This is a genomic window from Ruegeria sp. HKCCA0235A, from assembly GCF_013033235.1.
Classification (GTDB): domain Bacteria; phylum Pseudomonadota; class Alphaproteobacteria; order Rhodobacterales; family Rhodobacteraceae; genus Ruegeria.
This window is the reverse complement of record NZ_WQDQ01000015.1, coordinates 1-90039: the sequence shown is the minus strand read 5'-3', so window position 1 is coordinate 90039 and position 90039 is coordinate 1. Positions and strand designations below refer to the sequence as shown.

At 55.7% G+C, this 90039-nt stretch carries 88 protein-coding genes; 47 read left to right on the top strand and 41 right to left on the bottom strand.

The window, feature by feature from the left end; translation table 11 throughout:
- Positions 1-137 precede the first annotated feature (137 nt).
- Positions 138-1193, bottom strand: a complete 1056-nt coding sequence (locus GOW56_RS20200; RefSeq protein ID WP_171207003.1) for a zinc ABC transporter substrate-binding protein — start codon at positions 1191-1193, stop codon at positions 138-140.
- A gap of 57 nt (positions 1194-1250) precedes the next feature.
- Between GOW56_RS20200 and GOW56_RS20195 the strand changes: the two genes are divergently transcribed.
- Genes GOW56_RS20195 through GOW56_RS20185 form a run of 3 tightly spaced genes read left to right on the top strand, consistent with a single transcriptional unit; the run spans position 1251 to position 3303 of the window.
- On the top strand, positions 1251-1763 hold the full coding sequence (locus tag GOW56_RS20195; RefSeq protein WP_171119062.1) for a Fur family transcriptional regulator: 513 nt from the start codon (positions 1251-1253) through the stop codon (positions 1761-1763).
- Positions 1764-1765: 2 nt separating this feature from the next.
- Positions 1766-2506, top strand: a complete 741-nt coding sequence (locus tag GOW56_RS20190) for a metal ABC transporter ATP-binding protein (RefSeq protein WP_171119064.1) — start codon at positions 1766-1768, stop codon at positions 2504-2506.
- The gene (locus tag GOW56_RS20185; RefSeq protein ID WP_171207006.1) at positions 2506-3303 is read left to right on the top strand and encodes a metal ABC transporter permease; all 798 of its coding nucleotides are present in this window, start codon (positions 2506-2508) and stop codon (positions 3301-3303) included. The genes GOW56_RS20190 and GOW56_RS20185 overlap by 1 nt, the downstream gene beginning before the upstream one ends.
- 124 nt (positions 3304-3427) lie before the next feature.
- On the opposite strand, the gene GOW56_RS20180 is transcribed toward GOW56_RS20185, so the two are convergent.
- The 7 genes from GOW56_RS20180 to xdhA form a co-directional block, all read right to left on the bottom strand.
- A complete protein-coding gene (locus tag GOW56_RS20180; RefSeq protein ID WP_171119066.1) occupies positions 3428-4501 on the bottom strand; it encodes a BMP family ABC transporter substrate-binding protein in 1074 nt (357 codons plus the stop codon).
- A 31-nt stretch (positions 4502-4532) separates the two neighbouring features.
- On the bottom strand, positions 4533-5453 hold the full coding sequence (locus tag GOW56_RS20175; protein WP_152460135.1) for an ABC transporter permease: 921 nt from the start codon (positions 5451-5453) through the stop codon (positions 4533-4535).
- Positions 5454-5456: 3 nt separating this feature from the next.
- The gene (locus tag GOW56_RS20170; protein ID WP_171207002.1) at positions 5457-6539 is read right to left on the bottom strand and encodes an ABC transporter permease; all 1083 of its coding nucleotides are present in this window, start codon (positions 6537-6539) and stop codon (positions 5457-5459) included.
- A 63-nt stretch (positions 6540-6602) separates the two neighbouring features.
- A complete protein-coding gene (locus tag GOW56_RS20165; protein WP_152460137.1) occupies positions 6603-8120 on the bottom strand; it encodes an ABC transporter ATP-binding protein in 1518 nt (505 codons plus the stop codon).
- The gene (xdhC, locus tag GOW56_RS20160; protein ID WP_171207001.1) at positions 8117-9052 is read right to left on the bottom strand and encodes a xanthine dehydrogenase accessory protein XdhC; all 936 of its coding nucleotides are present in this window, start codon (positions 9050-9052) and stop codon (positions 8117-8119) included. Before xdhC ends, GOW56_RS20165 begins: the two co-directional genes overlap by 4 nt.
- Complete coding sequence (gene xdhB / locus GOW56_RS20155; protein ID WP_171207000.1) at positions 9052-11454, bottom strand: xanthine dehydrogenase molybdopterin binding subunit; 2403 nt, start codon at positions 11452-11454, stop codon at positions 9052-9054. The genes xdhC and xdhB overlap by 1 nt, the downstream gene beginning before the upstream one ends.
- A complete protein-coding gene (gene xdhA / locus GOW56_RS20150; protein WP_171206999.1) occupies positions 11451-12812 on the bottom strand; it encodes a xanthine dehydrogenase small subunit in 1362 nt (453 codons plus the stop codon). Before xdhA ends, xdhB begins: the two co-directional genes overlap by 4 nt.
- A 344-nt stretch (positions 12813-13156) precedes the next feature.
- On the opposite strand from xdhA, the gene dnaE reads away from it, so the two are divergent.
- From dnaE to GOW56_RS20135, 3 genes are all read left to right on the top strand, one after another.
- Positions 13157-16657 (top strand): DNA polymerase III subunit alpha, encoded by a 3501-nt coding sequence (gene dnaE / locus GOW56_RS20145; RefSeq protein WP_171206998.1) that lies wholly within the window; start codon positions 13157-13159, stop codon positions 16655-16657.
- A gap of 85 nt (positions 16658-16742) precedes the next feature.
- Entirely contained in the window at positions 16743-16961 is a 219-nt protein-coding gene (locus GOW56_RS20140; protein WP_171119082.1) for a hypothetical protein, read from the top strand.
- A gap of 16 nt (positions 16962-16977) precedes the next feature.
- Entirely contained in the window at positions 16978-17346 is a 369-nt protein-coding gene (locus GOW56_RS20135; RefSeq protein ID WP_253283557.1) for a hypothetical protein, read from the top strand.
- 4 nt (positions 17347-17350) lie between these two features.
- Here the strand turns inward: GOW56_RS20135 and GOW56_RS20130 are convergent, their stop codons facing one another.
- Positions 17351-17545: a SlyX family protein gene (locus tag GOW56_RS20130; RefSeq protein WP_152460143.1), complete on the bottom strand. Its 195-nt coding sequence runs from the start codon at positions 17543-17545 to the stop codon at positions 17351-17353.
- 129 nt (positions 17546-17674) lie between these two features.
- On the opposite strand from GOW56_RS20130, the gene hisS reads away from it, so the two are divergent.
- The 3 genes from hisS to hisG are packed head-to-tail and all read left to right on the top strand — an operon-like array spanning position 17675 to position 20940.
- Positions 17675-19162 carry a histidine--tRNA ligase gene (hisS, locus tag GOW56_RS20125; RefSeq protein WP_171206997.1) on the top strand — a complete coding sequence of 496 codons (1488 nt, stop codon included), beginning with the start codon at positions 17675-17677 and terminating at the stop codon, positions 19160-19162.
- 3 nt (positions 19163-19165) lie between these two features.
- Positions 19166-20254 (top strand): ATP phosphoribosyltransferase regulatory subunit, encoded by a 1089-nt coding sequence (locus GOW56_RS20120; RefSeq protein ID WP_171206996.1) that lies wholly within the window; start codon positions 19166-19168, stop codon positions 20252-20254.
- Positions 20251-20940 (top strand): ATP phosphoribosyltransferase, encoded by a 690-nt coding sequence (hisG, locus tag GOW56_RS20115; protein ID WP_171206995.1) that lies wholly within the window; start codon positions 20251-20253, stop codon positions 20938-20940. The genes GOW56_RS20120 and hisG overlap by 4 nt, the downstream gene beginning before the upstream one ends.
- On the opposite strand, the gene GOW56_RS20110 is transcribed toward hisG, so the two are convergent.
- On the bottom strand, positions 20941-21372 hold the full coding sequence (locus GOW56_RS20110; protein WP_171206994.1) for a DUF1489 domain-containing protein: 432 nt from the start codon (positions 21370-21372) through the stop codon (positions 20941-20943). It lies immediately after the preceding gene.
- Between the two features lie 129 nt (positions 21373-21501).
- On the opposite strand from GOW56_RS20110, the gene GOW56_RS20105 reads away from it, so the two are divergent.
- Positions 21502-23784: an adenosylcobalamin-dependent ribonucleoside-diphosphate reductase gene (locus GOW56_RS20105; protein WP_171206993.1), complete on the top strand. Its 2283-nt coding sequence runs from the start codon at positions 21502-21504 to the stop codon at positions 23782-23784.
- Between the two features lie 1006 nt (positions 23785-24790).
- Here GOW56_RS20105 and GOW56_RS21945 read toward each other — a convergent pair.
- The 11 genes from GOW56_RS21945 to GOW56_RS20055 form a co-directional block, all read right to left on the bottom strand.
- On the bottom strand, positions 24791-25255 hold the full coding sequence (locus tag GOW56_RS21945) for a glutathione S-transferase family protein (RefSeq protein WP_371807927.1): 465 nt from the start codon (positions 25253-25255) through the stop codon (positions 24791-24793).
- Between the two features lie 143 nt (positions 25256-25398).
- Entirely contained in the window at positions 25399-25806 is a 408-nt protein-coding gene (locus tag GOW56_RS21940) for a hypothetical protein (RefSeq protein WP_253285424.1), read from the bottom strand.
- A gap of 10 nt (positions 25807-25816) precedes the next feature.
- Positions 25817-26383, bottom strand: coding sequence for a hemerythrin domain-containing protein (locus tag GOW56_RS20095; protein WP_171169343.1), 567 nt, complete (start codon positions 26381-26383; stop codon positions 25817-25819).
- A 258-nt stretch (positions 26384-26641) separates the two neighbouring features.
- A complete protein-coding gene (locus GOW56_RS20090) occupies positions 26642-27694 on the bottom strand; it encodes a glycosyltransferase family 4 protein (RefSeq protein ID WP_171206992.1) in 1053 nt (350 codons plus the stop codon).
- The gene (locus GOW56_RS20085; RefSeq protein WP_371807926.1) at positions 27691-29223 is read right to left on the bottom strand and encodes an ABC transporter permease; all 1533 of its coding nucleotides are present in this window, start codon (positions 29221-29223) and stop codon (positions 27691-27693) included. Before GOW56_RS20085 ends, GOW56_RS20090 begins: the two co-directional genes overlap by 4 nt.
- The gene (locus tag GOW56_RS20080) at positions 29224-29970 is read right to left on the bottom strand and encodes an ABC transporter ATP-binding protein (protein WP_171169346.1); all 747 of its coding nucleotides are present in this window, start codon (positions 29968-29970) and stop codon (positions 29224-29226) included. It lies immediately after the preceding gene.
- A gap of 15 nt (positions 29971-29985) precedes the next feature.
- Positions 29986-30981, bottom strand: coding sequence for an ABC transporter substrate-binding protein (locus GOW56_RS20075; RefSeq protein WP_171206991.1), 996 nt, complete (start codon positions 30979-30981; stop codon positions 29986-29988).
- Complete coding sequence (locus GOW56_RS20070; protein WP_171206990.1) at positions 30978-31883, bottom strand: lysylphosphatidylglycerol synthase transmembrane domain-containing protein; 906 nt, start codon at positions 31881-31883, stop codon at positions 30978-30980. The genes GOW56_RS20075 and GOW56_RS20070 overlap by 4 nt, the downstream gene beginning before the upstream one ends.
- On the bottom strand, positions 31880-32899 hold the full coding sequence (locus GOW56_RS21935; RefSeq protein ID WP_253285426.1) for a sulfatase-like hydrolase/transferase: 1020 nt from the start codon (positions 32897-32899) through the stop codon (positions 31880-31882). The genes GOW56_RS20070 and GOW56_RS21935 overlap by 4 nt, the downstream gene beginning before the upstream one ends.
- Positions 32900-33489: 590 nt before the next feature.
- Complete coding sequence (locus tag GOW56_RS20060) at positions 33490-34212, bottom strand: CDP-alcohol phosphatidyltransferase family protein (protein WP_171169817.1); 723 nt, start codon at positions 34210-34212, stop codon at positions 33490-33492.
- Between the two features lie 76 nt (positions 34213-34288).
- On the bottom strand, positions 34289-35059 hold the full coding sequence (locus tag GOW56_RS20055) for an endonuclease/exonuclease/phosphatase family protein (RefSeq protein ID WP_254447268.1): 771 nt from the start codon (positions 35057-35059) through the stop codon (positions 34289-34291).
- A gap of 46 nt (positions 35060-35105) precedes the next feature.
- Here GOW56_RS20055 and GOW56_RS20050 point away from each other — a divergent pair, with 46 nt between their 5' ends.
- From GOW56_RS20050 to GOW56_RS20015, 8 genes are all read left to right on the top strand, one after another.
- The gene (locus GOW56_RS20050; RefSeq protein ID WP_171206989.1) at positions 35106-35738 is read left to right on the top strand and encodes a YceI family protein; all 633 of its coding nucleotides are present in this window, start codon (positions 35106-35108) and stop codon (positions 35736-35738) included.
- Between the two features lie 652 nt (positions 35739-36390).
- Positions 36391-37785 (top strand): alpha/beta fold hydrolase, encoded by a 1395-nt coding sequence (locus GOW56_RS20045; protein WP_171206988.1) that lies wholly within the window; start codon positions 36391-36393, stop codon positions 37783-37785.
- 335 nt (positions 37786-38120) lie between these two features.
- Complete coding sequence (locus GOW56_RS20040) at positions 38121-39008, top strand: LysR family transcriptional regulator (protein ID WP_171117706.1); 888 nt, start codon at positions 38121-38123, stop codon at positions 39006-39008.
- 107 nt (positions 39009-39115) lie between these two features.
- The gene (gene wrbA, locus GOW56_RS20035) at positions 39116-39739 is read left to right on the top strand and encodes an NAD(P)H:quinone oxidoreductase (protein WP_171169357.1); all 624 of its coding nucleotides are present in this window, start codon (positions 39116-39118) and stop codon (positions 39737-39739) included.
- Complete coding sequence (locus GOW56_RS20030) at positions 39739-40377, top strand: DsbA family protein (protein ID WP_171117711.1); 639 nt, start codon at positions 39739-39741, stop codon at positions 40375-40377. Before wrbA ends, GOW56_RS20030 begins: the two co-directional genes overlap by 1 nt.
- Positions 40378-40389: 12 nt before the next feature.
- Positions 40390-40539: a hypothetical protein gene (locus GOW56_RS20025; RefSeq protein ID WP_171206987.1), complete on the top strand. Its 150-nt coding sequence runs from the start codon at positions 40390-40392 to the stop codon at positions 40537-40539.
- Positions 40540-40563: 24 nt separating this feature from the next.
- On the top strand, positions 40564-41463 hold the full coding sequence (locus tag GOW56_RS20020) for an EamA family transporter (protein ID WP_171206986.1): 900 nt from the start codon (positions 40564-40566) through the stop codon (positions 41461-41463).
- Positions 41464-41516: 53 nt separating this feature from the next.
- Positions 41517-42182: a DUF4386 family protein gene (locus GOW56_RS20015; RefSeq protein WP_171206985.1), complete on the top strand. Its 666-nt coding sequence runs from the start codon at positions 41517-41519 to the stop codon at positions 42180-42182.
- 171 nt (positions 42183-42353) lie between these two features.
- Here the strand turns inward: GOW56_RS20015 and GOW56_RS20010 are convergent, their stop codons facing one another.
- A complete protein-coding gene (locus tag GOW56_RS20010) occupies positions 42354-44852 on the bottom strand; it encodes a hypothetical protein (RefSeq protein WP_171117718.1) in 2499 nt (832 codons plus the stop codon).
- A 420-nt stretch (positions 44853-45272) separates the two neighbouring features.
- Between GOW56_RS20010 and GOW56_RS20005 the strand changes: the two genes are divergently transcribed.
- Entirely contained in the window at positions 45273-45500 is a 228-nt protein-coding gene (locus GOW56_RS20005; RefSeq protein WP_217358847.1) for a hypothetical protein, read from the top strand.
- 1147 nt (positions 45501-46647) lie between these two features.
- Here the strand turns inward: GOW56_RS20005 and GOW56_RS20000 are convergent.
- The 3 genes from GOW56_RS20000 to GOW56_RS19990 all read right to left on the bottom strand — a co-directional run bounded on the left by GOW56_RS20000 (position 46648) and on the right by GOW56_RS19990 (position 50489).
- Entirely contained in the window at positions 46648-47979 is a 1332-nt protein-coding gene (locus GOW56_RS20000) for an MFS transporter (protein WP_171206984.1), read from the bottom strand.
- Between the two features lie 121 nt (positions 47980-48100).
- Positions 48101-49069 (bottom strand): zinc transporter ZntB, encoded by a 969-nt coding sequence (locus GOW56_RS19995; RefSeq protein WP_171206983.1) that lies wholly within the window; start codon positions 49067-49069, stop codon positions 48101-48103.
- A 568-nt stretch (positions 49070-49637) separates the two neighbouring features.
- Positions 49638-50489, bottom strand: a complete 852-nt coding sequence (locus GOW56_RS19990) for a LysR family transcriptional regulator (protein WP_171206982.1) — start codon at positions 50487-50489, stop codon at positions 49638-49640.
- A gap of 257 nt (positions 50490-50746) precedes the next feature.
- On the opposite strand from GOW56_RS19990, the gene GOW56_RS19985 reads away from it, so the two are divergent.
- Positions 50747-50995, top strand: a complete 249-nt coding sequence (locus tag GOW56_RS19985) for a hypothetical protein (RefSeq protein ID WP_171169366.1) — start codon at positions 50747-50749, stop codon at positions 50993-50995.
- 18 nt (positions 50996-51013) lie between these two features.
- Positions 51014-51379: a hypothetical protein gene (locus GOW56_RS19980; protein WP_171206981.1), complete on the top strand. Its 366-nt coding sequence runs from the start codon at positions 51014-51016 to the stop codon at positions 51377-51379.
- 47 nt (positions 51380-51426) lie between these two features.
- Here GOW56_RS19980 and GOW56_RS19975 read toward each other — a convergent pair whose 3' ends face one another.
- The 4 genes from GOW56_RS19975 to GOW56_RS19960 are packed head-to-tail and all read right to left on the bottom strand — an operon-like array spanning position 51427 to position 54153.
- Entirely contained in the window at positions 51427-52461 is a 1035-nt protein-coding gene (locus GOW56_RS19975; protein ID WP_171206980.1) for a succinylglutamate desuccinylase/aspartoacylase family protein, read from the bottom strand.
- Between the two features lie 5 nt (positions 52462-52466).
- Complete coding sequence (gene rimK, locus GOW56_RS19970; RefSeq protein WP_171206979.1) at positions 52467-53372, bottom strand: 30S ribosomal protein S6--L-glutamate ligase; 906 nt, start codon at positions 53370-53372, stop codon at positions 52467-52469.
- Positions 53369-53869, bottom strand: a complete 501-nt coding sequence (locus tag GOW56_RS19965) for a RimK/LysX family protein (protein ID WP_171206978.1) — start codon at positions 53867-53869, stop codon at positions 53369-53371. The genes rimK and GOW56_RS19965 overlap by 4 nt, the downstream gene beginning before the upstream one ends.
- Positions 53866-54153: a hypothetical protein gene (locus GOW56_RS19960; protein ID WP_171206977.1), complete on the bottom strand. Its 288-nt coding sequence runs from the start codon at positions 54151-54153 to the stop codon at positions 53866-53868. The genes GOW56_RS19965 and GOW56_RS19960 overlap by 4 nt, the downstream gene beginning before the upstream one ends.
- A gap of 96 nt (positions 54154-54249) precedes the next feature.
- Here GOW56_RS19960 and mgtE point away from each other — a divergent pair, with 96 nt between their 5' ends.
- The 3 genes from mgtE to GOW56_RS19945 are packed head-to-tail and all read left to right on the top strand — an operon-like array spanning position 54250 to position 56632.
- Positions 54250-55614: a magnesium transporter gene (mgtE, locus tag GOW56_RS19955; protein WP_171206976.1), complete on the top strand. Its 1365-nt coding sequence runs from the start codon at positions 54250-54252 to the stop codon at positions 55612-55614.
- Positions 55615-55672: 58 nt separating this feature from the next.
- Positions 55673-56122 (top strand): CBS domain-containing protein, encoded by a 450-nt coding sequence (locus tag GOW56_RS19950; RefSeq protein WP_171206975.1) that lies wholly within the window; start codon positions 55673-55675, stop codon positions 56120-56122.
- A gap of 21 nt (positions 56123-56143) precedes the next feature.
- Positions 56144-56632 carry an NUDIX hydrolase gene (locus tag GOW56_RS19945; RefSeq protein WP_171117744.1) on the top strand — a complete coding sequence of 163 codons (489 nt, stop codon included), beginning with the start codon at positions 56144-56146 and terminating at the stop codon, positions 56630-56632.
- Positions 56633-56735: 103 nt separating this feature from the next.
- Here the strand turns inward: GOW56_RS19945 and GOW56_RS19940 are convergent, their stop codons facing one another.
- A complete protein-coding gene (locus GOW56_RS19940) occupies positions 56736-57515 on the bottom strand; it encodes a methyltransferase domain-containing protein (RefSeq protein ID WP_171206974.1) in 780 nt (259 codons plus the stop codon).
- Between the two features lie 221 nt (positions 57516-57736).
- Complete coding sequence (locus tag GOW56_RS19935) at positions 57737-58309, bottom strand: carboxymuconolactone decarboxylase family protein (RefSeq protein WP_171206973.1); 573 nt, start codon at positions 58307-58309, stop codon at positions 57737-57739.
- 230 nt (positions 58310-58539) lie between these two features.
- Between GOW56_RS19935 and GOW56_RS19930 the strand changes: the two genes are divergently transcribed.
- Positions 58540-59223: an IS6 family transposase gene (locus tag GOW56_RS19930; RefSeq protein WP_171206972.1), complete on the top strand. Its 684-nt coding sequence runs from the start codon at positions 58540-58542 to the stop codon at positions 59221-59223.
- Between the two features lie 180 nt (positions 59224-59403).
- On the opposite strand, the gene GOW56_RS22145 is transcribed toward GOW56_RS19930, so the two are convergent.
- Positions 59404-60072 carry a GntR family transcriptional regulator gene (locus GOW56_RS22145; RefSeq protein WP_171169384.1) on the bottom strand — a complete coding sequence of 223 codons (669 nt, stop codon included), beginning with the start codon at positions 60070-60072 and terminating at the stop codon, positions 59404-59406.
- 361 nt (positions 60073-60433) lie between these two features.
- On the opposite strand from GOW56_RS22145, the gene GOW56_RS19920 reads away from it, so the two are divergent.
- The 7 genes from GOW56_RS19920 to GOW56_RS19890 all read left to right on the top strand — a co-directional run bounded on the left by GOW56_RS19920 (position 60434) and on the right by GOW56_RS19890 (position 65952).
- Positions 60434-61369 (top strand): TRAP transporter substrate-binding protein, encoded by a 936-nt coding sequence (locus GOW56_RS19920; RefSeq protein WP_371807925.1) that lies wholly within the window; start codon positions 60434-60436, stop codon positions 61367-61369.
- Between the two features lie 76 nt (positions 61370-61445).
- Positions 61446-61979: a TRAP transporter small permease gene (locus tag GOW56_RS19915; RefSeq protein WP_171206971.1), complete on the top strand. Its 534-nt coding sequence runs from the start codon at positions 61446-61448 to the stop codon at positions 61977-61979.
- A 2-nt stretch (positions 61980-61981) separates the two neighbouring features.
- A complete protein-coding gene (locus GOW56_RS19910; RefSeq protein ID WP_058272447.1) occupies positions 61982-63268 on the top strand; it encodes a TRAP transporter large permease in 1287 nt (428 codons plus the stop codon).
- A gap of 19 nt (positions 63269-63287) precedes the next feature.
- Positions 63288-63707, top strand: a complete 420-nt coding sequence (locus tag GOW56_RS19905) for a heme-binding protein (protein WP_171206970.1) — start codon at positions 63288-63290, stop codon at positions 63705-63707.
- A 25-nt stretch (positions 63708-63732) separates the two neighbouring features.
- Positions 63733-64605 carry an NAD(P)-dependent oxidoreductase gene (locus GOW56_RS19900; protein ID WP_171206969.1) on the top strand — a complete coding sequence of 291 codons (873 nt, stop codon included), beginning with the start codon at positions 63733-63735 and terminating at the stop codon, positions 64603-64605.
- Between the two features lie 54 nt (positions 64606-64659).
- Positions 64660-65403 carry an SDR family NAD(P)-dependent oxidoreductase gene (locus tag GOW56_RS19895; protein ID WP_171206968.1) on the top strand — a complete coding sequence of 248 codons (744 nt, stop codon included), beginning with the start codon at positions 64660-64662 and terminating at the stop codon, positions 65401-65403.
- A gap of 72 nt (positions 65404-65475) precedes the next feature.
- Positions 65476-65952, top strand: coding sequence for a PfkB family carbohydrate kinase (locus GOW56_RS19890; protein WP_371807924.1), 477 nt, complete (start codon positions 65476-65478; stop codon positions 65950-65952).
- Positions 65953-66019: 67 nt separating this feature from the next.
- Here GOW56_RS19890 and GOW56_RS19885 read toward each other — a convergent pair whose 3' ends face one another.
- Genes GOW56_RS19885 through GOW56_RS19870 form a run of 4 tightly spaced genes read right to left on the bottom strand, consistent with a single transcriptional unit; the run spans position 66020 to position 69109 of the window.
- Positions 66020-66304 carry a YciI family protein gene (locus tag GOW56_RS19885; protein WP_171206966.1) on the bottom strand — a complete coding sequence of 95 codons (285 nt, stop codon included), beginning with the start codon at positions 66302-66304 and terminating at the stop codon, positions 66020-66022.
- Positions 66305-66357: 53 nt separating this feature from the next.
- Entirely contained in the window at positions 66358-67206 is an 849-nt protein-coding gene (locus GOW56_RS19880) for an MBL fold metallo-hydrolase (RefSeq protein ID WP_171206965.1), read from the bottom strand.
- Complete coding sequence (locus GOW56_RS19875; RefSeq protein WP_171206964.1) at positions 67206-68630, bottom strand: sulfatase-like hydrolase/transferase; 1425 nt, start codon at positions 68628-68630, stop codon at positions 67206-67208. Before GOW56_RS19875 ends, GOW56_RS19880 begins: the two co-directional genes overlap by 1 nt.
- Positions 68627-69109, bottom strand: coding sequence for a MarR family winged helix-turn-helix transcriptional regulator (locus GOW56_RS19870; RefSeq protein WP_171169398.1), 483 nt, complete (start codon positions 69107-69109; stop codon positions 68627-68629). The genes GOW56_RS19875 and GOW56_RS19870 overlap by 4 nt, the downstream gene beginning before the upstream one ends.
- A 119-nt stretch (positions 69110-69228) precedes the next feature.
- Here GOW56_RS19870 and GOW56_RS19865 point away from each other — a divergent pair, with 119 nt between their 5' ends.
- From GOW56_RS19865 to GOW56_RS19850, 4 genes are all read left to right on the top strand, one after another.
- Positions 69229-70179, top strand: coding sequence for a tripartite tricarboxylate transporter substrate binding protein (locus GOW56_RS19865; protein WP_171169400.1), 951 nt, complete (start codon positions 69229-69231; stop codon positions 70177-70179).
- A 72-nt stretch (positions 70180-70251) separates the two neighbouring features.
- Entirely contained in the window at positions 70252-70803 is a 552-nt protein-coding gene (locus GOW56_RS19860) for a hypothetical protein (protein WP_171169402.1), read from the top strand.
- A complete protein-coding gene (locus GOW56_RS19855) occupies positions 70803-72386 on the top strand; it encodes a tripartite tricarboxylate transporter permease (protein WP_171169404.1) in 1584 nt (527 codons plus the stop codon). Before GOW56_RS19860 ends, GOW56_RS19855 begins: the two co-directional genes overlap by 1 nt.
- Before the next feature lie 2 nt (positions 72387-72388).
- A complete protein-coding gene (locus GOW56_RS19850; RefSeq protein ID WP_171169406.1) occupies positions 72389-73912 on the top strand; it encodes a sulfatase-like hydrolase/transferase in 1524 nt (507 codons plus the stop codon).
- Positions 73913-74113: 201 nt separating this feature from the next.
- Here the strand turns inward: GOW56_RS19850 and GOW56_RS19845 are convergent, their stop codons facing one another.
- A complete protein-coding gene (locus tag GOW56_RS19845; RefSeq protein ID WP_171206963.1) occupies positions 74114-74980 on the bottom strand; it encodes an NAD(P)-dependent oxidoreductase in 867 nt (288 codons plus the stop codon).
- A 102-nt stretch (positions 74981-75082) separates the two neighbouring features.
- Here GOW56_RS19845 and GOW56_RS19840 point away from each other — a divergent pair, with 102 nt between their 5' ends.
- The 4 genes from GOW56_RS19840 to GOW56_RS19830 all read left to right on the top strand — a co-directional run bounded on the left by GOW56_RS19840 (position 75083) and on the right by GOW56_RS19830 (position 77972).
- Positions 75083-75661: a LysR family transcriptional regulator gene (locus tag GOW56_RS19840; protein ID WP_217358846.1), complete on the top strand. Its 579-nt coding sequence runs from the start codon at positions 75083-75085 to the stop codon at positions 75659-75661.
- Positions 75662-75739: 78 nt separating this feature from the next.
- Complete coding sequence (locus tag GOW56_RS19835; RefSeq protein ID WP_217358845.1) at positions 75740-76000, top strand: hypothetical protein; 261 nt, start codon at positions 75740-75742, stop codon at positions 75998-76000.
- 228 nt (positions 76001-76228) lie between these two features.
- The gene (locus GOW56_RS21920; RefSeq protein ID WP_371807923.1) at positions 76229-76741 is read left to right on the top strand and encodes an adenylate/guanylate cyclase domain-containing protein; all 513 of its coding nucleotides are present in this window, start codon (positions 76229-76231) and stop codon (positions 76739-76741) included.
- A 58-nt stretch (positions 76742-76799) separates the two neighbouring features.
- On the top strand, positions 76800-77972 hold the full coding sequence (locus tag GOW56_RS19830) for a hypothetical protein (RefSeq protein WP_254447266.1): 1173 nt from the start codon (positions 76800-76802) through the stop codon (positions 77970-77972).
- A 149-nt stretch (positions 77973-78121) separates the two neighbouring features.
- Here the strand turns inward: GOW56_RS19830 and GOW56_RS19825 are convergent, their stop codons facing one another.
- Together GOW56_RS19825 and GOW56_RS19820 are read right to left on the bottom strand one after the other, a co-directional pair.
- Positions 78122-78862 carry a hypothetical protein gene (locus tag GOW56_RS19825; RefSeq protein ID WP_171117769.1) on the bottom strand — a complete coding sequence of 247 codons (741 nt, stop codon included), beginning with the start codon at positions 78860-78862 and terminating at the stop codon, positions 78122-78124.
- Between the two features lie 479 nt (positions 78863-79341).
- The gene (locus GOW56_RS19820; protein ID WP_171206959.1) at positions 79342-80367 is read right to left on the bottom strand and encodes an AraC family transcriptional regulator; all 1026 of its coding nucleotides are present in this window, start codon (positions 80365-80367) and stop codon (positions 79342-79344) included.
- 182 nt (positions 80368-80549) lie between these two features.
- Between GOW56_RS19820 and GOW56_RS19815 the strand changes: the two genes are divergently transcribed.
- From GOW56_RS19815 to GOW56_RS19785, 7 genes are all read left to right on the top strand, one after another.
- Positions 80550-81911, top strand: a complete 1362-nt coding sequence (locus tag GOW56_RS19815; RefSeq protein WP_171206958.1) for an amidohydrolase family protein — start codon at positions 80550-80552, stop codon at positions 81909-81911.
- A 69-nt stretch (positions 81912-81980) separates the two neighbouring features.
- Positions 81981-83372 carry an amidohydrolase family protein gene (locus GOW56_RS19810; RefSeq protein ID WP_171206957.1) on the top strand — a complete coding sequence of 464 codons (1392 nt, stop codon included), beginning with the start codon at positions 81981-81983 and terminating at the stop codon, positions 83370-83372.
- A gap of 64 nt (positions 83373-83436) precedes the next feature.
- Positions 83437-83835: a hypothetical protein gene (locus tag GOW56_RS19805; RefSeq protein ID WP_171206956.1), complete on the top strand. Its 399-nt coding sequence runs from the start codon at positions 83437-83439 to the stop codon at positions 83833-83835.
- 24 nt (positions 83836-83859) lie between these two features.
- Positions 83860-84240, top strand: coding sequence for a hypothetical protein (locus GOW56_RS19800; protein ID WP_171206955.1), 381 nt, complete (start codon positions 83860-83862; stop codon positions 84238-84240).
- A gap of 112 nt (positions 84241-84352) precedes the next feature.
- Positions 84353-85198, top strand: a complete 846-nt coding sequence (locus GOW56_RS19795; protein WP_171206954.1) for an efflux RND transporter periplasmic adaptor subunit — start codon at positions 84353-84355, stop codon at positions 85196-85198.
- Positions 85120-86013 carry a DUF3299 domain-containing protein gene (locus GOW56_RS22140; RefSeq protein WP_171206953.1) on the top strand — a complete coding sequence of 298 codons (894 nt, stop codon included), beginning with the start codon at positions 85120-85122 and terminating at the stop codon, positions 86011-86013. The genes GOW56_RS19795 and GOW56_RS22140 overlap by 79 nt, the downstream gene beginning before the upstream one ends.
- A gap of 108 nt (positions 86014-86121) precedes the next feature.
- Positions 86122-88866 (top strand): AsmA family protein, encoded by a 2745-nt coding sequence (locus tag GOW56_RS19785; protein ID WP_171206952.1) that lies wholly within the window; start codon positions 86122-86124, stop codon positions 88864-88866.
- Positions 88867-88876: 10 nt separating this feature from the next.
- On the opposite strand, the gene GOW56_RS19780 is transcribed toward GOW56_RS19785, so the two are convergent.
- Positions 88877-89221 carry a hypothetical protein gene (locus GOW56_RS19780; protein ID WP_254447265.1) on the bottom strand — a complete coding sequence of 115 codons (345 nt, stop codon included), beginning with the start codon at positions 89219-89221 and terminating at the stop codon, positions 88877-88879.
- Between the two features lie 612 nt (positions 89222-89833).
- A partial coding sequence (locus GOW56_RS21910; protein WP_254447264.1) for a transposase occupies positions 89834-90039 on the bottom strand: 206 nt, incomplete at its 5' end.

Below are 90039 nucleotides of genomic sequence, written 5' to 3'. Positions count from 1 at the left end.
CTTCGGTCGCTTGTTTGCCATTCTCAGTCCTCCGTTTCCTAAACATAACGGTGGACCCGTTCAGTTGGGGAGGCTCACTGTCTTCTGGAAGGTTGAACCCGGCCAGTTTCTCAAACTGAACCGGGCTTGCGACAGGGTCAGAGACACTCGGCCAGAGTTTTTGCCATGTTGAGAATAACTTGCGGGTAGAGATCGGCTCCGGGTTCCAGATCAGAGCCCAGCGGATCGATTACGCCCGTTTTCGCCTCGGTCCCGTCTAGCACGGTTTTGACGATACCGGGGTTGAATTGCGGCTCGGCGAGAACGCAGTTGATACCTTCTTCGCGGATACGGGTTTGAATTTCGGCGATACGAGCCGGGCTCGGGTCCGAGGCGTCGGCGATGGAAATCGCACCTGCGGCCGGAAAGTCAAATGCATCCTCGAAATACTGGTAGGCGTCGTGGAACACGACGAAGCTTCCTCCGCGTACCGGTCCAAGCGTCTCGGCCACTTGTTCAGACAGCGCGGCCATTTCAGCGCGCGCGGCTGCGGCATTGGCAAAATATGCACCTGCATTGTCCGGGTCGGCAGACGACAGCTGCGCGGCGATCAGATTCAGCCAGGTTTCTGCATTTGCCGGTGAAAGCCACGCATGTGGGTCGTGCGCGCCATGCGCGTGATCATGATGCTCATCATGCTTGTCTTGATCGGCATGTTCTTCGTGATCGTGATCATCATCCTTGGCGTGGTCGTCGTGATCATGCTCGTGGTCATCATCCTTTGCATGGTCGTCGTGACCATGTTCATGATCATCATGATCATGTTCGTCTTCGCCGCCATGATCGTGTGCCTCGAAAACAGCGCTTTCGCGGAACTCCAGAAGAACCGTACCATCCGCGTCAAGAAGGGACGTGACCGTCGCACTGTCGGCAAGGGTTTCGATGGCACTTTCCATCCAAGGTGTCAGGTCTTCTCCTACCCAGAACACCAGATCGGCATCCTGCAATGCGGCCGCCTCGGACGGGCGCAGGTTGTATTCATGAGGCGAGGCACCTGGTGCGATGATCAAGGCCGGTGTTCCGACGCCGTCCATAACCCGGGAAACGAGCGAGTGGATCGGTGCGATATCGACCGCGACGTTCGGAACGTCCGCGATGGCCGTTCCTCCCATCAATGCAACCGTGATCGAAACTGGAAGAAGCTTTCTGGACATCAGACCCTCTGTGTGATTTTATAACGTTACGAGTGGCAATACATGATATGAAATAACATGACAAGCGATACGAACCCTGTCTCTGTCGATGAGGCGGCCCCGGTCGGGTTTCAGGAACATGACCATCAGAGTTGCGTCAAAACTGCGTTGGTATCCGCCGAGGCGCGCTGCAAGGGCGAGGGGCTGCGCCTGACGCCGGTTCGCCGCAAGGTCTTGGAAATGCTGCTGCAAGAGCATCGGGCCCTTGGTGCCTATGCAATTCTTGACCGCCTGCGAGAGGAAGGGTTCGGATCTCAACCTCCGGTCGCCTATCGGGCGCTTGATTTCCTTGTTCAAAACGGGTTCGTTCACAAGATCGAGCGGCTGAATGCATTCGTTGCCTGCTCTCATCCCGGCGCGTCGCATTCGCCGGCATTCATGATTTGCAGAAAGTGTGATGCCGTTGCCGAGGCGCAGTCCACGCCGGCCAAAGGTGTTCTGGGTGCCGCTGCGCGCGCAGCGGGTTTCGAGATCGAGCGAACGGTTGTAGAAGCCGAGGGACTTTGCCCCGACTGCACCGAAAAGGCCTGAAAATGACGCTCGTCTCTGTCGAGAATCTCAGTGTTCGCTATGGTTCAAACACTGTTCTGAGCCATGTGGACATGGCTGTCGAACCCGGCGAGATCGTCACCATCGTCGGGCCGAACGGGTCGGGCAAAACCAGCCTGTTGCGCGCCATCATCGGTGCGACCAGGCCATGTGCCGGGCATGTATCGCTGAAACCCGGATTGAAGATCGGGTACGTGCCGCAGAAACTGCACGTGGATCCCACGCTGCCAATCTCGGTCGAGCGATTCATGCGACTGACAGACCGTGTCTCCGGCCGTCAGTGCGTCGAGGCATTGGAAAAAGCGGGCGTCCCGGATCTGTTGAAACGTCAGATGTCGCAACTGTCCGGCGGGCAGTTTCAGCGTGTGTTGCTGGCGCGGGCGTTGATCAACCAGCCTGACCTTCTGCTGCTGGATGAGGCAACCCAGGGGTTGGACCAGCGCGGATCGGCGAGTTTCTATCAGCAGATTGAGGCCGTGCGCCGCGAAACCGGATGTGCAATTCTGATGATCAGTCACGAATTGCACGTGGTCATGAGCGCCTCGGACCGGGTGATTTGTCTGAACGGCCATGTATGCTGTGAAGGATCGCCGGCGGTGGTCGCTTCGGCACCGGAATACCGGGCCTTGTTCGGAACGGGAACAGGCGGAGCGCTTGCCCTGTACCGGCACGAACATGATCACCATCACGACCATGATGCAAATCCTCAGGAAGCGGCGGAATGATGCTGGACGATTTCATGATGCGTGCAACGCTTGCAGGTATAGGGGTTGCGTTTGCGGCGGCGCCTCTTGGATGTTTCGTGGTGTGGCGCCGCATGGCGTATTTCGGTGACGCAACCGCACATGCCGCGATTCTGGGCGTGGCCCTGTCACTGACCTTTCAGATGTCGATCTTCACCGGTGCGCTGGCTGTTGCGTTGATTTTGGCGCTGACGGTCACTTTGTTGGCGGGTCGTGGCTATGCGATGGACACGCTGCTGGGGGTCCTGGCGCATTCCGCCTTGGCTTTCGGTCTGGTTGCCGTTTCGTTTTTGTCCGGCGTCCGCATTGATTTGATGGCATATCTGTTCGGCGATATTCTTGCGGTATCCCGTTCGGATCTGCTTGTGATCTGGGGCGGCGCGGCGCTTGTCGTGGCGCTGATCGCCTGGCGATGGGCTCAGCTTTTGACGGCCACATTGAACGAGGAACTGGCCTATGCCAGTGGGTTCGACCCGAGGCGGGAACAGTTGATTCTGACTCTGTCTCTGGCGGTGACCGTGGCTGTTGCGATCAAGGTTGTGGGGGTATTGCTGATCGCGGCGATGCTGATCATTCCTGCGGCGGCGGCACGAAATCTGGCCCGATCGCCCGAATCAATGGCGTTGATAGCGGCAGCAATAGGCGCGATGTCCTCAGTTGCGGGGTTACGGGCAGCTTATGTGTTTGATACTCCGGCAGGGCCATCAATTGTCTGCGTCGCCGCAGTCTTGTTTGCCTGTCTCAGCGTGGTGGGGTGGCGAAGACAGGGCAGGGTGTGATGGATCTGAGCTCGATTGCGCTGACCAGGTAATCTCATTCGTTGTTCGGCACTTCAGGTGCGCACAGCACAAAAAAGGGCCCGCACACGGATTGCGGGCCCTTTCCGTTCCTTGACGATACAGCTTACTGCGGAATTTCGCCTTCCAGCCCTTCAACATAGAAGTTCATGCCTGCCAGCGTGCCATCGTCAGCGGTTTCGCCTTCAGCCAGCCAGTCACTGCCGTCCTGCTTCTTCAGCGGACCGGTGAACGCGTGATAGCTGCCATCTGCAAGGGCCGCCTTCAGGGCCAGAGCCTCTTCCTTGACATCTGCGGGAACCGCGTCCGAAATCTCGCCGATTTCAACCATTCCTGCTCCGATACCGTCCCAGGTGTTGGAAGACGTCCAGGTTCCGTCCATTACGGCTTTTGTCCGCGCGATGTAATAGGGGGCCCAGTTGTCGATGATCGATGACACACGCGGAAGCGGTGCGTACTCGCTCATGTCCGACGCCTGACCGAAGGTGATCACATTGCCGGCCTCTTGCGCTGCTGCTTGCGGCGCTGTCGAATCGGTGTGTTGCAGGATTACGTCCGCGCCCTGTTCGATCAAAACAGTGGCGGCGTCAGCTTCTTTCGCCGGGTCGAACCACGTGTAGGCCCAGACGATCTTGAACTCGACATCCGGGTTCACCTTCTTGGCGTGGATATAGGCCGAGTTGATGCCGCGGATCACCTCGGGGATCGGGTAGGAGCCGATATAACCGATGATGTTCGACTTGGTCATTTTACCGGCGATGTGTCCCTGAACCGCGCGACCTTCGTAGAAACGGGCCGAGTAGACCGAGACGTTGTCGGCGGTTTTATAGCCGGTTGCGTGCTCGAACTTCACGTCCGGGAATTTCTTGGCCACGTTGATGGTCGGGTCCATGTAGCCAAACGAGGTGGTAAAGATCAGATCCGCGCCTTCCAGCGCCATCTGAGTCATCACACGCTCGGCATCCGGGCCTTCGGGAACGGATTCAACGAATACGGTTTCAACCTTGTCGCCAAACTCTTTTTCAACGGCCTGCCGGCCCTTGTCATGTTCATAGGTCCAGCCGCCATCGCCGACCGGGCCGACATAGACGAAACCGACCTTGGTCTTGTCTTCGGCCATGGCCCCCGAGGTCAGACCCAGCGCCATGGCGGCGCTCGTCAGAAGTGTAGTGAATTTCATGTGTTACTCCCCAAGTTGGTACTGTTGGCCCCTAGTGTGAGGCATGGAAGGTCCGGCCCAGCGAGGCAGGTGCGCTGCTCTTGTCGGCCGAAAGGATCACAAGCACAAGGATCGTGATGATATAGGGCGACATTGCCAGATACTCGACGGGAATGGCAACGCCCGCTGCCTGCAAATTAAGCTGCAACACGGTAATGCCGCCGAACAAATAGGCACCCAGCAGGACACGCCACGGCTTCCAGCTTGCAAAGACAACAAGGGCCAATGCGATCCAGCCGACGCCGGCGGTCATGCCCTCGGTCCACTGCGGCACGCGGATCAGGCTGATATAGGCCCCGCCCAGACCGGCGCAGGCGCCGCCGAACATGATGGCCAGAATGCGGATCTTGATCACCTTGTAGCCAAGCGCATGCGCGGCATCGTGGTTTTCACCGACGGCCCGCAGGATCAGACCAAGACGGGTGAATTTCAGCACCGCCCAGACGGCCGCCGTGATCGCGATACCGACATACAGGATCGGGTCATGTTGAAACAGGATCGGACCGACAACCGGAATATCGCTGATCAGCGGAATATGGATGTCGCCCATACTGGGGGGTTTGATCCCCACATAGCTTTGCCCCATCAACGCGCTGAACCCCAGACCAAACAGTGTCAGTGCCAGACCACTGGCCACCTGATTGGCCAGCGCAAATTGCGTCAGCAAGACGAACAGCAGCGATAGAACGGCGCCGCCGATCGCGGCAGCAACAAAGCCCAGCCAGGGCGAGCCGGTCTCGACCGAAATCGCGAAGCCGCTGATCGCACCGACAATCATCATGCCTTCGACGCCGAGGTTCAGAACGCCTGCTTTCTCTACGACCAGCTCTCCGATCGCGGCAAGCAGCAAGGGGGTCGCGGCCACCATCAGTGAAGCGACCAGAAGTACGGGATTGATTTCACCAAGGTCCATGGGTCACGCCACCTCGTTACGGGCCGCACGGATGCGGTAGTTGGTCAATAGGTCGAAGGCCAGCAGGAAGAACAGCAGCATGCCCTGGAACACCTGAATGGCAGCGGCAGGCAGGCCCAGCTGCGACTGCGCGATTTCACCGCCGATATAGGTCAGCGCCATCAGTCCACCGGCCAGCAGAATGCCCACAGGGTGCAGACGGCCCAAAAAGGCCACGATGATGGCAGTGAAACCGTAGCCCACGTTGAAATCGATGCTGACAACGCCTGAAGGGCCGGAAACCTCGAACATGCCTGCAAGTCCTGCAAGCGCGCCGGACAGACCCAGACAGAACAGGATCAACCGGGCCGGGTTCACACCCGCAAATTTCGCGGCGCGCGGTGCTTCACCGGTCAGGCGGATGTGAAAGCCCAGCATGTGCCGGTTCAGCAGGACATAGGCAAAGATCACTGCGATCAACGCGGTTACAACACCCCAGTGCATGCCGGATCCGGCGATCAGTTCGACATTGTGCGCACTGTCATAGGATTGCAGATTGCGGGACCCCGGAAAGCCGAACCCTTCGGGGTTCTTCAGCAAACCCAGAGAAACCGAGGCCAGCATCTGCTCGGCCACATAGACCAGCATCAACGAGACGAGAATCTCGTTGGTGCCGAAACGCACCTTCAGGAAGGCGGGGATCATGGCCCACAACCAGCCGCCGAAGGCGCCGGCAATCACCATGATCGGAAAGATATAGAAGGCATCCAAAGGGTAAAAGGCCAGCCCGGCACCCGCCCCGAAGATGGCGCCCATTATATACTGTCCCTCGGCCCCGATGTTCCAGATGCCTGCACGAAAGCCCAGCGACAGACCAATGGCGATAAGCACCAGCGGAGCGCCTTTCACCAGCAGCTGCGGGCGGTAATAAAAGGCGAATTCACCAAAAAGAGGTTCCCAGAAGATGGTGCCGATGGCCTCAACCGGATTCTTGCCCAGTATGGCGAACAGTACTCCGCCAAAAAACATCGTCGCCAAAACTGCAACCAACGGTGTCGCATAAGACCAGACCCTGGAAGGCTGAGGACGTTTCTCCAGCACAATCATCAGCTCGTTCCCCTGACTTCTTCATCTTTTCTCAAATACTCTCGCCGAAGGCGGCCCAACAGATCACACATGCGCCACCTCCATTCCGTGGGCACCGCCCATCATCAGCCCGATTTCGTCCACTGTCAGTCCGGTTGTCGGACGTGGCGCGCTCAGGCGGCCCTCGTTCAGCGCAGCAAAGCTGTCCGAGATTTCCATCAACTCATCCAGATCCTGAGAGATGCAGACAACTGCCGTTCCCTTTGCCGCCAGGTCGAGGATTGCCTGCCGGATCGACGCGGCCGCCGCAGCATCCACGCCCCAGGTTGGCTGGTTCACCACCAGCACATCCGGGTTTTGCAGCACTTCGCGTCCGATCACGAATTTCTGCAGGTTCCCCCCGGACAAGGACCGCGCCGCGTTGTCCGGGCCTGGTGTCCGGACGTCAAAAATCTCGATGATCTTCTCCGCAAAGCTCTTGGTCTCGGCCCATTTCAGAAAGCCGTTGCTTTCCAGACCCTCTCGAACCGACCCGGTCAACAGGGCGTTTTCGGTCAGGCTCATGTTCGGGGCAGCGGCATGGCCCAGCCGTTCTTCGGGCGCGGTCAACACGCCAAGTTTGCGTCGCGCGGTCGGGCCCAGCTTGCCGATCGCCTGACCGTTGAACTTGATCGCGTCGGCAGATGTCAGAATTTCACCGGACAGGACGCCCAGCAATTCATCCTGCCCGTTGCCCGCAACGCCGCCAATGCCCAGAACCTCGCCCTTGCGGACGGTCAAATGCACGTTGCGCAATGCGGTGCCGAATTCTGACGGAGAAGGCACCGACAGCCCGCTGACATCCAGCGTCACTGCGCCAAATTCACGCCCCGAACGTTCCGGGGTTTGCAGGGCCGTTCCCACCATCAGTTCGGCCATGTCGCGGGCCGAGGTCTCAGACGGGACGCACTCGCCTACATTCTTGCCCAGACGTAGGATCGTGGCGTGGTCACACAGGGTCCGAATCTCTTCCAGCTTGTGCGAGATATACAAGATCGACGTGCCTTCGGACCGCAACTTGTTCAGCGTCTCGAATAGGATCTCGACCTCCTGCGGGGTCAGTACCGAGGTCGGTTCGTCCATGATCAGCAGTTTCGGGTCTTGCAGAAGGCAACGGATAATTTCAACACGCTGGCGTTCCCCGGCGGACAGATCGCCGACTGTGCGGAACGGATCCAGCGGCAGGCCGTAGGTTTCCGACACTTCGCGGATGCGCGAGGCCAGATCACCCATGGCGGGCGGGTTTTCCATCCCCAAGGCGATGTTCTCGGCCACGTTCAGCGCGTCAAACAGCGAAAAATGCTGGAACACCATCGCAATCCCGTCGGCCCGTGCGGAGCGGGGCTCGGGCGGCGCAAAAGGCTGACCGCGCAACAGCATGGTGCCACTGTCAGGTTTCACCAGCCCATAGATCATCTTGACCAGCGTGGATTTTCCGGCCCCGTTTTCCCCCAACAAGGCGTGAACTTCGCCCTCTCCGATGTCAAAGGACACCTGATCATTGGCCACGACACCGGGATAGGCTTTGGTCAACCCTTGCAGGCTCAGCAATGGAGTGGTCACGCGCTCAGGTCCTTCTTCAACTCATTCTGCCGGGCCGGGCGCAGCAGTTGCGCTGCGACGCCCACGGCGATCATCTGCGGGTGTTTGCCCAGCGACGGGTCACCAATCGGGCAGGTAATCCGGCTTATCCGGTCGGGCGGATGCCCAAGGGCCGCCAGCCGCGATCGGAACCGCGCCCATTTGGTAGCCGAGCCGATCAGTCCCGCAAAGCGGAAATCGTGCAAAAGCAGCCTGTTGCACAGTTCTAAATCCAGATTGTGTGAATAAGTCAGCACAAGGTGCTCGGCATTGGGCGGTGCATGTCGCACAAGTTCGGCCGGTTTCGTCGCTGGCAGATCGGTCACGCCTGCAGGAATCACGTCCGGAAAGCGCTCGGGGCCGGTATCGACCCAAGTGATCGCAAGATCGGGCAGGGGGGACAGAACATCCACCAGCGCCCGTCCGACGTGACCTGCGCCCCAGATCCACAGGTTTCGTGCCGGTTTATGCACCGGTTCGATCATCCAGCCGTCGATCAGGCGTGGTTCGGGTGCAATGCCCTGACTGCGTGCTGCCGCCAGCACTCGCTTGACCGAAAGAGGCGTGGCGCCACCGGATGCTGATCGTGCAATGATCGTATCATCCAGCGTTTCAACCTTCTTGAGATCATAGACTTCGCTGAACAACGAGACCGCTCCGCCGCAACATTGGCCCATGTCCGGTCCCAGCGTGTGATGCGTCAGGCGCGTGGCGACTGTTTGCGATCGTGCGGCCTCCGCGGCCTGGTATTCCAGCGTACCACCACCGATGGTTCCGCTTTGCCCGTCTTTCCAGACCAGCATCGCAGCACCCACCTCGCGCGGGGACGACCCTTTGATCCCGGCGATGACCACCCGAACCACTTTCCCGTGGGTTTTGACCGCCTCCCTCAAAGCCTCAAGGTCAAATCCCATCAGATGCCTCCCTTCATCCTCTGGACCCCGCGCCAAACCTCTTCGGCCGTGGCCGGAGCGTTCAGGGCCGGGTATCTGTCTCCGCAGGCGGCAACGGCGTTCGACAGCGCCAGCCAGGCCGAGATCCCCAGCATGAAAGGCGGCTCGCCCACAGCTTTCGAACGATAGATGGTGTCCTCGCGGTTTTCGCCATCCCAAAGCGTGACGTTGAAGATGTCCGGCCGGTCCGAGCAGGCCGGAATCTTGTAGGTCGAGGGCGCGTGCGTGCGCAGGTTGCCCGTGCCATCCCAGACCAGCTCTTCGGTCGTCAGCCACCCTGCACCCTGTACATAGCCGCCCTCAAACTGACCTATGTCCAAAGCTGGGTTCAGCGACGCGCCCGCGTCATGTAGGATATCCGTTCGCAGAATGCGGTTTTCACCGGTCAGAGTGTCCACCGCCACCTCGGTAACGGAAGCGCCGTAGGCAAAGTAGAAGAAGGGGCGACCGCGCCCGGCGATCCGGTCCCACTCGATCTTGGGCGTCTTGTAGAACCCGGTCGCCGACAGGCTGACGCGCCCCTGATAGGCCAGTGCGGCGGCTTCGGCGAAGGTGTAGCGCTCTTCTGAGACCGACACCTGCCCATCCGAGAACGTGACCGTCGATGGATCGGCCTGATGACGTTCCGCAAGATAGGCGGCCATCCGGTTGCGGATCGTGTCGCAAGCGGCCTTGACCGCCATACCGTTCAGGTCACTTCCCGAAGATGCCGCCGTCGCAGACGTGTTCGGTACTTTCGCCGTGTCGGTTGCGGTGATTTTCACCATCTCCAGCGGTATGCCAAAGCGCGACGCGGCGACCTGTGCGACCTTCTGGAACAGGCCCTGGCCCATCTCGGTGCCGCCGTGATTCAAGTGGACTGATCCGTCCTGATAGACATGCACCAGCGCACCCGCCTGATTGAGGTGGGTCAGCGTGAACGAGATACCAAACTTGACCGGGGAAAAGGCGATGCCCTTTTTGATTACACTGTTCTCGGCATTCCATTTCGCGACAGCCGCCTTGCGCGCGGCGTAGTCGCTGGATTTCAGCAACGCCTCGGTCATGTCGTGCAGTTCGAAATCGCTGACCTCCATCCCATAGGGTGTGGTGTTCCCGCCGGCGGGCAGAGGACGCACCGGTGCGTCACCCATTTCAACGGCGCCGCGGCTGGTCAGGTCTTCGTGCGGATCGGGATGCCCCAGTGGTTTTTCTGTCGGTGTGCTGTCGGTCACGGCGTGCGCGGGTGCGTAGTAATTCCGGCGGCGCAGCTCGACGGGATCCAAACCCAGCGCATGCGCGGCATGGTCCATGACCCGTTCGATGCCGACCATGCCCTGCGGGCCGCCGAACCCGCGATAGGCGGTGGCAGATTGGGTGTTGGTCTTCAAGCGGTGGCTTTCGATCCGGGCGTTCGGCAAAAGGTAGGCGTTGTCCGAGTGCAGCATCGCCCGGTCGGCCACGGGCAAGGACAGGTCCTGCGCCCAGCCGCAGATCGCATAGTGGAGGAATGAGACGCCCTGTATATGTCCATGCTCATCGAACCCGGCCTTGTACGAAATGCGGAAAGCGTGGCGTTTGCCCGTGATGATCATGTCATCGTCACGGTCATAGCGCATCTTGCAGGCCTTGCCGGTTGCGCGGGCGGCCACGGCGCAGGCCACTGCCAAAGCGTTGCCCTGACTTTCCTTGCCGCCAAACCCTCCGCCCATGCGGCGGGTCTCGACCCGGACGGCGTGCATCGGAACACCCAGAGCGTCGGCCACTTTGTGCTGAATCTCGGTCGGGTGCTGGGTCGAGCTGTGCACCAGCATATCCGCACCTTCATTCGGCACGGCCAGCGCGGCCTGACCTTCCAGATAGAAATGCTCCTGCCCGCCCAATTCAAACGAACCTTCGATCACATGCGGCGCACTGGCAATGGCCGCATCCGCATCGCCCTTGGCATAGATGCGTGGACCATCTTCAAACCGACTGTCGGCGGCCAAGGCGTCCGCGATCGTCAGGATCGGCGTTTCCTCGGCATAGTCGACCTTGCCCAATCGCGCCGCTTTGCGGGCGGCCAGATGGCTGGTGGCAACGACCAGGAACACGGGCTGACCGATATAATGCACCGTGCCGTCCGACAGCAGCGGCTCATCGTGGATCGAGGGCGAGACATCGTTGGCGAAAGGCAGATCCTCTGCCGTCATGACCAACACGACACCCTCGGCGTCTTTGACAGCCGACAGATCCATGGCGGTGATCTTGCCCTTGGCGATCTGGCTCAGGCCAAAGGCCAGGTGCAGCGTGCCCTTGGGTGTCGGGATGTCATCAACGTACCGTGCCGCGCCCGAAACGTGCAAAGGGGCGGCGTCGTGGGGCAGGGCTTGCGTCACACTCATGCTGACACCTCCAGCACATTGATGATCTCGCCCTGATCTTCCAGGAAATACCGTTGCAGCATCGCCTTGGCGGTTTCCAGTCGATACAGGGCCGAGGCGCGCATATCCGTGAGTGGCGAAAAGTCGTCGGCAAACGATGGCAGCGCGGCGTCAACGGTCTTGCGCGTCCACGGTTTGCCGATCAAAGCGGCCTCGACATGGGTTGCCCGTTTCGGAACAGCAGCCATGCCACCATAGGCGATGCGCGCCTGTGTGACGCTGCCCTCCGAAACGGTTATGTTGAAACAGCCGCAGACGGCCGAGATATCCTGATCGAACCGTTTGCTGAGCTTGTAAGCCTTCAGGCGATCTGGCTGGCGGGGGAAGCTGACGGCTTCCACAAACTCGCCCGGAACCCGATCCTGTTTGCCGTAGTCGATGAAGAACTCTTCCAGCGGGATCGACCGCCGATCGTTGCCCTTGCGCAGGTGCAGTGTCGCGTTCAATGCGATCAGCGCGGGCGGGTTGTCCCCGATGGGCGAGCCGTTGGCGATGTTGCCTCCGACCGTGGCCGCATGGCGAACCTGAACGCTGGCATAGCGTCGGATCATCTCGGCATAGGACGGATGCAGATCGACCAATGCATCTGCCATGCGATTCATGTCGACCATGGCACCAAAGCGGACTTCATCGTCGGTGATCGTGATCTCTTTCAGATCGTCACATCGGTTGAGGAAGATCACCGGGTCAAGTTCACGCAATTGTTTCGTGACCCAAAGGCCCACATCGGTCGCACCAGCGACCAGAGTCGCATTCGGGTTCTCGGCATACACGGCGGCCAATTCGTCGGATGAGGTTGGCAGCATGCGCGAAGTGGCAATCGTTGCAGGTGGGCTATCTTTGACCCAAACCGGAACGGGCTGTTCCTCGGCCGCTTTCGCCGCGCGAATGATCGGCGCATAGCCGGTGCAGCGGCAAAGGTTGCCTGCAAGCAAAGTGTCATGGTCCGTTGCACCATTCGTGTGCCCGGCGACCATCGACATGACGAACCCGGGTGTGCAGAAGCCGCATTGCGAGCCGTGCAGATCGACCATTGCCTGCTGGACCGGGTGCGCTTCGCCATTCGGGCCACTTGCGCCTTCAACTGTTCGGACGGCCTTGCCATGCAGTTGCGGCAGAAACAGAATGCACGAGTTCAGGGCCTTGGCGCCTTGGTCATCCGTCACCATCACGGTGCAAGCCCCGCAATCGCCTTCGTTGCAGCCTTCCTTGGTGCCGGTCAGACCGCGATCTTCGCGCAGCCAATCCAGCAGGGTGGCTGTCGGATCAACATCAGCCAGCTCCACTGTCTCTCCGTTCAGAAGAAACGCGATGTTCATTCGAGAAACCCGTCGCCTTACCCGGTTGCGCCCTTGTGGCCCTCCTTCGATGCGACGTAGAAAGAGTGGCGGGCGAATTGCTTGCCATGAGATGTTAGAAACAGCGCGGCTTGTCTGGCAAGAAAAACCGCCTCTGTTATACACCATTAGACGTATACGGCCTGTGACCGTCTTTTCTGATTAATGGGCAGCCACTTGTAAATAAAGCGGTTTTTGATTGCGACGCCCAGTCAATCCCGAAGCACCTTCTGAAAAAGCCGAATAATCAATGGCGATTTTTTTTGCGGCAAACGTAACGCGGTTCAGCCTTTTGCCGCGCAGCCGGCTGGGGTAGCTTGGGCGTCATGAGCAGTTCTCCACGATTCATCCACCTCCGCGTTCACACTGAATATTCCCTTCTGGAAGGCGCCGTGCGGCTGAAAAAGCTGCCGGGCCTGTGCGAGAAGATGGAAATGCCGGCGGTCGCCGTGACGGATACCAATTCGATGTTTTCGGCGCTGGAATTCTCGGTCACCGCAAGCGGCGCCGGGGTACAGCCGATCATGGGGTGCCAGGTCGATCTAACCTATGTCCAGGCCCAGCCGGGCGAGAAGCCAAAGACGCCCGCGCCTCTGGTGCTGCTGGCGCAGTCCGAGACCGGGTACGAAAACCTGATGAAACTCAGCACGTGTCTCTACGTGGACAAGGGCGGGCAACTGCCTCAGGTCACTTTGGAAGAACTGGCCGACCGATCTGAAGGGTTGATCTGCCTGTCCGGTGGACCTGACGGCCCGGTGGGAATGCTACTGCAACAGGGTCAGCGCCCGGCGGCCGAAGCGTTGGTCGATCGGCTGGCGGCAATGTTCCCCAACCGGTTTTATATCGAGCTTCAGCGCCATCCGGGTGAAGATGGCCAGCCCGAGGCCGAACGCCTGACAGAACGCGGCCATGTCGAGATGGCCTATGCCAAGAACCTGCCGCTGGTCGCCACGAATGACGTCTATTTCCCGACGCCGGACATGTACGAAGCTCATGACGCGCTGATCTGCATATCGGAAGGGGCCTATGTCGACCAGCAGGAAGGCCGCCGTCGGCTGACGGCGCAGCACTACTTCAAGTCACAACAAGAGATGGCGACCCTGTTCGCCGACTTGCCCGAGGCCATCGAAAACACCGTCGAGATCGCCAGACGCTGCGCGTTCACGGCCTATCGACGCGACCCGATCCTGCCAAAATTTGCGGATGACGAGGTGGCCGAGCTGCGGCGCATCGCCAATGACGGCTTGCAGAAACGTCTGGCCGTGATCCCGCATGCCGTGACGCCCGAGGAGTACCAGGAACGTCTGGATTTCGAACTGGGCATCATCGAAAGCATGGGTTTCCCCGGCTACTTTCTGATCGTCGCGGATTTCATTCAATGGGCCAAGGATCACGACATTCCGGTCGGGCCGGGGCGGGGCTCGGGCGCGGGCTCGCTGGTGGCCTATGCGCTGACGATCACCGACCTTGACCCGCTGCGCTACAGCCTGCTGTTCGAACGCTTCCTGAACCCCGAGCGGGTGTCGATGCCCGACTTCGACATCGACTTTTGCATGGACCGCCGCGAAGAGGTGATCCGTTACGTGCAGCAGAAATACGGCCGCGACAAAGTGGGTCAGATCATCACCTTCGGCGCGCTCTTGTCCAAGGCCGCCGTGCGCGACATCGGGCGGGTGCTTCAAATGCCATATGGGCAGGTGGACCGCCTGTCCAAGATGATCCCGGTTGAGGGGGTGAAACCTGTTTCCATCGAAAAGGCGCTGAAAGACGAACCCCGCCTGCGCGAGGCCGCACGCGAGGAAGAGGTGGTCAACCGCCTGCTGACCTATGGCCAGCAGGTCGAGGGGCTGTTGCGGAATGCTTCGACCCACGCGGCGGGGGTGGTGATCGGCGACCGGCCGCTGGATGCGCTGGTGCCGATCTATCAGGACCCGCGCTCGGATATGCCTGCGACCCAGTTTAACATGAAATGGGTGGAACAGGCCGGGCTGGTAAAGTTCGACTTTCTGGGTCTGAAGACCCTGACCGTGATTCAGAACGCAATGGACCTAATTTTCAAATCCGGGCGTCCCCTGCACATCGCCGCCGATGGCACCGAACTTTATGAGCCCGCTGAGGGGGCTGACAACCAGATCAACGCCATCCCGCTGGATGATAAGGCGACATACAAGCTTTATTCCGCGGCCAAGACCGTGGCGGTGTTCCAGGTGGAAAGCTCGGGCATGATGGACGCGCTCAAGCGCATGAAGCCCACTTGCATCGAGGATATCGTGGCGCTTGTGGCGCTCTACCGTCCCGGCCCGATGGAGAACATCCCCACCTATTGCGAGGTCAAGAACGGCCTACGCGAAATCACCTCGGTCCACCCGCTGATCGATCATATCCTGGAAGAAACGCAGGGCATCATCGTCTATCAGGAGCAGGTGATGCAGATCGCGCAGGTCATGGCGGGATACAGCCTTGGCGGCGCCGACCTGCTGCGCCGCGCGATGGGCAAGAAGATCAAAGAGGCGATGGACGCCGAACGCCCGAAATTCGAGGCCGGCGCGGCCAAGAACGGGGTGGACGCCAAGAAGGCCTCCGAGGTATTCGACCTGCTGGAGAAATTTGCCAACTACGGCTTCAACAAGTCGCACGCGGCGGCCTATGCGGTGGTCAGCTACCAGACCGGCTGGCTCAAGGCGAACCACCCGGTCGAGTTCATGGCCGGGGTCATGAACTGCGATATCCACCTGACCGACAAGCTGGCCGTGTATTTCGAAGAGGTCCGCAAGGGGCTGGGCCTGCCTTACGTGCCGCCCTGCGTGAACCGCTCGCTGGCGACCTTCGACGTGGTGGATGGTCAGCTGGTCTATGCGCTGGGCGCGCTCAAGAATGTCGGCGTCGAGGCGATGAACCTTGTGGTGAAGGGCAGGGGAGACAAGCCTTTCGTCAACCTCTTTGACTTTGCCCGCCGGGTCGATCTGAAGAAGGTCGGTAAACGTCCGCTGGAAATGCTGGCGCGTGCCGGCGCTTTTGATGAGCTCGACAAGAACCGTCGCCGCGTGTTCGAAAGCCTTGATCGACTGGTGCAGTATTCGGCGGCGATCCATGAACAGAAAAACTCCAATCAGGTGTCTCTGTTCGGTGAGGCAGGCGACGACCTGCCCGAACCGCGCCTGTCGCCGACGCCCGACTGGCTGCCGGCCGAGCGCCTCAGCGAAGAATTCAAGGCCATTGGCTTCTATCTCTCGGGGCATCCGCTGGACGATTACATGCCTGCGCTGAAGCGCAAACAGGTGCTGACGCTGGATGAGGTTACGGAAAAGGCCCGGTCTGGTCCGCTCATCGCAAAGATGGCAGGGGTTGTCGCCGGGCGGCAGGAACGGAAATCGGCCAAGGGCAACCGCTTTGCTTTCGTTCAAATGTCTGATCCCACCGGCGCCTATGAGGTCACGCTGTTTTCGGACACGCTGGAGAAGTGTCGCGAGTTTCTGGAAACCGGCGCGCAGGTCGTGCTGACTGCCGAGGCAACGATGGAAGCCGATCAGCTCAAGCTGCTGGGCCGCTCTGTTGGCCCTGCGGATTCCTTGGTGGCCGAGGCCGGAGCAACTGGGCTGCGAATCTACGTTGACGAAGCACAGGCCGTACCAACGGTAGCCAAGGTGTTGGAAGACGCCGCCTCTGCCGCGAAAGGGGCTGCACGGGGACCAGTCCAGTTCATGTTGCTGGACCCCAGCCTGCCCGGCGATGTTGAGATGGAACTGGGACGTGAATTCCCAATCAACCCGCAGATCAAGGGCGCGATCAAATCCCTTGAAGGCGTCATGACCGTCGAAGAGATATGATACCGCTTTGTTGCCAGACTGTTGGTGCCCCGCTAGGCTGACTTGACAGAGATGTCTTTAGGTCATGCCACAGGAGGGCGTTGTTATGACAATAACTGGTCTCAAGTTCAGAAAGATTGTATTCGGCGCAGCAGCGACGCTGGCTTTGGTTTCGGCCTCAGCTGGTCTGGCGGATGACAAGAAAAAAGAAAACACGATCAAAGGCGCCGTGATTGGCGCGGGTGTCGGCGCGCTGATCGGCGACGGCAAAGGTGCCGCCGCCGGAGCGGTGGCCGGTGCGCTGATCGGCGCGAATTCCAAGTAAGCGGAGGAGCATCCGGATGAGGACGAATTTGCTTAAGCCAGCCGCCACCGCCTTAATGCTTGCAGCGCCCGGATTGGCCCTTGCCGACGAGGAAGCCGAACAGATGATGCAGGACGCGCTGCCGCTGATGTATCACACCTGCACCTCTGTTATCGAAGAGGCTGATGGGAACGAAGAATACATTCTGGACGTCGTTGGGAAGATGACGGCCCTTTCGCTTTACAACCGTCAGGTTGACATCGAAGCCCACGCGACTTCGGATGAGGAAAAGGCGGCTCTGAGAGAAACATTTGTGGCCGCCTTGAAAGAGGGCTGCACCGGGGACGAAAACGCCCTGTTGGGCGGCGTTGTGGACAACGCGGTAAAATCGACGCTTGGGCTTTAAATCATCAATAGTGAGGCGGTCGTTCGTCACCAAAGACAACGCCGCCTGAACCTTCCTGCGCCCGTTCTGCTTCGCGCTGCAACAGCATTTCAACCCGTTGGGTCAGCCGGTCGATTTCCGATTGTTGTCTGGTGACGACCGTGTTCAGCTCGTCCACGGTACGGGTCAGATGTGCGATCTCTTCTTCCAGATGCTGCATGGGGGACTCCTGTCTTGCGCTGGTCATAGCGACACAGTCGGCCCAAGGCCAGAGAAAGCGCGCCTTGCCCCGATGCGGACCATGGGATAGACCGCGCGCGGAACAAGGACACTCCCAAGGACGCCCCACATGGCCAAGCCCAAGAAACAGCCCCGCCCCAAGGCCGTCACGCCGAAAGGGTTCCGCGACTATTTCGGCGAGGAAGTCACGCAGCGCACTGAGATGCTGCGGACGATTGCGGGCGTGTATCATCGTTATGGGTTCGACGCGCTTGAAAGCAGTGCGGTCGAGACCGTCGAGGCGCTGGGCAAGTTTCTGCCCGACGTGGATCGCCCGAACGAAGGCGTGTTCGCCTGGCAGGAGTTTGACGATGGCGGCAACGGCGATTGGATGGCGCTGCGCTATGATCTGACAGCACCATTGGCCCGGGTCTATGCCCAGCACCGCAACGATCTGCCCACGCCGTATCGCCGCTATGCGATGGGTCCGGTCTGGCGCAACGAAAAGCCGGGGCCGGGGCGGTACCGTCAGTTCTATCAGTGTGATGCGGATACGGTGGGGACGGCCAGCATGGCCGCCGATGCCGAAATCTGCGCGATGCTGTCGGATACGCTGGAAACCGTGGGCATTCCTCGCGGCGATTATCTGGTCCGGGTCAACAACCGCAAGGTTTTGAACGGCGTGCTCGAGGCCATGAGCCTAGGCGCGGACGCGGCAGCGCGCGACGACGTTCTGCGCACCATCGACAAGTTCGACAAGGTGGGTGAGCAGGGCGTGCGCGAGTTGCTGACCAAGGGCCGGCTGGATGTCTCGGGCGCGTTCATCGACGGTGTGGGCCTGTCCGAAGATCAGGCCGAGCCGGTGATCGCCTTCCTGACCTCCAAGGCCGATGCAGCCGCCGGAACGCTGGCCAATCTGCGTGCGGCCGTGGGTGACAGCAAGATCGGCGCCGAAGGCATTGCGGAATTGGAACAGATCGGCGAGTTGCTGGCCGCGGGCGGCTATGGCGCTGATCGCATCCAGATCGATCCCTCGGTCGTGCGCGGTCTGGGTTATTATACCGGGCCGGTCTATGAGGCCGAACTGACCTTCGAGATCTTTGATGAGAAAGGCCGCAAGCGGCAGTTCGGCTCGGTCTCGGGCGGCGGGCGCTATGACGATCTGGTCAAGCGCTTTACCGGGCAGGAAGTGCCTGCGACAGGCATCTCCATCGGCGTTGATCGCCTGCTCGCCGCGTTGCGCGAAAAGGGCCGGATCAGCGTTCAGGCCACCGGCCCTGTGGTCGTGACCGTAATGGACCGCGACCGCATGGCCGACTATCAGGCGATGGTGGCCGAGCTGCGCAATGCCGGCATCCGGGCCGAGGTCTATCTGGGCAATCCCAAGAATTTTGGTAACCAGCTGAAATATGCGGACAAGCGGAATTCTCCGATTGCGGTGATCGAGGGCGGCGACGAAAAAGCCAAAGGCATCGTGCAGATCAAGGACCTGATCCTGGGTGCCAAGATTGCCGAAAGCGCCACGCTCGAGGAATGGAAGGAACGCCCCAGCCAGTTCGAGGTGCCGCGCAGCGATCTGGTCGCCAAGGTGCGCGAGATTCTGGACAGTCAGGACTAAGCCATGCCCAACCGATCCCAGATCCAGGCCCGGGCCGCGATGATGCGCGTGCGCTTCGAGGCCGCCGGGGCGCAGGTCGTCGACCCGCCGCTGCTGCAATCGGCCGAGACGCTGCTGGACCTCTACGGCGAGGATATCCGCGCGCGCGCCTATGTTACCTCGGACGCGCTGCGTGGCGAACAGATGCTGCGCCCGGATTTCACCCTGCCGGTGGTGCAGATGCACATGCGCGACGGGGCCGAACCGGCCCGCTATACCTATTCGGGCGAGGTGTTCCGCCGTCAGGAGCATGACCCCGACCGCGCCAATGAATACATCCAGGTGGGCTATGAGGTCTTTGACCGGGAAGACCCCGCCGGGGCCGATGCTGAGGTGTTTTCGCTGATGGCGCTCCAGTTGCGCGGGTTGCCCCTGCGCGCGGCGACCGGGGATATCGGTATCCTCACCGCCGCGGTCGAAGGGCTGCGCACGACCGAGCGTCGCAAGGCCGCCCTGATGCGGCACCTGTGGAGACCGCGCCGGTTCCGCATCTTGCTGGATCGGTTTGCAGGTCGCAAGGCGCCCTCGGAAGGGCGCGCCGCGCTGCTGGACGCAGCTGACCCGATGGCCTTTGACGCCCCTATGATCGGCAAGCGCCGCAAGGCCGAAATCGCAGCGCGCATCGAAGCCCTGCGCGAAGACCGCGATACGCCGCCGATTTCCGACAATGAACTGGCCGGGCTGGAAACGTTGCTGAATGTGCGCGAAACCATGCCATTTGCGCTGGAACAGCTGCGCGACGTGGCGGTGGATCTGCCGCAGATCACGCCCGCACTGGACCGGTTGGAAGCGCGTGTGGCTGCGCTGCAGGCGCGTGGCGTCGATGTGGATCGGTTGGATTTCGAGGCCGCCTACGGCCGGACATCGATGGAATACTACGACGGGTTCGTATTTGGGTTTTACGCGGAAGGTCGGCCTGACCTGCCTCCGATCGCCACGGGCGGGCGCTATGACGCGCTGACACGGCAATTGGGCCGTGGAGACGAAATCCCGGCTGTCGGCGGCGTGTTGCGCCCCGACCTGATGCTGGAGATTGAGGAGGGTGCTGTATGAGCCTGAAACTGGGTGTGCCGTCGAAGGGCCGGTTGATGGAAAAGACCTTCTCATGGTTCGAAAAACGCGGCATCACCTTGTCACGCAGCGGGTCGGACCGGGAATATGCGGGCAAGGTCGAAGGGATCGACGGTGTCTCTCTGATCCTGTTGTCGGCGGGGGAAATTCCGCGTGAACTGGCGGCGGGGCGGATTCATCTGGGCGTCACCGGGATCGATCTGGTGCACGAGAAACTGCCGCGCTGGGAACAGCAGGTTGAAGAGGTTTCGCAGCTTGGATTCGGCAAGGCTGATCTGATCATCGCAATTCCGGCATGTTGGGTCGATGTCGATACGCTTGATGATCTGGACGCGGCAGCAGCTGCGTTTCGCAAAACCCATGGCCACCGGCTGCGGATCGCCACCAAATACCACCGTCTGGTTCGGGAATTCCTGACAGAAGCGGGCGTGGCCGATTACACGCTGGTCGACAGTCAGGGTGCGACTGAAGGCACGGTGATGAATGAAACCGCCGAAGCAATTGCCGACATCACCTCGACCGGAGAGACCCTGCGCGCGAACCACCTGAAGATCCTCTCGGACGGTCTGATCCTGCAATCGCAGGCCACGCTGTGGCGCAGTCGCGTTGCAAAATATGATCCGACAGAAAAAGCGGTTCTATCCGAATTGCTGGATCGGTTGCGGTAACTACAGCACACCTATTTCTGCCAGGGCGCGGTTCAGATCATCGGGCAGGGCATCGTCCTGCTCGCGGTTTTTGGGCAAATCGGCAGGAGTATCTTTAGGCTTGAGATAACGCCATCCCTGAAACGGGCGTTTCAGGGCGTTCTGGGTGCGGTGCAGCTTGGGGTCCAGCACAATGGCACAGCGGCGGATACCATCGTCTCCGATCACTTCATCCAGCCGCAGGATCCGTTGGCGACACTGGATTACGCCCTTGATGACCCAATAGATCGATCCGCCGTTCAGAATTTCGGCTTCGCGCTTGGGCCACATGCGGGTGACGTGGCGTGGAAGGCCATCTGCGAACCGCTGGCGATAGCTGTCCTGCCAGGCCATCAGCGTGTCGACGCTTTCCGAACCAACGGACAGTTTTATGAGGTTTACGTAATTATCCACAGCTTTCCCACAGAGTCGTCCCGAAGACCATCTTTATATTGTAGCTTGGTTCCAGTTGTCATCAAGGTGTTGTGGTGCGCATGTGATTTGAGGTAGTCTGGATACCTCTTTCAGCACAGGGAATCACCAATGAGCCGCTTTGCCGCCCCCATCGCCGAGCAGATCTGGGATATGAAGTACCGCTTTAAACAGGCGGATGGCACCCCCATCGATCAAACGGTTGAAGACAGTTGGCGGCGCATCGCCCGTGATCTGGCGCGGGCGGAAAACGACCCGGGGCACTGGGAAGAGAAATTCTATGAGGCGCTGGAAGACTTCAAATACCTGCCTGCCGGGCGGATCACAGCAGGTGCCGGCACCGCGCGTCAGGTGACCCTGTTCAATTGTTTTGTCATGGGTACGGTACCCGACAGCATGGGCGGCATTTTCGACATGCTGAAAGAGGCCGCTTTGACCATGCAGCAGGGCGGGGGGATCGGCTATGATTTCTCGACCATCCGCCCGCGTGGCGCTGACGTGAAAGGCGTCGCGGCGGATGCGTCGGGGCCGCTGAGCTTTATGGATGTCTGGGATGCCATGTGCCGCACGATTATGTCGGCGGGCTCGCGCCGTGGCGCGATGATGGCGACCATGCGCTGTGACCACCCGGATATCGAACAGTTCATCACCGCCAAATCCGACCCGGCCCGCCTGCGCATGTTCAACATGTCGGTTCTGGTGACCGATCCGTTCATGGAAGCGGTCAAGGCCAATGCCTCGTGGGATCTGATCTTTGACGGCAAGGTCTATCACACGGTTCAGGCGCGTGATCTGTGGAACAAGATCATGCAGGCCACCTATGATTATGCCGAACCGGGTGTGATCTTCATCGACCGGATCAATCAGGCCAACAACCTGAGCTATGTTGAAACCATCGCGGCCACGAACCCGTGCGGCGAACAGCCATTGCCGCCCTATGGCGCCTGCCTGTTGGGTTCGATCAATCTGGCGCGTTTGGTGGTTGAACCGTTTGAGGCAAAAGCCCGTTTGAATGAAGAGGCCCTGCAAGAACTTGTCGCCACGGCTGTCCGGATGATGGACAATGTCGTTGATGTGTCAAAATTCCCACTGGCCGAACAAGAGGCTGAAGCGCAGGACAAACGCCGCATCGGGCTGGGCGTGACCGGACTGGCGGATGCGCTGTTGATGCTGGGTCTGCGCTATGGCTCTGACGAGGCGGCGCGTCAGACCGAGCGCTGGTTGCACGCGATCGCCCGCGCCGCGTATCTGGCGTCGGTCGACTTGGCCAAGGAAAAAGGGGCGTTCCCCCTGTTCGATGCCGAGAAATACCTGGCCAGCGGCACGATGCAGCAGATGGATGACGATGTCCGCGAAGCCATCCGTGCACACGGCATCCGCAACGCGCTGCTGACCTCGATCGCGCCCACTGGGACGATCTCTTTGTACGCAGGGAACGTATCGTCGGGGATCGAGCCGGTCTTTGCCTATGCCTATACGCGCAAGGTTTTGCAGAAGGACGGCTCGCGGACCGAGGAAGAGGTGGTGGACTATGCCGTTCAGATGTGGCGCGACAAGTTCGGCGATGTCGAGCTGCCCGACTATTTCGTGAACGCCCAGACCCTGACCCCGGCCGAGCACGTCAAGATGCAGGCGGCGGCGCAGAAATGGATCGACAGCTCGATCTCGAAGACGATCAACTGCCCCGAGGACATCTCGTTCGACGCCTTCAAGGACGTGTATATGCAGGCCTGGGATCAGGGCTGCAAGGGTTGCACGACCTATCGCCCGAACGACGTGACCGGTTCGGTTCTGACCGTTTCGGAAAGCGACGACAAAGTGCCGGGCGAAAGTGCGGATGCGCCGCACGAGGTGGATGGCGGCGATGTCATCTACATGTCCGAACCGCTGGACCGGCCGCAATCGCTTGAGGGTTCGACCTACAAGCTGAAATGGCCCGACAGCGAACACGCGATCTATCTGACCATCAACGACATCGTCATCGGCGGCCGGCGGCGTCCGTTCGAGGTGTTCATCAACTCGAAAAACATGGAGCATTACGCCTGGACGCTGGCCTTGACCCGGATGATCTCGGCCGTGTTCCGGCGCGGTGGTGACGTGTCTTTCGTGGTCGAGGAGCTCAAGGCCGTGTTCGATCCGCGCGGCGGGGCCTGGGTGCAGGGTAAGTATATCCCTTCGATCCTGGCGGCGATCGGCGGCGTAATCGAGCAGCACATGATCGCGATCGGGTTCCTCGAGGGCGAAGGGATGGGGCTGAAGTCCGACCCGCAGGCGCAGGTGGTCAACATGGACGCCCCCCGCGGCAAGGCCTGCCCGTCCTGCGGCCAGTATGACATGGTGATGATCGAGGGCTGCATGACCTGCCGCAGCTGCGGGCATTCGAAATGTGGCTGAGACGGGGGGGGTCGCTGTTGATGCACCAAGCAATTGAGACCCAAATCGGCGTATTTTTCGCCCAAATACAGGGTCTTTGTCGCCCAAGCATCAAAATCCCCTTGTTTTCATAGTGGTTGGAAAGCGTCTGATTTTCTAATCGGACGCTTTCTTTGTCAGCATCAATAAATCAAAGGTATTGACGTGCACCCGGTGATAGGGCTGTCTTATTCTATGACGACATCGCAGCATATCTTTCTCATACGGTTTTTCTGATCTGCCCCTGTTAGGGCCGACCGTTGGCTGCTTCTCAATTCTCTTCTCCTTGGCACGTTATCGGTCGGTTTGTCTCACTGGATAGATGAGGGAACTGCTATGAGGACCATCAAACTCCTACTCGCCACTGATCCCAACTTGGAAAAAGGTGCTCTTACGCACCGGTTTACTGAATATCTGAAAAATTTGCGCAAAACGCGACTGTGAGCAGCCTCATCTGACTGGTCCAAATTGATTGTTAGTGCATTGTCGGCCTGCGATCCATTGGTATGATGGTTTCGGGCGCTAAGTTCACTCTATGAACAATGGCATTGCCCGTACTGCGCCGGGTTTTGGATCGCGCTGGTTCTACATGGCTTGACCGGGTTTTGGACGATACCGGCACTTGCAACGCTGCCAGGGCAACTTGGTGTTACTGCGACACCTATCGGGTGGTTCTTGGACGCCCTTGCCTCAGCGACTTTGATCTATGCAGCAATCATCGGATTGAAAGCCATCGGCCTACCGGCCATGAAAGCTCACATGATGAAAGAGGACTTCATGAAATCTGCTTTCTCAAATGACGGTGACTGAACTGTTGAAGAACATTGGTTAGGTTTGCGGGCTGGATGGATGTCCGCAAACAGCCCAAACCGGACATTTGCAACTAAACATTTACAGGTTACGAAATGCGGAGGAAAAATGCTCCCGTCGTCCAAAACAGAAACGTTTGGTTTCGAAGTTAGGCCTCCCAAATACAATTTGACGAGGCCTACAGTGTTGCGAGGTCAGGGTGGCGATAGGCCTCTGGGTACGACATTGGCTTGAAAGGCCCATTGGGCACAACATTCCAACTGCGTCCGAAATAGCCCTGGCGGCAGTGTACAAGAGAACCTGCCTCGGCAATTCCAGGCAACGCGTATACACGGCACAGCCACCGCCACAAGTACGGGTAATCTAGGATTCTCGCACCATTAAGCTTCATTCGCACATAGTAGACGGGATCGTGACGATAGAGAGTTGGGAACAGGCGAAGATCTACTTCTGAAAAGTGGTTGCCTGTCAAATAGGGCCTGCCATCTGAGAGATGTTCCTCCAAATATTCGAGTGTCTCAAAATAGGCGTCAAAGGCTGTTTTAAAGAACGTTTGATCAGAGGAAAACCCGGCCTTGTAGGCACCATTGTTAATCGCTGTATAAATCCGTTCGTTCAGGTCGTGAATTTGGTGAATCGGCACTTCGTCTGGGTAAAGCCTAACGCGTTCAGCTGCCGGGATTGTGCTGCAAGAGAATCCTCTGATGCGTCCAGCATTCGGACAATTTCAGCGCTTTCGTTGTTAACTATGCGCCCTGCAATCTTGTCATACAGGATTGGAAGGGATTACTCTTCAGAGCCTTCGGCACGATAGATCTCTTTGGCAAGGCGCAGTCCTTTGCCGGTGCCGGTCTCACTCGTGCATTCTGGCAAAGTCTCACTTGTGAGCGATGCAATCCGATCAGGCGCAAACTCCCATAGGTTTGGCGCCTCTGGATCGTCGTCGCCGGTGCGGTTTGGAAATGCAACGTCCATCGTGATGCTGTTTCGAAGGCCCAACACATTTCGCGCTAGCGTCACTCTGTGACACCACGGACAATTCAGTGCTACGAATAGGTGATAGCGAACAGGTTCTGCTGGAAACACTGGATCGCCAATAGCGTGGCGAAAGCCGCTGACACCGCGCACGAATTCACCCCGTGCGCGGCGCTTGTTGATATCAGTTTGGTCTACTTCGGTAGACGTGTCGGCCATAACTTCAGCATCATCCTCTGAGCCGGTGATGCAAGATGATTGGCACGGCCAATTCTTCTTCATCGCTGAGATGCCGTTTAAGGAACGCTTCAATCGTGTTGCTCGTCGCATGGAGCTGTCCGGCTTCGTCGTAAGCTTGCTCCTCATCAAGTGCGGATAGCTTGATCACACGGTTCGCAGTGCCGGTGAAGTCACTCAGCACCTTATCCAGATCGAAGTGATCCTGTTCTAGCAACTCAAGCCCCGCATCAAAACGAGGGTCCGCAGCAGATAGTGCAGGGAAATAGCTGCGATCTTCCCAGCCGTGATGGCCATGCAGGTTTCCAACCAGGTTGCCGCCATAGTACGACAGCCGCCCAACGTAGTCGTCCAACCCTATCTCGTTGCTCAAAACCCCTTCTGTATCCAAGCGAATACGTTCCGCAACACGGCGGAACATCTCATGCGCGCCGAGCCAATGCTCGGTTTTCTCTTTGAAACCTGGATGGGCTTCCCAACTGTCGCGGGGGTATTGGTCCAAGAGAAACCGCATTTCTTGAGGCATGTCGTCTTGGCGAATGGTATATGTATCGAGCATCGGTTGTCTCCTTTCAGGCCAAAGATGGGAGGTCGGGCAAGTGCTCGCCACTAGCGAGAACGCACAGTCACTATGCGTCAGCGAACCCCTGCGAAGTCGGTCCAACACAAACCAGCGATCTTGCGCTTCTAGGCTTCGATGCCTTGCTGGATGAAATCTTTCAGGTCGTTACGGCTAAGCACGTCTTTTGCCGTTGATCTGACCGCTAAGACTGTGTGGCCAAAAAACAAATCTTGGTGAAGCCCTTGCTAAAAAGCTCTATGATTTGGTTTTCTCGGCGAGTGATTTGATTACGCAGGCGAATGTTCCCGCGGTTTCACGCCACGTTGGTAGAGACTGTGACTTCAAGTCTGACAGTCTTCCCAAGCGTGCTCGCGTTCCTTGGTCTTTGAGAAGCAAACGCAGAGTAGCTCCAAAGGCCAGAGCGTCCTCGGGTGGCAACAGAATCCCCGCGTCACCGACTGTTTCAGGGACAGCACCCACGTCGCAGGAAACGATTGGAAGTCCGAACATCATTGCTTCGCTAAGAACCATTCCGTAGCCTTCGTACCGGGTCGCAAGCGCGAAAAGTGTCGCCGAGTTGAACAAGTCGTTCAACGGGGCTCGGTCCAACTCTCCCGTGAAGGTCACGCGCTCAGTTAGACCGAGGGCCCTGGCCTGACAGTAAAGCTCAATCGCAGTGTTATCGTCGTGCTCCTTGCCAACGATAACAGCCTGCCATTCCAAGTCCCTGATTGTCTCAAGCGCACCTAGAAGAGTGTCATGCCCTTTGCGGCGGGCCAACAGGCCAACTGACAAAATCAAAGGCGGACGCTTCGGCTGTTTACAGACAACCGGACGATCAAAACCTGGGGGTGCGACAGTTATTAGATCCGGTTTTGCAGCCAATTGGTTGACCAGCACGCGCGCAGTTTCTGGACTTGGAACGACAATATGTGCTGCGTGCCGAAGAGCTGCGGCTTCGTTTTTGAGCAGAAATTCAGCCCGTTCCGTCGGCAACCCAGTTTCTAGTCCAAGGGGGTGGTGTATCATTGCTATTATAGGGGCGCTCACCTGCGCCAAACCCTCTGGATCGATGGAGCCAAAAACCAATCCATCAAGGATAATCGGGCGTTTTCCGGGTACGGCGCGCAGGGCGTTCAGTGCCACTGCCATATCGTCCTGCGTTGGGTCGGGAAATCGACCCGGTAGTTTCAGGTGTTCGGTCTTGCAACCGATCTCGTTAAGAACCCGCAATACGGTGGCTTCGTAGATGAATCCGCCGGTGCGCCGGTCTTTGTCACCAGGGATTGCAAAAACAGCTTCTGTCATACCACTTGCTCGCTCGCATAAACGCGCAGAACCCGCTTTTCGCACCATGCAACTCCAGCGTATGCTGTGACTGCCGCAAGACACAAAAGGACAACGCAGGACCACAGCATATTGTAGTTTGATGTACTCGCGGTCAGTGCCATTAACACGCCTATGCCGCGCCCGGTTGCCAGCCACTCAGCTGTAGTGACAGCCAATAGCGCGGCTGGCACTGCCATGCGGGCAGACGCGAATAAAGCGGGCAACATGGCCGGGATTTGGGCGCATCGGAGTAGTTTCAAACGACCGGCACCATAGCTTTCAAAAAGATCCACGATTTGCTTCGGAGCCTGCCGCAATCCCTGCAGGCAGGCAACAAGAGTTGGGAAGAAAACCATCACAGCGACAATTGCAACGGTCCCGGTAAAGCCGCGCCCAAATGCCAGAACCAGCAAGGGCGCAGTTGTGATGATCGGCACGGCGCGTAATGTAATGGCGGTCGGCATAATCGCCCGCTCCACTGGTGGCCAAAGCGTTAAAATCACGGCCAGTCCCGCACCAAGCGCCAAACCGGCGAGATATCCGGGTATCGCATAAGCCAGGGTTTCGCCAAGCGCAGTTAGTAATGTGTTCAGGTTCGTTGTGTTGGAAACGAAGGTCCAAATATCTGCTGGTCGCTTCGCGAAGAACGAATTCAGGTTAAATAAATCCATGAGTCCCTGCCACAGAACCAAAACCATGGCAGACAGAAAAACGATACCAAGTATTTGAGTAGAGAGCGCGCGCTTTTGACCAACTCTGGGCGTCGATTGCAGGATTGTCGGTGCATGTGGTGTCAGTTTGTTTTTGAGCAGGCCAACGCATGCATACCCGAGCATAGCCAGTGATGCGGAAATAGCCGCCAGCGCCCAGGTCGCATCCGTTTGAAGACCGCGCATGGCCCTCAAGGTCAAAACACCTAATCCTCGCTCGGCGCCTGTGAATTCTCCAATCATCGCACCCAGAAAGGCAGCTGGCGCCGCGATCTGCAATCCCACAAACAGGTAAGGCAAACTGGCTCTGAATCGCACAACGAATAGGGTCGACATGCGGCCCCGACCGTAAACGGCCATCAAATCTGTCCAGCTTTTCGAGATCGCCCGAAGACCCACAACCAAGGCCAGGAATGTGGTGTAGTAAACAGCCAGTGCCGCCAAAGCGATCTGTGGGCCAGCTCCGGGCCCGAACAGGACCCGTAAAATCGGGCCGCTCGCGATCAGCGGAATGCAGAACACTAGAAGCGCGAGCGCCGATACTACCCATTCTGACTTCGGGACCAAGATCACGAAACAGGCCAGGGCCACCGCCGCAAGGTTTCCCCAAAAGAACCCGAGCGCGGCATTCCTTAAGGTTTCGGTCGCTGCCCTGAAAAGTAGCCCAGAATGATCATTGATATACTCCGCGATATCAAATGGTCCACTGATCAACACGCTGTTTGGCTGAACGTGCGCCAAGCCTTCCCAGATTAGAAGCATAAGCAAGACGCCCAGCATGATACGTCCCGGTTCCACCTACTCAGCCTCCTCCAACGCGGTCAGTACTTGCGTCACAAAAGCGCGAAAGTCTGGTGAAGTTGCAGTGGAAACTGTGCAGTCCCGGTTAATTTCGACCTGTATATCGGCCAAGATACGCGCAGGCCGAGGTGACAGCACGATCACGCGATCCGATAGCAAAACCGCCTCTTCCACGGAATGCGTAACGAGAAGTGTTGTCGTTTGGCGCTCACGCCACAACGGCGGGAGTTCTTGATTCAATCGACGTCGCGTGATCGCATCGACGGCCCCAAAAGGTTCGTCCAACAGCAGGACCTCTGGCTCTGAAATAAGGCTGCGCGCGATTGCGGCGCGTTGGCGCATACCACCTGACAGTTCTGCAGGCCGATGCTCGGCAAACCCGTCCAGCCCGACAAGATTTATCAGGTCATCTACGCGATCCACCGGTTTGCGAGCGAGTTCCGCACCCAATGCGATGTTGGATCTTACGGTTCGCCATGGCAGCAGCGATGCGTCTTGAAACGCCATGGCAAGCCCCCCGCGACGGGCGACCTGTTTTGGTGTTTCACTGCCAATCGTGATGTGCCCCGTGTCGGGTGTTTCCAACCCGGCTATCATTCGCAGAACGGTTGATTTCCCGCAGCCGGATGGTCCAACCAACGCCGTCGTCTTACCGGATCGAAAGTCAACCGAAAGCTCTGACACCGCCTCTGTGCGATCAAAACTCTTCCGGATGTTGGTGCAGGAGATTCCGGGCGTGGTCACGCGTCAGCCCTCGGGTCAGCCATACACCTCTTCCAGCAGCGACCTGTCCCAAAGGTCAGGAGTAACGTTTCGACCCAACAGCGCGAGCGTTTCGACATTGGCCGCCACAGTCTCGTCGGTGAACCAACCGAACCCGAACTCGGCCGTCAGGTTTGAGAACATCAGCGGCACTTGGCGCGCGGCCTGCAGCTTTTGCGCGGCGAGATCCAGACCTGCATCAGGGAACATCTCCAGCGTCAACTGGGCGGCGGCGTCGGTGTCTTTGTGATAATCATTCCACCCCATGACTTCGCCTTTCAGTAAAGACACAAGCTCTGCGCGCCTTTGAGCAAGAGAGTCTTCTGTGGCGATATAGGTTTGAGAATGAACGGCATACCCGTAGTCAGCCATGAGCATTGTGGTGTTGTCGACGCCCCGCACAGTCATGGCGACGGGCAAATCTGTTTCCCAGCAAAGCAGGCAATCCACCTGGCCACTGACTAACGGTGCCGGGTCATATTGAGTGGGGATAATTTCAATTTGGTCGATGTCTATCCCGTTCAACGTGCATAAGGCTTGCAAGACGGGCGTATTCGCGACGGCCATACCGATCTTTTTGCCGACCAGATCCGCGGGTTCGTTTACCGGGTTGGCCGCAAGCGATGCAATCGCGAACGGATTCTTTTGCATTGCAACAGCGATAATTTTGAACGGCGCGCCCTGCGCCACAGCGGCGGCGGTATAGTCCGCAGCTGATATCCCAACCATAGCAGTTCCTGAAACCACGGGCGGCTCGACAGGCGCGTTTGGACCGCCTTGGGCGAGTGAGACATCCAAACCCAGATCGGACCAATACCCTTTGTTTTTCGCAATGTAACTTCCGCCAAACTGCACTGAATGCAGCCACGACAGCTGGAAATTCAAAGGTTGTAAGTTAGCTGCTAGTGCCGGCAACCCATATGCAGAAGCGGCAAAACCGGCTGCTCCGGTTTGAAGAAAAAAACGGCGTGTAAGGTGGGCGGGCTGTTTCATAGCGAATTTCTTCTCCCTGTCGTTAGTTGCAGTTCAAGCGATCTTGGCCACAGCAGAATTGCAACTGCTGGCAGCGCGGCGATCAGGATAACGGCGCCATAAGTGACACCCGAAGCAATGCCCGCACTGGATGACTGCCCGATTATTGGAAATAAGGCGGCAGAGGCTCCTTCCCTCCAACCCCAACCACCAATCGACATAGGGATCAGCATGGCGGTCAACACCAGAGGAATAATGATAAGCAAGCCGCCTGATGGTATGACAACCCCTACAGCCCTTGCTGACGCGTAGAATCCCAGTATCAGACATGCAGAGCTGACTAAGCCGAGCAAAACAAAGGCCGTTCGACGTTGTAACCTGATCAAAAAGACAACGAACCTCCCAATTGATGGAAGGGCAAGTGACATAAGGCTCACCACGACTAGAGCGCATAGCAACACAGCAAGAACTGTCATGCTCAGTTCAGGATGATCGAAGCCTGCGGGCCACATTAGCGCAGCACAGACGCCCAGAAAAAAGACTGCCATGATCGCGATTTGCCCCAACAGCCGTTCCGCGAACACAGATTGAGCTGAGCGTTTGAGGTCTGCTTTCTTCCCCGCCCGAACCGCACGGGTCAGATCCCCCGGAACGCCGCCGGGCAGAACCATATTCACCAGCTGCGCGATATAGTATTCGCGCAGGGCAAAAGAGTAATCAAACCGAATATCCAACGTGCGCGCTGTAAGTTGCCATCGGAATGCCATGGAGAAGGTTGCGGCAGTTGTTGCAAGGATCGAAAGCCCTACCCATTCCAGGCTAAGCATCCGCAGATGATCAGCGACACGCGCCAAATCCGTCCACCAAAGCAACGCGATAATCAACGTGATCGATACGACCAACCTGACCCAATACCGGTTCATTGCGTCACCATTGCGGTTGAGGTCTTGTCAGAAAAGGCCGCGATAAAGTTGTCCCTAAAACTGTCCATTCGGCGAACAGGGACGTCGGATGCGGGGACAAGCCCTTCGGTCCAACGCCAATGCTCGATGTGATCCAAGACTTGCGGGGGTCCGATTATATGAACAGCTACATCCTTGCTGTCACTGCCTGATACAAATCCAGCGGCTTGATGGTCCCCTGCGACAATGACCAGTGGTGCATCGTCGGCCAGTTGAAGAACATGAGAAAAGACGACTTGCAAAACGTAGTCTACCGATCTGCGATACGCGTCCCGCACGGCATCCCGGTCTTTCCACAACACTTCAGGTGTCGGTCCCCGTAAGGCCATCTCATTGAAGACGGTGCCGTCGCCTACGTCCTTCCACGGGATTACATCTGCGATTGGCGTCCAAGGGGCATGTGAAGAGATCAGGGCGATCTGGACAAAATCAGGTCTCGGGTCCGGCGGCAAGAGATCGGGATACGCAGCCAAGGTGAATTGGTCGGGCATCGTGACCCAGCGAAAACTCTCGCCCGCATAGGGGATTGTGGCCTTGTCAAAAACAAGCTCAAACCCCATCGCTCGGCTCTCGGGCCAGTCCTTTGTGATTGCAGGCATGACAGCGGCTGTCCGATACCCCGCCGCTTGCGCGATATGAGATAGCCATTTGCGCCCACTGTCGATCATCGCTTGATAGCGCCCGTTATCGGCGGTCCACAAGCCGGACCCCAGGGTCCCATGTGCCAACCAGCTTTGTCCGCCTGCCGTTGGCGAGGTCAGCCAACCGCTTTTCATGGCAAGGCCCGAACCCGCGATTTCCGCCTGAGCAGACCGCAGCGTTGCAAGATGCGTTGGCGCGTACAGCGGGTTGTCGAAGCTCGCGCGACCGTAGCTTTCAATCCAGATCAAAAGCACATCCCGCCCATCAAGCTTGTTCAACAATCCGGTCTGATTGGCATAGGTATCTGAACCTGCGGCCTTACGAAACTCAGCCAAATCTCTGGTTGTTCTCTGTATTTCCTCTACGCGATTTACTGCTAAGCGAGCGGTCCAGGTGGTCCCCGGCGGGCTGTTTCCCAATTTCCAGAAACTGAGGTGATGACCCGCATCCGCGACAGCCCATCCAGTGCAGCCGACGCCGATCAAAGCTGCTGCCAATCCTGTTTTTGCATTTTGTCCAAGTGACGCCCAAGCGGCAAAGCCCTGGACTATAAAAACGTAAAGCAGGGCCAGCAACAAAATGGTCGATGACACTGCAAAAACAAATACAACCAAACCAAGGCTATCGTGGGCGAATGAGAACCCTGCAGCGATCAAGGGCATATCAACGACCGGATTAAAAGGCCTGTCAAAAGCGCTAAACATTGCATAGTCGGCGAGCTTCAAAACAGCGACAGCCAACAAAGCCAGCGCGACCGCGTGTACGATGATCAAGCGCCGACCCAGCACCATCATCAGAAATAGTATGACAGGCAGCTCGAGAGGCCAGCGCAACACCGCACCCCACCCAAAAGCGCTTGGATGGTTTGGCAGCGCGAGAACAGAAAAAACAGCCAACGCACCCAAAGCTAAGAAAAGTGCTTGCCTCATTCAGCACGCCCAAGAAGCCAATTGATGTCCACAAAGAAGGACCATGCGAGCAGTATCGCAGCCATAAAAGATATCGGCAAATACGCTGTTGTTGGCGTCAAGGGAAACAGGAGCGTGACCAACGCACCGATTTGTATAACGCAAATTGCTTTTCGACGGAACGACTCGGGGAGTTCAGCCTGCAATGCGGGCAAAAATAGACTTGCTGCGCAGAAGGTGTATCGCATGAAACCAAGAACCAGAATTTCCAGGCCTGTTGTCCCTGATACCAAAAGCCACACAGAGAGGACCGCGCCCAACAACGCGTCCGTTTCCATATCAAACCTCGCGCCAAATCGGGATGTCAGTTTTGATCGCCGCGCCAACCAGCCGTCTACGCCATCCAATGCGAATGCTACTGTTGCCACCACAAATACCAGCCAAGGGTTCACGGTTGGCGCGACCACAGTGCCAGCCAAAAACGCGACCATTGCAGCGCGGATTAGGGTTACAAGGTTACACAGACCCAACACTTCATAAGGATAGGTTCGACGCAACCCCGGGATCAGCAATCCGACGACTACCCCAAAGACGACCAAAGGGGGCAATGCGGAACCAAACGCCAGTAATGAGCATACTGCCATTGCAAGAGCAATGACCGCGCTGGCTATGCACAGGTTGGCAACAGGTGGTTCCACCTCCACAGGCCTTGTCGCGTTGTAAAAATCACCGCCAAACATAAACGTCACCCAATTGATCCTAAGAACAATTTAGCCCGCCAACGACCTTCGGGTAGCCTTGTGGGCAACCAACCGCTCACGGCCTTTTCCCAAGCTTAACAACGCCCGTCAAAGGCAAGTGATCCGAAGCCTGCACCAAAACCTCTGATTTTAGTGCGTGAACCTCTGAAATTGCGTCTGGAAAATCCGTCAAGATCCTGTCCAGGGGTAAGAAAGGCGCTCGGCTCGGGAAACTGGCTCGAGCAGGCCCTTGAAAGGCCGTTCCAGTAATCCGTTGATGGAACATCAAACCGCCCCAAGGCCGCCATTCATTGAAGTCGCCTAGCATGAGTGTTTGCATAGTTGGGCGACGATGTAAGTACTGCCCAATGGTACGCATTTGGATGATGCGCAACGGTTGCGACAAAGAGAGATGCATCGTCATTATGCGCAACGGATAACCGTCAACCAGCGTTTCGAACACTATGGCGCCCCGGTGGCAATGACCTGGTAGATCAATCACATCTGCATGGGTGCGCTGAAACCTCTCGCCCAGAAACAGGATGCTTCCCAGAAATCCATCGCTCTGACTTCCCCAACGCAATGCGGGGGCGTCTTGTGTGTATCTGAGCCCCGTAAGCTCAGAGATGTTCTGCACGTCTACGATCCGAGCGTGCGGTCGACATTCCTCATCCGCTTCTTGCAACGCCAGAATGTCCAAACCCAAAGGCGTCAGTTCCGTCCCGATTGCGTTGGCCACACGGTTTGGATCGACCTGTCCATCTGGTCCCTTTGCGCGATGAATGTTCCATGTTGCGCAGCGAATTGTGGAGTTGCTCATGTTTTTACGGCCTTTGTCCGTTTGCAACCTATATTATTAATAACCTTGGCTACCACTCGGAGGTCTTCGTACTATGGCTTTTACGCGCTTAAAAACCGATCTCGGCCGCTTTGGCACTACAACGCGAACGATTGTAACCTCGGCTGCACTAAGTGCATATGCAATGGCGGCCAACGCCGATATGGCGCGGTATGAACTCGATCCAACGCACACGGCCATCTATTTCACAATTGATCACATCGGCTACGCAAAAACACTTGGTGTGTTCACAGAAGTGTCGGGCAACTTCTTTTACGACACTGAAACGCAAGAGTTGCGCGACGTAGAGGTTATAATCCAAGCGGCGTCCGTGAACACGTTCAACGACGCGCGTGACGGTCATGTTCGAAACCGAGACTTCCTGGATGTCTCGACGTATCCCGAAATCAAGTTTGTTGCGAACGGTGGCACAGCTTCGGACGACACCAGCGGAACTGTGACCGGAGAATTGACGATCTTGGATCAAACTCTTCCCGTAACGCTGAATGTTACGCTAAACAAAGTCGCAGAATATCCGTTTGGCCATAAACGCGAGGTTTTAGGACTGTCGCTCGACACCGCCATTTTGCGCAGTGAGTTTGGGATGGACTACGGAGTCGCGAATGGGCTTGTTGGCGATGAAGTGACGATTAACATTGAGACGGAAGCAATCAAAAGCGACAAATGATTTTGGTAAACGAATGTGTTGCCAGCCAACAAATCGATCTTGCGGGCAGTAAACTGCCTGGCTTCGAAGGGCAGTCCACGTATTTTTTTTGATTTTTCCTTCGAATCCTAGTCACTAAACGACTGCCGCCCATTTTCAGTTTTGAGTCTGAATTTACCTCATGTTGATAGCGGTGAACCATAAATGACGTATTACATAGCTGAAAGCATGCGGACTAAACGCGGCCTACAGTGGTGAAGATTTCTGAGCAAATCGCAACAATAGTGCTTGGTGGTTGCGCAAGCATTGACGCTGATCAGGTTTTGTAGGGCCACGACAGCGATGAGTGCGGGATAGGCTGGGTGTAGACACGGTATTGGGATAAACCGGTTGATGTAAGAAAGGGACGTGCACCTACTGCGCAAAGTCTAGTTTCTGCTCGAAGCCGTCATTGGCGCAATCCCGACAAGTGTCTGCTCCGCGGACAAACCCGCCGTTCCCTGAGAAAACCGATAGGCATACCTTTTGAATAATCGCCTCCACACGTCTTCCGACGATTCGAGACCTTAGCTACCGATCTTTCCACCGCACGTTCACAGGTATTAGGCAAGTTGCCGGTTCTAACAATCTATGAAAGTGGTAGTGTTTTCGTGCCAACTTGCGGGAAGTAACTATGAGCCAACGTCGCCTTGCTGCAATTATGTCTCTGGATGTCGTCGGCTTCAGTCGGATGATGCAGGGCGGCTCCAAGCTACTTCTCAAAACACTGAACACCTTGTACCGCGATTTGGTTACGCCGATCGTTGAACAAAAATCTGGCAGGGTGGTCAAGCTGTTGGGCGATGGAGCATTGATTGAATTTCCGTCAGCAGGAAACGCTCTAGAAGCGGCAATTGCGATTCAAACCGAGTTAAGAGAGCCAGACCATCCCTATCTGGTTCCGGAACGTATCCAGCTTAGAGCGGGTTTGCATGTCGGCGACGTTACCGTCGATGGCGAAGATATCTTCGGAGACGGCGTTAACATCGCTGCGCGGCTCCAATCGGCAGCTGAACCCGGGGGCATTCTGGCCTCAAAGGTACTTTGTGATCTTGCCGGAGCGGATTACGCTAAACGATTGCGCCGAGAAGGGCTGCATACGTTCAAAGGCATTGAACAGCCGATCGAAGTTTTGTCGATCAACTTCACCGATGAACATGTGTCCAAATCGCGCGCTAACTTCGCCAAAACACAGGAAATTCGCTATTGTAAGACAGACGACAACATTAGTCTGGCCTGGAGCTCAGTTGGGGACGGTCCTCCGGTCGTAAAGGCGCCAAGCTGGATTGGACACTTGGAACTTGACTGGCGCAATCCGGGGAAAGCTCCAATTTACACATCCATCGCTAGTCGACATCGTTTGGTCCGTTTTGATGCACGGCTCAACGGTCTATCCGACTGGGATGCAGAAACCTGCACGTTCGAACGGTTCGTTGATGACTTGGAAACTGTTTTCGACGCAGCGGATATAAGGCGCGCGCCGATCCTTGCGATATCGCAGGGGTCCGCAGTGGCAGCCGCCTTCGCAGCGCGCCGACCTGACCGCGTGTCTGCGATCGTAATGATAGGTGGGTTCCCTGTTGGTCGGGCAAAAAGAACATCGCAAAAAGATGTGGAACGCGCCAACGCAATTAAGCAAATGATGACTGCCGGGTGGGACGATGATTATCCGTCTCTGCGTGATTTGATGGCGCAAATCATCGTGCCGGGCGCGAGCCAAGAAGAACGGCGGCAATATGCCGAAGATATGCGAAAGATGATTTCACCCGAAAACATGGGGCGGTATCGCAGCGTGATTGATAACATCGATATCTCACCGATATTGTCCAAGGTCGAGGTGCCGTGCCTTGTTTGCCATGGGACCGGCGACAGGATGCAACCGGTCGAACAAGGACGATTGTTTGCAAAGGGATTGCCCAACGCGAAGTTCATCGCCTACGAAAGCTCGAACCATACCATCCCGGACAACGACCCGGAATGGCCACGTTTTGAGAGGGATGCCCTGGCTTTCTTGGCTGAACACAGCTGAATTATTGCTCCAAGTGCCTTTGGGTCTGGCGCTATATCTCTCGAAACAAATGCTACAAGAGTACCTCGCCAGAGTAATGGAACACAGAGTTGCAATAAGTGCAGTCAGGCTATCCTACGCACAATACGCCGAAGGTGAGCCGGTGGTCTTTGTTCATGGTTCGAATGCGGATCATCGGTTTGGCGGGTTTTGCAGATATGGTATCCTCTAAGAGGGAGGCGAATTGACAGCCGAGCAGTCTTGCGGCCTGTTCGCACGAGATCCGCATTCATGGTATTCCTCGACTTGATCGCTCGCACAAGGCAGCGTTTCAGTTGGACTGGTCGAAAGCAACAATGGACAAGCTCTCTGTCATGAACGCCTTCCGCCGCATTGTCGAGCGAGGCAGCTTTGCGCGTGCAGCGGAGGATCTCGGGGTTTCTCCCGCTCTTCTAAGCCGCGAGATAAAGCTTTTGGAGGAGAGCCTTGGCACGGTATTGCTCACCCGCACAACGCGTTCAATGTCACTCACCGATGCTGGCCAACTCTTCTACGAGGAAGCATCAGGTATCCTTGATGCCGTGTCCCAGGTCGAGACGCGCATCCGTGACGGCGCCGGGGCGATACGCGGCCATCTCAAGGTGAACGCCTCCAGTTCCTTCGGTCAGACCGTCATTGCGCCGATCCTGCCGGGGTTTTTCGACGCCTATCCCGATCTGCGCCTAACGCTTTCGATGGATGACCGGGTGATCGACATGGTGGAGGGAGGCTTCGATGTGTCGATCCGGATCCGGGCGGCGATGCCGGATTCCGCGCTTGTGGCCCGCAAGCTGGGGACGATGCGGCAACAGGTCTTTGCCGCGCCGTCCTATTTGGACAGCGTCGGTGCTCCAGAAACGCCGCTGGACGTTGCCGATCACCGTGTCATCGGCTTTTTGCTGGCCGATCACCTCATCGCCTGGACCCTTCACGGTCCATCCGAAACGGTGACCGTGGACCTTGATCCGCCCATCCGCGTCGGCAACAGCCTTGTCCTGCGCGATCTGCTGATTGCCGGCCAGGGAATCGGCACCTTGCCGGATTTCGTGTCAAAGGATGCGGTCGCGCGCGGCGAGCTGGTCCGCGTACTGCCCGATTGGGAACTGCCAGCGCCTGAAATCTACGCATTGACGGCCTCGCGCCTCGGCATGGATGCGAAAGTGACGGCGTTTCTCGATCACTTGCGCGCCGCGCTGCACCCCTGACATTCTTCAATCCACGTAAAGAGTGAATTGAGAGCGGTCCGGTTATTCCGGGCCGCCTCATCGCCGATCTTCTCAGGTGACGAAACCCGAAACACTGAGAGGATCCCATGACCCGTGTTCTTGTTCTCTACTATTCCAGCTATGGCCATGTCCGCGCGCTTGCCGAGGCCGAGGCCGAAGGCGCGCGCTCGGTGCCCGGCACCCATGTCGATCTGCGGCGCGTGCCCGAAACCGTCCCCGAGGAGATCCGGCAGAAGGCCGGGTTCGCGGCCGACGAGACCCCGGTTGCGTCTCCCGCCGATCTGGAAAGCTACGACGCCATCATCTTCGGCACCCCAACGCTGTTCGGGATGATGGCCGGGCAGATGAAGTCTTTTCTCGACCAAGCGGGCGGCCTCTGGGCGCGGAACGCGCTGGTCGGCAAGGTCGCGGCCGTCTTTGCCTCTACCGGCTCGCAGCATGGCGGGCACGAGGCGACGCTGCTCTCGACCCAGATCCCGTTGCAGCATTTCGGAATGCTGATCGCGGGCATGCCCTATACCTTTGCTGGTCAGAAGGCGGGCGAGGAAATCGTGGGCGGCGCGCCCTATGGCGCGGGCACCATCGCCGGAGCCGACGGGTCGCGTGCACCATCCGGGACCGATCTTGCCGGGGCGCGCTTCCAGGGCGCGCATGTCGCCCGGATCGCCGTGCGCCTTGCCGGGGCGGATTGGCAAGAGGAGGCCGCGTGATGCCGTCCCTTACAATAGATTTCTTTCACGACGTCGTCTGCTGCTGGTGCTTCAACATCTCGTCGCGGATGCGCGGGCTTGCGGAGGAGTTCGATCTCGATATCCGGCACCGGACCTTCGTCCTGCAGGCCAGCCGCGCCGAGATGGCCGCACGCTGGGGCGCACCCGAAGACGCCCGCGAGACCATCCTTGGCCACTGGGACGCCTGCCGCCAGGTCGGCGACCGGCCGGAGCTTGTCGATATCGACGCCATGCGGGCAGCGCCCTTCGACTATCCCCACGGTATGATCGCCGCCCTCGGCTGCAAGGCCGCCGAACGCATTGGCGGGCAAGCCGCACATTGGGACATGTTCGACTGCCTGCAACGAGCTCATCTGGGCGAAGCCCGCAATATTGCCGACCCCGAAACCGTTCTGGCAGTGGCACGGGATCTCGGGTTCGAGGCGACTGTCTTTGGCGATGCGTTCGACGATCCACACACGGCCCGGGTCGTCGAAGCCGATAGGCAACTGGCCCGCGCTCTTCAGGTCCACTCCATTCCCACGCTCATCGTGCGCGAAACAGGCGCGCGCCTCGTCAACGGACCGCGGGAAGACCTTGCCGCACAGCTCCGCGCCGCCCTCCGCCTTGTCGCCTGAAAGGAGACCCTCATGACCTCTTTCGCCCGTCTTTCGCGCAGCCGGATCCACCGCCGCAGGTTGTGCGTATTGGCACAGGATCTCTCGCCGCACATGCGGCGCGATATCGGCCTTGATGCCTGCGCCAGACCACCCCGGCTGCCCCATCACCTGCTCTGGTGAGCCCCGAACAAGGAGATACGATCCATGTCACGCACCAGCGACATTCTTCTCACGGCGCTCGCCCCGGCGATCTGGGGCAGCACCTATATTGTCACCACCGAGGCGCTGCCGGTGGGCTATCCCGTGACCCTTGCCGCGCTGCGCGCGCTGCCCGCCGGCCTGCTCCTGCTTGCCCTCACGCGCTGCCTGCCGCCACGCGCATGGCTTGGCCGCGCCTTCCTGCTCGGCAGCTTCAACTTCGCCCTGTTCTGGGTGCTTCTGTTCGTGGCCGCCTATCGGCTGCCGGGCGGAGTCGCGGCGACGCTCGGATCGCTGCAGGCGATGATGGTCATTCTCATGGCGCGCGGCTGGCTCGGCACACCGATCCGGGCTGGCGCGGTCGCCGCGGCGGCAACCGGCATACTGGGCGTCGCACTGCTGTTGATCGGACCCGAGGCCGCACTCGATCCCATCGGTGTCGCCGCGGGTCTGGGCGGTGCCGCCTCCATGGCGGCGGGTACCGTGCTCAGCCGCAAGTGGCAGCCGCCCGTCTCGGCGCTGAGCTTCACCGCGTGGCAGCTGACCGCCGGGGGGCTTGTCCTTTTGCCGTTCGCACTGATCATCGAACCGCCCTTGCCGCCGCTGACGGCGACGAACCTGGCCGGGCTGGTCTGGCTTGGCCTCATCGGCGCGGCAGCCACCTATGCGCTCTGGTTCCGGGGTGTCGCCCGGATCGAGCCCGGTGCCGTCGCCATGTTGGGCATGATGAGCCCCGTTACTGCGGTTTTCCTGGGCTGGGTGGTGCTTGGGCAGTCGCTCTTACCCCTGCAGGGCTTGGGCGCGGTCATCGTCCTTGCCTCCGTCTGGGTGGGGCAGCGCGCGAACCGGACCAGCGCCCGTGCTACATTCGCGCGGCACAGGCCGGTGCTTGCAAGAAATGTCTGACCAGGTGTCAATAAGGACGGTCCCAATGCCCAAGCTTACCCTCACCCCCGATCTTGCGTGCGAGATATGGCTCGCCGGGGCTGTTTTACCTCGCGATCATCATGACGGGCTTTGGTGCCGAACTTGGCCTGCGCGCGCCCCTGATCGATCTCAGCGATGCCGCTCTGGCCATTCTGCTCTACCGGATCTTTCGCGCCATAGCGCCGGGCCTGGCGCTTTCGGCCATGGTCTTCCGGCTGATCCAGATCGTGTTGATCGCTGTCAGTCTCATGGGGCTCATGACCGGGTGGATGGTTTTGGTCCGCGCGGATATTCTGGCCGATGCGCCCGCGCTCGCCTTTCTTTTGATGATAGCCTCCAATGCCTGCCGCGGGCTGTATTTGGTTCTTCTGAAGAAATGGCGCATGCACCCTAAGCCAGATGAAGGTTTATTCGTGATATTCGTTGTTGGCATTGTCGTCCTGCTGCCGTTCATTGTGATACATGAAGCTGGTACATCTCAGCCATTGGACCACTCTTGGCAGGTCTGGGGATCGATCCTGTTCATTGGTGTTGGTATGGGTGCTATCTACCTCCACCTGATAAATTTTGGTACAAACAAAGTCGGTGTTTCGACAGCTTCTCTATTTGCCTGTCTCGTGCCGATATTCGTTGCGGTCGAAGCCGTGGCTGCAAAGGGCATGGACATTCAGACCTATCAAGGCGTTGGTGGTGCGTAGATTGTCAGTGGTGTTTTGATCGCAACCCGTTTGCACCATCGGCAAACGGCTGCGGACCATCCGCCTCATTGATACATGCGTTGCCAGAGGCACGGGGCCTGGCTTCTTATCTGGCTTAACGATTCGAAAGAAGTGCTTTTGCGGCACCTGGCAGATCGAAAAGGGCCAAGCTCAATCCGGCAACCCAGCTTCCCGAAGATCTTCAACGAACCTGTCAATATCGCGTTGTTGCAGGTTTTCGAATGCCAGACGGACGCGGGAACAGGTCATGTCGGGGCGTTTTTCTTGGCTCTGACGAATCATTCGTCTCGCGGCGCCTATGGCTTTCTGCCGAATCAGTATTGCCGCCAGTACATAGCGACCGAACGGATCAACCGATTTTCCCTCCAATGCTGTTCTCGCACAACTTTCGGCCTGGCCAAAACTGTCGAGAACATAAAGGCAAAAGGCTTTAGCCAACAATTTCACCTTGAAATAAGGACCCGATGGCCCAAACCGGGTAGCGGTCTCGAAATGCGATAACGCGAGCTTTGCCTGCCCGTTTGCGAGATGCGCATACCCAAGAACCAAATGAGCGTTTGCCGCGCTTGGATTTAGACTGACCGCGAGCTGAGCCTCTGCAATCGCGGTATCGTGTTTGTTGAACTGAGTGTAGGCACGGGCAAGACTTGCGTGCGCAAAACTACTTTGTTCATCCAATGCCACGGCCCGCTCTGCGTGATATAGCGCGCGTTCCTTCGCCTCTTCCCGATCATCGACCTGGACGAAGAACAGTTTCCGAAGCTCGGCGTTCGCAATCACCGCGTGCGCAAGTGCATAGTCTGGTGCGATGTCGATAGTTCTGGTTAGAATATCCTTTGCCTTCTGTGTATCTTCATCTGTGAATTTGAAGAGATGCCATAGCGCTTTTTGAACCCTGTCCCAAACGTTGACCTCACCACGTTTCAACCGGGCTTGTTCGCGCAAGTCGAACCGTAACTCCCAATCTATGTGCCCGACAACGGCTGACGCGATCTCCTCCTGCAAGGAAAAGACATCTTCTGTCTTGTGATCCAGGCGATCAGCCCAAAGATCATGCCCGGTCGATGTATCTACCAGATGGGCAGTCACGCGAACGCGCTGATCGTCATAACGCACGGAACCCTCTACCAAATAGTGGGCCCCGAGACGTTGTGCGATCTCTTCTCCAACCAAAGAAGCATCCTTGAGGAGCTGGGTGGAGGTTGGTGAGACGACTGACAGCCAATCCACTTTGGCAAGTTCGGTTACAAGTTCATGGTTGATGCCAGCCACAAACCCGTTGGTGTCGCTTTGCCCACTAAGGCAGTCGAATGGTAGCACTGCGATTACTGGTTTTTGCGGCGCTGGAAGCTGAGTGATCATCTGATCAAACAGACGATCTTTTTCGGGTGGAGGCTCGGTTCTTGGTGCAAGCGTTTCGGCCTTAGATTGAGAATCAGACATAGCTCCCCGTGTCGCTGGAAAACGGAACACTGGACCGTGTCTGGGCCATTCAACATTGTTGAGCGTCATGTAGTCTTTGAGATTGTGAGCTGCATACAAGAACGCGTGGCTGCGTGCGCCGACGTTGAGGTTCTTGTGTGCAAAATTCAGGCCCACGGCGACACGGGCCAGCAAGTATTGGCTTTCCATAAAGCTTAGCCGATGGCTTTCGTGGCGCTCGACCCAACTCATAGCGCCTCGCCGAAGAGTTCTGACGAACTCGACGAGGCCGACGTCATCCTGCCAAAGCCCCAATGTGTGGTGTTTCGAATGAAAGAGGCCTAAGTCATCTAGGATGGCATCCCATTGGGCAGGTATGCAGTTTCCGCGCCGCGCCAGAAGGTACGCCATCTCGAAATACGCATGATCGTAAAACAAGAATTGCTTGTCTTCATACATGGCCAAATCGATCAGAAAATAATCAGGATCGCGGGACTGGTGCGATCGAACCAGTACATTGTAGCCATGGAGGTCCCCATGCACCCGTCCCTTTGCCGCTCTTACGCTCAACCGGCCCGGCAGGTTCTTTTCAAAGGCAAAGGCCAGCGGGTTTGGGTACCAATGCCCTTCAAACATAAGACAACGCTCGTGCGGGTCATGTCCGCAAACATCCAAAAGAAAGTGATGTAGCCGGCCTGGCTCAGGATCCAATCTGTAGCCGAGCCATCCAGCAAGCAGATCCTGAGGCGAGTGCAAGCCAGGCGCCATCTCGTAATCGATATTCCAGTCATCAAGCAGGCTTCTCGACAGCCGCTCTAGAACGTTCAAGGCCGGCTCATAGCCGCAATCGTTCCAGGGAAGTGAGTATTCAAGTCCTTGCGCCACAACGGTGGACAGGATCGCAATCTTACCCTCGTGTTCCAAAGAGTGGACGACGCGCGCCAGGTGCTTTGATCCAAACGCGGGAACCGCTTCAAACGCTTCCAGATGCCTTTGGTTTTCGGCCTTTTCATTCCATTCCGGATCGGGCAGGGCGTCGAACTTAAGTATGGCCTGGCCGCTGAACGTGTCGCATGTAATGTCGACAATATAAACTAGGGCTCCGGACTTACCGGCACTTAGCTGCCGGTGAAAATAAATCTCATCCTTTACCAACCAGCGGTCAGTTATCAGCGGCAGAAGCTCAATGTACGCTTCAGGCCATCCGAGATCATCGATGGCGTGCATTAACGACACTCCGCAGAAGTTCGGCTAAGGACTGTGCAAATCTGTAAGGCGGCAACGTTTGGTGACATGATACACAAACAATTGCGTGAACCAAGGCGTTTAAGTTGACCGGTCAGAGTATTCCGCGCGGCGGCTTGATCTGCCTAAAGAAGACCCAACTGCCTGCAACAAGCATGAAGGACAGCTTTACGAGTGGAAACGAAAATGAGCTGTTGAACGCGATCATTAACGGCATCGGGCCGCGAGAGTAGACTTTGCAAAAAGTAGGGCTTTAGTACGCTTTCCTTCCTTTGAGCCGCGCCGCGAACTCAAACCCAAAGCGTTTTGGGTATAATGCTCGAAAACGGTGTTCTGTATAGTTAACCAGATAACTCTGATAATCGAAGCCGACCTTCGAAACGCCAACTGGGTGGAAGCTCTGTGGCAACTTTGTTCCCACCGATCAGACCACGCGCCGTTTTGGTGGTGCATCTGCCGATCATCATGTATCTGGTTGTAGAGACAGACGGATACCTGGCGGACGGAACCAAACTTGTGGACGGAATTGATAAGATCGACGGGGCTACCGAGGCGGTAGCGCTGTTTTTATTGTCAATTGCGTTCATCCGGCTCATTTCGCCGGAGCGCTTGGCAACCACCCCCGACTGAAAGACGTGGTGGCTAACGCTTCGAGTTGCTCGCATGCGGAACTTGGCGAAGCAGATGAATTGGACCAAGGCGATCCAATTGAGCTTGGAAAGCAGACTGCCGCGATTGCACGGAAGAATCCGTAGGTTCAAGTAGTTGGAGGGTGTTACGGAACCGATATACGCCAGCTGAAACCGATGGTCAGCGAATTGGCGCAACCAACTTGGCTCAAATTGCTCGTTTATGCTGAAATCTGAGGCAATACTATGATTTCTTCCTACAACCTGTCATATGGCGGTCCAAAGTTGCTGTCCGCGCGGATGTTTATTGCTGCATTGCGGATTCCCAGGAGCGGACTGTGATAGGCGGCTGTTGATAGTATTACTGCTCGAAACGAAGCAAAGACTCGATTTCACATCCAGAATGGTTTTCAGGGGGCCGGGTCAATGAATTGTCCTAGTCATCTTGGATTCAGAAACCAAATTCCGTTGCGCGGCTACCTACGGGTGGCCGATTGACGGTTTGTTGGGGTTATCTTTCCATTCTTTGATCTTGAGAGCTCTTCCTAAGCCTTTCGCCAACGCATCGAGGTACGGACCTGAAAACATAACTTGAACTTTCTGTTCTGTGTCCTGGTTGATACTTCCGCCTGTGTCGTCAACGAGCGGGTTCGTATCGGTAAGGCCGTTGTCTCAAGCCGCGCGGACAGACTGGAAATGCGCCTCGCCATCTAGGAAGAAGCCATCGCTGGCTTTTGTGAAGGAAACAGTTTTCCACTCATCTCGCCGGCCCCGGCGCCCTAATCCTTCATGGTCTCGAGCGGAGAAGAGTATGTGATATACTTGATAACTTCGTTGCTGACAGTCGGCAATTTATTGGAGCTCCTCCCATGTTGCGCCGTGTCCAATGGTAAGAGGTTAGCAATGAGGTTGAATGAAGGTCGAAACTCCGGCGATCCCGTGAAAATAGCGTCACAATTCAACTCGTCTTTGATAGAGGCCGGTGTCCCACTCTGGCGCGCAAATATCCGTCATCCACGCCGTGGTTCGGGCAAATTCGCTCTTGTCGCTCCGGCGCTTCCAGCGGTTATTGAGCGTCTTGGGCGGACGGTATTACTCTCACGCTGGCAGTGGACCAGCATCGCGCGTGGCGAAAAAATTTGCAACGATCAGGGCAGACTGTTTTCGGAACTTGAATTTGGAGCCAATTTACCTTTCACATCGGGATGGGCGCCCAGCTCGCTCTCAGCGTCAGCAAGCGAAATTGCTTCATCTTCACCGGCAGCAAGGACGGCAGTTTCAGGCGTAACCACCCTTGCGGGAGCGCTGACTCTAAATGCAGTCTTCTCGCCCTCGGGAACTGCGGACTTAGTGAGAATTCGCCAAATCGTAAATAGTATCATCAGGCAATGCGCTGCGACGGTTGTAAGAAACAAACCCCGCGGCCCGAGTGCTGTCATGGCGAAACCAGCGATCAACGGCCCTACAATTGAACCTAAGCCGAAGACCATCAAAAGGCCGCCTGAGACTTGGATGGACGTTCCAGGTGGCGCATGGTCGTTCGCGTGCGCAACAATGATTGGATACATCGCAAAAATTGCAGCGCCGAACATCCCGACCAAAGCAAGGTTCATGACGCGCGACTCCGGCGCAAGAAGGACAAAAGCCAGATCCGAAGCAAGAGCTACGACCGCTGTAAAAAGTAAGACTTTACGCCGGTCCATTCGATCACTTGCAAATCCAATTGGAATTTGTGCAAAAGCTCCGGCCAAAACCGGAATACTCGCGAACAAAGCTATTGCAGTAAGTGATAGCCCAACGCGATCCGCATACACCGCAGCAAGAGTCCCAAATGCTGCATTTGAAATGCCAACAAGAAAGACCGCGGCGACCGCAACTGGTGAGTTTCGCCACAACGCCGGTAGATCGAGACGCACAGATGTCAGGGGTGCTGGCGATGCCGAGGTTGACAGGGCAGTTGGTATAAGCGCCAAACAATAGACCATCGCGGCTACGGCAAAGAAAATGAAACCCGTTGCATCTCCCAGTGAGATAGCCATCTGACCGGCTGTCACCGCACCCAGGTTAACCATCGTGTAGACACCAAAGACTGTACCACGCGTATTGGGTTCAACCTTGTCGTTGAGCCAAGATTCGACGATCATTGCTGCGCCAGCAAAACAAAATCCTGATACTGCGCGCGACGGTATCCAAGCCCACGTTTCCACTACAACGGCCTGGAAAAGGATCGTTACGGCAGCGAGAGCACACATTACGCCGAAGGTTCGAATATGCCCTACTGCCCCAACAAGCCTTGGTGCAACAAGGCATCCTGCTACATAGCCAACTGCCCACCCCGTTCCTAAAAGGCCGAGAGAGCTGGCGGAAAAACCTTCGAAGGATCCACGAACGGGAAGTATCAGACCGTGGACACCACCTGCAAATAGAAGAAGCCCTGATCCAAGAAGTAGCGCTGATATCGGTAAGAGCTGTCGGAACATCGGCTCCAGCCTAATGTCAAATTGGGAAATGAGAAGCTATTTTGCTCGCAAACGCGATTTGGCGAAGGTGATCAAGGCTTTCTGTCCAGCAGTTTGGTCAACCTTTGGCAATCTGCTTTCGCTACAACCACTTCGAGAGTTTGAATACGACGTAAAGTGCAATTCCGATGCCAACCGACGCCAGTGTCAGCGCCCAAAACGCAAAGGGCGCACTCAAGCCGGGCATTCCAGCAATATTCACGCCAAACAGTCCAGTCAGAAATCCGAGTGGCAGAAAGATCGCGGCCACGACAGACAAGAGATAGCCGTTTCGAGCAAGCGCATTCGCGTGTTCGGCGTCCATTTGCTCCTGAAGGGCTGTCAAGCGGTCCCGGCTTGCATCCAGTTCCTCAAGCGTACGGCGAGTGCGGTTCGCGGTTTCATTGACCAATACGGATGCGTCGCTGTGAATTACGCTACTTTTCAATGAGGACAAAGCATCGAGCGCATCGCGTTGCGGGTTGATATAGCGCCGAAGTTTGATCACCGTTTGCCGCAAACGCGCAATGCTCTCTGGTTTGATTTCATTTCCTGAAAGCCCAACCTCTTCGAGAGAGTCTGTCTCGTCTTCAAGTTCAAGGGAAACAGCCTCAATCCGCTTTGTGAGCCCCGAAGCAAGTTCTGCCAAAAACGCACCAACACTTTCCGGCCCCGTACCGCTTTCGGCTTTTAGGCGAAGACTATCTGCTACCCAGACTTTGCGCACACGGGCAGATACGATGGTTCTTTCCGTGGCCCAGAGCCTTAGAGAAACCATATCCTCCGGAGACGCGTCAGGGTTCAGGTTAACGCCGCGCAGGTTCAGGATGATGCCATCCTCGTGCAGATCACATCGTGGTCGCGTTTCGGATTGAAGCAATGCTTGCGCGGCTATGTTTGGCAGTTGTTCGGATGCCCATTGCCTTAAGCCGCTGTCGGCGAGGTCGAAATGAATCCAGCGGTAACCGTTTTGCTGCCTTGCAAAGGGTTCTAGCCACTCTGAAGAGACGGGGACTGCTTGGCCAGCTACTATATCAAACGCGCAGATGGGAGTGACTGTTTGGGTGTTCATTGGCAATCCTTCTTTATGTGGGTTGGAAAGTTAAGACCACTGATGCTGGCCGCAACACGGATTGCCTATTAAGAGTGTGCAGCTTTACTCCTATGCAATACCTTTCCGCACTAGGGTCTGGGCAATCAATCCAGACCACCCCGGCTTCGCCGCGCAGAAATGTGGCAAGGGTCATGCTGTTGCTGCGCATCTAAATGATTGGCTTTGTGGTAGGAAAGGCAAAGCGCAATGGCGACCTCGATACTCTCGCCGGTCTCATAGTCAAAACAGTGTTCCGGTCCGCAGAGTTCCAGAATCTCCCCGAGTTGGATCAGTTTCGATACCGTGGCGCCGCAGTGATCACAGAACCCGTTTGCAAGAGCAGCCTTGAGTTCCGGTAGTTCCACAGTTTTTTGAAAGTTGCACTTTCACTTACTCACATGCTTCCAAAACCCCACGTAACGCAATCAGCGATATCTCGGCGATGTCAGACTTCAAGGCTCGGCGATGAGATTAAGGGGGCTTGTGGTCTGGGTTCAGCCCTTCCTTTGAGCTGAGATTTTGGTTTCGGAATTAATCTAACTCGTATTCAACAAACGGAGGCCGCGAGGCTGCGAAGCTGTTTTGCGGCTTGGCCCGGCAACCCATCAACGTCGCTCCCATCAAACACCGCATAGGCTGCGTATGCGAAGCGCGGCGCAGCCTCTATCAATGCGAGCCAGCCTTCTTCAAGCTCTGGCATAATCACACGCTTGGGAAAGTATCCGGCTGCAGGAACTGACTTCAGATACTGAAGGCCCAGGGTTCCGATGCCAAGCTGAAGGCGCGGCGTGTCAAGCTCCGGAAAGTTCAACAAATGGTCTGCTCGGAACTCAGGGCCCCAATCAATAAAGACATAGTTGACGCTGTGAACGGTAGGAAGGGCCAACGGGCCGCTGGTGACAAGAACAAACTCATCTTCAAAGAGTTGTAATGCAGAGAGGCTCGACACGCTTCGCGGCCGATACATGATTGCAAGGTCCAGTTTTCCTTCTTCAATCTCGCGCGTCAGTGTTTCGGAAGAAGCGGCTGATGCTCTGATTGCAACATCGGGTAGCGATGTCATTAGGTCTGGCAAGGCATTTATGAGATATCCGTCCCAAAGGCTTGGCGCCGCGCCGATTTCCAACGCTGCTGCCATGGTGGCGGGAAGACCAGCGTCCAGCTTTGCCTGTGTCCAGGTGCGCACCAGAACCTGAGCGTGTTTCAGGAAATGCCGCCCTGCAATGGTCAGTGTTGCGCCTGACTTACCACGTTTGAACACCGGCTGACCAAGCTGTTGCTCAAGCGTTCGAATTCGCATGCTGACTGTTGATTGCGTGACATGAACTTTGTTCGCAGCATCGAAAAAGGTGCCCGTTTCAACAACCGCGAGGAAAGTTCGAGCAAGTTCAATATCCATAGCCAACCTATTTGAATATCCGATATTATCGGCGAGAAAAATTCGTTATTCAACAAGATACGTGTGTGCCATACTCTCTATGTAGCGCGAAAGTGCCCCCACCAGATCGGAACGCCAATCAACAATTCTCGTTTGTAGTGGAGATCCCGAGCTGAGGAACCGTTGCAATCTGAATCCTGTGAATTTGCCACCCACACCGGAGCGCTGCACCAACCCCACAATGGGCAAGAAGCCCATTTTCTCATGGAGAAAACAAAATGAGTCGAGTTTCTGTTGTTGCTCTTCTCTCTTCGCTGTTTGCTGTTCCGGCATTCGCTATGCCCGCTGATCTTGACATGGACGGTGATGGCCTGGCGTCTCTGGCAGAGCTTCAGACCAAGTATCCTGAAGTCTCGGATGATCTCTTCCTGGAGATCGATGCGAATGCAGATGGTTTCATCAATGACGACGAATTGGTTGCCGCCGTTGACGCAGAACTTCTCCCTGGTCCCACAGGTGATCAGTAAGCAAAGGTTGTCACGGCTATGAGGAAGCCAATCCCGCCCCACAAATGGCTGCTTGCCGCGATGGGTATTTGGTTGGTTTTGTCCCCCTTTGTCCTGTTTCGGGAGGAAACACTGTTGCAGGGCATGGCTGAACTTGAAGCAATCGCCTTCATGGCAACTGGCATTGTTGTTCTGGTCATGTCCGGCGCTGACGGCCGGAGCCACCTTCTCGCACGGGTAGCTCCGGTTTCAGCTCTGGGGTTCCTATTGACCGCGGCTCCAACGTCGCTGAACTTCACCGGCAATATTGTGGCGACGGCCAATGCATGGCTAACGGGATCAGCGCTGATCGCGCTCGTCGTATGGGAGGTAATGGCGAGCCGCGGATTGCCTGCAATCTCGTAACCTGGCGCGGGGCGGGCAACTGCCCCGCGTTTTTACATTCAGACTATCTAAATGATCTCGTCTTCATCGAACATTGGATCGCCGTCGAGCTGATTGGCGATCATGTCGATCCGCATTTCAACATCCGCGCTCGTCGTTTTGGCGATATGAAACAAGGCGTCGCCCTCGTGCACAAATGGCAAATTAGTGCGTCCTACAATGATGCCGTCCGCTTCTCCAAGAACGTCCATTCTGATTTCCCCAAACGGGTCCGAGATTCGGCCAAGCAAGTCGCCGACCTCTACATATTCGCCCGCCGCCTTGAATGTTCTTAGCAATCCACCGGCCGGAGCGCGTACCCAGGAACTCATTCTTGCATGAACGGGCGCCTCACGCACAGACGCGATCCCGCGCTTGGCAACCATGCCCATCGCGTTCATTACCCGAAGAATACCGGCGAGCCCCGCCCGCGCCGAAAGCTCGTCAAATCGAAGCCCTTCGCCACCTTCAAACAGCAATACATCGACGCCGCGCTCTTGGGCTGCCTTTCGCAGCGACCCGTCGCGCAGCTTTGAAATCATGACGACCGGTGCACCGAACGCATCGGCGTATCTGATCGTTGCATCCGAGGCAGGAGAAACTCGAATTTGAGGCAGGTTGGTGCGATGAATAGCGGCAGAATGAAGATCGATACCGAGATCGGAACGCTCGACAATTTCGGTCATGAAGATATGTGCGAGGCGGCCCGCCAATGATCCGCCCTCGCTACCGGGAAAAGACCGGTTCAGGTCGCGCCTGTCCGGAAGGTATCTCGATTGGGTCATGAAGCCGAACGCGTTCACTATAGGCACAACCAGCAACGTGCCCGCGATCTTGTCGAGTTGAGGGGCCCGTAGCAATCGCCGTGCGATTTCGACGCCAATCACTTCATCGCCATGAATTGCCGCGCTGACAAACAGGACTTGCCCTGGGCGGCGGCCGTGAACCACATGCACTGACATGCTGACCGGCGTATGATCGGACATCACGCTCACCGGCAGATCCAGCGTAGCCCGCGTTCCTGCCGGGACGGTGAAGCCGCCGATTTCAAAAGGCTCGCGCATAGCCGTTATCCACGCCCGCGTGTTTTGGTGTTTCCTTTGGTGGCGTTCTTTTCCAGGAACTCGATGATCTTGCCCGCAACATCGATCCCGGTCGCCTTTTCCACCCCTTCCAATCCGGGTGAGGAATTCACCTCCATGACCACCGCCCCGTGATTAGCGCGCAGCATATCTACACCGCAGACATTCAGCCCCATCGTCTTGGCCGCTCGTACAGCTGTGGAGCGTTCCTCGGGAGAGATCTTGATGGACTTGGCGCTTCCTCCCCGATGTAGATTGGATCGAAACTCACCCTCGGCACCCGTCCTTTGCATTGTCGCAATGACTTTTCCACCAACCACAAGAGCTCGGATATCGGTGCCACCTGCTTCTTTGATGAATTCCTGCACCATGATGTTGACCTTTGCGCCGCGAAAGGCTTCGACAACAGATTTGGCTGATCGGTTTGAATCAGCAAGGACAACTCCAATGCCTTGCGTCCCTTCAAGAAGCTTGACCACCAGCGGTGCATCGCCCGCGAGCTTGAGGACTTCATCGGTCTGTTTAGGGTCATGGGCGAAGGTCGTGACCGGCAAGCCTATCCCGTCCCGTGCCATGAGCTGCATAGAGCGCAACTTGTCGCGAGATCTGCCGATAGCCACGGATTCGTTGAGCGGAAAGACCCCCATGATTTCGAATTGCCGCAGCACGGCCAATCCATAAAAAGTGACGGATGCACCGATCCGCGGTATTACCGCGTCATAGCGCCCAAGCTTTTTGCCGTCATAATAGACCTCAGGTCGCCGCGACGCGATATTCATGTAACAGCGAAGGGTGTTCACGATATCAAGCTCATGCCCGCGTTGCTCGGCGGCTTCCTTAAGACGACGATGTGAGTAGAGGTCGGGGTTTCGAGCAAGCATGATTAGTTTCATTCGCGTTGTCCCTTTATACCCTTGAGTGTCGTATCGCTCTTGATTCTGGTCGGCGTTTCTCGAACCCCCAGCAGATAGGAGTGGCCCGGATCGACAAGAATTCCGCGGCGCCGAATGGCCGTGCGACCAAGGATGAGATCGAACTCCATTTTGGCACGATTGGCCAGCGAAACATCGATATGCCAGCGGTGCTGTCCAAGCAAAAGCTGCGTTCTCACGATCAGTCGACGTTCGGGGACACCACCTGTGTTCTTGATCTCGCGCTCATCGACAACCCGCGTGCGCACTCGATTTGCCGACCGACGGTTTTGAACCGGTATCATGAACTCGACCCACCTCTCGCCGTCGACCTTAAATACGGTTTGGTCCACGGCGTGCAGTGCTGCCGTTCTTGCGCCGGTGTCAATCTTGGCCGGGATATGTTCAATTCCGAACTCGGGCAGGCTGATACGCTCACGCCAACCTATGACCTCCGGTTTTTTCGAATGCTTGGTCATGCAAGCTTTCCAGCGCAATCATCGTTAGCACGACGGTAATTCACAAATGAGTTTGCACTCATCACGACATAAAACGTGTCCATATCGATCAACACATACCCCAGTTCCAAGAGCGCGGCGGACAGCGCGCGAATATCGGACTCGTACAGGCGTTTGCGCCCTGCGATGCGGCGTACCAGCTTGTCGGAAATGCGGTAGCGGCCATTTGGCTTGCCGCCGAAATCCCGATCATACAGCGCCGCCATTTGTCCGGCCGTACCGGAGATCCAGTCTTTTTCATGCATGATTATTATCTATATAGGCAAAATTATTTTGTCTATAAGTAAAAAATATCTGATATAGCTCTTGCGCTAACCAGATTCCCCACCAATGAAACGTAGATGAACGACACAAACACTTTGCCCAAGGAGCTAGAAGTTCAGTTGCAGCAAGCGCTGTCGGAACGGGACGGGGCTGCGTTGGCAATCCTGCTTGATCCGCTGCCCTTGAGTGACGCGCTGCGCGAATTGCTCAATCTGCCGATCGAACAGCGGAGCATCGCGCTGTCGTTGCTACCACCAGAAGTTGCCGCCGACCTCGTTGAAGAAGCGCCGAATGCGCTGGCAGTCGATCTGGTCGAAAGCATGGTGACGGAGCAGGCCGCCGAAGTCATCGAAGAGCTGGATTCGGATGTTCAGGCCGATGTCATCGGTGAACTCGAAGACGCAGACGCCGAGGCGATCCTCGCGCGGATGAACCCTGAAGATGCTGCGGACGTTCGCCGATTGGTGGAGTATGAGGACGACGTTGCTGGCGGCCTCATGGTCGCAGAGGCCTTCACCTTTTCCGAAACCGATACAGTGGGAAAAGTGCTCAGACGGTTTGCCGATGAGGAATTCGATCTCGAACGTTACCGAGGTCAGCACCCTTATGTTTTGAATGCCAATGGCGTACCAATTGGTGTGGTCTCGCTGCGTGGTCTCTTGTCCACCCGTCGTAGCGCACGTCTCACGGACATCACGGTACCACCCATCACCGTTCCTGCCACCATGCCGCTGGAGGAACTGGAAGACCTCTTCGATGAACACCCGTTCCTGGGGTTGCCCGTTGTCGAGACGGACGGGCATCTGGTTGGTGTCATCTCTCGGTCCGCGGTTGATGAAGCTCTGCTGGAGCGCGCGGAATCGACCAGTCTGAAACGTCAGGGGGTCTTCGGCGACGAACTGCGGTCGATGCCTCTGCGGCTTCGAGCACGGCGGCGACTTCAGTGGCTCTCGGCCAACATTGTTCTCAACGTCATCGCGGCCAGCGTGATCTCGGCCTATGAAGAGACCCTTGCTGCCGTAATCGCGCTTGCCGTGTTTCTCCCGATGGTGTCGGACATGAGTGGTTGCTCGGGCAACCAGGCCGTCGCCGTCAGCATGCGCGAGTTGTCCCTCGGCCTTGTCCGGCCCATCGACGCCATGCGTGTCTGGTTCAAAGAAGTGTCGGTCGGGTTGATCAACGGGTTCGTTCTGGGGCTTCTGATCGGCGTCGTTGCCTGGATGTGGAAAGGCAATCCGTTTCTGGGGCTGGTGATTGGTGGAGCACTTGGGCTCAACACCGTCGTCGCCGTGTCCATTGGCGGTGTTCTACCATTGCTGTTGAAGCGCATCGGTCAGGACCCCGCCGTCGCCAGCGGCCCTTTATTGACGACTATAACCGACATGGCGGGGTTCTTCCTCGTATTGAGCCTTGCAACCGCAATGATGCCACTTCTGGTTTGACGCTTTCCCGCACCCGAACCATCAGTTCGGCCGGGTGCCTTCTCATGAGGAATAAAGAATGACGATCTCAAGCATTGTCGACACACCGAATCTGAAAAGACGCCCGTTCTGCGACGCTGACACAACCGTGTTCGAAGCGGCGGTGACCATTGCGCTATTGGAGGTGAATGCGCTTGCGGTCCTTGAGGATGGGAAGTTGGTCGGGATCATCACGGATCACGACGTGCTGTTGTGTCTCGCGGACTCAGGTTCGGCCTTCTACGAACAAACAGTGGATGACTGGATGACAGAGAAACCAATTACATGTGCAACTGGCTCGAAGCTTTCAACCGCTCTCAATCTGATGGCGAAACACGACATTCGAAACTTAGTCGTCACCCAACGCGGCGAGCCTTATTCCGTCGTTAGCAGCAAAGAGATACTGGCAAGGATTCATGAGGAAGACGAATTGGAACTGAAAGTATTGCGCGACAGAGAACGCAATAAACCCGGTCGATTTGTTGTTTGAGACGTAATGGCAACTGCATAAATGAGCAAAACCAGAAGGGCCGCCGATACGACAGGTAAGCTGTATGCGCAGGCTGCAGCGCTGCCTTTGAGACTGTCAAACGCTTCTAAGGTAGAGGTGTTGATGGTGACGTCCCGAGATACAGGACGTTGGGTTCCACCAAAGGGATGGACGAACAAGAGAAAAAGTCCTTGGTCATCCGCGAAGATCGAAGCCTGGGAGGAAGCAGGCGCAATAGGCGCTATTTCCAAAACACCGGTCGGGACATACGACTACAACAAAATCCTCAATGACGGCACCGCAATAACTTGCCGCGTGACACTCTACCCGATGGTTGTGCAGAAACTCAGCAAGAAGTGGAAGGAAAAACACGAGCGAACAAGGTGCTGGTTCTCACCCGAGCAAGCGGCAAAGAGTGTGTGTGAACCGGAGTTGGGAGCAATGATTTCGAGCATTGATGCTCGGCCAGACTGGTTGCGAAAAATGTTGAAGAAATACCCCAGTGTCTAGTGTGCACATATCTGCTCGCCCCGGAACTGTTACACCGTGTTGGACCAATCTGGAAAAGACTGACAATGGTATCATCGAAATGCCGGGCAATGGGGCCAGACGGTCAACCCTTTTTGTGCACCACGACGATAAATTGGGTCATCGAAAAGAAGAAGCGTCCGACTTTTGCAAGGCTATGCTGTTCGTCAAACCACGATTGCGCAACAGCGGGTTCAACATGGTCATTTGCGACAGCGTATTGCTTCATGAGGTGCATCATCATGATTGCGAGGCCATCAGGCTTTAGCTGGTAATCTGTCATTGTGAACGGCAAGACATCTTCCACAAAGTTGCCGCGAGCCTTTATCAGTGCGGGCAGTCTTTCCGGGAGGGAACCACTCACAAAGTGTTGGTTCCAAGAAGTTAGCATTTTTTGCATTCTGTCAGGCTCGCCGCTGAACCAGATTAAGCTACCAAAGTGGAGATCACTGATGACAAGCCGCCCGCCGGGTTTGACGCACCGCAGCGTGTCATCCAGTGCACCGTCTATATCGTCGATGTACTCAATGACCTGTACCGAGACGGCCTTGTCAGCACTCTCATCCTCAATGGGCAAGCTATTTGCGGCACCAGCACGAAACTCTAGGTTTGCGTAGTCACTGCATCGTTCTCTTGCGGCTGCTGTCATATCCTCGCTTGGGTCGATCCCGATGACATAGCCATCCGAGCCAACTGCGCGGGCCAACTCCGCTGTTAACATCCCGTTGCCACAACCGATGTCCAAAATAGTTTCACCGGGAGCCGGGCACAGCGCATCAAATGAAGCTTGTCTTCGCCGCGTCAATTCAGCTCCTTGATAGGCGATTTCAAGTAATCTCGTTGTCTCCGCGTCAAACTTAAGCAACTCTCCCCCCTTACAAAGCCCACAAGTCTCCAAACCTTATCAGAAAATGGGTTATCTACGAAAAGCAGGATGGATCATTGAGGCTTGAACATGGATCTACCAAAATAACTGAAGGTGCCGACTGGTATCGACGAATTGGTTAACCTCGGGACGTAAGGACGCTTCTGCCGCTTTATTGTCCCAGCTTTTCGCGGCGGCTCGAACTTTAGAACAACATCAATTCAAGGGATGTCGAGGCCATTCTCCCGGCCGAAATCGGTATAGAAGGTGTCGCTGCGGCATCGGTTTAAAGTGGCCTCGTCCGCTTGTCTTGGGTCGTTGCTAGGACTTTGAACACCTGTTCCTTCTATGAAGCGGTTCACGAGATTAAAGACACCGCACACTTGGATAGCATCAAACAACGCACTCTCCGACCAGCCTGCGGCGTAGACCGCTTTTGCATCGGCTTCCGTCATTCGTGATGGCGAGACGGTGAGCTTTTCAATGTATGCTAGTAACGGTTTAAGATGATCCTCGATGGGCGCCGTATCGCGGTCTTCCATCAGTGCCTCGATTGTCTCGACTTCAACGCCATAGGCTTTGGCGAAAACGATGTGTGCGCCATGGCAATAGGCACAAGCATTCAAGCCCGAGACATAGGCTGCAATCAATTCACGTTGGGCGACCGATAGGTCGCTCTCTCCCCTCATCACCAAGCTTTCGTACGCACAAAGCGGGGAAAGTTTGTCTGGAAAGGCTTGATAGACACTTCCGAGTGTCGCGTCCTCCGGCAGAGATGGAAAAAGACGTTTCATTCAGTTTTCTTTCAATCTTGCTATGGATAGGTTTGCCTCAAAGTGAGGAAGCAACGATGTGTACGCTACCTTAAAGCAATTCCGGGTTCCGCACAGAGATTCTGCTGGAATACTGCCAACGGCAGGTTTGCCTGACGACACCCCAGGGGCTCTGTCGCAAACTTTGAGCGAACCTGTTAGGCCGACGGAAGTTTTGGTAGACGCGTGCTCAAAACAGACAGGGGCAGGTCGTGACAATCTCATTCAAAGGCGCTCACTTCCCAAGGGACGTGATACTACACGCAGTGTTCTTCTATCTTCGTTATTCTGTATCCTACCGGGATCTGGAAGAAATTCTGGCTGAGCGAAGCACTTCGGTTGATCACGCGACACTGAACCGTTGGATCGTTAAATACGCCCCTCTGGTCGCCGACCGGGCGCGTCGTAAGAAGCAATGCTGCGATCGATCCTGGCGAATGGACGAAACATGCGTGCGCGTCAAAGGTGAATGGGTCTACTTGTACCGCGCTGTCGACAAACACGGTAAGACCCTTGATTTCATGCTGTCAAAACGGCGGAACAAAGCTGCAGCGACTAAATTTTTCGCTCGTGCGCTCGAAGTAAACCGATTGCCCAGCAAGACTGTTATCGACAAAAGCGGCGCCAACACGGCCGGTATCAAAGCCGTCAACAAGATGTTGAAGGGCTTTGGTTGCCCGATCCCGATCCAGATGGTGAGACGGAAATTCCTAAACAACATAATTGAACAAGACCACCGATTTATTAAACGCCGGATCCGACCAATGCTCGGCTTCAAATCTTTTGAATCTGCTTCCGCTACGCTTGATGGGATTGAAGTTTCGCAGATGATCCGAAAGGGTCAGTTCGGACTCGGATTCTGTCCGTTCAAGCAGTTTGCGGAACTAGCCATCTAAAGACAGCAAATTTCAAGCGGCACTCAGACTTCAGAAAAAAGTGCGACAAAGCCCCTTCAGGCTTCTATCATTATTAGAAACTAGATATTTTGAGCTAAGCGAGAAGTCGATCGGTGAAGATGACAAATCAGAGATTCTCACCGCAAACTTGTTGCTCCCGTAGCTGCGACACACCCTAGGTTACTCAAAGTAGCCTGGGTGCGTCTTGTGAATGAACTCGATGGTTTCGTCGAGGCGGGACAGGTGTTTTCTAACAGCGGCTTGTGCTTGGTCATGGTCTCCTGCCGCCATGGCCTGTGCAATCTCTCGGTGATCGGCGAGGATGGCGTCTGCGGCACTGCCCTTTTCAAGACTGAGCATACAAAGCCGGTCAACCTTTTGCTTGGATTCTAGCATTACTTCAAATGCCATCGGATTGCCGCTGAGCACGTAGATCAGTTTGTGAAAATCATAGTCCAGAGAGTGAAACGCCGATAGATCACCATCACTGATTGCCTGCTCTTGTAAGGCGAGATTCTCTGCAAGTTTTGCTTCACGTGTTGCGTCCCAAACTTCCATTGCCCGATGGACGATCTCTAGCTCCACCGCCATTCTAACCAACCGCGCGAGAGCCACACGCTCCATAGAAAATCCTCGAACTACGGTCGCCTTTTGTGGTCGTATTAAGAGCAGATCTTCGTTGCCGAGCCTTGTGAATGCGTTGCGAACAGGTTGGCGTGATACGCCGAATCGGCTGGCTACCTCTGTTTCAGATAGCTTTGTACCGGGAAGAATTTTTAGCGAAACGATCTCGTCGTGTAGCGCTTCATAGACCGCATCGGTTGTGGTTCGTCTGACAATTTCTTCCACGGTATGTTGCTTGCGCCCTCTGTCTTAGTCACGTTTCAAATTACAGATTCACTGTTATAGCATTGAAATAAAAAGAATATTCTATTTCACTTTGCTTGAGTGAACCAATGTATGCCCGTCACCTATCAAATGCCCTGCGCTTTCGACTGTCAAGCAATCTGACATACTAGATGCCTACTATTGACATAACTTGGATACTAGTGTCCCTTTGGGGGTAGCAGCGATTCTGGTTCTTGGGGGAAATCGAAAGCTACGTGGCTTACGATCTCTGAAAGTCCATGAAAGCCAAATCCTGTCCAAAATTAACCGGGGAGGAGAACCCATGACTTTCACGAAATCGTTCTTTGCGACTGCGACCGCCGTGGCACTCATTGCAACATCAGCTTCAGCCGAAAACTGGCGGGCCTGGAACATCCACAACGACGGCCATCCCAACACGGCTGCAATGGACAAGTTTGCCGAACTGGTTGACGCTGCTACAGACGGCGAAGTTACCGTCGATGTGTTCCACGGTGGTGTTCTGGGTTCCCAGCCGGATGCCCTTGAACAGGTTCGTATCGGCGCAATCGAGGTCGGTAACTTCAACCTCGGTCCCATTGGCCCAATGGTAAAAGAAGCTAACCTTGTATCGCTTCCTTTCATCTTTAAGGATGTGCCGCACATGTTCCGCGTGCTGGACGGCGAAGCCGGTGAGGTCGTTTCAGCTGCGATGGGTGAAGCAGGCGTTCTGCCACTGGCATGGTTTGATGCCGGTGCGCGTTCTTTCTACAGCCAAAAGCCGATCAACACGCCCGCAGATGTCGAAGGTCTGAAAATCCGTGTGATGAACAACGATCTTTATACATCGATGATTTCGGCTATGGGCGGAAACCCGTCTCCAATGGCTTTCTCCGAAGTTCAGCAAGCTCTGAAAACCGGCGTTGTTGATGGTGCGGAGAACAATTTCCCGTCGTTCAAGAATGTCGGTCACTATGAAGTGACCACAAATTATTCTTTGTCCGAGCACCTGATCATCCCCGAGTGCATCTGCGTGAACACGGCAAAATTCAACGCGCTGTCGCCTGAGTTGCAAGCCGCTGTGCGCGGTGCAGCAGAAGAAGCAGCACTGGTCCAGCGTGAGCTTTGGGCAATTGGCTCTGAACAAGCGCGTAAAGATGTTGAAGCGGCCGGCATCACCGTCAATGAAATCGCCGACAAAGGCCCATTCCAGTCTGCAATGGAATCGGTTTATGCAGACTACTTGGCTGCAAATCCTGACATGAAAGCGTTGGTAGAAATGGCGCAAGCCACTGAATAAGTTGTCTTAACAGTTCAACTTTGAGCGCCCGGCTCCGCCAATTGGATGCCGGGCGGTTTGTCTCAGAGGAAATCCAATGCAAGAGCCCGATACCCCCCCTGTCGCCATGCGCAACATGGACAGGATTCTTGATCTGCTCGCACGAGTTTGCATGTTGCTGTCCGGCGTCGCCATTGTTGTTATGACAGCGATCTTTGCCTGGCTGGTGTTCGGGCGCTACGTTCTGAACAACACACCCACTTGGGTTGAGCAGGTTTCACTGCTTTTGGTCATGGTCATCGCGTTTCTCGGTGCGGCTGCGGGCGTGCACAATCACACGCACCTCTCTGTTGTCGTGTTCCGCAATATAGTTCCGCCCTCTGTGCGAACGGTTTTCGTCGTGGTCTCTGATGTCCTGATGGCAGGTTTCGGTGGCATGATGTTTTGGTACGGAATCGAGTTGACCAAATTCAAATGGAACACGCTGATCCCGCTCATCCAATGGTCAGAGGGCTTGCGTTCCTTGCCACTGACAATCAGCGGCGCGTTGGTGTTCCTTTTTTCCACTGGCCATCTGATCCGCCTGTTTCTGGGCCGAGACGAACGCCAAGACAACATAGATCAGGGATAGTCATGGGACTCATGATTCTGTTGGGGGTTTTTGCCCTATGTGTCATCATAGGCGCGCCAGTGGCATACGCCCTTGGTATTGCTGCATTGGCTTCCTTTTGGTTTGAAGGATTGCCGCTGTTTGTTGGATTCCAGCGTATCGTGTCGGGGATCAACGTCTTTTCCCTAATGGCGATCCCGTTCTTCATCTTTGCGGGCGAGCTTATGTTTCACGGTGGTATCGCGATCCGGTTGGTTCGGTTTGCGCAGGCCGCCGTAGGCGCTGTGCGCGGTGGACTTGGCATCGTCAATGTCTTCTCGTCCATGTTGTTTGGTGGCATTTCCGGATCGGCAATTGCCGATATCTCGGCGCTTGGGTCGATCCTGATCCCGGTGATGAAAGACAAAGGTTATGATGCCGACTATGCGGTGAACGTCACAGTGACGTCATCAATTGCCGGGATCATCATTCCGCCCAGCCACAACATGATCATCTTTGCCCTTGCAACGGGCGGTGCGGTTTCTATCTCAAAACTGTTTCTGGCTGGCGTTGTGCCCGGTGTCCTTATGTGTTGCTGCCTTGCAATTGCAGCATACGTCGTAGCGGTCAAGCGCGGCTATCAGGCCGAGCAGTTTCCAGGTTGGACCGCACTTGCCATTGCTTTTGTGGGTTCGATTCCGGGTCTATTGACGGCCGTGATCATTGTCGGAGGGGTCTTGTCAGGCGTCTTTACGGTGACTGAATCCGGCGCGTTCGGGGCAATGTATGCCTTTGTGGTGACGCTTGTAGTCTATCGCAGCCTGTCCTGGGAAAACTTCAAAACCGCCGTTATCTCTTCGGTGCGCACAACGTCTATGGTGATGATCCTGATCGCCTGCGCCGGTGCCTTTGCCTATATGCTGACGTTCAACCGGGTGCCGACAAAAACAGTCGAATTCCTGTTGGGTATCACAGAAAACCCGATCCTGATCTTGTTGATGATCAACGCTGTGCTGTTGCTCTTGGGGATGATCATGGACATGGCCGCGTTGATCCTGATCTGCACGCCGATTTTCCTGCCGGTGATGAACATGCTGGGTATCGACCCGCTGCAGTTCGGTATGATCCTTTTGGTGAACCTCGGTCTTGGTCTTTGCACGCCACCTGTCGGGACCTGTCTCTTTGTGGGGTGTGCTGTAGGAAAACTACCGATGGAGAAAGCGGTCAAAACTATTTGGCCTTTCTACCTCGCCATCTTTGCCGCGCTCATGCTGATCACTTTTGTACCGGCAATATCGCTGACGCTGCCGAACCTGATCATTGGCCCCTAAATCAAAGGAGAATGTGGTGATGCTGACAATAAGACGCCTGGACATCGATGACGCGGGCAAGTTGATCGCAGGAGCGCGAGCCAAAGCGCAGGAAATCGGCGTGCCAATGTGTATTGCCGTCACCGACGAAAGCGGCAACCTCATCGCGTTTGAGCGGATGGACGGCGGCAAGATCACCAGCATCAACCTAGCCATCGACAAGAGCTTCACCGCGGCCGGCATCCAAAAAGGTACGGACGCTCTTGGTGAAGCTAATCAGCCGGGTATGGCCGCACATGGAATATCTTCATCGTTGGGGGGGCGCATGGTGACCGTTGCAGGTGGCCTCCCTGTGACGGTTGACGGACATGTTGTCGGCGGGATCGGAGTGAGCTCGGGCTCACCAGCGCAAGATCTCGACGTCGCGCATGCAGCGGTCACAGCGCTCTGCGAAGTCTAATTAGAAAGAGTTTAAGGAGTCAGATATGACAAAACCCGTCATCGGTTTCATCGGCCTCGGTCTCATGGGCGGCAACATGGCAGAATGCCTGCAAAACAACAGTTTTGATCTGGTTGTTATGGGTCGGAACAAGGAAGCCGTCGCAGCCACAGTCAACCGTGGTGCTGTAGAGGTTACAACGCCACGAGAGCTTGCTGAGAACAGCGATATCGTGATGCTTTGTGTAACAACATCGGATGTCGTCGAAAGCCTGGTCTACGGCGATGACGGCATCCTGGCGGGCATCAAGGACAGTGCCGTGGTCATTGACTTTGGCACCTCGATCCCAGCGTCCACTCGCAAAATCGGCGCAGACTTGGCCGCAAAAGGTGCTGGTATGATTGACGCGCCGCTTGGACGCACACCCGCGCACGCCAAGGATGGTTTGCTTAACATCATGGCAGCGGGCGATATGGCCACCTTTGAGAAGGTGAAACCTGTCCTGGATGTACTGGGGGAAAATGTCTTTCACCTCGGCGAACTGGGTGCGGGCCATGTGACCAAGCTCATCAACAACTTTATGGGTATGACGACGGCTTGCACCATGAGCCAAGCCTTTGCTGTGGCTGAACGCTCAGGGGTAAACAAGCAGCAGCTTTTTGACATCATGTCAGCTGGGCCGTCCAATTCCCCCTTTATGCAGTTTTGTAAGAACTACGCGGTGGATGGTGTCAGCGATTTGGGGTTTTCGATTAACAACGCCAACAAGGATCTTGGTTACTTCTTGAAGCTGGCCGAGGACGTGGGCACTCGTGCCGAGATCGCTGAAGGAACCGCGAACAACCTTCAGGCAGCTGCGGACGCAGGCATGGGCGACGGCAACGTGCCGGAAATCTTCGACTATTTTGCCAAGCTTTAGCGTCAGATCCATCAGTCACGCATAGCAGCACCAAATGAACGGGAAAGAACAACCATGAGACTTCAGGGAAAGACCGCAATTGTCACGGGTGGTGGCCGCGATATCGGACGCGCCTGCGCTGTCAAACTCGCCTCCGAAGGGGCGAATGTCGCGGTGAACTACTTCGCCAGTAGTGCCGGCGCCGAGGAAACCGTAGCCGAGATCAAAAAGATCGGTGGACAGGCGTTTGCAATGCAAGGCGACCTGAACAGACCCGAAGAGGTCGATGCGTTGATCGCCAAGACGGTCGATACCTATGGCAGCCTAGACATTCTGGTGAACAATGCCGGAGGTTTGATCGCGCGCAAGAAAATCAACGAGATGTCGCTTGAACATTGGCAGGCTGTCATGGATCTCAACCTGACCAGCACGTTTCTTATGGTCAAAGCGGCACTGCTGCATATGAAATCCGGGGCCATTGTAAACATCGCCAGTCAGGCGGGGCGCGACGGTGGTGGCCCTGGTGCATCGGCTTATGCAACGTCAAAAGGCGGGGTCATGACGCTCACCCGTAGTCTTGCAAAAGAACTCGGCCCCGATATCCGTGTCAATGCAATCTGCCCAGGCATGATCGACACGGATTTCCATAATATCCATACTCCCGATGCAGGCCGTCGCGGGCTAGAAGCTGCTGCGCCGCTCAAGCGGCAAGGCCAGTCTCAAGATGTTGCGAACCTAGTGGCGTTTCTGGCAAGCGAGGACTCGGCTTATCTGACCGGGACCAATGTCGATATCAATGGTGGGATGCTGTTCTCGTGACCACTGCAAAACAGGTTACCTAATTGTCGAACGCTACCGTTTGTCAAACTTCGAAGTAATGGAAACCGGAGTATGCGAATTCTAGCGATAGGTGAATGCATGGCCGAAATGGCCCCAACTGACGCGCCAAGCACGTATCAAATGGGGTTCGCCGGAGACACGTTCAATACAGCTTGGTATCTGGCCCAACTCACACCCGAAACGCCCTTGTCCTATTTTACCGCCGTCGGAGATGATGCCATCTCGTCCCGGATGCTGGGTGCGATGCGCGAAAGCGGAGTCAACACCCAGCAGGTGCGGATCGTGCCAAACCGTTCAGTGGGGTTGTATCTTATCACGCTAAACAACGGGGAACGTAGTTTTACCTATTGGCGCGGCCAGTCGGCCGCACGCCTATTGACCCAAGACAAGCAAGCACTTGCCCATGCCATGACGCAATCAGATCTCATCTATTTCTCGGGCGTCACTCTGGCAATCTTGAACCCTGAGCCGCCCTTTCTTCGGTTGTTTCACTGGCACGTTCAGCCCGAAGCGGACCTTCAAAATTGAGCTTCCCAAACTCGGCAACGCGGATTTTGAAACAAGTCGCCTCAAGCCGCCCGTTAAGCTGCGCCCGTCAGCTGACAGACAATTGCTTTCCAGTAGAAAATATCCGGAAAGTTCGATGGCCGGATCGGAAAAGCGGGTCGCCTTCGATCAGCCGGACAATGCTGTCTCTATCGACGGCATTAACAATCCACAGGCCACCGACGGGCTTGGCGGTCCCGTTTGGTGCAAGTGATGCACCGTCAACAAGGATGTGAGGTTGAGCTGTAAGGTAGGTGAGGTGGTCCACAAATAATTGCTCTCGAACCGCCGACATCTCCGGTTCGTCTTCAAAAAGAACAATCAAGTGATTCATATCACTAACCTGTTTCTACATTTGTGACTTGAACCTTGTTGAATCCAATCATTTTAGAGCGTGTACTCCTGTAAATCTTCGACAATCCCGAAGGCCCCTTGAAAGACACTCTTTATATTGTTCAAAGCAGCAGTGTGTGAGGGCTCGCTGTCCATATGCACGCGGAAATGAGTAAGCAGGAGTTGTTTGACGCCATCGCTGTGCGCGTTTGAAGCAATCTCAGATGGGGAGGGCGTCAGGGTAGCCATCATGGGATGAGCGGGCTCGCCATCCAAGCGGTAGCACCAGTGAAGCAAAAGGTCGGCGTTTTTTGCTAGAGCGGACAAGTCGTCACACAATCCAGCATCTCCCGAGTAGACAAATTTCTTGCCTTCACTTTGCACAGAGAATGCAAGGCAGGACAGAAAGGGTTGCGCGTGAGGTACTTCGCAAGACGTCAACAACCAGTCTTTGCGTTCGTACGAAAAACCCGGTTCAATCTCTTGCACCTGCGGCGTTGGCCAAGGCCGTGGCAAACTGCCTCCGCGTGCTTTCCAGACTTCTTGGCTCGGCACGAATTCTGTGCGTGCGCGGAGGTCGTGCGATAAGACGCCGCCTGGGCCGAAGTACCCTTCGGTGACTTGCGCGATAGGCGGCGGACCAAACACTTTGAGGGGCGCGGCACCTTCGTCCCAAGCGGCATGTACCAGGCGCGCATAATCCATCATGTGGTCGGTATGCAGATGCGTGAAGAAAAGGTGAGTGATGTCTGAAGGCGAGCGACCCGAGCGCAAAAGGTTGTCAAACACGCCACCCCCGCAATCAAACAGGATCACGTCATTCCCGACTTCTAGAAGGTAGCCGCTGGAGGCACGGCGGACGTAGGCTTCAGGAGAGCCAGAACCTAGAATAGTGAGCTTCATTACGTGACCCCCGGCGGCGGTGTTGCGCCGGGAGCACCGAGCTTCAAGGCAGCTTCGCGCCCCCCATATTGTGCGATCAAATCGGCCTGATCGTTAAATGCCAATGCGTCGACAGCTTCGATATCCACGTGGTGCGACATGGCCTCCTGCATTCGCAGCAGCTTATCTTTGTAACGAGGATCTGGGGCAAGATTTGTCAATTCTTCCGGATCTTCCAAAAGGTCAAACAGCTCTGGTTCGAAGCCGATATACTGGTTCAACTTCCAGCCTCCTTGGCGCAGCATGAATGCTCCGGACACGGCCCCGGCGGCGTGATATTGGCTTAGAATTGCACGGTGTAAGTGCGGGGGGGCAGCAGCGATTTCAAATAGTGACTGCCCTGCACAAGCAAAGTCCAAACAAAAGTGTGCAGGTATAGTGGCAGAAAGGTCCAGAAGGCTGACTGGCGTTTCACAAATACCGATGGGCACATTCGGGCCGGCCATGATCATCGGGATTGCAACGCTCTCTTCATAGAGATTGGATTTTCCCCAAAGCCCACGTGCGCCAACATTGTCGCCATGGTCGGACGTATATACAACTACTGTGTCATCAGCCATGCCGCTTGCTTGCAAAACATTCAAGATTCGACCCACATTGCTGTCCAGCCAGCTCGTAAGACCGAAATAGGCCGACATGGCTGCAAGCCGTTCTTCTTCGCTGTCGAAGCGGTTTTCGCTATCCATCATAGCATTTTGTTTTTCTACCCATGGGTGACGGACGTGGCCTTGATTTGGGTGGAGTTTCGCTGGAGGAAGGATATCGGACGGGTACATTTCGAAGAACTCTTGAGGACAGACCAAGGGGAAATGCGGTGCGACAAGACCAACGTATAGACACCATGGTTGGTCGTCGTCTTCTTCCGCTCGGTTCAAAAGCCATTCTTCGGTTCGCTTTGTGACCGCTGCATCATACTCTGTATACTTACTTTGACCTGGACCAATATACTCGCCAAGCATACGAGGTTTCACACTCACGCGCTCATCCTCGCGCCTGATCGAAGCCCAAACCATGCCAACGCCGTCTGCCACCATCATAGGCAAATGCTCAGTGTCGAAACCCGCTGGGTCCTCCGGCGCACGGTAGTGTAGCTTGCCAATACTTTCGACAGGAATGCCTCCTCTTTGTAAGGCATGACCCCAGCCCTTTATCTGACCGGTATAAGGCATTGCATTGTCCCAGAGCCGTGTGACATGGACAGGTTGGCCAGTCGCAAAACTCGCGCGCGCAGGGACACAGATCGGGCACGGGGTATAGGCGTTACTAAAGCGGGTTCCTCGAGCCGCCAGTGCATCCAGATTTGGGGTTTGCACAAATGGGTGTTCGGCACATCCCATGGCACGCGCTTGATGTTCGTCCGACATGATCACCAGAAAATTTGTCATGACGTTTCCTTTTCGAAGTCCTGCGTCGCAGCTTCGATACGTTTGAGCACTTCTATGAAGTTTCTACGTTCTTTAGCCGTAAACTGTGCATTCAAGGCGGATTGGCGGCTCCGCATTCTCGGCAGTGCTTTTTCGTAAAGTTGGCGTCCTTTCGGGGTGATATGTAGGACGGACGATCTGCTATCCGATTCGCTTTCCCGCACGGATAGCAGGCCTTCCTTTTCCATGATTTTTATTGTGCGGCTGAGTTGGCTTTTATCCATAAGAAGGCGGCGAACGATCTGATGTGGCGCCAGCGGACCAACGCTTATAAGCATTACCAATACCCGCCATTGCACCTGAGAGAGCCCCGCAGTTTCCTTAAGGATTTTGGAAGCTTGGGCATTCAATTGAGCATAAACCCGCGACAGACGCAGAGTGATCATCTGCTCTAAAGGTTCCTCATAGGGACCTAGATGGTGGTCATTGTCCATTTTCATAAATCACCCTTCACTTGCCTGATGGTAGGGGGAGTTTGGTTGACACGTCAACCGATTTTAGTTGACAGGTCAACTTATTTCCGGCGATGCTTGGTGGATCGCGTTAGGGAGGAAACGCTATGAATAAAGCACTTAAGACCATCGCTGTTACTGCTCTTGGTTTGGCGCTGGCCGTATCCGCGCAGGCCGAGGACTGGGTACCACCCGGACCCATTAAGCTGATGATCGCATTTGCGGCAGGGGGTGGAGCTGACACCCAGGCCAGATTAATCGCGGAAGATCTTGAAGCGGCTACCGGATGGGAATTCATTCCCGAGCAAGTGACTGGCAAGGGCGGGATGAACCTTGCGATGGCAATTAAGGATATGCCGAACGACGGATCCGTGATTGGCATGGTCGTGACGGAAACACTTGGGTACAACATGCGGGCGGCAGACGCGGGCGTTGGCCCATCGGATTTCACCGGCATCACCACCACGGCCGGGTTCCAAATGGGGGTTGTGTCACTTTCGTCTAAAGGCTGGAATAGTTTTGAGGACGTAGTAGCCGCGGCTAATGCCGGTGAAGAACTCCGTTTTGGTGTTATGAGCCCACGTCTAGCCGATCTGGCGTATCTGCTAGGCAAAGCGCAAGGCGTAGACTTCAACATTGTTTCGGTCAAAGGCGGTCGCGCAGTTATGAATGGCGTCAACGCGGGCGACATGGATCTAGGTTTCATGGCAGGTATCCAGGGCAAGGGTGTGGCGGCCGGTGACCTAGTCAATCTGGCATCGGCGCTGTCCGAACCGCTGAAACAGACGCCAGATGCACCGACCTTTGCGGATCTTGGCGTTGAGTTCGACTCTGACGGTGCCTTTGTTTTTGTAGGTCCAGCCGGTATGGACACAACGGTACGTGATGCATTGGCTACCGCTATTGGAACCGCGATTTCGACCGAAGGAACAAAGTCGAACGCGATGATCACTAAGGCATTTGGTGGGCCATTGATCCAGAATGGCGACGAATTGCAACAGCGTTTGCAAGCCGAATATGACAAGGCGGGTGAGTTGCTGGAAGCTGCATCTGAATAATCAATCTGCCCCGCTTTTGGGTGGGGCAGTCATACTTCGCCACCAGTCATCGTGGATCAAAGAGACAGGCGTATGTCCCCTGAGAAAGCAACAAATCGCGCCTTGGCATTTGGTGCCATTGTGGTCGCGCTGTTTATCGCTCTTGTGTGGGTTCCCATGGATACGGATACCGGGCTGATTGAAAAAGTGCGCCGTCAAGTATCCATCGGAGACGCCTTCGCGCCTACGTTGGCAGCGGTTTTTATCGGTGTTGGGGGGATGCTTTTGGCTATTCAGCGGCTATCGGAAATGGATGGACGCTTGCGCATTGCCAACTTAAGGTTTCTTGCCACGTTACTAGTGCTGCTTTTGGTGTGTTTTGCCATCATGCGCTGGACAGGTCCAGCAGCAGTAGCTCTGACTGGTGCAGGTGAAAACTATGCATCTTTGCGCACAACCGCTCCTTGGAACATAGTCGGATATTTTTTCGGTGGAACCGTGATGATTGCTGCGCTCATCGCAATGATTGAGGGGCATTCCTCCTTTCGCGCGTTTTTGATTGGTGTGGTCTCGACCACTCTTTTGATCCTACTCTATGACGTGCCATTTGACGATCTTTTACTGCCGCCCAACGGGGACGTTTGATGGAGGTTTGGACCTACATCCAACTTGGTGTCGCGGCGGTGTTTCACGGGCCAGACCTCTTTTCGATTGCTGGATTTGGTGTTCCGGTGACCCCGATGATGGTGCTGTTCGGCTTCTTATTGGGCATTGCAGTGGGAGCAACTCCGGGTTTGGCAGGGCCGATGGCGATGGCAATTTCACTGCCTATTTTGATTTCAATCTTCGGCTTTTCTCCTGATGCGCTATTGCCCGTAATGGGCTTTTTGATAGGGATCATGAAAGGGGCCACGATTGGCGGCGCAGTGCCAGCGATTCTGTTCAATACACCCGGCACACCAGATGCATTCATGACCACACTTGACGGTTATCCGATGACGCAGGCTGGCAAGGCACGCAAGGCCTTAAAAATCGCGCACGTGAGTTCGGCATCAGGGGACACTTTCTCGGATATTGTGTTGATCCTGTGCGCGCCGTTTTTAGCTGTGCTTGTAGAAGCTTATCTGGATTTGCCTGAGAAAACCGCGCTGTTGGTCTTGTCGCTTGCCTTCATTGCTTCGGTAATAGGGGACTCCGTCGGCAAAGGGCTGATTTCAATGGGGCTCGGACTGTTGGCGGTTTACATCGGCACGGGTGAAGACTTCTATCCGCGCCTTACAATGGGGACGCAGACGCTGGCGCAAGGATTTCCAGTTGCGACCGCAATTCTTGGCGTATTAATCCTTGGCGAGGTCTTTAAGTCTATTGAGGACCTTTGGTATGACCACCGCCACACCCAAAAGCGGCTGACTTACAATGAAATCGGTGACCAGCATTTGCGTCGCTCTGATCTTCGCCGCATCACACCTTATATCGCTCGTTCTGCCGTCATCGGCACAGCCATTGGGGCATTGCCCGGCGTTGGGAGCACTTTGGCCGCGACGCTCGGTTTTACAACTGGAAGTCGGCGTCACGCCAAAAAGTCACCCGACGAAACGCAGTTTGGTAAAGGCGCGCCAGAGGGCATTGCATCGACTGAGGCAGCTAACAGTTCGGTTTCCGGGGCAAACCTTATTCCGGTTCTCAGCCTCGGCATTCCTGGAAATGCCGCAGCAGTTTTTTTGATACTCGCCGCTGACAGTATTGGCGGCTTTAACCCCGGCCCTTCGGTTTTCAAGTTTACCACAGGCGGAATTAACCCAGAACTGGTCATGGCCTTTGGTCTTTTCACGATCATGATGCTCGCAAACCTCTTCAATTGGACAATCGGAGGCGGGTTTATGCGGGTCGTGGGGTACATGATCCGCATCCCAAAACACATGCTGCTGCCCGTTGTGCTGTTGCTGACGTTTACAGCGATCTATGTCCAAGAGGCACGCATGTCGGCGATCTGGTTCGCGGTTGGATTTGGAGTGCTGGGGTATCTAATGCGCCGTGTGGGTATGTCGCCCTTACCTTTCGTGATTGCTTTTATTCTTGGCGGCAACCTCGAAGAAACTGCGCGCCAGGCCTTTGCCGCAACCGGCGGTGATGCATGGTTCCTGTTCAATAATCCCATAGCCGCAGCATTTATGGCGCTGGCTGTTGTCGTTGTTTTTTTCTCTAGTCTTTCCCGCAAGGAGGCCTAACGATGAGCCGTCCCAACATCCTTTTGATTTCGGCAGACCAGCACCGTGCGGATTGTTTTGGCTTCATGGGGCGAAAGGTGAAGACGCCTCATCTGGATCAACTGGCCGCAGACGGCACACATTTCACATCTTGCATCACGCCTTCTGTGGTCTGTCAGCCAGCGCGGGCCTCAATCCTAACAGGGCAGCTCTGCCGCACACATGGGGTGCACGACAACGGTATCGACCTCGATCCTGAAGTTGGCGGTAAGGGCTGGGCTGGAGCTATGGCTGCGGCCGGCTATCAGACCAGTTTCTTCGGAAAGGCACACTTTTCTACCTACCACACTTACGAGCCCACCGGCACGCCCGAATGCCTTCAATCTGGCGCTGATTATGGTGCGGATTGGAACGGACCCTATATGGGATTTCAGCATCTTGAGTTGATGTTGGTCGGGCACAATTGGTGGGCACCAGTGAAGCCACCATTGGGTCAGCATTATGAGCGATTTTACCACGCCGATGGGCGCGGGGATGAACGCACAAATTTGATGTGGGAAAACGCAGGTGACACCAAGGATGCCGCGCAGACGTGGCATTCCAAGCTGCCCACCGCGTTTCACAATACGAGCTGGACGTCGGATCGGTTTATCGAGTGGCTGAAACATGGGCGCGATGAAGAAAAGCCATTCTGCACATGGGTGAGTTTTCCCGATCCGCACCACCCTTTTGATTGTCCCGAACCTTGGTCGTGGCTGCACAAACCGGAAGATGTGGACCTACCACCCAACCGCACCCGTAGTTTTCAGGGTAAGCCGTGGTGGCATAACGCGGCGATGGAGAATGAACCGGCAGACCCTAAATTTGCAGATGTGCGCAAGGCTTACAGCCGGATTGCGCCCCAAACAGATGAGCAACTACGCGAGATTATTGCTAATACCTATGGCCAGATCGCCTATATTGACCATGAAGTCGGACGCATGCTTATTGCCCTCCAACAAGCGGGTTTGGGTGAGAATACAATAGTGATTTACATCTCTGATCATGGTGATTGGCTAGGTGATCATGGGCTTATCCTTAAGGGCCCGATGCACTATGAGGGTTTGCTAAGAGTGCCAATGATTGTGCGCGGCCCAGGTATCCCTGCTGGTAAAGCCGTGGACGAGCCAGTCTCAACACTCGATCTGGGGCCGACCTTTTTGGACTATGGGCAGGCGAAACCGTTGCAAACACAGCATGGCACGAGTCTACGTGAGGTCTGGGAGACCGACGGTGGTCGCGACTTTGCACTTAACGAGTGGGGCCTACTGCCTGGGCGCGTAGGTGTCGCTTTGGAATTGCGTACGGTTCGTACGAAAACACACAAGATGACTTTGGAACTAAACTCTGGCGCGGGCGAAATGTACGACCTGGTTGCGGATCCGTTTGAACAAACTAATCTGTTTGACGATCCGGCGTGTCGTGAAATCAAAGATAAGCTCAAAGGCTATATTGCAACGCGGCCAAATGACACCGTCTCGGATCGACAACCAGTGGGAACCGCATAAACTGGCATAATATTCTGAATCGAGAGGTACTAGTCGAACCACTTCTCTAGGCTCAATTTTGCCGTTCTATGCGGTTAACATAGTAGGCCGTTCGCAGCCCAAACCGGACATTGGCGACGAAACTTCGCAGTCCCATGTACGCAACTTTGCAGCCGATTGTTTGTCAAGTCGAATGGCCATTTTGACAGTAAGCGTTCGATATCAACAGGCTTCCGTCATGTGCTTGACCAAAGAGGTTAATTGTTTGTCTCCATATCCATCCTCCCACGCCGCTTTTGTGCGGTCATGCATAATTCGGATAAAGTCAGCCGGTGCATTCAGAGAAACGCACGTCTTTAGAGCGTCCTCCTGGGCCAATGCGTAGACTTTCAACGAGGCTTCAGCGTCGTCATAGTCCTCGGTCGGAACAGTTCGGGCAAAGAGATCGTAATAGTCATTTACCAATTTGATCGTGGCAGGGAGTTGATCGGCATAGACCTGCATCGGAACACCTGCTTTCTGGCAAACCAGTGCGCCGTATATCATCCCAAACATGAACCCCTGCCGGACAGTGAAGAGACCGGCAAAAAGTGCTGCAAGAGCTGCGGGTTTCTCACCGATCTGAGCGGATTTTCCCCCCAGAGACCTTATCACTTCGCCGTAGCGATCCCAGGTTCCGGCACTGCCCACGGTGAGGATAGTGGTGTCGCTGCTACCGATGCCTGAAGGGTAGGCATTGATCATGCCCAACATGTAGTCTGCGTTTTTTTCGCTGAGAAATGAGACTAGTGTATCGGCATCGGACGTATCGCCGGTGCTCATGTCGCAGATTGTTTTTCCCTTCAAGGAAACACTTAGCCCGCTGACCAAATCGAAGGTTTCCTTGTGGCTTTTGATACAGACGATGATGAAATCAGACGCCGCAACAGCATCTTCTAGCGATGCGCAAATAACTGCACCTGCACTTTCAAACGATCTGGTCTTTTTAGGTGTCCGATTCCAGACGCAGACGCTGTAACCTGCTTTGAGCAGGCAATGCGCCAGCGCCGAACCCATGTTGCCCAATCCGAGTACCGCAAGCGTTGCCATGGTTCCCTCCCGTTCTGGTCATTGGTGTTTCACGTCAACATGCGTGAGAATTGAGAAATCGCGTAGTTGTAAATTTTTCTGTATTGTAAGATTTTCTGACTTATGGATTGGCACGCGTTACCCTCGTTGACGTCTCTCAGAGCCTTTGCCGCCGCCGCAGAGTTTAGAAACTTGACCCGCGCGGCAGCGGCACTGAATGTGACCCACTCCGCGGTCAGCCAACAAATCCGAGGACTGGAGCAGCATCTGGGAACCCAGCTTGTTTCTCGGACGCGACACGGTATCGCTCTGACCGCACAGGGGGAATTCTTAGCGGCGGGTTTACATGAAGCATTCGCCTCAATGGCGTCCCTGACTGAGAGCATATCAAGTGCAGAGGCGGTTCGCCCGCTGGTGGTCAGTGCCACACCGATGTTTTCAAGCGCATTCCTTATGCCGCGTCTATCGACGTTTGTTCAGGAGTTTCCGGATATCGAGCTTCGGATAGACTCAACAATCCAGGCAGTCGACCTCAAACCAGGGGGCATTGACATAGCCATTCGATACGGCACCGGGCGTTGGTCGGGACTGGTCTCGCAAATGTTGCTACCTGGCTGTCTGACTGTGGTCGCTGCAAGAGAATTGATTGGGGAGCGAGTGCTCAAAGACCCAATTGAATTGCTCGACTTTACTCTTCTTTAGGAACAGGCTTCGGTCGAATTTGACCTGTGGTTGGAAAAGGTTGGAGTACCACCCGATGACGATAGGAGAGTTGTTCGCTTGCCGGGCAACATGCTGCTTGATGGAATCCGCCGGGGTGATGGTGTCGGGGCGACCGTTCCGGCATTCATCTCTGATGAATTGAAGTCTGGAGATCTCGTGGCGCTATTCGATGATCCAATCCCGCAGATCGGATATCACCTCGTCACGCTGCCTGGACCAGTTCGCCCAGCGGCAAAAGTGTTTCAGAAGTGGCTTTCGAACTCAATTACCGAATATGAGAAAAGCCTTTTCAGATGGACGCCGGCTCACTTGATATAACCGTTGTTGGTGTTCAACTCGAATGGATAGCAACAACCCAAAGCGGCCATGAAGTTTCGCAAGATGAGGACAAAAAAGGCCGTTTGCCCACTGAGCTGATAAAGCAGACGTATCGCAGCACTTTCCAAAGCTGAAACAGCTTTCAGGCAAGATCAGACACCGCCCCTGTTCACTTTCGCATAGTCTAAACACTTAGCGACCAGTATGAAACAGAAAGGAGGACAATACGTGGAGCGAAAGCTGGCGGCCATCCTGATTGCTGACCTTGTCGGCTTTACCGCCCGGATGGAGCGGGACGAAAAAGGCACGCTCGAAGTCCTTTCAGCGTACATTGACGAAACCGCTGTTCCGCTTGTCGGTCGACATTACGGTCGCATCGTCAAACAGATGGGTGACGGTCTGCTCGCCAGTTTCGACAGCGCTGTCGATGCCGTTTCCTGCGCGGTTGAATGGCAAAATTCGCCGGTGGTGGGCTCCGACCCGCTTCGCTTTCGCATCGGCGTCACTCTTGGCGACATCATCATGCGCGACGGCGATGTTTTTGGGTCCGGTGTGAACCTTGCGTCCAGGTTGGAGCAGCTTGCCCCGCCCGGCGGTGTGTTGGTGTCGGACGCTGTTTTACCGTGTGGTCGGGAACCGTATATCGGTTGCCTGGGAGGATGCTGGTCAGCACACGGTAAAGAACGTTGCCGAACCGGTACATGCTTGGCGCATTGGCGGGTCAAGCGCAGTATGCGGTGAACCGCCTCGGCCTGAAGCCTCAGGAAAAGCCACTATTGCGGTCTTGCCTCTACACAACATGAGCGATGACCCCGAGCAGGCATTCTTTAGCGATGGGATTGCGGAAGACATTATTGTGGGCTTATCGCGTTTTCGGACGCTTAAGGTTGTTTCCAGAAACGCGTCATTCAGGTTCCGAACACAAGACACAGATCCGGCTAAAATCGCGGAGGCGCTCGGCGCAGATTACCTGGTTGAAGGCAGCGTGCGGAAGGCTGGCAGCCGCGTGAGGATCTCGGTACAGCTCGCTGACGCCCGTACAGGTACTCAACTCTGGTCGGATCGATACGACCACGAACTGGAGGACGTTCTGGCGGTACAAGACGAGGTGGCCCGAAATATCGTCGCAGTGTTGCCAGGCAGGGTCCAGCACGATGTCGTCGACCGTTCGACACAGAAACCAACGGATCAGATGAAGGCCTATGATCTGATGCTCAAGGGCAAGGCACTACGCGACGGCTTGAACGCACGAGATACGGCCAAGGCGAGAGCGTTGTTGGAACGAGCGGTCGCGCTCGATCCGACCATCGCGCGATCTTACATGTATCTTTCGGACACATATGTCATAGACTTGTGGCTTGGTCTGGCGGACGCTGACGCACCGGCCCACACGTTGAAGATCGCCCGAAAGGGCGTGGCACTGGATAACCGGGACGTCTACATTCAGGACCAGCTTGGGTTTGCTTATCTCTGCGCCGGACTGTGGAGCGAGGCCGAAGCGCAATTCAACAAGACACTTTCCATGATAGAAAGCGAGGCGGAGTCGATGGCTTGGTGCGGCTATGCTTTCCTACTGCTGGGCCAGCACGAAAAGGCGCGCGAAGTAGTTTCAGAGGCTATGGGGTTGGATCCGCTGCATCCGCCTGCCATCGACTGGATTATGGGGCAGGTTGAATTTTTCAACGGCAACTATGAAGCAGTGCTTAATTTTCTAATGGGAGCAGCGCGGCTTAACTCGCTGGCCACTGCCTTTGTCGCTGCGTCTTACGCGCGGCTCGGACGAGAGCGAGACGCCTCCGACGCGTTGCGAGAATTTGTCACCGAACGTCACGATGAGTTCACAAGTCGAGGTATTGTGGTTGAGGATGAGACGGTAGATAGCCTTGCCCGCGGGTTTCGGTCTATGTGGCGGCGACAGGATGATTTTGAACGTCTTGCCGATGGGCTACGGGCGTCAGGTTTGACCGGCTGACACCGACATTAACTCGTTTGTCCAAACAGCGCGGCCTCAATTACGCGTTTCTCTGCGCTGTGTATTTTCGGCGGCGCGAACCCAAAGCGGACATGCACAGTTAGACTTTGCAGTTTCCAAGACGCCAAAGAGCGAACTTTTGCACGAGGCTACACCCGATACCAGTTTTCAACGTCTCGGGTAGCTTCCTCGACTGTAAAAGCAGCCTCTACCTCTGCGATTACACACCGTACTTCATCCGGGCTTGCATTGAGCTCTAAAACATTCGCCCCCAGATCATGGGCTGACCCGGCATTTGAATAAATCGTATCGACCCCAATTCTGATGGCGTTTCGGTGTTGCAGTAGGTGCTCAAAAAACCGCACATAAATCATCTCCTCGTACGGAGAATGACTGTCCGCCTCAGAGATCAAACCCAATTCTGCGGCCTTGGCACAGGTCAAACGCCAGGCCAGTTCCATTGTCGATGGAGGCGCATCTCTGGCCTCATCGGGATGTTTTGGGTTCGCAAACGTAGACCTTCGGATGGCTTCGAGATTGGCACGCAAGCTCTTTGTAGGAACAGGATAGATGAATGTGGTTTCCTCGGATGCTAAGGCTGGTTCAACCTGATCCGGCTGCGCCTGGATGAACTCGGAAAACCTGTTTCCGATGATAGGGACTTCACCGACAATCATGTCTGTGGGATTGGTAGTCTCTGTCAGCCATCGCGCCAGGGCTCTCCGGCCCCACAATCCGGCTGCCTTGCGGATCAACGGATGAGTTCCATCTGAAACATCTGGATACTTTGCGAGTATGTCTTCGGTCTGAAACGCCGCGAGTCCTTTATCCCACCGCATGATATGTACGCGACGTCCCAAGGAGACCGAAATGGATAGTTGCTGGCGCAACAGAAATGACTTTCCAGACGCCGGTAATCCAGTGAAGAAAACCATGCGGCAATGGCGTGCAGCGTCGGCGAGGTGTGTTCCAATCTCGGTTTCCGCAAAACTGTCGATAGAAATTGCGTATCTCCTAATTTGGTGTCAGCCGCAGACCGGAGCGGCGAGCGTTCACCACCTCCAAGATTGTTACCCAAGAAATCCAGCGATTTCACAGATGAATTGTCAACCTAAATTGCCCTAAAGCCCAGTTTGAGAGCTTCCCATTGCAGATAGATGCTTCAGCGCTCGCAGCCCGAACCGGACATTCAAAACAAGACTTTGCAATTCTAGTTTTTAGCGGAACCGGACAGGAGTGAATGGTGTTGCAGGCGCTCGACCAGATTTTCACAACGTGCGCGAAACTTGGGATATATTCGGCTAGCGTTCACATCCTATGCCCGAAGAAACGACGGCGAGCAGCATGCGACCGCACTGGCGCAGGTATTTCAGCCCCGTTCTTTTACCGTTTTCTTAAAATCCGACGGCGACATTCCAGACCATTTTCGGAAGGCCCTCGAAAACGCGGTGGAGTCTGCGTAACCAAGCCGCAGTGCGGTCTCACCAACGGACTTCTCTGCCGGACCCAGCAGCTTCTTTGCTTCTTCCAGTTTGACGCCAGATATGACCTGAGAGGCTGATTGCCCGTAAGAGGCCAGCCGATTGTTCAATGTCTCCCGGTGGAAACCACATAGGCGTGCCAGTTCGTCTACACCAAATCCCGGCTCGCCGAGGTGAGTTCGGATCAGGCTCTGAAGCCCGGCCAGGAAATCTTGCGGTGCCGCAAAGTCAGGGTCAGTGACAGGAAGGTCTGACGGGTTCTCCAATATTTCCGGGATCAATTGATGGCTCAGCCAGGGTGAAGGAAACCGGATCGAAAAGCCCTGAGGGCTACACTTGATGGCTTGGACACCATGAAAATGCTTGGGCAGCACGTCAGGTTCGCTGACCCGTAAGATGATCTGGCTCGGGTCCCACCTAAAATCCAGAACCCGGTGCAGTAATGATATCCAGATGCTCGCCAGAAATGCGTCGGTCTGTCCCGGCGAAACTGAAAACTTGAAATTCCGCTTGGCACTGAAATAAGCGTGCTCGCCTTCCACAAGCATAGACTGTGTGACCGCGTTGGATTCTTTCGAGACGGCTTGAGTGTAGCGCGTAAAGAAGTCACCTAGCGTCAACGCCTCGGCCAATATGTCACCAAGCGGCAAAAACCTAACAAGGTCGATTGATTGACCAACTTGCGCGCAGAAGTCCGGCGATGTTGCATCAGCAGCGGCTTGATGGATTTTATAAATCGTCTCGTGTGGCAGGAAGTTTTGGCGATCCATCACCTGAGCTTCGCTCACGCCCAGAGGGTCCAGAACAACAGCCGGTTCAACACCGGCACCACGCAAAGCAGCTACGACGGGTGCAGCAACCGATGCCCGAACCAGCGGCAAGGCCTTCTTTGTGTTTTGCTCAAATACGCCCATGTCGCCCTCAAATATCATGAAGGTAACGACAGAAAGACAGAAAACACACAAAAAGGCGCCAAAAGCATGCAGAATGCCAAATCAATTTGGCGCAGCCCGCCATACTGTCAGGCAAAATCCGGCAATCACTCTAAAATCATATTCAGAAACATACATCTGTGATTCGTATTTGGAGGGCCTCAATGACACCGAAACTCAAACACCTGGTGGCCACGACAGCCTTTTCTGCAAGCCTGGTAATCGCGGGCCAAGGTTTTGCGCAGGAAGAAAGCTTTCCGATCCTATTTACCAACGTGCACGTGTTTAACGGTGTCGATGAACAGCGAATTGAGAACGCAAACGTTCTGGTCGTGGACAACCTGATCGCAGACGTATCAGCGGAACCACTGGCCGTCGCCAATGCACAGATCATTGACGGTGGTGGTCGAACCCTGATGCCGGGCCTGATCGACGCACATGTACATATGACGGTCACCGAACCGGTGGCGGACCTGCGCGATAACTTCGACTGGATGTACTGGGGTGCAGTCTCCACGATTGAGGCCGAGAAAATGCTCTTGCGTGGTTTCACAACCGTTCGGGACGCGGGCGGCCCGGCAATTGGTCTTCAAAAAGCGATTGATCGGGGTAAGGCCGTTGGCCCGCGTATCTACGCCTCTGGGCCAGTAATCTCGCAAACCTCAGGGCATGGAGAGCATCGCGTCTACACCGAGCCCCATCCCAATTTCATGGGGGCGCAACCATCTTTCTTTAACCAGCATCTGGAGTTTCTGGCCGACGGCGTGCCGGAAGCACTGCGCGCGACCCGCGAAGCCCTGCGCCTTGGCGCTGTCCAGATCAAAGTCATGGCTGGCGGTGGGGTATCCTCTCAGGTTGATCCCCTACACACCGTTCAAGGTCTGCCGGAAGAGCTTGAGGCGTCTGTCCGGGCCGCTGCCGATTGGGGAACCTATGTGATGGTTCACGCCTATACGGACGAATCTATTGTTCGCTCAATTGAGGCAGGTGTGATCAGCATTGAACATGGACAACTGATGACCGAAGTCGGTGCGCAAGCGATCAAAGACGCGGATGCCTGGATCGTTCCGTTCTATTCTCTTCTGGGGATCGACGAGCAAACCATTGTTACTGCACTTGGGCCTGGGTCCGCCGAAAAGTTCCTCAGCGTGCAAGCGGGTGCGCGAAAGCAGATGCAGTTGATCAAAGATTTCGGGATCGAGAATGTGGCTTTCTCCACCGACATTATCGGCGATCCCGTCGCGCTGACCAAGCAAAACGATGAATTCAAATACCGGCTGGAGGCGTGGACTTCGCACGAAATCCTGCAACAGGCGACGTCAAAATCGGCCGCACTTCTGGCACTGTCAGGAAAACTCAATCCCTACACAGCAGGCCCGCTGGGCGTGATCGAACAAGGCGCATATGCCGATCTACTGCTTGTTGAAGGAAACCCGGTCGAGGATGCCGGGATACTGGTCGACTACACCAACAACATCGACCTGATCATGAAAGATGGCGTGATCTACAAGAATACACTCGATTGAGTGTCGCGCGGGGTGAATTTACCTCGGCATCCCGCGCCCCCTTAGTTTGACAAATGGGAGTACTGACACGTGAAAACACTGGCCTCACTGACAGCAATCGCTGGATTTGTTTCCTTGGCAGCAAGCGGTGCGTTGGCGCAGGACGCGCTCCCGCAAACCTTGTTCACCAATGTGCATATCTTTGACGGAATTAGTGAAGAGCGGATCGAAAACGCGAATGTTCTGGTTGAAGGCAATCTCATAAAGACAGTCTCGACCGACGGTATTGATGCGCCCGACGCAACGCTTGTTGACGGGGGTGGTCGCACGCTGATGCCAGGGTTGATTGACAGTCACGTGCATCTCTACGCGACAGGGCTCGTGCAATCCTTCTCGGGTCTTCAGGCCGCCAAATGGGATCAGATCGGGGCCACCGCGGCTGAAAATGCCCGCGACTATCTCTACGACGGTTACACCACGGTGCGGGATACCGGCGGAATGGGATCAGGTCTGCGTGAACTGATCGACAAGGGGATTGTAGACGGGCCACGCATCTATGCGTCAGGTGCGGCCATCGGCCCGACATCCGGGCATGGCGACTGGCGAAACCCCGAGCAGCGAACCTTCAACATGGGATCGGACGACGTCGCCAATACGTTCAACCTGTCTTATATTGCTGATGGTCCCGAGGAAATCCGGAAGGCATCGCGGCTTAACTTCGCGCACGGGGCGAGTTTCCTGAAACTGATGGCCGGTGGCGGCGTGTCATCCGAACTCGATCCGCTTTGGTCCGTTGCCTACAACGTTGATGAGATTGCGACAGCCGTTGAGGCTGCGTCCTTCTTTGATACCTATGTGACAGTCCATGCCTATACGGACGAAACGGTCTCAATGGCTCTCGACGCAGGCGTCAAGTCACTGGAGCACGCTCAAATGGTGAGCGAGGAGACCGTCAAACGCATTGCGGATGAAGGTATCTTCTGGGCCTTGAATGTTGCAGGCATGGATCCCGCGCTGCTCGACCATCCGAATTTCTCGATGCCGACGGTGAAACCAAAACTGGAAGAATATCTGGTCGGGTCAGAAAACGTCATTGAGTACATCAAAAAATACAAGCCCAAGATCGTGCATAACGTCGACACCGTGCTGTCCACTATTGGGTTTGGCCGCGCACACCGGGACTTTGAGAAGCACTATTTCGCTGAATTGCTGGGGAACCACGCTTTCCTGGTCGCGGCCACATCAACAGGGGGTGAGTTGGCGCAACTGACAGGGCGGCGGAACCCCTATCCCAATAAGCTGGGTGTGATCGAAGAAGGGGCCTATGCAGACATCCTGATCGTCGACGGAAACCCGCTGGAGGACCTATCGGTTCTTGGAGCAAATCCGAAGTGGTTTGATGCACCTGCGCGTGATCGAGGGTTCGAGACCATTCGCGTGATCATGAAAGACGGCGTCTTCTACAAGAATACACTCGAATGAGCAGAGTATGCGGAAAATTGACCCCTGCGCCTTGCGCCGTCGATCCTGAACAGGGGAGCGATCAATGAACAAGGCAATCGCAGTAACTCTTTGCGCAGTTGGGATTGGTTTTTCCGGAGCAGCGGCGGAGGAGTCTCATAGCCGATACTACCTGGGGATCGGGGAACCAAACCCCGATGCCTGGCAAATCATGATCGACAATCCGACCGACCGGGAAAAGGACATGGGCGCTGCCCTCGCCGCAATGGGCGGTGAGATGATCAGTTATTTCTGGGGACTGGCCGATGGCAAGAACTACATCACCGTCCGCTTCCCGGACGATCCGGGCATGGTGCAGGCCATGTATATTTCGCGTCTGAGCCAGGGGGTTCTGAAAGACTACACCTTCATCGAACTGATGACGAGCGCGGACATGGTCGAAGCCCTGAAGCGCGTGCCGGAATTTTCAACGCCGGTCGAATGAAGTTGGGAAGCAAAGGAACAATCTATGAAGATCGTGTACGGAATTCTCGCAGCCTTATCAGTTGTGTTTTTCATCCTTGGAAGCAGCGATGCTTATGCCAAAGACAACAAGGGTAAGAAGCCGAACAAGGGCGGCAAGAACGACGATGTCAGCATTCAGATCGAAGATAAACCCGGCAAAGGCCCAAAGGCTGTGCCACCAGGTCAAATCAAACGCTACACGCGCGGTGCCAAGCTCCCATCTGACCTAGAGTTCGAGGAAATCGGGGATCTTTCCAAATGGAAGCTGAAGGAGCCGGGCAATGGAAACCGCTACATTCAGGTCGATGGTGAAGTCCTCGAAGTTACGAATGACCTGTCTACCGTTGTTGATGCTGTCGGCATCGTTGGTGATCTTCTCAACTAGACGAAAGTACGATGTTTCAGGGCAAGAACTACCTCGTGTGTCCTGACGCTGGCCGGGGCGATCATATTGTGAACCCCGGCCCAAGTTCAAAACCTGTATCTTAGGCGCTACGATGATAAAGGCCGTTCTTGTCCTTTTTGCGCTTGCTACCCTTTCGACAGCAGGCGTCACACTCGCGCAGGACTCCGGAGCAACAGACGCCCCGCAAACAATACGCTTTGAGGGTTATGTACAGCCAAGTCGCGAAGCAGAGCTGTCGCCACTGGTCGACAATGTGGTCACCCGAATTACGTTTCACGCGGGCCAATATGTTCAGCAGGGCGACCTTCTGTTCGAGTTTGGCAAGAAGGGCCCCTTCATCGAAATGCGGCTAAGCGAAACAGCTGTGAAGGATGCGACAGCCCAACTCAGGCTCGCCGACGCTGAATTGGCCCGAAAAAAGGAACTCTACCTGAAAGAGCTGATACCGGAAGCGGAGTTGCAGCTTTCCCAGGTGAACCGCGATCTTGCTGAAATCGCAGCTGAACGGGCGGGCCTCGCTTATGAAGGGGCACAGCTCGAGTATAGCTTCACCGAATTACATGCGCCGTTTTCGGGGATTATTAGCCAACCGCATGTCAAGCAGTACCAGTATCTGAGCACAGAACGACGGGGGGACGAAACGCTGGCGATCCTGTTAGACATCGACCCTGTCTACGTTGTCGTCAAAGTGCCCTACGAGGAATTCATCAAACGGCGTCAGATATTTGATTCAGATGTCGAGGCGTTTGAGGGGCTCAGCCTGTCCTTGCAGATGCCGGACGGACAGTTGCACCCCTACGAGGGCCGTTATTTCGGTGGGGCATTCAAGGTTAATCCCAAAACGCAGCTGATGGATGTGTGGGCCGAGTTCCCGAATCCAGAGTTGCTGCTTCGCCCAGGAGCAAAAGTCACAGTTATTTCGAGTCTGAGGAACTGAATGATGACCCGTCGAAGCCAGTGGCAACAAGCGCTGTTTTGCCGACAAGTGAGGAGCATATGACAATGCGTCTTTCCTTTGCAGTAATCGCCGCGTGCTTATTGGCATTGCCGGCTCATTCGGAAGTTGCACGTATCGAATGGGCAGACTTGGTCGATGAAACCGCTCAGGATTATGAAGATCCTTTCGTCGAGTTGACGGGCAAACAGCTTAACGCGCTTCGCAGATTGGTCCGGTTACGCGCGCAGCTAGAGAAAGGTGGATCGACGCCAGAGCTGTTGGATCAGATTAATTTGGATATCGAGGCGACTGAAACAACCCTTGCTGAGGAAGGCGTTGATGCAAATTGGCTGATTTCCCAACGCTGGGTTGTGATGGAAAGACGCGAGAAGGCGGGTATGGCCGCCAACGTCGACATCGATGGTGCAACCGTTTCGTTGGGCGGATTTGTGATCCCGGCACCCCGCGACGAAGATGGCTCCCAAATGGCATATATCGTGCCGGAACGTGGAATGTGCAGCCATGTGCCGCCTCCGCCTCCGAACCAGATGGTGCGTTTGCGCCTGAGTGATTCCTGGACGCCATCGACAGTTTACGAGCCCATCGTTGTAACCGGTCAAATCAGGATTGACCCGACGCAGAAGGAAATGCTGGTTGTTGATGGTCCTGTCCTCATGAAGGCTGCGTTCACTTTGGAGGTCGATGACGTTCAGACTTTTGAAACAATCCAGACTTCCGAAGAGGCTTCGACCAATAGGGCAAGCGTACTGATGGGAAGAATAAAAGCGACTGGCGGGGCTATCAAAGACGAATAATGACACAGCCCAACTGACCCGAATATGGTTCAGAAGGGGCGTTCAGTTAGGTGGGCCGAATATCTGCTTGTGAGAGACTGAACGGCGAAAGCGGCGATAGGGGAGCGCATGAGGGTTTGGCTATTTAGGGTAATTGGGCTTGTTGCACTTCTCGCTTTCGCAGCAGTTGCGTTTGTTTGGTTGTTGTTTGCTGCTCCGATGTTCTCGGACATGCGGCGCGACCTTGTGGAAAGAGTTCTTTCGGAACAAATTGGTCGGCCACTTTTGGTCAACGATGATGTAAGCGTCGCGCTTGGACGCATTAGTCGCATTTACGTCGGTGGGGTAGTCATCCCAAGCCAAACAATGCCGGAGTCACCTCTTGTAGAATTGAACCTACTGGAACTGGAGCTGGACATTGCCGCTTTGACCAACGGACGTCTGCATTTTGACAATCTCGTCGTGGAAGGCCTCCAAGCAAATCTTCTGACGGCCGCAGACGGCACCATAAGCTGGCAAAAAGACAGGCCAACACCCAAGCCCGTGTCCGAGGAAACAGTATCGGCGGATGATCAAAAAGACGTCGCGAGCGCTGATAGTATCGATGAGATCGACACCGGAAGCAGTGGAATTCTGAACTTCCTGAGCGACAAGAACGTCAGCTTCAGGTCAATCGGGTTAAACATCGACGACAAGGTCTCGGGCTTCTCCTTTGTGTTTGACCTTCAGGTCCTCGCGCTCGAACAAGTAGATAATGGACAAAGAACAAAGGTCTCTGGTTCCGGCTCCGTCAACGGTCAGGTTTTCGAAATCGAAGGCGACTACCCACACGCCGCACCGTTTACGACACGCGCCAGTTTTGGCGAAATGACCGTAAGCTACGATGGCGAGCCCTTCTCGGCAGACGAAGGGGGCGGCTATCGCGCAGTCTTGGAGATGGACACAGGTGAATTCGGTGATTTTCTGGACGTCATCGGGCTGGAACGCGTTCTGGAAGGCAATGGCCAGTTGCAGGCTGAGCTCGTGTCTCAGGACGCTCTGAAGATTGAGGCGTTTACAACAACTGTAAGCCTGGAAGATGGACAGAAACTCGAAGCTGAAGGTTCAATAGATGACCTCTACACCGCTCAGGGCGTCGATCTGCTTTTCAACGCGCGACTTCATCCCGAAGGACAGCCGCCACCAGCAGCAAAAAGTATCCAGGAATTGAAGTTCACGGGCTTTGAAATGCATATGGTCGGATCCCTGGCTTCCTTCGAATTCGAGAAGTTGCTGTTCCAAACCAATGCATTCGACCAAGGGCTGGACGTAATCGGTCCAGCCTCAATCGAAAGCATTCGCCGCATGCCGGACGGCCGGCTCGCCATGCTGGGCATCGCGCTGCAAGCCGGTCCAATTGAAGAGCCTGTCCTGAAAGCCGAAGGTAAAATCCTCGATCTGCTTCAGCTTCAGGACGTGACTTTCGATGGGGAGCTAAACGGGCCCGCCAAGTTGATTTTGCCCAACCTCGATGAAGACTACGTTGACCAGTTCGGCGGCATCAAAGCCGATTTCAACATATCCAACGCGGGTGGGCCGGTTTCACTCAACAGGTTTAACGCGACTGCTTACGACACCGATCTCTGGGCACTCGATCTCGCACTATCTGTCAACGAGCTAAAAGGGCTATCCGGTCTCGTTTTCGACGTTGAACTGGATGTCGACGACGGTGCCCAGTTTCTGACCGCGCTCAACTTGCAACCTGTCGAAATCGGAGCACTAGCTATCGATGCTGAAACCTCTAGGCAGGGCGAAGACTTTGATGCCGCAATCGAGTTCGAAGCCGGATCTTCGCATCTTCTTGCAGCATTGGATACAAAGTTTCCCGAAGGTGCACCCGTCGTCCGTGGTAACATCACAAGCGAAAAACTCGATCTCAACGACCTGAAGAACCTGACTGCCGTGTTGGACCAACTGAAAAGCTTGGTGGGCGAGGCCTCAAAAGAACCTGACGCCGAAGTTCAGCCCTTGGTTTTGCCGAAGGAGACAGATGTCCAGCCCCTGGTGTTGCCAAAGGAAAAAGGGAAACCTGCCGATCTTCTGGATGTGCAACGCGTGCTAACAGAAGCTGACGTCGAGGTACAAATCGAATTCAAAGAGATTTTAGGCCAACAAGGCGTAACATCTGTTTCCAGCCAAATGTCTGCCAAAGAAGGAACCGTGGATTTCGGACCTCTTCAGATGTCTTACGGCGGCGGAAACTTCAGCCTGCGGGCGGTCATGGACCTGATTGACTCACCTGATTGGCTTTCATTGTCAGGATCGACCTCAGGATGGGAATTTGGTGAAATCCTTGATGAATTGGGAATTGGAATTGGTGCCTATGGCCGTTTGAGCGGTGAGTTCAACGTTTCTGGCAATACTGCCTCGGGCAAGGCCTTCATCAACTCGATGCGCGGCAACGCGTCTTTGTCGATGTCGCAGGGCTATATCAGCACCAGCTTATTGGAACTGGCGGGGCTGGGCATTTTCCCCTGGCTGTTTTCAGAGGAGTTCAGAAAAGGCTACACCGACATAACTTGCGTCGTTGCCCCGGTTGATATCCAGGCCGGACAAGTCAGTTCAAATTCCATCGTAATAGAAACAGGATCGGTTCAATTGGTTGCAAGGGGGCAAGTGGATTGGCTGAATGATACGATAGCAATAAGAGCGGAGCCGCGGCGCGTTGGCAAACCCCTATCCCGAAGCGCCTGGCCCTTTGATGTGACTGGCCAGCTTTCGTCGCCAAAGTTCAAGCTTGATGTGGGCGGGTCCAGAAACAAGGCCCCTGAAGGCGCTGATGCTATGCCTGCCAACAGGCAACCCTGCGTGCCAGACATCGATCAATTGCAGTAATCGGACGCACCTAGTTCTTCAGTGGTTCCGGCTGTTCGGCCTGACACGCCAGAACCGCTTCAATTGCTTTTGCAGACCCGCTGAGATCTAGTTCAACCTCAGCCCCGCTTTCACCAATAATCGTGACACTTTGGCGTCTTCCAAACTCGGTTACAAAAGCCGGGTTGTCGAAAAAGGCGTAGCCACCAGGTACGCCATTCTTGAAGACACCCACCGCTTCGCCTTCAAACTTCGCATCACCAAAATCGAACTGTACGACCCCGGTCGCCCCATCCTCGACTTGAACCCAGGCCGGATTAAAAGCGGCAAAAAAGCCGCCGGCCTGATTGGGTGCTGCGCCGATTTCAACGGTCATGTCATTTTCAAAGGGCTTCCACGCGAGACAGCCGTTTCCCTTTTCGGGATCAATCAGAATTGTCCAGTCCCCGGATTCACCCCACCGCTCCATACCGGCGGCATGAAGTAAGCTTGCACAACACAAAGCCAGTATTGTCAGCACATACCTATACATTTTTGACCCCGGATTAGTTTTGAAGGTTTTCCCATCCTACCGATCAAGGAAGATCAATCAAACGATACAAAAGAAGCTTCCTCAGGACACAAGTTGTCGGGGCGCAACCGTGAAGTCTAGTTCCTGCTCATAGCCGCATACGCCGCTATTAGTAAGAATGCCCGGTTTGAGCCGTCTGCTGTGCTTTGCAAAGTCCACTTTCTGCGCATTTTAGCCATTCGCTGCACTCGGTACTGCAAAGGCAGCGAACTCCTCCCCTGGCGTTACGCTGCTCAAGCAGCGTAACAGGAGCAGTCGCGCAGTGACAGGTCGTTTTCAACGGACGGGCACGGTTACACAAAGTTGTTTGTAGTTCTTTGCCACTAAATTATTGCCCCCTTTAAGACAGAAAAACCGGGGCAGGACTCCGGCTCCTATCGTCATACTGTCCTGTAAATTAGTCGCGAGCTTGATCTATCACCCGCTTGATAGCAGGGCTAGACTGACCTGGGATGGATATGACCATGTTGCACTGAGCAGCCTCATCTGACTGGTCCAAATTGATTGTTGGTGCATTGTCGGCCTGCGATCCATTGGTATGATGGCTTCGGGCGCTGGCGGGCGATAGCCCAGTGCACTGTGGGGCCGCTTTGTGTTGTAGTGTCTCCTCCATTGTTCGATCA

Coding starts and splice junctions, on each gene's coding strand:
- GOW56_RS19915 (WP_171206971.1), top strand. CDS start 61,446: ATGCAAGAGCCCGATACCCCCCCTGTCGCCATGCGCAACATGGACAGG.
- GOW56_RS19975 (WP_171206980.1), bottom strand. CDS start 52,461: ATGCGCGAGCCTTTTGAAATCGGCGGCTTCACCGTCCCGGCAGGAACG.
- GOW56_RS20140 (WP_171119082.1), top strand. CDS start 16,743: ATGACAATAACTGGTCTCAAGTTCAGAAAGATTGTATTCGGCGCAGCA.
- GOW56_RS19885 (WP_171206966.1), bottom strand. CDS start 66,304: ATGAATCACTTGATTGTTCTTTTTGAAGACGAACCGGAGATGTCGGCG.
- hisG (WP_171206995.1), top strand. CDS start 20,251: ATGAGCCTGAAACTGGGTGTGCCGTCGAAGGGCCGGTTGATGGAAAAG.
- GOW56_RS20025 (WP_171206987.1), top strand. CDS start 40,390: ATGACCTCTTTCGCCCGTCTTTCGCGCAGCCGGATCCACCGCCGCAGG.
- GOW56_RS20010 (WP_171117718.1), bottom strand. CDS start 44,852: ATGCACGCCATCGATGATCTCGGATGGCCTGAAGCGTACATTGAGCTT.
- GOW56_RS19875 (WP_171206964.1), bottom strand. CDS start 68,630: ATGACAAATTTTCTGGTGATCATGTCGGACGAACATCAAGCGCGTGCC.
- hisS (WP_171206997.1), top strand. CDS start 17,675: ATGGCCAAGCCCAAGAAACAGCCCCGCCCCAAGGCCGTCACGCCGAAA.
- wrbA (WP_171169357.1), top strand. CDS start 39,116: ATGACCCGTGTTCTTGTTCTCTACTATTCCAGCTATGGCCATGTCCGC.
- GOW56_RS19895 (WP_171206968.1), top strand. CDS start 64,660: ATGAGACTTCAGGGAAAGACCGCAATTGTCACGGGTGGTGGCCGCGAT.
- GOW56_RS19880 (WP_171206965.1), bottom strand. CDS start 67,206: ATGAAGCTCACTATTCTAGGTTCTGGCTCTCCTGAAGCCTACGTCCGC.
- rimK (WP_171206979.1), bottom strand. CDS start 53,372: ATGAAACTAATCATGCTTGCTCGAAACCCCGACCTCTACTCACATCGT.
- GOW56_RS19860 (WP_171169402.1), top strand. CDS start 70,252: ATGTCCCCTGAGAAAGCAACAAATCGCGCCTTGGCATTTGGTGCCATT.
- GOW56_RS19965 (WP_171206978.1), bottom strand. CDS start 53,869: ATGACCAAGCATTCGAAAAAACCGGAGGTCATAGGTTGGCGTGAGCGT.
- GOW56_RS19800 (WP_171206955.1), top strand. CDS start 83,860: ATGAAGATCGTGTACGGAATTCTCGCAGCCTTATCAGTTGTGTTTTTC.
- GOW56_RS20175 (WP_152460135.1), bottom strand. CDS start 5,453: ATGGACCTTGGTGAAATCAATCCCGTACTTCTGGTCGCTTCACTGATG.
- GOW56_RS19900 (WP_171206969.1), top strand. CDS start 63,733: ATGACAAAACCCGTCATCGGTTTCATCGGCCTCGGTCTCATGGGCGGC.
- GOW56_RS20075 (WP_171206991.1), bottom strand. CDS start 30,981: ATGAAACAGCCCGCCCACCTTACACGCCGTTTTTTTCTTCAAACCGGA.
- GOW56_RS21940 (WP_253285424.1), bottom strand. CDS start 25,806: ATGGCCGACACGTCTACCGAAGTAGACCAAACTGATATCAACAAGCGC.
- GOW56_RS20190 (WP_171119064.1), top strand. CDS start 1,766: ATGACGCTCGTCTCTGTCGAGAATCTCAGTGTTCGCTATGGTTCAAAC.
- GOW56_RS20135 (WP_253283557.1), top strand. CDS start 16,978: ATGAGGACGAATTTGCTTAAGCCAGCCGCCACCGCCTTAATGCTTGCA.
- GOW56_RS20180 (WP_171119066.1), bottom strand. CDS start 4,501: ATGAAATTCACTACACTTCTGACGAGCGCCGCCATGGCGCTGGGTCTG.
- xdhA (WP_171206999.1), bottom strand. CDS start 12,812: ATGAACATCGCGTTTCTTCTGAACGGAGAGACAGTGGAGCTGGCTGAT.
- dnaE (WP_171206998.1), top strand. CDS start 13,157: ATGAGCAGTTCTCCACGATTCATCCACCTCCGCGTTCACACTGAATAT.
- GOW56_RS19890 (WP_371807924.1), top strand. CDS start 65,476: ATGCGAATTCTAGCGATAGGTGAATGCATGGCCGAAATGGCCCCAACT.
- GOW56_RS19910 (WP_058272447.1), top strand. CDS start 61,982: ATGGGACTCATGATTCTGTTGGGGGTTTTTGCCCTATGTGTCATCATA.
- GOW56_RS19785 (WP_171206952.1), top strand. CDS start 86,122: ATGAGGGTTTGGCTATTTAGGGTAATTGGGCTTGTTGCACTTCTCGCT.
- GOW56_RS19845 (WP_171206963.1), bottom strand. CDS start 74,980: ATGGCAACGCTTGCGGTACTCGGATTGGGCAACATGGGTTCGGCGCTG.
- GOW56_RS20040 (WP_171117706.1), top strand. CDS start 38,121: ATGGACAAGCTCTCTGTCATGAACGCCTTCCGCCGCATTGTCGAGCGA.
- GOW56_RS19905 (WP_171206970.1), top strand. CDS start 63,288: ATGCTGACAATAAGACGCCTGGACATCGATGACGCGGGCAAGTTGATC.
- GOW56_RS19780 (WP_254447265.1), bottom strand. CDS start 89,221: ATGACCGTTGAAATCGGCGCAGCACCCAATCAGGCCGGCGGCTTTTTT.
- GOW56_RS19960 (WP_171206977.1), bottom strand. CDS start 54,153: ATGCATGAAAAAGACTGGATCTCCGGTACGGCCGGACAAATGGCGGCG.
- GOW56_RS19840 (WP_217358846.1), top strand. CDS start 75,083: ATGGATTGGCACGCGTTACCCTCGTTGACGTCTCTCAGAGCCTTTGCC.
- mgtE (WP_171206976.1), top strand. CDS start 54,250: ATGAACGACACAAACACTTTGCCCAAGGAGCTAGAAGTTCAGTTGCAG.
- GOW56_RS20130 (WP_152460143.1), bottom strand. CDS start 17,545: ATGCAGCATCTGGAAGAAGAGATCGCACATCTGACCCGTACCGTGGAC.
- GOW56_RS20070 (WP_171206990.1), bottom strand. CDS start 31,883: ATGAACCGGTATTGGGTCAGGTTGGTCGTATCGATCACGTTGATTATC.
- GOW56_RS19820 (WP_171206959.1), bottom strand. CDS start 80,367: ATGGGCGTATTTGAGCAAAACACAAAGAAGGCCTTGCCGCTGGTTCGG.
- GOW56_RS19935 (WP_171206973.1), bottom strand. CDS start 58,309: ATGAAACGTCTTTTTCCATCTCTGCCGGAGGACGCGACACTCGGAAGT.
- GOW56_RS20120 (WP_171206996.1), top strand. CDS start 19,166: ATGCCCAACCGATCCCAGATCCAGGCCCGGGCCGCGATGATGCGCGTG.
- GOW56_RS20095 (WP_171169343.1), bottom strand. CDS start 26,383: ATGCTCGATACATATACCATTCGCCAAGACGACATGCCTCAAGAAATG.
- GOW56_RS19830 (WP_254447266.1), top strand. CDS start 76,800: ATGAGCGATGACCCCGAGCAGGCATTCTTTAGCGATGGGATTGCGGAA.
- GOW56_RS20030 (WP_171117711.1), top strand. CDS start 39,739: ATGCCGTCCCTTACAATAGATTTCTTTCACGACGTCGTCTGCTGCTGG.
- GOW56_RS19850 (WP_171169406.1), top strand. CDS start 72,389: ATGAGCCGTCCCAACATCCTTTTGATTTCGGCAGACCAGCACCGTGCG.
- GOW56_RS20200 (WP_171207003.1), bottom strand. CDS start 1,193: ATGTCCAGAAAGCTTCTTCCAGTTTCGATCACGGTTGCATTGATGGGA.
- GOW56_RS20090 (WP_171206992.1), bottom strand. CDS start 27,694: ATGACAGAAGCTGTTTTTGCAATCCCTGGTGACAAAGACCGGCGCACC.
- GOW56_RS20105 (WP_171206993.1), top strand. CDS start 21,502: ATGAGCCGCTTTGCCGCCCCCATCGCCGAGCAGATCTGGGATATGAAG.
- GOW56_RS20050 (WP_171206989.1), top strand. CDS start 35,106: ATGGCTTTTACGCGCTTAAAAACCGATCTCGGCCGCTTTGGCACTACA.
- GOW56_RS19815 (WP_171206958.1), top strand. CDS start 80,550: ATGACACCGAAACTCAAACACCTGGTGGCCACGACAGCCTTTTCTGCA.
- GOW56_RS19865 (WP_171169400.1), top strand. CDS start 69,229: ATGAATAAAGCACTTAAGACCATCGCTGTTACTGCTCTTGGTTTGGCG.
- GOW56_RS20000 (WP_171206984.1), bottom strand. CDS start 47,979: ATGTTCCGACAGCTCTTACCGATATCAGCGCTACTTCTTGGATCAGGG.
- GOW56_RS19950 (WP_171206975.1), top strand. CDS start 55,673: ATGACGATCTCAAGCATTGTCGACACACCGAATCTGAAAAGACGCCCG.
- GOW56_RS20195 (WP_171119062.1), top strand. CDS start 1,251: ATGACAAGCGATACGAACCCTGTCTCTGTCGATGAGGCGGCCCCGGTC.
- GOW56_RS19990 (WP_171206982.1), bottom strand. CDS start 50,489: ATGGATATTGAACTTGCTCGAACTTTCCTCGCGGTTGTTGAAACGGGC.
- GOW56_RS19980 (WP_171206981.1), top strand. CDS start 51,014: ATGAGGAAGCCAATCCCGCCCCACAAATGGCTGCTTGCCGCGATGGGT.
- GOW56_RS19995 (WP_171206983.1), bottom strand. CDS start 49,069: ATGAACACCCAAACAGTCACTCCCATCTGCGCGTTTGATATAGTAGCT.
- GOW56_RS19945 (WP_171117744.1), top strand. CDS start 56,144: ATGAGCAAAACCAGAAGGGCCGCCGATACGACAGGTAAGCTGTATGCG.
- GOW56_RS19855 (WP_171169404.1), top strand. CDS start 70,803: ATGGAGGTTTGGACCTACATCCAACTTGGTGTCGCGGCGGTGTTTCAC.
- GOW56_RS20020 (WP_171206986.1), top strand. CDS start 40,564: ATGTCACGCACCAGCGACATTCTTCTCACGGCGCTCGCCCCGGCGATC.
- GOW56_RS19795 (WP_171206954.1), top strand. CDS start 84,353: ATGATAAAGGCCGTTCTTGTCCTTTTTGCGCTTGCTACCCTTTCGACA.
- GOW56_RS20185 (WP_171207006.1), top strand. CDS start 2,506: ATGCTGGACGATTTCATGATGCGTGCAACGCTTGCAGGTATAGGGGTT.
- xdhB (WP_171207000.1), bottom strand. CDS start 11,454: ATGAGTGTGACGCAAGCCCTGCCCCACGACGCCGCCCCTTTGCACGTT.
- GOW56_RS19805 (WP_171206956.1), top strand. CDS start 83,437: ATGAACAAGGCAATCGCAGTAACTCTTTGCGCAGTTGGGATTGGTTTT.
- GOW56_RS19985 (WP_171169366.1), top strand. CDS start 50,747: ATGAGTCGAGTTTCTGTTGTTGCTCTTCTCTCTTCGCTGTTTGCTGTT.
- GOW56_RS20170 (WP_171207002.1), bottom strand. CDS start 6,539: ATGATTGTGCTGGAGAAACGTCCTCAGCCTTCCAGGGTCTGGTCTTAT.
- xdhC (WP_171207001.1), bottom strand. CDS start 9,052: ATGGGATTTGACCTTGAGGCTTTGAGGGAGGCGGTCAAAACCCACGGG.
- GOW56_RS20060 (WP_171169817.1), bottom strand. CDS start 34,212: ATGTTTGGCGGTGATTTTTACAACGCGACAAGGCCTGTGGAGGTGGAA.
- GOW56_RS20045 (WP_171206988.1), top strand. CDS start 36,391: ATGAGCCAACGTCGCCTTGCTGCAATTATGTCTCTGGATGTCGTCGGC.
- GOW56_RS19870 (WP_171169398.1), bottom strand. CDS start 69,109: ATGAAAATGGACAATGACCACCATCTAGGTCCCTATGAGGAACCTTTA.